The organism is Arthrobacter sp. GW460-12-1-14-TSB2, from assembly GCF_059423525.1.
Genome location: NZ_JBWKYC010000014.1, coordinates 1 through 114070 on the forward strand (window position 1 = coordinate 1; position 114070 = coordinate 114070).

The window sequence follows — 114070 nt, forward strand, 5'->3', positions numbered from 1 at the left end:
TTGCCGGTGGCGGGATCCTCGACGTCGAACGTCTTCCCGGACGCTGCCGGGCGCCATTCGCCGTTGATCAGCAGGCCGGTGGGAACAGAGGCCAGCAGCTCGCTCTCGCGCTCCGCAGTAACAGTGGGCTGTGCAGTTACAGTCACGATGACTCCCTCGTCAGCAATTGGGGTGTGGGATGGGTTCAGCTCTCGGCTGCTTTACAGCCACGGTACTGCCGCGCGCTCCGGAGCGTCTATGCATGGGCGCACTACGCACTCCGGATGTTGCTGTGCAGCTGCACAAGACCGGAGCCCGGCTCCTAGCGGGCGGCCAAGACCGCTGAGTAGAGCTCCCGCTTGCTGACTTTCGCGTCCTCGGCCACGGCCGCCACGGCTTCCTTCAACCTGATGCCCTGTGCAATAAGCCCGTTGACGGCGGCCACATGGTCCTCCGTCTTGCCCGGCTCACGCTCCGGGGCGCCGCCAACCACCACCGCTATTTCACCGCGCACCTCGTTGGTTTCTGCCCATTGCAGCAGGTGGCTCAGCGGGCCGCGGATGACTTCTTCGTAGGTCTTGGTGAGTTCACGGCACACTGCGGCCGGGCGGTCGCCGCCGAAGCGCTCGCGCAGCGCCCGAAGCATCGGTTCCAGCCGGTGCGGCGCCTCGAAGAAGACCATCGTCCGGCGTTCGGCGTCGAGCTCGGACAACCGGGAGGCACGTTCACCGGCCTTGCGGGGAAGGAACCCTTCAAAACAGAACCGGTCGGTCGGGAGCCCGGAGAGGGCGAGTGCGGTGAGGACCGCCGACGGCCCCGGCACTGCGGTGACCGTTAGGCCGGCCGCCACGGCGCCCTCAACCAGCCGGAACCCCGGATCCGAGACGGACGGCATACCGGCGTCAGTCACCATCACGAGGGTCTTTCCTGCCCGCACCTGATCCAGGAGCTCGGTGGTCTTCGCGGCTTCGTTGTGCTCGTGGTAGCTGATCACACGCCCGGCCACGGCGATCCCCAGGTTCTGCACCAGCCGGTGCAGGCGCCGGGTGTCCTCCGCGGCGACGATGTCAGCCGTGGTGAGTAATTCAACGAGCCGGGGGGACGCATCGCCGACATTTCCGATGGGCGTCGCAGCCAGCACAATCCTGCCCGGCTGCCCTTCCGTGGCGCGGGCCGCAGGTTCGGCCGCCGGAGCCCAGGCCTCATCGAAGGTGCCGGCGTCATCGGAGCTGCTCGCGGGGGAAGTACTGAGTTGTTGGTCCACACGACCAGCCTACTGCTGGCAGGCTCTTCCAGCGCCAAAAGGTAGCATGGGCACGTGACGCAGACCTCCGTACCTCCTGTCGAGGCCGACCCGGCCGACCCGGCCAAACCAGCACGGCCGGCCTCCGGGACATCGGGACGCAACCTTGAGGGCCAGCGGTGGATCCGCCGGCCGCGGGAAGCGTTCACCGAAAGCGCCCTGCAGGAGCGGCTGATCGGCGGGATCCGCAGCTGGCGCGACTATCCCCCGTCGCTGCGGCTCTGGTTCTGGCTCATTCCGGCCATCACCGCGGCGATCGGCGGCGTCCTCCGCTTCGTCCGCCTTGAGAGTCCGCGCAGCCTGGTATTTGACGAAACCTACTACGTCAAGGACGGCTATTCGTTCCTGGTCAGCGGATACGAACGCAGCTGGCCGGACAAGGCAAACGAATCCTTCGTGGCCGGGAACCCCGGCGTCATCCTGTCCGCGCCCGAGTATGTTGTGCATCCGCCGGTGGGCAAGTGGATGATCGCGGCAGGAATGTGGCTGTTCGGCCCGGACAACCCGCTGGGCTGGCGCTTCGGCGCCGCGCTGACCGGGACGCTGTCCATCCTCCTGATCACCCTGATCGCGCAGAAGCTCTTCCACTCGCTGACGCTGGGGGCCGTGGCAGGCCTGCTGCTGGCGCTGGACGGCCACCATCTGGTGATGTCCCGGACCTCCTTGCTGGACATCTTCCTGATGTTCTGGGTGCTTGCAGCTTTTGGTGCGCTCCTGATGGACCGCGACGACGGCCGACGGCGCCTGGCAGCCAGGCTGGGGCGCCAGGCCGGAGCTGCCACGGACGGCAGGCCCTCCGTGGTCCAGCTCGTGTCCGGGCCCTGGCTCGGCATCCGCTGGTGGCGCGTTGCCGCGGGCATCTGCCTGGGGCTTGCCGTGGGCACGAAGTGGTCGGCGCTGTTCTTCATGGCGGCCTTCGGGCTCCTCACAGTCTTCTGGGACCTGAGCGCGCGCCGGATCGCAGGCATCCGCGGGTGGATCAGCGGAGGCATCATCAAGGACGGAATTCCCGCCTTCCTGAGCATCGTGCCCGTCGCCGTGCTGGTCTATCTCACCACCTGGGCCGGCTGGTTCCAGTCGAAGGATGCGTACTTCCGCCATTGGGCCGACACCAACCCCTCAGCCCAGTGGGGCTGGCTTCCGGGGCCGCTGCGGTCCCTGGCCCATTACCACCTGGAAGCGTACAAGTTCCATCAGGGACTCAGCTCCGACCACCCCTATGAAGCGAGCGCCTGGAGCTGGCTGGTGATGGGGCGGCCAACGTCGTTCTTCTATGAGTCCCCCAAACAGGGCAGCCCCGGCTGCGACGTCGCCAACTGCACCTCGGCAATCCTCTCCGTGGGCAACCCCTTGATCTGGTGGAGCGCCACGGTTGCTCTGGTGATCCTGCTGTTCTGGTGGGCAGGCCGCCGCGACTGGCGGGCCGGCGCCATCCTGGCCGGGGTCGGCGCGGGCTACCTCCCCTGGTTCATGTATCCGGAACGCACCATGTTCACGTTCTATGCCGTGTCCTTTGAACCGTTCCTGGTCCTGGCCCTGACATATTGCCTGGGCCTGGTTCTTGGACGACGCTCGGACCCGTTGTGGCGCCGGCGTTCCGGCTTGTATCTCGTGGCAGTGTTCGTGGTCGGAGCGGTGCTGGTCTCGGCGTTCTTCTACCCCATCTGGACCGCGGAAATCATTCCGTACCAGGACTGGCGGTTCAGGATGTGGATGCCGTCCTGGATCTAGGGCAGTATGGCAAGGGTGCCGGGGACACCGCATCACGGATCCGGAAGGGAGACTGGCTGTGAGGGAAGCAAGCACTGAACTGCTCGTGGAGCTGGATCAGGACAGCAACGTGACTGACCTGCTGCTGGGGCAGCACGCCAAGGATCCGTCGCACGCCATATATTCGCGCAAGGGCCCCAACGGCTGGGTTGATGTCCCCGTCCAGCAGTTCCTGGACAAGGTGGTGGCACTTGCCAAGGGGTTGATCGCCGGAGGCCTGGCACCGGGCGACACGGTGGCTGTGATGTCCGGGACCCGGTATGAATGGACCCTGGTGGACTTCGCCATCTGGTTCGCCGGCGGCGTGACCGTTCCGGTCTATGAAACCTCCTCGGCTAGCCAGGTCGAGTGGGTCCTGCATGACTCCGGCGCCCGCAGGGTGTTCGTTGAGGACCCGGCCAAGTCCGGGCTCGTGGCCGGCGTCCTGGCCCACTCCGCACTGCTCGGCGACGCTGTGGTAACGGTCGTGCGCATGGACGACGACGGCGGCGCACCGAACCTGGCGAGCCTCGCCGCCGCCGGCGCCGGCGTCACTGATGCCGAGCTGGAGCGGCACCGCAGCACTGCAGGCCTGGCCGACGTCGCCTCGCTGGTGTACACCTCCGGCACCACGGGCAAGCCCAAGGGCTGCGAGATAACGCACGGCAACTTCGCCTTGGTGGCCACCAACATCGTGGGCTTCCTTCCCGAAATCCTGCGGCAGGAGGGTGCCCGGACAATCATGTTCCTCCCCCTCGCCCACGTCCTGGCCCGCGCTGTCCAGGTGGTGTGCCTCAGCGCGGGAGTGACCCTGGGCCACACGTCCAGCGCCGCCCAGCTGCTGGAGGACCTGGCCTCCTTCAAACCCACGTTCCTACTGGTGGTGCCCAGGATCTTTGAGAAGGTCTACGCAGGTGCCGGCCACAAGGCCGCCCTGGCCGGAAAGGAGCGGCTCTTCGCGGCCGCTTCCGCGGTGGCCATCGACTACTCCAAGGCGCTCGACGCTGAGGCCCGCGGAAAAGGCAGCGGACCCGGCCTCATGCTCCGTGCCAAGCACGCCGTCTTTGACCGGCTGCTCTACCCCAAGCTCCGGCAGGCCTTCGGCGGACAGGTCAAGTACACGGTCTCCGGCGCCAGCCCGCTGAGCTCCAACGACGCACACTTCTTCCGCGGTGCCGGCATTCCCGTGCTGGAAGGCTACGGCCTCACCGAAACCACCGCCCCCTGTACCGCCAACACCCCGTCGCGGACCAAGGTGGGCACGGTGGGAATTCCCGTGCCCGGCACCACCGTCCGGGTCGCCGACGACGGCGAGATCCTGGTCAAGGGCATTGGCGTCTTCAAGGGATACCACGCCAATGAGGCCGCCAACGCGGAAGCGTTCGTGGACGGATTCTTCCGCACCGGAGACCTCGGTGCGCTGGATGAAGACGGCTTCCTCACCATCACCGGCCGCAAGAAGGACCTCCTCGTCACTGCTGGCGGGAAGAACGTAGCACCCGGACCGCTCGAGGAAAAGATCCGGGAGCACCAGCTCGTGGCCCAGGCTGTGGTGGTGGGCGACGGCCGGCCGTACGTCTCCGCCCTGGTCAACCTCGATCCGGAGGGCCTGGAGAACTGGTGCTCGGCCCAGCGAATTCCGGTACTGGGTGTGGCCGAAGCAACGTCGGATGTCCGGGTCCGGGAAGCCGTGCAGGGCGCTATCGACCAGGCAAACCTGCTGGTCTCGAAGGCGGAATCGATCCGCAGCTTCGTCCTGCTGGATGCCGATTTCACAGTGGAGTCGGGTCACCTGACACCGTCACTGAAACTCAAGCGGGCCGCCGTCGTCCGCGACTTCGAAGCCCACATCAACGGCCTGTACCGCTAACCCGGGGCCGGTCGCCCCGGCCCGTGCCGCACACAATAATGAATGCCGTGCACACAAGGAAGGCGACCGGCCCGCGCCGGTCGCCTTCCTTGTGCCTCTGCGGAGTCTGTTACACCGTCGCGGAGTTTCCACGGGTGCGTCGCTGCGCGGCGTCGGGGAGGTCCGTTGTCCCGGCGTCCCCATCCTTGGCTGACGCAACCAAGGCGTCCGTGTCTTTGTCCTTCGTTTTCCTGGCGAGGCCGCGGCGCCTCCTCGTGGGCCAGGTGAGGATCAGGGTGGCGACGGAGGCGATCAGGACCAGTGCGCCGATGACGATCCCGGAATCAACCCAGAACTGTCCCGGGAAGAGCCGGATGAGGGTGTCGTCCAGGGCGAACGTCCACGTCCCGTTGGCGAAGAAAATCCGGTGGAACTCGGTGAAGAACTGCTGCCAACCCAGCGCCGCCAAGGTGCCCAGCCCCAAAATGATCACCAGCGTTGCGACGGAGCCGGCGAAGAGACCGCGGCGGACTCCCCCGGTGCTGCGCCGGCGCAGGTAGATGATGGCGATGATGCCCAGCAGGATCAGCAGCGCGCCGCCGGCGAACGTTGACAGGATGACGAGCTTGACGTCCGCCATGTGGCTGACTTCGCCTTCCTGGAACAGCGCATCGCCGCTGCGGTTCACCAGTTCGCCGAGATACCGCGGGCCGGACCAGTTGCTGAGGTAGTCCACGGCGTAGGACCCGTAGGTCATGCGGTCATCCGTGCTGAAGCCGTAGCCGTCACCGGGGAAGCCCGGACGGTTGTATTCAACCCAGAGGAACAACGGACTCGCGACAGCCCGGACGGCCAGGACCAGGAGGACCAGCGGGTAGAAGACCGCGAGCAGCACCTGCATCACGCGCGGCAGGACGGGCTTGGTGTTGTTCGCCAACTCCCGTTCGGCGTTCCGGCGTTCCACTTCGTCCTGCGGCGGGCGCACCTGGAGGGCCGAAGTGGGCAGGGGTTCGCGGAAATGCGTGCCCCTCCCCTGTGGCTCCGCGGCCGGTCCGACGGCGGCCTCCGCCGCCTTGCGGTCGGCGCGGCTGCCAGCCTGGGAACCAGGCGTGCCGGCATTGGAAGCAGGCATGCCACCTTGGGCGAGAGTGGCTTCGGTCTGGGAGGCAGGGGTGCCGCCTCGGGCTGCAGTGGCGCCGCCCTGGGAGGCAGGGGTGCCGGCGGACGCTGCCGGCTGTCCCTTGCCTGCAGCAGCGCCTGGAACAGGTGACGTGTTTCCGGCGGGGGCTGTTCCCTGTGCCTTTGCCGCCGTTCCTGCCCCAGTTCCGGCAGGCTTCATCCAGTCGAAGGCGGGCTCGGCAGTGTCGTCGGCCGGGTCCAGGTGCGGATCCTGCCGATTCGGCGGGGTGGGCGTCTTTTCAGTCACTGCAGTTTCACTTCCGTAGGCGTCCGCGTTGCCGGACACCGCCAGGCAACGCTACTTATCTCCAGATGAGCCTACCGTCAGGCACTCCGTGGCGGCAGGTGCCACCCCGTTCCGTCACGTATTCACGAAGCCAGCGCCGTGTAGCCTGCATCAGCGCTGTCCAGGTCGCCCGACGCGCCCGAACGATAGGCACGTCTGCCCCACACCAGGACATACGTCCAGTACGCAGCCAGGACCGCCGCGCCGATCGTGATTTTGGCCCACACCGGAAGGCTGCTGGGGGTGACGAAGCCTTCCACGAGGCCGGAGACAAACAGCACCACGACAAGTCCCAGCGCCACGGTGATCAGCGAGCGCCCTTCCGCGGCCACTGCCTGGCCCCTGGTCCGGGGTCCGGGGGAAACCATCGCCCAGAAGATCTTCAGGCCCGCGGCGCAGGCAATGAAGACTGCGGTGAGTTCCATCAGGCCGTGGGGAAGGATGTAGCTGAAGAAGACATCGGACTTCCCGACGGCGGCGAAGACACCGGCCGCGATCCCCAGCCCCTGGGCGTTGCTGAAGAGGATCATCGGAACCCAGAAACCGGTAATGCCCAGGGCCACCGCCTGGGCAGCGATCCAGGCGTTGTTGGTCCAGACTGCGCCGGCGAACGACGCGGCGGGATTCTCCGAGTAGTAGTCGACGAAATCCCGCTCGACGTACTGCTTGACGGTTGCGTCCGAACCGAGGGCCCGGAGCGCGTCGGGCGACGCGGCGATCCACAATGCGTACGCCCCCGCGACCAGGCAGAACGCCAGGCCGCACCAGACGGTAAGCCAGCGGATCCGGTACAACGCCGCCGGCAGTGCTATGACGAAGAACCGTGCGAGGTCGTCCATGAAGTTGGACCGGGCCCCGGTGAAGCGTGTGCGGGCCTGGGCCAGTGTGGCCGACAGGGAGGCCGAAAGCCCGCTTTCGGGGGCCACGGAGCGCAGCAGGGAAAGGTGGGCGGACGTGGTCTGGTAGAGGCGCAGCAGTTCATCGGCTTCGCTGCCGTCCAGGCGCCGTTTGTACGCCAGCACGTGAAGCCGCGCCCACTTATCCCCGTTGACCGCGGAGAACGCATCGATGTCCACGGCACTACCCTAGCGCCCCCGGTTTAGACTGTGAGCGTCCGTAGGCGGCGTGTAGGGGACGGGGACCCGGTTTGAGCTCGATCATCACAGGTGAAGCAGTTGTCTTGGAACTCCGCCCGGCGTCGTTCGCTGCGCGGGCGCTGGGGCTGATCCTGGACGTCGTTGCGAACGTCGTCCTCCTCATCGTGATGATGACGGTGATTTCGTCTGCCTACAGTGACCTGGACGGGGCGGCTGCGCGTGCCCTGGTGCTGGTCAGTGTGGTTTTCTGTTTCGTGATCCTCCCGGTGGCGGTGGAAACCCTCACCCGGGGCCTCTCGCTGGGGAAGCTGGCTGCCGGGCTCCGGATCGTCCGGGACGACGGCGGCGCCATCCGCTTCCGCCACGCGCTGATCCGCGGCCTGATCGGCTTCCTGGAGATCTACCTGACGTTCGGCGGACTGGCCATCGCCGTCGCGTTGTTCAATGACAAATCCAAGCGGCTCGGTGACGTGGTTGCAGGAACCTACTCCCTGCGGCGCCGGGTGCCCACCGAACCGCCGTTCGTCCCGTTCGTGCCTCCGCACCTGAGGTCCTGGGCGGCGCTGGCCGACATCGGCCGGATACCGGACCCGGTGGCCCGCCGCTCGGCGCAGTTCATCCGCCAGTCGGGACGGATGGCGCCGGCGTCGCGCGCTTCCATGGCGGTGTCCCTCGCCACTGAGGTGTCAGCGTGTGTTGCCCCGCCGCCGCCGGCAGGCACGGGTCCGGAAGAGTATCTGGCAGCCGTGCTGGTGGAACGCCGCGAGCGGGAACTGGCCCGGCTGACGCGGGCGAGGGCCCGGAGCACGGGTGTGGGAGAACGGCTGAACCGGCTCCCTTACAGCCGGGACAGCCGGTAGGCCGCCTGCACTACCGCTTGGCGTACTGCGCCCAGGGAATGTTCCAGTCGCCGTAACCCTCCAGCGGCTCCACCGGCGGAGCGCCCGTGTTGAGGGTCTGGACGACGTCGCCCGTCTTCATGTTGTTGAAGAACCACGCAGCATCCGCCGGCAGCAACCCCACGCAGCCATGCGAAACATTGGCCTTGCCGACGTAGCTCCAGGCGGACTCAAGGGCCTGGTGGACGTAGACGCCGGACGACGTCAGCCTGTTTGCGTATTCCACGGTCAGCGGCGGGTAGTAACCCTTGTCCCCCGGCTTGAGGCCAATGCTTCCGGCGTTGAATTTGGAGTGGCGTTCCTGCTCCATGATCACGGCGTAACCGGTGGGCGAGAGCCACTCGGCGTCGCCCAGGGTAACGGGAGCCGTCCGGACCAGCTGGCCGTCAAAGTAGACGTTCATGGTCTTGGTGGCGTCGTCCACGATGGCCACCCGCTGCGGGCCGACCTTGAAGCTGACCTTGGTGTCCACGTTGCCCACCATCTTGTTCCCGAAATCGACGCCGAACAGCTTGAGGTCCACCGTGACCTGGCTGCCCGAGGCCCAGAACGCCTCGGGACGGATGCGCACGCGCTGGTTCGAGTACCAGCGCCAGGCGACCGCCTGGCCCGAGGATGAGGTGACGGTGACGGCCTTCTCCATGGCCTCCTTGTTCAGGACCGGCTCGGAGAAGACAATTTCGATCGGCTGGCCCGAACCCACGGTGGAACCGTTTTGCGGGTACACAGCAGCGTCGGCCTCGTTGGCCGTTGCCACCGTGGTGAAGGACTGGGTCTTTTTCGTTTCGCGGCCCGCCTGGTCCACGATCGTAAAGGCGTAGTCGTAGGCGGCGTCGAACTCCAGCGGGTCCAGGGCGGTCCAGGTGGAACCGTCAGCGCTGAGGGTGCCCTTGACAGGCTCACCGCCGGCAGTGGTCAGGACAACGTCCTTCACGGTGCCGTTGACGGCTTTGACGGACGGCGCAACGGCGGGGTTGACTCCAGCGGCGCCGTCGGTGGGGGTCACACCCAGTTCGACTGCCTTCACCACAGGAGCAGCGAGCCCCGGTTCGTTGCGGACCGGGCTGGAAGACTCCGACTGGAATACGGGCTCGGCCCAGCTGGGAGCCGTGGCAACACCGATGCCGCCCGCAGCGACCGCAACGCAGATGGCGGCAATCCCCAGGATTTTCATGGTTTTGCGTTTGTGGACTTTTGTCATGACCTTCTCCATGTCCCCCGACAGGCCCGTGATCAGCCCAAATACCGTCTTGAATCTTCAGTTGATACGTTCGCCAGCACGTCAGTGAGGTGTTCAGCACTCACCCGTGACCAGACAATTTTACCGTATGGCGAACGGATCAATTGGCGTACTGCGCCCAGGGGATGTTCCAGTCACCGAATCCGTCGTCGAAGTTGGCGTTTTCACCGTCGGTATTCACTACCTGGACAACGTCGCCCGTGGTCATGTTCTCGAAGACCCATTGGGCGCCGTCCGGGCCCAGTCCGATGCACCCGTGCGAGAGGTTGCTGACACCGATGTAGGGCATTGCGGAGTCGGTGGCCTGGTGGATGAATTCCCCGCTGGGTGTCAGGCGGGTGGCGAAGTTGACGTCCAGCTCGCCGTAGTATGCCGGGTCGCCCGGCTTGAGTCCGATGCTGGCGGCAGACATGTGCTCCACCCGGTACTTCTCCATGAACACGAGGTAGCCCTTGGCCGAAGGGAACCGGGTATCCCCCATGGTGGCCGGCCATGAGCCGGCTGGCTTGTCATTCACACTCACCGAAAAGGTGTGCGCGGTAGCGTCGGCCACGGCGACCTTCTTGTCGCCGATGTGGACCGTGACCTTCTTATTAAAGTTTCCGATCTGACCGTTGCCGAAATCGACGCCGAAAAGCTGCATGTCCATGGTGACCGTGCTGTTGGCCGCCCAGAAATTCTCTGCCCGGTACCGGACCATACTGTCGCTGAACCAGTGAAACTCGCCCACCTGGCCGGACGTCGAGGAGACCTTGATGGCTTTTTCCACCGCGTCCTTGTTCAGCACAGGTTCGCTGAAGGTGATCTGCAGGGGCTGCGCGACGCCGACCTTCATGCCGTCCAGCGGGTAGACGGCGGCATCCGCCTCGTTGGCGGTTGACACCGTGGTGAACGTTCGAGTGCTGTTGGTCTTGCGGCCGGCAGCGTCGCTCACCACGAAGCTGTACGTGTAGCTGCTGTTGAACTGCAGGGGGCCGGAGGCTGACCAGCCCGTACCGTCCGGGTTCAGGCTGCCTTCGATTGCTGCGCCGTCGCCGCCCGTGAGGGCCACGCGTTCAACGGTTCCGTTGGTGACTTTCAGCGATACGGGGGCTGCCGGATTTACTTGCTGCGCGCCGTCTGCCGGCGACGCTGCCAGCTGTACAGGCGCCACCACGGGCGCCGCGAGTCCCGGCGTCGTCCGCTCGGCGGAGCCCGCTTCGGATTCGAAGGCGGCGCGGGCGGCTCCGGGTGCCACAGCGGCGAAAACGCCGCCGCCGGCGGCGAGCAGGCACAGCGCCCCGAGCAGGAAGACCTTCCGGCCGGTGGTCCAGCGTTCCCTTGCCGTCACAGCGCGGGGTCCTTTGCAGTCATCATGGGCACAGCATAGGGCACGCTCCTTGGAGCTGACGGGTAGCCGGCACCCGAGGGCCACGGCGAAGGGCCCCGGAATTCATTCCGGGGCCCTTCGCGATGCTGCTGATCTGCCGCCTGGGCTTGCTGCCGCCTTGGCGGCGGCACCCTTAGTAGCGGTAGTGATCCGGCTTGTACGGGCCGGCAACGTCCAGGTCCAGGTACGCGGCCTGTTCCTTGGACAGTTCCGTCAACTCGACGCCGAGGGCGTCCAGGTGAAGCCTGGCAACCTTCTCGTCAAGGATTTTCGGCAGCACGTAGACCTGCTTTTCGTACTCCCGCTCGCCTTCGGGCTGGTCCCGCTTGGTGAAGAGTTCGATCTGCGCGATCGTCTGGTTCGCGAACGAGTTGCTCATCACGAAGGACGGGTGGCCGGTGGCGTTGCCCAGGTTCAGGAGCCGGCCTTCTGACAGGACGATGATGGACTTCTCGGCGTCCGTGCCCTGGTCAAATACCCACTCGTGCACCTGCGGCTTGATTTCCACCTTCGTGATGCCCGGAATCCGGGCCAGTCCGGCCATATCGATCTCGTTGTCGAAGTGGCCGATATTGCCGACGATGGCCTTGTCACGCATGCCGGCCATGTGCTCGGCCATGATGACGTCCTTGTTGCCGGTGGTGGTGATAAAGATGTGGCCCTCGCTGAGGACCGATTCCAGCTTGGCCACCTGGTAGCCGTCCATGGCTGCCTGCAGTGCACAGATCGGATCGATTTCGGTGACGATCACCCGGGAGCCCTGCCCGCGGAAAGCCTCCGCCGCACCCTTGCCGACGTCGCCGTAACCGCAGACGACGGCGATTTTGCCGCCCATCAGGACGTCGGTGGCACGGTTGATGCCGTCCGGCAGCGAGTGGCGGATGCCGTACTTGTTGTCGAACTTGCTCTTGGTCACCGAGTCGTTGACGTTGATGGCCGGGAAGAGCAGCTTGCCCTGCTCCGCCAGCTGGTACAGACGGTGCACACCGGTGGTGGTCTCTTCCGTGACACCCAGCAGGCGGGAGCCGATGCGGATCCATTTCCCGGCGTCCGCTGCGAGCGAAGCACGCAGGACGTCGAGGAAGACGCGCCCTTCATCGGACTCGTCCTCTGCTGCCGCCGGAACGGACCCGAGGGCTTCGAACTCGACGCCCTTGTGGACCAGCATGGTGGCGTCGCCGCCGTCGTCAAGGATCATGTTCGGACCGAGGTCCGGGTTGCTGTCCGCGCCGGGCCAGGTGAGGATCTGCTCGGCGGTCCACCAGTATTCTTCGAGGGTCTCGCCCTTCCAGGCGAAGACGGGGACGCCCTGCGGGTCCTCGACCGTGCCCTTGCCCACCACAACGGCGGCGGCAGCTTCGTCCTGGGTGGAGAAGATGTTGCAGGAAGCCCAGCGGACCTCGGCGCCCAAAGCGGTGAGTGTTTCGATCAGCACAGCGGTCTGGACGGTCATGTGGAGCGAACCGGCAATCCGGGCGCCCTTGAGCGGCTGGCTGGCGCCGAACTCTTCGCGCAGGGACATGAGTCCGGGCATCTCGTGCTCCGCGAGGCGGATCTGGTGGCGGCCGGCCTCAGCCAGTGAGATGTCAGCAACCTTGTAATCGAAAGTCATGTGAGTCCTTGTGTTGTATCCGGAAGATTCTGGAACGGCGGAAGTCCGTGTCCGTTCGGCGAACTATGGGAAGTTCGGCGCCAAGCGGAAGGGCGATGGGCCGGCCGGGCAGTTATTCAGGCCGGCGGGGGAAGTTATTCGGCGCCGTCAGGGTCTGATGCCGCGGGGTTTGATACCACGGGGCCGTGGCCGCCGTCATGCTGGTCCGATGCCGCAGCGTTCGCGGCGGCGACGAGTTCCGGCGGCAGCAGCAGCGGAATGCCGTCCTCGATGGCGTAGCGCAGCGTTTCTCCGGACGCACCGGCGGCAGTCGAGACGAGTTCATCGCCTTCCTGCACCAGTGTTGAGCCGGTAACGGGACAACGCAGGACGGACAACAGGTCAGGACTGATCTTTGGCATGGTGACTGCTCCCTGATGGGCGCCGCAGCAGGCGCCGGTGGCCGATGGATTTGCAGCTTCCAGCGTACAAGCTTCGCGGGGCGGCCGGGCTCAGGACGGTTCGCGGAGGATGCGCAGGTGTCCCCGTCGGGCGCCTTCCGAAGCCGGCGGGGCCTCGAGCGCCGCATGCGCGGAACGCTGGCCCGGGGCGGGGTCCGCGGCGGACGGTCGCAGGGCCGCCTCGCGGACGGCGTTGGCGAGGGCCAAAAGGTCATCTGGCCCCGGCTGCGGCGGGGTCGCCGGCATGGCAAGGCGCAGTACTTCCCAGCCCCGCGGCACTGTCAGTGACCCCGCATGCTGTTCGCACAAATCGTAACAATGGGGCTCAGCGTACGTGGCCAGGGGCCCCAGGACGGCTGTGGAGTCCGCATAGACGTACGTCAAAGTGGCCACCGCAGAGTTACGGCAGGCTGACCTTGAACATTGACGAATAGCACCCACGACATCACAGACTACTCCCCGTTGGCCGTTGTGCCGCGCATTGCGACCGCAGTGTCCTGCGGTGTCGTCCTGTGGTACCGCAGGTTGCCGGGATGGTCCGTGTGGCGTTTCTAGTTATGTCGCGTATTTCAGGCGGCGGGTTTAGAGTCAATGTATGCAGCAATCGCACCACGTTCCGGGTTTTACGGTCCGGTTGGCTGACCCGGGATCCGGCCAGCCGGCGGACACCGCCGCGCCCGCGCCAACAGTCCGAGGGAAAAGCTTCCGGGAGCGCCGCAGGAACCGCCATGGGCGTGGCCTGCGCGGCGAACTGATGCTCCCCACGCTTCCGGGCTACCGCACCCGTTCGGACCGCTTCGACGAGATGGTCATGGACTCCGCCCAGCGTCTCCATGACATCTGGGGAAAGCCGCTGGACGGTGTCAGGTTTGCTGTTGATGAGATCCCGCAGGGCCTGGAACAGCTGGTCGCGGACCGCTCCCCCGCGCCCATGGGTCTTTATGAGCCCGCCACCGCCGACGAAGGTCCGGTGATCACGCTCTATCGCCGGGTCATCGAGAACGCCTGCTCCAGCCGCGAGGAACTACAGGACCTGGTGCACGACGTCGTGGTGGAACGCACCGCTGAAATGCTCGGGGTTGCGCCGGAAACCCTGGACCCCGTGTACCGGCGCCGGTACTGATCGCCGGCACTGGCTGGCTGCTAGTAGCCGAGCTTCACCGCGACTTGTTCCTGGCCCGCGGCGCCCGGCGCCACCGCCACTGCGCCGATGTCCGCGCGCCCGTCCTGCTCCAACAGCACGGTGCCGTACGCCGCATCGCCGGATGCTGATACGACGTACCCGAGCACCGCGGAATCGGCCACTTCAGCCGGCACCTTGATGACTGCGGTGGTGCCGCCCGCGATGTCCGCGGCGGCGGCCGTGCGGACCTTGCCGTCAGCTGTGATGGGCGTGTAGGTGATCTTGGCCCGGCCTTCGGGTGCACCGAAGACCAGGTAGCGTTCTCCACCACGCGGCGCGGCCACCACGTGCTGGCTTCCGAGCCTGGCGGATGACGGCGACCAGGCAAAGTCCGTGGCACCGTCCGACTTGAGGCCTCGGGTGACGCGCGCCGCAGCGGCGAACGACACGTCGGAACTGGCCGCAACGGTGTATTGGCCGGCCGGAACACCGGCCAGCGAAACCTCGGTCACGGACCCGCCCTTGGCCGTCACTACGCCGCCGCCCGGCAGTGCCTTTTGCCCATCACGGCTGTACAGCTTGATTTCCACCACGGCGTCCGCGGGGCCGGGGACAGCGATCTGCAGCGCCGCAGCGGCGTCCGCAAAGCCCTGTTTGGCAGTGAGTGCCTTGGCGGAGGCCGGGTCCTGGATGTCCAGTCCGGACATGACCTGCCGTGTCGCCGGTGCCGCGCCGGGCACAATGAAGTCCACGCCGCCGGGAGTCAGCCCCCTCAGGACACTTTGCTGGATAACGGCGGTGACCGGTCCGCCGGCGCTCCGGGCGTGGATGCTGAGCTTTGCCTGGCCAGGCGCCAGTCCGGCCAGCACGATTGAGCGGGTGGTTCCCGGCGCAACCAGGAGTCCGCGGCTGCCGGGCGCCTGGATCCGGCCCTCGGCGCCGTACAGGTCCAGGCTGACTGTTGCCGGAGTGCTGGAGGCGTTACTGAGGTTTAGTACAGCGGTCCGCCCCAGCGACGTGTTCGCCCCTACAAGCCACAGGTCGTTCGACGGTGCCTGGCAGCCGGCCGCGGCCAGGCCCTGCAGGTCACCGTCGGTGGCGGTATAGCTCATCACGCCGCCGGCCGTGGCCTGCTGGTTGCCTGCCGCGTCCGCACTCAGGACGCTGACGGAATCCACCGAGCGCTCGGACACGACCCCTGCCAGCAACGCAGGAGGGGCGGTGGCGGCGGTAGGGCTGCCGGGATCCTTGGCGATCTCTGCCAGCGGATTCCCGTTGAGTTCGGCGAGCCTGCTTCCGGGCAGCACTCCTGCGTTGGTACTCAGCACTGCGCCGTTGACCCGGGTCTTGGCGGTGGCCGATTCCGGGCTGAACTGTGGGTCGGTCCCCACGGGCGTGCCCTCCAACAAGCGGGCGGGGCCGGGGCAGATCCCCACGCTGCTTCCCGCGGGTACTGCCGCCAAGGGTGCTTCGAGCGTACGGCTGCCGGAGCTTTGCGGGCCCATCGACGCCGCCGCCACCAGGCTTCCGGCGGCGGCCACGATCACCACTGCCCAGGTCAGCCCGGCCACCGTTCCGCGCACAGCCCTGCCGCGGGCCTTGAATCCCTTCAGGCGGCCTGCCGCGGGGGCGGATCCTCCTGCATGGTCAGCCGTGTGGTCCGCGGTACCTGCCGGCGCGTCTGAACCCTCTGGTCGTCCCGCTGTTGGTCCGGCGGCGGAGGCGACGTCTTCCTTATGTGCCGGCGGCACGCCGTCGTTCCCGTCCTTATGCATGCTGATGTTCCTTACGCAGGGAGCCTTCATCGCGGGAGAGACCGGTGTTCGGCCGGCGGGCGGGCATGGGGATGGCGAGCAGCACAGTCAGTCCAATGACGGTGGCTTGGACAACGGCGGTCCACACCGCCCACGGGTTTTCGTAGCGGATGGTGAGCTGGCCCGCCTGGGCGGGGAGGGTGAACGCCTGGGACCAGCCGGACGTTGTGGAAGTCAGGCGCCTGCCGTCCAGCCATGCGGACCATCCCGGATCCGCACGTTCGGCGAGAACCACGAGCCGGCCTTCCGGCCCTTCCGGAACAGCGGCATCAACCGATTCCAGTTCCGAGGGCAGAAGCCCTATCGCGGCTCCGGCACCATCCACGATGCGCACCCGGTGGGCGACATCCGCGGCGTCGATGACGGGCTGGTTCAGCGGGCTGATCCGCCAGAGCCAGCCGACATTTGTTTGCCCCACCGCCACCAGTCCGGGCACGGCATCCATCCGGCTCGCGGTCAGCTGCGCGGCGGTGTCCGAGGACCGGAGGACAACGAAGCCTGCCCCCAGCCGTTCCAGCTCAGGGCGCGGGTCAACGCCCTGGCCGGCGACCACTGTGGCCACGACGCTGCGCAGGGCTGCGGTGACGGCGTCGTCATCCCTGACGGATTCCTTGCCAGGGTCGCCAATAATGTTGCGGGCGGCCGCAATGGTGGACAATCCGTCCAGGGTGGTGCCGGCCCCCCTCACGATCGAGGCGCTGAAGCTGCCGTCCTCGGCCGTGTCAATAACCAGCGTCCGTGTCTGCTCCGGTCCTTGGCCGCGATCGATGGCCGTTGCCGGCAGCGTGCGGGCGGAGGTGGAAGCAATCTGCCGCGGGGTTCCCCACGGGGCCGTTGACGAGGCCTCAGGGGCAGGTCCGGCTGGTGCAGCCAAGGAGGCGGACTGCAACAGGTTCTGGGCCGCCCAGGCGCTCAGTCCGGCCACGGGTCCGGCCACCAGCAACACCATGGCAAGGACGGACATGGACTTGAGCGCGATCCGGCGGGCAGCCGGCGCGGCGGCCGTCCTCTCTGCGAAGCAAAGCAGACCGTCCGCCCCGATCAGGGCGGCCCCCAGCAGCAGGAATCCGGACGCAGACACGGCAGGTCCCGTAAAGGGCGTGACCAGGGTGTCGGCGCTCGCGCCGGTGGCGACGTGGCCGGCAAGCCACCCGCCCGCGAGGATGATCAGCGCAGCCACCCACAGGGCACGGGCAACGCGGGTGCGTTTGCCGGGGACAAACAATGCCGCCGTCGCGAGGGCCAGTACCGGGAAACCGACCAGAAGGGCAAGGAGCAGCGCCCACGGGACGGCAGATCCGTCGAAAACCGGAAGGCCGGCCAACCCGCCGTCGGCATCAAAATGCAGCGGCTGTCCCAGCACCTGCTGCCATAACGGCGCGGCATCAAAACCGAGCGGCACGCCGGGGTCGGCCAGCAGGGCACGCGGGCGGTCGAGGACGGAGAACCCGAAGGGAACGAAAAGCGCTGCACTCGGCAGCAACGCCCACCAAACAGTGCGCCCGCGCCTGCCGAGCAGGATCCCTGCCAGGACAACCACGGTGACGGACGGAACCAGCAACGACGGCGCCGCCGCTGCCACCACGGCCAGCGCCAGGCCGGCCGCAGCTGCGGCGGTCCACGATGGCATCCCGTTGACGCCCGGCTTGGCGGGAGGCTTTTCCAGGAATCGGCGGTCCCCCGGCTCGGGGACCGCAAAGCGCCCCTGGCCCCGGGCAGTGCCGGTGGCACGTAGCAGGCCCACCACGAGGAGCGGAATCATGATGTGCGCTACCAGCGCACCCAGGCGTCCCTGGTTCAAAGCAACCTGCAGGGCGGGCGCCCCGCCCCACACGAGTGCAGCCACGAGGCGGAACCGCCTCCGCGTGGTCAGGCCGCCGGCTGCAAACCAGGCAGCGAGGCCGGAGAGGGGCATGGCCAGGAGCAGCAGCCAGGCCAGTGCGCTGTTGGCATCGCCGCCGCCGGCAATGCCAAGAACCCACAGGAGAAGGGCGAAGGGGTCGCCGTGGCCGGGAAGTCCGGCGCCCAGCCCGATCCACCAGCTGGTGGCGTGGTGCCAGATGTCCGAAACCTTCGACGAGACCGGAATAAGGCCACCACCGGAGACGGCTTCGGCACGGAACAACCCCGAAAGCCCAATCAGCGAGGCAGCAGCTGTCAGGATCACGGCCAGCAGGGCGCCGTTGCCCACCCAGCCGCGGTCCGACGTGGTCAGCGCGGCGAAATCATCCGTGGAGTCACCGCTGGGCTGTTCGGCCAGCGGATCGGTCCGCGCCGAGTCCGCGTCCTGGTCGTCGGAGCCCAAAGCTTCAATGAGAGAACGCCGGTGTGCCCAGACTTCGCGCCGCGGGGTCTGGAGTCCCTTGATGACCGAGCGGCGGATCCGTCGCGTCCGTGCTGCCTCGCGACGCCCGCGGATCACCGCCGCAGGGCGGCCGAGCGCGACAAAAGTCGCCATGAGCTGGGAAAATCCGTGGCCGGGATCCTTGACCGCAATGCTCAGGACGAGCTTGAAGAGACTCCCCAGCAGTGCCCCCACCGCGTGCAGCGGCACCTTCCACCACACGGTGTGCTTGAGGCGCAGGTGAACCTGTGCCTTGCGGGCCGCGCTGGCGCTCCCCAATGCGTGCGGCCGGTGCGACACGTGGAACATCCGTGCGGTGGGCACCACCACCACACGGTGTCCGGCCAGGCGGTTGCGCCAGCAGAAGTCCACATCGTCCCCGGTGCCGGGCAGGGCAGCGTCAAAACCACCCAGTTCCTCCCAGACGTCCCGTCGAACCAGCATGCCGGCGGAGTTGACCGCGAAAGTGTCGCTGCGGCCGTCGTACTGACCCTGGTCGAGTTCATCCGCTTCAATGAGGGTCAGCCGCTCAGCCCAGCGGCTGGTGGAAAGTCCGACGTCGATCAGCCGGCGCCTGGCGTGCCAGTCAAGCTGCTTGCAGCCGGCCACCGTCACCGACGGTGCCCGCTCCACGGCATGGAGCAGCTCGGCAAGCGCTTCCGGCGCGGGCGCTGCATCATCGTGCAGCAGCCAGATCCATTCGGCGTCGGCCGCCGTCCGGTCACGGTCCCCGGGATCGTCGTTCCGGGGGGCCAACGCGGCCAGGCCGGCCTTGACGGCATCCCCCATCCCGGCCCGCCCCTGCTGGAAAGTGGTGACGTTGGCCTCGCCGAACGCCTGGTCCAGCAGAGCCAGGGAATTATCCCGTGAGCCGGTATCGACGCCGATGAAGGCATCAACAGGTCGGGTCTGCTCCGACAAAGCCGCCAGGGTCCTGGGGAGATAGTCACCGCCGTTGTGGGCGACCACAACGGCGGTGACATGTACTACTTGAAGAATTAGACCGCTCGCTTCCTCAGCCGACGGCGCTCGCGCTCGGAGAGGCCTCCCCAAATGCCAAAGCGTTCGTCGTTCGACAGTGCGTATTCCAGGCACTGCGAGCGTACGTTGCAGGCGCCGCATACTTTCTTGGCGTCGCGGGTGGACCCTCCCTTTTCGGGAAAGAATGCCTCCGGATCAGTCTGGGCGCACAATGCGTCCGTCTGCCAGCCGAGCTCGCCTTCGTCGTCGAAGTTCTGCTCGAAGGGTAGCCCGATCCAGACAGGTTGTGCGGTGGTTTCCGAGTGGAGTGTCTGCAGTTCCATCGGCGGATCGTGCAGATCGTTGTCCTGGTCGGGGTTGCCCGCCAGGAGTGCTTCATGCGCTGCCAGGAAGGCCGTGGCCTGGTCCTGCAGCAGATCGTTGGTGCTTTGGTTGTACCGCTCTGCAGCATCCGGATCGGCCGGATCTACATACCAATCACTTGGCACACCGCGCGAACGGTACTTTGCCGACGCCTGACCCGCGACGACTGCATCTTCATGGATACGCTCAACTTGCCCCATTATGGCGTCCCTCCTGATGTTGCTGCCCCTGACTGAATACCTGGACACTCGGTTGTGTGGCCCGTATCTGCGCAATGGCGTTCGATAACTAATTACACGCGTGTAAGTCGTTGGGAGTCAAGCGGCTGCCGGGATAATAATCAACTTCGTTCCCAATCCGCTGCCACGCCACGCCCATGAATTTTCGGACGACTCGCCGCCATCACGGGAATTTCAACAGCATACTGACTAGTTTTCTGGGAATTTGCCGGGAATCCCGGGAAATCCTCCGTCCACCGTGATTTAGGCAATCAAAGTGATCAAAAATTACGTGTCGCAAATCACACAGCCTTCAGGGTGGCCGCGTTCCCGTGGCCCCGCGCACCACCTCCCGCCCCGCCGGGCACCGTGGCAAGATGTTGGCATGAGCATCCCCGCAATCGACTTAATGACTGCACTGCGGTCCGGCCACTCCACCTCTCCCCGACTGACCTGGTACGGACCGGACTCCGAGCGGGTGGAACTGTCCGGCCGGGTCCTGGACAACTGGGTAGCGAAAACCAGCAACCTGCTGCAGGACGAACTCGATGCCGAGCCCGGGATACGGCTCCGGCTGGATCTGCCGGCGCACTGGAAGTCGATGGTGCTGGCCCTTGCCGCCTGGCAGCTCGGGATGGAAGTTGTCCTCGACTCCGGTGACGCAGAGCTCCTCGCCACCCAGTCACCGGAAGCCGGTAGCGGCGGTGCCGCGTTCGACGCCGTCATTGCAGTGCCGCTTCCGGCACTGGCGATGCGCTGGCCGGGCGAGCTGCCGCCCGGCGTCGTCGACTTCGCCGCCGAAGTGCGTTCGCACGGCGACGTCTTTATGGCCCATCAGGATCCGGAAGGGTCACAGCGGGCCATAGTGTCAGCTGCCGGCACAGCGCATACGCACTCAGAACTGCTCGAAGGCTTCGCCGCCACGCACGATACCGGCGTGCGGCTGCTGGTCCGGGCAGGCGAGGGCCTCGAGGAGGCCCTTGTCCAGTCGCTGGGGGCCTGGCACAACGGCGGTTCAGTCGTCCTGGTCCACCCCGACGTTTCGGTGACCGAGAAGCTCCTCAACGACGAACGCGTGCAGGGAGACTAGGCCCTAGCTAGCTGCGGGGCGGGGCGGGGAGGTCCGGATCCTGCACCTTGGCCTGTACCTCGTCGGCGGGAACGCGGACGGCGTGCCTGTCCTGGTGGTGGTGCAGTTCGATGATCTCGTGGTCGTGCGAGAACGACGGTTCTTCGTCCAGTTCCTTGTTGAAAACCAGGAACCGGTAGGCGAAGAAACGCACCACGGTGGCCACGAGGATGCCGGCCACGCCGGCCAGGAAAAGCATGTTCTTGTCCGTGATGCCGAGCGAATACTTGGCCAGGGCGGTGAAGCCGGTGGAGATGCCGATACCGATGCCGTTGATCAGGATGAACATAAAGAACTCGCGGATCACATTGTCCTGGCGGCGGTGGCGGAACGTCCAGAACCGGTTAGCTATCCAGGAAAAGACCGTGGCAACCGATGCGCCCACGAACCGTGCCTTGGCCTCGCTGTCAGTCATCGGGCCGTGCATCAGGTAGTAGGTCAGGCCGTTGTCGATCACGAATGCGACACCGCCGACGGCGCCGAACTTGGCCACCTCACGCCAAAAAAGCGAGGCGAGTCCGCGCAAACGTTCTGCAAGTGTGTAAATCATGACCCTCCATGGCCGTCTGAGATTTCGGGCCATAGGGCCGAGTACCCATTTTAGCCCGTTAGCTGGAAACAGTCTGAACGGGCTACGCAACGCAGGCTCCCGCTGGCTCGAAATAACGCAAATTCCGGGCCGAAACGGTGGTGAAGCCCGGAACTCCCCTGCTCTTCTGTAGGCTGGTTCTTGTGACTTTTCCAGTAATAGGCGTAGTTGGCGGCGGCCAGCTTGCCCGCATGATGGCCCCCGCCGCAACGGCCCTGGGCTTTGAACTACGCGTCCTGGCCGAGGGCGAAGATGTGTCCGCGGTCTCCGCCGTGCCGACGTCGCCGGTAGGTGATTACAAGGACCTCGACGCCCTGCTGGAGTTTTCCCAGGGCCTCGACGTCATGACGTTTGATCACGAACACGTCCCGAACGACCACCTTCGTGCGCTGCAGGAGGCGGGCGTCAACGTGCAGCCCGGCCCCGACGCGCTGGTGCACGCACAGGACAAACTGGTGATGCGCGCCGCCATCGACCGGCTGGAGCTGCCGAACCCCGCGTGGGCCTCCGTTGCCGACGTCGATGCCCTGATTGCCTTTGGCGAGCAGACCGGCTGGCCGGTGGTGCTGAAGACGCCCCGCGGCGGCTATGACGGCAAAGGCGTCCGCATGGTCGGCTCGGCTGAGGAAGCCCCCGAAACCGCCGACTGGTTCGCGGCCATGACTCCCCTGCTGGCCGAGGCCAAGGTGGAATTCAGCCGCGAACTGTCCGCACTCGTCGCGAGGACGCCGAACGGTGAATCCCGTGCCTGGCCGGTGGTCCACACGATCCAAGTGGACGGCGTATGCGACGAAGTGATCGCCCCCGCCCAGGACATCCCGCTCGAGGTGGCCGCGGCCGCCGAAGACGCGGCAATCCGCATCGCCAACGAACTGGGAGTCACCGGCGTCATGGCCGTGGAACTCTTCGAAACTCCCGGCGTCGGGTCCGGCTTCCTGATCAATGAACTCGCCATGCGTCCGCACAACACCGGCCACTGGACCCAGGACGGATCCGTCACGAGCCAGTTCGAACAGCACCTGCGCGCGGTACTGAACCTCCCGCTCGGCGCCACCGACGCCCTGGGGCCGATTGTTGTGATGAAGAACTTCCTCGGCGGAGACAACCAGGAACTGTTCTCGGCATATCCGCTGGCCATGGCGAGCGAGCCGGCCGCGAAAATCCACTGCTACGGCAAAGCCGTCCGGCCCGGAAGGAAGATCGGCCACGTCAACCTGGTGGGCGCAGCCGCTTCCGACGTCGATTCCGTCCGGCAGCGCGCCACTACCGTCGCCAACATCATCAGGGACGGCCGTGCTCCGGCCCGAACAGCACCAGGGAACTCCGAGGAGACCGTATGAGCACGCCTGCAGCAGCAATCCACCTGGCTGAAACCGACGCCGCGGCGCCGATCGTCGGCCTCGTGATGGGCTCCGACTCGGACTGGCCGGTCATGGAAGCCGCAGCCGAGGCCCTGGCCGAGTTCGGCATCCCATTCGAAGCCGATGTGGTCTCGGCCCACAGGATGCCCACTGAAATGATCCGCTACGGCCAGACAGCCCACGAGCGGGGACTGCGCGTCATCATCGCCGGAGCCGGCGGCGCGGCCCACCTGCCCGGCATGCTGGCATCCGTCACCCCGCTGCCGGTCATCGGCGTCCCCGTCCCGCTGAAGACGCTGGACGGCATGGACTCGCTGCTGTCCATCGTCCAGATGCCCGCCGGAGTTCCGGTGGCCACGGTGTCGATCGCCGGGGCACGGAACGCCGGCCTGCTGGCCGTCCGCATCCTGGCCTCCGGCACAGACGACCTCGCCCTCCGCCTGCGCGATGACCTGATCGAGTTCGCGCAGGAACTCAACGACGTCGCCACCCGCAAGGGCGCGACGCTGCGGCACAAAGTGAGCGAAGTGTTCTCCGACGGCAACGTCGTTCTCCGGGGCAGCCGTTAGGAATCAGATGACCACCAGCCACTCCCGTCCCAAGGCACCGCAACCGGCTCTAACGGACCCCGTCCGCAATCCGTTGAATGCCCCGGCGCCTGTGAGGACCAAACGCGCGTTTGTCCTCCTGCTGCTGACCCTGTTCGTCCCCGGCAGCGCCCAGATCGTGGCCGGCGACCGCAAATTGGGAAGGATCGCCCTCCGCGTGACGCTGGGCGCATGGGGACTGGCGATCGTGGCACTGGTCCTGCTGCTGGTGAACCGCACGCTCCTGATTGGTATCCTCACCAACACGGTGGCTTCACTCCTGATCATCGTCATCCTCATCGCCCTCGCCATAGGCTGGGCCGCGCTGTTCGTCAACACCCTCAGGCTCATCCGGCCGGTCCTGCTGGCGCCCGGAATGCGGCCCATCGTGGGCGTCGCCCTGGTGTTGGCAATGGTGCTCAGCAGCGGCACGCTGGGCTACGCGGCCTACGTATTGAATGTGAGCCGCAACGCCATCGGCAGCATCTTCTCCGCCGGACCGGCCATTGATCCCGTGGACGGCCGCTACAACTTCCTGATGATGGGCGGCGACGCCGGAGACGACCGCACGGGCCGCCGTCCGGACAGCCTCTCCGTCCTCAGCGTCGACGCCAAGACGGGCCAGACCGCCATCATCTCGGTGCCGCGCAACCTGCAGAACGCACAGTTCAGCGAAGGCTCGCCGATGCGGCAGATCTACCCGGACGGCTACGACTGCGGCAACGAGTGCCTCATCAATGCCATCAACACCGAAGTGACCAACGAGCACGCCGACCTCTATCCCGGCGTCGCCGATCCCGGCGCCCAGGCAACCCTCGAGGCTGTCTCGGGCACACTCGGCATCACCGTCCAGGCCTACGTCCTGGTGGACATGGACGGCTTTGCCAAACTGATCGACGCCATGGGCGGCATCAGAATCAAGGCCGGCGGCTGGGTGCCGCTCAGCGGCGACATGGTGGATGAGGCCAACGGCATCCACGGGATGCCCACCGGCTGGATTGCGGCCGGCGATCAGCACCTGGACGGTTACCACGCACTCTGGTACGGACGCTCCCGCGAATTCGTTGACGATTACGCCCGCATCCAGCGTCAGCAGTGTGTCCAGCAGGCCATGCTGAAGCAGCTGGACCCGGCAACGCTGCTCGCCAAGTTCGAGGACATCGCCAATGCGGGCACGAAGGTGGTGGACTCCAACATTTCCGCCAGCCAGCTCGGCAGCTTTGTGGACCTGGCGATGAAGGCCAAGGGCAAGGAAGTCAGCCGTCTGACCATCGGACCACCTGACTTCGACGCATCGTTCTCGACCGTGCCGGACTTCGACCAGATCCACGAGAAGGTGGACCAGCTGTTGGCCGCACAGTCCGAAAAGTCGGCGGGTGCTGCCGGGGATTCCGCCGAAGGGGACAGCATCGTGCAGGCCGGAACGGCCCCAGGCCGTCTGATGGCGGCCGCACCGGCGGCGCCCCTGACGACGCCGGCGCCATCGCCGTCGTCGTCGGACTTCACACCGGTGACCACCACCCCCGACGGCGAGCCGATCACCGAAGAGATGCTCAACCAGTTCAAGCGTGAGGGCAACGAGCAGGCGATCCGGGACCTTGTGGCCACGAACGGCCAGTGCCGCCCGCTCTGAGCGCCCACGCCCCTTCCGCCGCAACTGCTGCACTGAGACAAAGGACATCAGGCTTTGTACGAAATTAAGAATGTTCTCCGGCCTTATGCCTGGGGCTCCACCACGGCAATTGCCGGCCTGCTGGGCAGGCAGGCCTCCGGCGGTCCGGAAGCGGAACTGTGGGTTGGCGCCCACCCGGATTCGCCGTCCGTGGCACTTGCGGCCGACGGCGGTCCGCTGGCTTTGGATGCGCTGATCAGCTCCGATCCGGGCCACCACCTGGGAAGCGCCAGCGTGGCGGAGTTCGGCCCGCGCCTGCCGTTCCTCCTCAAGGTCCTGGCCGCCGAGAGTCCACTGTCGCTGCAGGTCCACCCGACGCTGGAACAGGCACGGGCGGGCTTTGCCCGCGAGGAGGCTGCCGGCGTCGACCGTTCCGCGGCGGAGCGGAACTACAAAGATGACAACCATAAGCCGGAGATGATCTTTGCCCTGACGCCGTTCGAGGCGCTCTGCGGCTTCCGTCCGGCCGCGTCCACGCGCGCCCTCTTCGAGCACCTGGCCGCGTCCATGCGTGTGATGTCGCTGGAGGTTCCGCACGTGTTCCTCGACGTTGCCCAGGACCTCGCCGCGCCCGTGGAACACGATGCCCTGAAAGCCGCGTTCACCCGGCTCATCGGCGGCGGCCACGCCGTCTCGCACGCCGTGCGCGAACTTGTGGCAGCACTCAAGGCCGGGCTGCCGATGTCCCCGTACCAGACCGAGCTGTCCACGGTGGTCAGCCTGCACGGCCACTACCCCGGCGATCCCGGAGTGCTCATCTCGCTGCTGCTGAACAGGATCTCGCTTGCCCCCGGCGAGGCTGTATACCTGCCGGCCGGCAATGTCCACGCGTACCTGCACGGCCTCGGCATCGAGGTCATGGCGTCGTCTGACAACGTGCTCCGTGGCGGGCTGACGCCGAAGTTCGTGGACGTTCCCGAACTGCTGGCTACTGTGGAGTTCGAGTCCGTGGGCGTGCCAATGCTGGCCGCTGAGATGTCCGAGCTGGGCCAGGAACTCTACCGGCCCCCGTTCCGTGAATTCCAGCTGCAAAGGATCGAATTGGAGCCCGACGGCGGCCCCGTCCCGCTGGCACAGTCCGGCGCGGCTGTGATCATTGTGGTCTCCGGCTCCGTGCTGCTCGACTCCCCCAAGGGCGATCTCCATCTGGACCGCGGTGCGAGTGCGTTCCTTCCGGCCGCGGAGGCGCCGGTCAACGTGCACCCTGCAGCGGGCTCCGCGGGGACCGCCGTGGCCTTCGCCGTGACCACTGCCGCAGGGGCTTGATCCGGTGGAATACTTCCTGCAGACCCCGCAGTGGGCCGATGTCCAGCGTTCCCTCGGGCGCACGGTGCACGAACGGTCGGGTCCCGGCTGGAGCTTCCTCGCCGTGGAGGAGAAAAACCCGGCGGGCAAGGTGCTTTACGCCCCATACGGCCCAATTGCTGATTCACTCGAAGCATTCGACGCCGCGTTGGCCGCCTTGGTGGCACTGGCACGCAAGTGCGGTGCGGCCTTCGTCCGGATCGAGCCGGTCCGCGCCGGATTTGAAAACGCGGCATCCGAAACCGTACTGCGCAGCCGCGGCCTGCGACCTGCTCCCGTCAACCAGCAGCCCGAGCTGAGCTGGATCGTGGACCTGGACCGGGACTTCAAGGAGGTCCTGGCCGGTATGAAGCCCGTCAACCGGAACCTCTACCGGAACATCCACAAAAAGGACGTGACCTTCCGGACGTCGCAGGATCCCGAAGAAATCCGCGTGCTGTTGAATTTCCTGCACATGACGGCAAAGCGGAGCGGATTCAAGCCGCAAAGCGATGAGTACCTCAGCCAGGTGGCCCGGTCCCTCATGCCTGCGGGCGCGGCCACGCTGTTCATCGCCGAACGCCACGGCGGCCCCATCGCCGCAGCTCTGGCCTACGATTCCGCCGACACCCGCACCTATGCGCACGCAGCCCTGGACGACTCACACCGGAAGCTCAGCGCGGGCATTCCGCTGTTGGTGACGCTCATGGCGGATGCCAAGGAGAAGGGCCTGAAGTACGTCGACCTGTGGGGCGTGGCACCGGAGGATCAGCCGAACCACAAGTGGGCCGGGTTCACGGCGTTCAAGAAGTCCTTCGGCGGGCGCGAAATCGCCTACCCGGGCACCTGGGACCTGCCCGTGAAGAAGCTCCGCTACGGCGCCTACCAGCTCGCCCGGAAGGCCCGCGAAAAGCTCCGCGCACTCCGCAGCTGACGCTGAACGCTCACGTGCTCTACCCAAACGCGAACTGAGCGTGAACTTAGCGCGAACGGACACTTGCGGCCCTCCGCACGAGCGCGAACGGACACTTGCGGCCCTCCGCACGGGCAGCTTTGGGGCCTCAAATGTCCGTTCGCGCATAGCCGGGGAATCCGACCTGTGGATAACGGCTTGGCCCGGCCCCCGGCGTTGCAGACTGAAGCATGCTCAGAACGTCCCTGCCCAAGGAACTCCTCACGGGATCCTTTACCTCAACGACGGCCAGCGCACTAGGGGTGACCCGAAAGCGGCAGAGGCAACCCGACGTCGCCATACCTTCACGTGGCATCCGCGTCCCGTTTGAGGGAGTTCGCGGTCCGGCTGCAAGCGTCCGGGCATACACGGAGCTGGACAGCACTTCAGTCCTGACCCATCATTCCGGTGGCCGCATCTGGGAGTGCGCGTTGCCCGCCTGGATGCAGGAGGACTGGCGGATCCATGTGGCCAGGGAACGGAACGGCAGCAAACCGCGGCGGCACAACGTCGTCGGGCACCGCCTGACCTTCAAGGTTGGGGAAGTTGTGATGCACGACGGCGTCCGGGTCACCTCACCCGCGAGGACGTGGCTCGACCTCGCCTCGCTGATGAGCGTCGATGACCTCATCGCGGCCGGCGATTCGCTGGTCTGTGCCCATGGCACTGACTTCCCCAGGCCGAAGGAGGGCCTCTGCACCCTGGCCGAACTGCGCCGAATGGTCGGGGCCCATCCCGGAATGCGCGGAATGAAGACCGCAAGGCTTGCACTCTCTGAAATCCGTGTAGGCGCTGACTCTCCTCAGGAGACCCGGATGCGGCTGATCCTCTCCCGCTCCGGCCATGGCGAACCTGCACTCAACTACGTCATCAGGAACAGTTGGGGACAGCCGGCCGTGTGGCCGGATGCGGCCTATACGGAGCAACGGATCGCATTGCAGTACGACGGCGGCCACCACGCCGATCCGCTCCAAGTCGGCAGCGATCTTCGCCGCCATTCCCTGACAGAGCGGGCGGGCTGGCATGAAGTCAGGGTCTACAAGGAGGATCTCGAGGGAGACAAGCCGTTCGTGCTCGAGAAGGTGAGAGCGGCCATGACGCGCGGTATTGATCGGCAAACAAAAGCGCGAACGTACACTTGAGGCCCCGGGGTTGGGGGCCTCAAGTGTACGTTCGCGCTGAATGAAGCGGGTGAAGCAGGGGCTAGCTCTTGCGGGCGTAACCTTCCCACTTGCTGGCCTGGTGCTCGCCGTCCACGAAGCGGATGGTGCCGGACTTGGACCGCATGACGATCGACTGGGTCAGGACCTTGTCCTTGGAGTAGCGCACGCCGCGGAGGAGGTCGCCGTCGGTGATGCCCGTGGCTGCGAAGTAGCAGTTGTCGCTGGATACGAGGTCATTGGTGGACAGAACACGATCGAGGTCGTGCCCGGCGTCGATGGCCTTCTGCTTCTCGTCATCGCTCGTGGGCCAGAGGCGGCCCTGGATGACGCCGCCGAGGGATTTGATGGCGCACGCGGCGACGATGCCTTCCGGCGTCCCGCCGATGCCCATGAGCGCGTCCACGCCGGTACCGGAGCGGGCTGCGGCGATGGCGCCGGCAACGTCGCCGTCCATGATGAACTTGGTCCGTGCACCGGCTTCGCGGATTTCCTCCACGAGCGGGCGGTGGCGGTCCCGGTCCAGGATCATGACGTTCAGCTGGTTGACCTTCACGCCCTTCGCCTTGGCGATTAAGTGCAGGTTCTGCTTGACCGGGAGGCGCAGGTCAACCATGTCGGCAGCTTCCGGGCCCGTGACGAGCTTCTCCATGTAGAACACGGCGGAAGGGTCGAACATGGAGCCGCGCTCTGCGACGGCGAGGACGGCGAGGGCGTTGTTGATGCCCAGGGCGGTCAGGCGGGTTCCGTCAATGGGGTCGACGGCGACATCACACTCGGGGCCAGTGCCGTCACCGACGTGCTCGCCATTGAAAAGCATGGGAGCTTCGTCCTTCTCGCCTTCACCGATAACCACAACGCCGTTGAAGTGGACGGTCTGCAGGAAGGAGCGCATGGCGTCGACTGCTGCGCCGTCAGCCTTGTTCTTGTCGCCGAAGCCAACCCAGTGGCCGCCGGCAATTGCCGCAGCTTCGGTGACGCGCACAAGTTCAAGGGCAAGGTTGCGGTCCGGTTCGTCAATGCCTACGGCAAGCGACGGCGAAATCGTGGAATACTGCTGGGTCATAGGCGCTGGTGACACGTGAACCTCTTCTTCGAGTGGCGATCATTGAACCCGTGCGGCCGGTACAGTCCGTCACGGTGATTCCTCTGTTACTGATCATAGTCGCGGCAGCATCCGAAGGTCATGGGATGACCGGCCCGTGATACCCGGCGTTTCCTCACCTCCGAATTGCAGGAATGTGAGAACGGCATTCACATGGGCGACTATAGAAGCGTGAGCGAAACGCAGGACAAGTCCACCCCCGACACCCAAACGGCCAGCACGGGCTCCCCCGCGGCCACCAACGGCACCCCCGATGCACCCGTCGTGAAGCCTGTTATCCGCGCGGCGGCGGCGAAAAGGGCCAATGCCTCAGTCATCGGCATGATCATCGCCCTGTTGGTGAGCGTCGCCGCGTTCCTCCCCATCGTGCTCATGAACCCGTCGCCCAAGACCGACGGTTACCGCCCGAATGTCAATGTCAGCGCCGTGGCACAGAACGCCGCCGGTGTGGCGGGATTCACACCCGTGGCACCCGAGACCGGCGACACATTCAGTCCGAATTACGCCCGCTGGGAGTCCGGCGCCGGCAGCGGCGTGCCGACGTGGGAGGTCGGATACCTCACTCCGAAGGAATCCTTTATCGGCCTCGTCCAGACTGCCCAGGCGAACCCGACCTGGTTGCTCCAGCAGACTAACAATGCCCCGGTCACGGGCAGTCGCAACGCCGGCGGCCTGGACTGGGAACTCCGCGACACCGGCAAAGGCGAGCGAAGCATGGTCCTCGTCCACAAGGGAACCACCGTCATCCTGACCGGCACAGCGCAACTCGACGAGTTCGCCGTCCTGGCGGACGCCGTCGTGAAGTCCATGGAAAGTAACGCTGCCGCCACGGTTTCACCCTCGGCCACACCTTCACCGTAAAGTGGCCCCGTGGCTACTTACTTGACTCCCGCGCTGGCTTGGCGACGACTGCGCGAAGGAAATGAACGCTTTGTCGCCGGAGAATCCTCCCACCCCAACCAGGACGCATCACGCCGTTCCTCGCTGGTGGAGAACCAGCATCCGTTCGCGGTGATCTTCGGCTGCTCGGATTCCCGCCTCGCCGCTGAAATCATCTTCGACCTCGGCCTGGGCGACGCGTTCGTTGTCCGCACGGCCGGGCAGGTCATCGACGACGCCGTGCTGGGCTCACTGGAGTACAGCATCGGTGTGCTGGGTGTGCCGCTGATCGTGGTCCTTGGCCATGACAGCTGCGGCGCAGTCAGTGCCACCAAGGACGCCGTCGAGACAGGCAAGATGCCCGTGGGATTCATCCGCGACCTCGTGGAGCGGATCACGCCGTCTGTGCTGACCTCGTTACGCAACAACGAAACCGAAGTCAACGACATGGTGGTGGAGCACGTCAAGCAGACCTCACAGCGGCTCGTGGACAGCTCCCGTGTGATTTCCAGCGCAATTGAAACCGGACGCGCAGCGGTGATCGGCCTCTCCTACAGCCTCAAAGAGGGCCGGGCGGACCTCGTTTCGGGCATCGGCGAACTCTAAGTCCCCGTTGTGCGGGCGTCCGCCCGCCGCCCGACTCAAGCGCTTCACGGTTTCAGCCAAGGCCGCCAATCGCCCTAAGCTAGCCCCATGACTTCCACTGAAGAATTCCGCATTGAACATGACACGATGGGCGAAGTCCGCGTCCCCGTGAACGCCCTGTACCGTGCCCAGACGCAGCGTGCAGTTGAAAACTTCCCCATTTCCGGCAAAACCCTGGAACGCGCGCACATCGAGGCCCTCGCACGGGTCAAGAAGGCTGCAGCCCAGGCCAACGCAGAACTTGGAGTGCTCGACGGCGAGCTGGCCAAGGCGATCGCGGACGCCGCCGATGAGGTTGCTGCCGGGAAGTACGACGGCGACTTCCCCATCGACGTCTTCCAGACCGGCTCCGGCACGTCCTCCAACATGAACACCAACGAGGTCATCGCCGAGCTTGCCACCCGCGCACTCAAGGCCGCCGGAAGCGACAAAGTTGTCCACCCGAACGACCACGTCAACGCTTCGCAGTCCTCCAACGACGTTTTCCCCACCTCCGTCCACGTCGCCGCGACCTCCGCGCTGATCAACGACCTCATCCCGGCCCTCGGCTACCTGGCCGACTCGCTGGACCGCAAGTCCGTCGAGTTCAAGGACGTCGTGAAGTCCGGCCGCACGCACCTCATGGATGCCACGCCGGTGACGCTGGGCCAGGAGTTCGGCGGCTACGCAGCACAGGTCCGCTACGGCATCGAGCGCATCAACGCCTCGCTCCCCCGCGTGGCCGAAGTTCCCCTCGGCGGAACCGCCGTAGGCACCGGAATCAACACGCCGGCCGGCTTCCCGGAGCGCGTCATCGAACTGCTGGCCACCGACACGGGCCTGCCCCTGACCGAGGCCCGCGACCACTTCGAAGCCCAAGCCAACCGCGACGGCCTCATCGAAGCCTCCAGCCAGCTGCGCAACATCGCGATCTCCTTCATGAAGATCAACAACGACCTCCGCTGGATGGGCTCGGGCCCCAACACCGGGCTCGGCGAAATCGCCATCCCGGACCTGCAGCCGGGCTCCTCGATCATGCCGGGCAAGGTCAACCCCGTCATCTGCGAGGCGTCCATCATGGTCTGCGCCCAGGTCATCGGCAACGACACTGCCATCGCCTGGTCCGGCACCAACGGCGCCTTCGAGCTGAACGTGGGCATCCCCGTCATGGCCGCCAACCTGCTCGAATCCGTCCGACTGCTGGCCAACACCAGCCGCGTCATGGCCGACAAGATGATCGACGGCATTACCGCCAACGTGGAGCGCGCCCGTTTCCTCGCCGAGGCCTCGCCGTCCATCGTCACCCCGCTGAACAAGTTCATCGGCTATGAGAACGCCGCCAAAATCGCCAAGAAGGCTGTCGCCGAGGGCCTCACCATCCGCGAGACCGTCGTCGCCATGGGCTTCCTGGAGCGCGGCGAGCTGACCGAAGAGCAGCTGGACACCGCCCTGGACGTTATGTCCATGACCCGCCCGCCGCACAAGGCATAGTTTCCAAGACGTACGACGGCGGGCTCCGCGAACGCAAGCGGGCCGCAACGCGTGCGGCGATCACCGCCGTCGCGCGCAAGCTGACCGCCGAACGCGGGCTCAACGGCTACACCGTTGAAGAAGTCTGCGAGCAGACGGATATCTCACGCCGCACGTTCTTCAACTACTTCCCCACGAAGGAAGACGCCATCCTTGGTCACGTGGACGACGAAATTCCCGGCGACGTCATCGCCGGCTTCATCCGCGGCGGCGAGTCCTCCGTGCCCGGCGAAATCTCCGCCACGCTGTTCCAGGACCTCATCGAACTCTCGTTGAAGCTATCCGAAAACATGGCCGCCTCCGAAGAGGAAACCCGGCAGCTGATCGGGGTCATCAAAAAGGAACCCCAGCTCATGCTGAGGATCATCGGCGCCACTGAGGAACGCGAGGCGGAGTTCGCCCGCGTCCTGGCCATCCGCGAAGGTGTGGAGCCTGACCACCCGGTGGTCCAGATGGCCGTTGTCCTGCTGGGCAATATCGCCCGCAAGAGCAGCATGGCCTATTTCTCCGATGGCAACACCCGCCCTTACCAGGAACTGTTGCTGGAGAACGTCGCAGCCGCCCGCCAGCTCTTTTCCCTCCACTTTGAAGAACCCGTACCTGCAGAAGGACGCCCATGAGCACCGCCGTCAGTCCCAAGGCAGCCGAGCCGCTGCTGCTCACCCAGAAACGCATCTGGATCATTTTTTCCGCCCTCATCGCCGGCATGCTGCTTTCCAGCCTTGACCAGACCATCGTCTCCACCGCCATGCCCACCATCGTGGGGAAGCTCGGCGGAGTGGAACACCAGGCCTGGATCACCACCGCCTACCTGCTGGCCACCACCATCGTCATGCCCATTTACGGCAAGTTCGGTGACGTGCTGGGCCGCCGCAACCTGTTCCTCGTGGCCATTGCCCTGTTCACCCTCGCTTCCGTCGGCTGCGCCTTCGCCACCGACTTCTGGGGCTTCGTGGTCTTCCGTGCCATCCAGGGCCTGGGCGGCGGCGGACTCATGATCCTCTCGCAGGCCATCATCGCGGACATCGTCCCTGCCAAGGACCGCGGCAAGTACATGGGCCCGCTGGGCGCCATCTTCGGCCTCTCCGCCGTCGCCGGCCCGCTGCTGGGCGGCTACTTTGTGGACCACCTCACCTGGGAATGGGCCTTCTACATCAACATCCCCATCGGCATTGCGGCCTTCGCCATTGCGTGGTTCACCCTGACGCTGCCGAACAAGAAGGCCGAAAAGCGGATCGACATCCCAGGCGTGCTGTTGCTCTCTGCCGCAACCACCTGCCTGATCTTCTTCACGGACTTCGGCGGCAAGAAAGACGAGGGCTGGGATTCGCCGCTGACCTGGGCATTCGGCGCCGGGCTGGTGGTGGCCGCTGCCGCCTTTGTGATGGTGGAACGCCGCGCCGAGGATCCCATCATCCCGCTGGGCCTGTTCAAGAACCGCATCTTTGTGAACTCGACTGCCATCGGCTTCACCCTGGGCCTGGGCATGTTCGCCGCCATCGCGTTTGTCCCGACGTTCCTGCAGATGTCCTCCGGGACCTCCGCCGCGGAATCCGGCCTGCTGATGCTGCCCATGATGGCGGGCCTGATGGGCATGGCCATCTACTCGGGCATCCGGATCTCCAAGACCGGCAAGTACAAGATGTTCCCGATCATGGGCGCCGCCCTCACCATGGCAGCCATGCTGTGGCTGACCACGCTCACGGCGGACACGCCCATTTGGGTCATCTGCGTCCAGCTCTTCGTTTTCGGCGCCGGCCTGGGCTCCATCATGCAGGTGATTGTCCTGGTGGTGCAGAACTCCGTGCCCGCGGAGCAGATCGGCACGGCCACCAGCACGAACAACTACTTCCGCGAAGTGGGTGCATCGCTGGGCGTGGCCGTGTTCGGATCCATCTTCACCTCCCGGCTTGCCGAGGCCCTGACCAAGGCGTTCACCGGGGCCGGCGCCTCCGCCGACCAGGCGGCGCAGTCCACCCAGACCCTCGATCCGCAGGCCCTGAGCCAGCTCCCGGAACAGCTCCGGGACGCCATCGTGAACGCCTACGCAGATTCGCTGGCGCCGGTGTTCTGGTACCTGCTGCCGTTCCTCGGGATTGCGCTGATCCTCGCGCTGACCCTGAAGCAGATCCCGCTCTCCGACACCGCCGGAATGGTGGCCCGGGGCGAGGCTGTGGGTGGCGAGGAGGCAGAACGCCTCGAGGCTGAACGCCAGTCCGCCTCAGTCTAGGAAGCCGCGCTGGAGGGACTCCCTCATCAGGGAGTCCCTCCGGGTTCGTAGTGGACGGCGTCCTCGGGCAGCAGCGCCCGCCGGATGCACTCGAGGTCGCCGGGCCTGATGTCCGGAAGTCCCTCCAGCGGAAACCAGCCGACGGCGAGGGACTCGTCGTCGTTCACGCGTGCTTCACCGGACACATGGCGGCAGCGGAACACAATATCCAGGAAGTCGCACACGTCGCCGTTGGGGAAGGTGACCGGACCGACGACGCCGACCGACACCATGCGCTCCGTTTCGGCCACGACGGCTGTCTCCTCGAAGATCTCCCGCACGAGTCCGGGAGCAGGGTGTTCCCCCGGCTCTAGCATGCCCGAGATCAGCGCCCACCGTCCGTTGTCAGAGCGCTGGCCCAGCAGGACGTGGCCGTCGTCGTTGAAGACCACCCCGCGAACCGCGGGAATCCATAACGGATCATGGCCGATTTTTTCGCGAAGCTTGAGGACGAATTCAGGTGCTGGCATCCCTTCAGCCTAGCGGCAGCAACGCTTGCGCAGCCCTCAGGCCGCAGGCAGGAGCAGCATGGCTGCGGCCGTGCCTGCCAGCATAAACGGGCCGAAGGGGATGTCCGATTTGAGGGTGCCGCGGCGGGCAGCCAGCAGGCCCAGGCTCCAGAGACCGCCCAGGAGGAAGGCGGCGAAGGTTCCGGCGAACACGTGTCCCCAGCCGAGGTAGCCGAGGTACAGGCCCAGCACACCCGCAAGTTTCACGTCGCCGAATCCCATCCCGGGCGGATAAACCATGCGCAGGATGAAGTAGAACAGCCACAGCACGGCTCCCCCGGCAAGGATGCGTCCGCCCGGGAGCCCGAAAAGCCGGGCGGCGCCGTCGGGCACTGCCGAGGCGTCTGCACCGGCGGCGAGGACGGCGACAACCGCCGCCAGCAGGAGCACGCCGCCCACGGCGTAGGACGGGAACACAATCCTGTTCGGCAGCAGGTGGTGCCTGACGTCGATGACCGTAAGCCGCACCGCCATCACTCCGTAGTAGGCACAGGCGGCCAGCACCAGCCAGAACCCCAGCGGGGTGGATTGCCAAAGTTCGCCCAGTCGTTGGATCACTCTCGGATGCTACTGGATTTTCCCGACCCGCCGTGGAGCCCGCGCGTAAACTGTGGATATGTCGACATGGGACGCGAGGCGCCAGGGGGAAGCCGGTCAACAGACCAGACCGCCGGACATGGCCGCAAAGTTCCGGAACCTGTGCCGTTCCTCTCCCTGGAAGTGGCAGAGCCTCCGTTTTGAGTATGTGGACCGCCCCGTTCCGGACCCCTCAAACCCCGGCACCGCAGATCCGGGCGCCGAAAACCCGGACCCGGACAACACCGTTCGTGCGTGGCTGCGCCGGCCCGGCGCCCTCCGCCTGGAGTCCTCGGCCGGCGTGGTACTGCACAGCACCACCGGCATCAACGACTCCAAAGACGGCTTCTACGTCAGCTCCACCAGGAAGTCGTGGCTCCTGCCGCCGCAGCTGGTCACCCCCGTGTATGACGACGGCGGGCTGGTCCGGCGCCGCCCGGAGGCCGCCTACGGCGAACCGTGCTTCGGAAACGGCCGCTTTGCCGCAGCGCTGGATCCGGTGGAGCTGGCAGGCAACGCCCCCGTTCCCATCGAATTCCCGAACACCAACGCCGTGGAGCTCGGCCCCATCACCGAGGTGGACCATCAGGGCCGCCCCGCTCTGGAAGCCGTCGTGACTCCCAATGCCGCCTACCGGCCCTCGGACCCCTTGGCGCCGCTGTGCGGACCGGGACGGAACCTGATCCGCATCGATGTCGGCACCGGTGTCTGCGTGCTAAGCCGCTCGCTGGAGAACGAATGGGCAGGTCTTGGCCATTGGCTCAGGATCCTCGGCGTGGATGAGTACATGCTTGATGACCTGTTCCTCGCAGAATCCATGAACCTCACCGACGTGCGCCGCCACATCAGCTGGGACATCTCGCGGGGCGTGTGACTGGCTGCGCACGGGCCCCACGGCTAAGCTTCCCTGATGACTGAGCCCGCCACCTTCTGGCCCCCGTTCGCCCTCACCCTGACCACGCCCCGCCTTGCCCTCCGGCCCATTCGTGATGAGGACATCCCGGCCGCGGTGCAGGCGGCGCTGAGCGGCATCCACGATCCCGGCCACAGTCCGTTCAGCAGGCCCTGGGCAGAATCCCCTGCCCAGGAGCTGGGCCCCAACATGGCGCAGTGGTACTGGCGATGCCGGGCCGGCGTCTCCCCTGAAGCCTGGACGCTCCTGCTCGGCATCTGGCACGACGGCGGGTTCATCGGCTGCCAGGACATCGAGGCCAAGGATTTCGCGACGCTCAAGACGGTCACCACCGGTTCCTGGCTCACGAAAGCGGCGCAGGGCAAGGGCTTCGGCAAGGAGATGCGGGCCGCCGTCGTGAGCTATGCCTTCGATCACCTGAAAGCGGATGTCGCGGAGTCCGAGGCAGCCGCCTGGAACGAAAAATCCCTGGGCGTCTCCCGCTCCCTCGGCTACGAACTGAACGGCGTCACCAGGGCCTCCTGGGGAGGCAAGCTGGAGGAGGTCCAGAAGGTCCGAGTCACCCCGGCAACCTTCAAACGCCCCGACTGGACGCTGAAGGTGCAAGGCCACGAAGCCACGGCCAAGTTCTTGGGACTCTAACGGCTGAGTGCCTGAGCGACACGCCCACCTGCCCGGTCGCGGTCCTTCGCGTAGGAGCGCATCGCGGCGCATCGGACCCCGGAGGTCGCCCAGCGACCGAAGCGGGTCCCTATGCGCTGTGTCTAAGCGACGGCGAAGGGCCGTGGCCGGGCAACCCGGCAACGGCCCTTCACTCAGCATTGCGCCTAGATTTCCGCCCCTTCCAGCAGTTCGGTGACGAGTGCCGCGATCGGCGAGCGCTCCGAGCGGGTGAGGGTGATGTGCCCGAAGAGCGGGTGTCCCTTGAGGGTTTCGACGACGGCGGCAACGCCGTCGTGCCGGCCCACCCGGAGGTTGTCGCGCTGGGCGACATCGTGGGTCAGGACGATCTTCGAGTTCTGGCCGATCCGGCTCATTACCGTCAGGAGGACGTTCTTTTCCAGGGACTGCGCCTCATCGACGATCACGAACGCATCGTGGAGCGAGCGGCCGCGGATATGGGTCAGCGGCATGACTTCGAGCATGCCGCGGTCCATGACTTCCTCGACGACCTCCTGGCTGACCAGGGCTCCGAGGGTGTCAAAGACGGCCTGCGCCCAGGGGTTCATTTTCTCCGCTTCGGATCCCGGCAGGTAGCCGAGCTCCTGCCCGCCCACCGCGTAGAGCGGCCGGAAGACGATCACCTTGCGGTGTTCGCGGCGTTCCAGCACGGCTTCGAGGCCCGCGCAGAGTGCCAGCGCCGACTTGCCTGTGCCGGCCCGGCCGCCGATCGACACGATGCCCACGGAAGGATCCATCAGCATGTCAATCGCCAGCCGCTGCTCCGCGGAACGTCCGTGGAGTCCGAAGACGTCCCGGTCCCCCTTGACCAGGCGGACCTGCTTGTCCGCCCCCACCCGTCCCAGGGCGGAGCCCCGGTTTGAGAGCAGCACCAGTCCGGTGTTGACGGGCAACTCTGCTGCGGCCGGGATAAAGACGGGCTCGTGGCCGTACAGGGTGGAGACGTCCTCCTCGCTTGCCTCCACTTCGGCCATGCCGGTCCAGCCGGAGTCCTTCACGAGTTCGTTGCGGTACTCGTCGGCGAGGAGCCCCATGGCGGATGCCTTGACGCGCATCGGCAGGTCCTTGGACACCACCGTGACGTTACGGCCCTCGTTGGCGAGGTTCTTCGCGACGGCGAGGATGCGGCTGTCGTTGTCCCCTCCACGGAACCCGGCGGGGAGCACCTCGGTGGAGATATGGTTCATTTCCACCATCAGCGTGCCGCCGTCGTCGCCCAGCGGGATGGGCCGGTCAAGTCCGCCGTGCTGGACCCGGAGGTCGTCCAGGAGGCGGAGGGCCTTGCGGGCGAAGTAGCCCAGTTCGGGGTCGTGCCTCTTGCCCTCAAGCTCCGTGATGACCACGATCGGCACAATGACTTCGTGCTCCGCGAACCGCAGCAGGGCGCGGGGGTCCGAGAGCAACACCGAGGTGTCGATGACAAAGCTCCACAAGGTGTCATCCGCCGCAGCACTGCCGCCGGATACAGCAAGACCGGCCGCAGCGTCATAGTTCGCTGCACCGGTCTGTGAGGTGGCTCGCGCGGTGCGAGAGGTAGCTTTCTCTCCCTGGTCGGAAATGACGTCGGGCAGGTGTTCAGAAATAGCCACATCGACTCCAGCCCCGGGGCGCACGCCCGGATTATTTATAGGTGAGGCGGAGCGGCCACGAGGCCGGTTCCGGCCTCCCATACATCCGGTGCGAAAGTTCGCTCCATGTACTGGCCTCCCCGATTAGCGGGCAGTGTGCCTGCTAATGGATTCAACGTAATTCCCCGCCGCTTTGTTTCCCAAACTATTTCGCGGCGATTCTTGTTGCGATCACGTGAATTCCGCGTGAACCGGCCCTGAGCGGGCGCCGTTCCAGGTGTCCGGGCTTCCAGCCGGGCTGCAGGCGCGGGGCTTCAGGAGCCGAAGCGCCGCTGCCGGCCGGCGTAATCGCGCAATGCCCGCAGGAAGTCCACCTTGCGGAAGGCGGGCCAGAGCGCCTCGCAGAAGTAGAACTCGCTGTAGGCGCTCTGCCACATCAGGAAACCGGACAGCCGCTGCTCACCCGATGTGCGGATCACCAGGTCCGGGTCCGGCTGTCCGCGGGTGTACAGGAACCGCGAGATGTCGTCGACCGTGAGGTCGTCCGCCAGCTTGCCGATGTCCTTGCCCCCGGCCACGGCGTCATGCAGGAGCTCACGGACGGCGTCCACGATTTCGCGGCGTCCGCCGTAGCCCACTGCCACGTTGACATGGAGTTTTTCATGGGCCGGCGTCCGCGCCGTCAGGTTGTTGAGCCGTTCGGCCAGGTAATCGGGAAGCAACTCCGGCGCACCCATGGCGTGGACGGAGATGTCCTCGTCCTCGTCCAGCCGGTCCAGGGTGTTCGCAATGATGCCCATCAGCAGGTCCAGTTCTTCACCGGAGCGGCTCATGTTGTCGGTGGAGAGCATGTACAGCGTGACCACTTTGACGCCGAGTTCCTGGCACCAGCCGAGGAACTCATGGATTTTGTCCGCGCCCGCCTGGTGCCCCTGGCTGGTGGGCGCGTTGAACTGTTTGGCCCAGCGGCGGTTGCCGTCCACCATCACGCCGATGTGTTTGGGGATGCGGTCCTTGTCCAGCGAGCGCAGGAGCCTGCGTTCGTAGAAGCCATAGAGGATCCCGGGCAACTCCATCCGGAGACTCACCTGACTTCCTTGATGTACGACGGCAGTGCATTCCTAGGCTACCCGCCCGCAACGGCGGCGGGGTGCACGAGGACTTCCGACTCCGGCCCATCCACTGGTTACTCATCAGTAACTTACTGGAACGTAGTTTATTCTTGAGCAATGGAAAGCAAAACTCCCCAACCGGATGCGGGAGCAGGCCGCGGCCGGAAATCGGGCCCGATGGACGAGGCCGCAGTCCGCATCGCGGAGCTCCTGACGATCAAGCCCAAGTGGCGCGGCTGGATCCATACCGTCACCGCCCCGCTGGCCTTTGCCGCGGGGCTGGTCCTGATCCTGCTGGCCCCCACCACCGACCTCAAGATCGCTTCGGCCGTCTACGCCGTGACAGGAGTACTGCTCTTCGGCATCAGTGCCGTGTACCACCGCGGGAACTGGACACCGGGAGTCAAGATCGTCCTGAAGCGCCTCGACCACACCAACATCATGCTGGTGATCGCCGGCAGCTACACGCCGCTGGCGTGGGCGCTGCTGGAACGGCCCAAGGCAGTGGTGCTGCTATGGGTCATCTGGTCCGGCGCGATCCTGGGTGTTCTCTTCCGGCTGCTCTGGACCGATGCACCGCGCTGGCTCTACGTGCCCATCTACATAGCCCTGGGCTGCGGCTCCCTGTTCTACCTGCCGGACTTTTTCGCGGCCAGTGTCGCCTCGGCAGTCCTCATCTGCGTCGGCGGCGCCCTCTACATCGCCGGCGCCGTCTTTTACGCCCTCAAGAAGCCGAACTTCAGCTACCAGCACTTTGGCTTCCACGAGCTCTTCCACGCTTTCACCGTGTTCGCTTTTGCCGCGCACTTCATCGCCATCGCCATCGCGGTGCTCGGCAGGCCTGCCTAGGGCCTGCCGACAGCGATGAGGTCCGGCAGCTCCCTCATGTGCCGGAAAACCGTGGTGCCCGGACCCGCCAGCCTGGCCGCCGGCGTCACTCCCCCACCAAAGGCGAAGACATGCATGCCGGCCGCCCGGGCCGCCTGGACTCCGTAGAGGCTGTCCTCCACCACGGCGCATCCGGCCGGTTCCACACCGAGCGTCCGCGCAGCATGAAGGAACAGATCCGGGGCCGGCTTTCCGCGGTCAACCTCCGAGGCGCTGAAGATGCGTCCTTCAAACGTTGGCAGCAGCCCTGTCTGCCCGAGCGGGTCCGCGTCCAGCCTGACGCCCAGGCGCCGCTCCGTCTCCGCCACGAAGTGCGCCTCGGACTTGCCAACGAAGCGCTCCACCATCTCGTCGAGGTCAAGCTCCCAGCCGAGATCTGCGAGGACCCGCTGGGCAACCCGGATGGCGATGGACTCGGAGTCCACCAGGACACCGTCACAGTCGAAAATGACAAGGTCAAAGGCCCGCCGGACCCCGGCAGCCACGGACTGCGGGTGCGGCAAAGAAGTCATCCGGCCATCGTAGCCAGTCGCTCCAGAAGTTCGGCCACGGAACCCACCGGACGCTCGCACACCATCCCGCGGCAGAGGAACACTTGCGCTGAGCCGTCAGGCGCCGCCGTCCTGCCGTCCAGCAGCGGCACGGCAGGCGCGGCACCAGCGCCCGCGGCACCAGCGCCCGCGGCACCAACGGCAGCCGGGATCCCGGCGTCGGACGCCACGGCCACAACCAGCCCCGGGCTGGCGGACAGCAGCAGTGCGTGGTGTAGTTCCGCACGCGCCGGACCGTCAGGCCCGACGACGGCGGCCTCCACCGGGCCGGCCAGCGCAGCCTGTGCCGTGGCCAGCAGCCAGCCTGCCGCCCGGGGCGCCCGGGTTGCCAGCGGGGGCAGCAGCGAAAGGATATTGCCGGCCATGATCCGGTGGTCGCTGGAACCGGACAGCGCTGCATAGCTCAGCAGCGCGCCTGCGAACGCTGCCGCACCGCTCGGCGTGGCGTTGTCAAAGGGCTCCAGGCCTTCCCGCTGCCCCTGCGCGTTGAACACCTGGGACGATTCACGGGCGGTGTCCACCAGCGTTCCGTCCGCGGCGAACCGCAGGCAGGCAGCCAACAGGATGTCCTCGGCCAGCAGGTACCACCGGGTATTGCCCGTGACGCCGTGGAGGGTCAGGAACCCGTCTACGCAGAAGGCATAGTCTTCGAGCAGGCCGCCGATCCCGCGGGCCACGCCGGCATGCGACACCCGCATCAGGGTGCCGTCGGTCCAGTGGATCCGTTCAAGGTAGGCGGCTGTCCGCGCTGCAGCAGCCGTCAGGTCGGGCCGGCCGAGGACGGCCCCCGCTTCAGCAAGCGCAGCGACGGCCAGGCCGTTCCAGCCGGCCACCACTTTGTCGTCCCTGGCGGGCTGGGGGCGGCCCGAACGCGCCGCCAGCAGCCGCGGCCGCGCACGGTCCCACAGGAGGTGCTCGGCGCCGTCGAGCCTGCGGCCCGGATGCAGCGGCGAAGCTGCCTTCGTCACGGTGCCCCCGGAAGCAACATTCAGCAGCCGCGCCACAGCGGGACCGTCCTCAGGCCCCAGGATGTCCAGCAGTTCCGCGGGGGTCCAGAGGTAGCTGGCGCCTTCGAGGTGTTGGCCGTCCACCACAGTGTCCGCATCCAGCGACGAGGCAAACGCCTCAGCCCGACCTGAACCCCCTCCTGTACCGTCTCCAGGACCGGCGAGGCCCAGCGACGCGATCATCCAGTCCGCGGTGCGCGTTGCGGCGTCCGCGGCCTCCTCCGCGGTGTACACCGCGTTGCCTCCGAGCCGGACCCAGTGAACGAAGGCACGCAGCAACTGGGCGTTGTCGTAGAGCATCTTTTCGAAGTGCGGCACGGACCAGTCGCGCGTCACGGAGTACCGTGCAAAACCGCCGTCCAGCTGGTCGAACAGCGCGGACCGGGACATCGCTGCCAGCGTCCGGCCTGCCATGTCCCTCGCGGCATCGGCGGTGTCGGAGGCCACCGCGGCGTGCCGGACCAGGAATTCCAGCACGGGCGACGGCGGGAATTTCGGCGCGGTGCCGAATCCGCCGTCGTGCGGGTCTTCAGAGCGGGCCAGGACGCGGACCGCTTCGGAGAGCAGCCCGGCGTCCACGGGGTCCGGCGATCCGGCCAGTTGGACGGCGGCCGCAAGCTGCGTTTCCGCCATTCCGCGGGCCAGGGTCTCTGCGTTGTGTTCTACGGCCTCGCGCCGCTCCAGCCAGGCTTCGCGGACCGCCTCGAGGACCTGGCGGAAAGAAGGCCGGCCGGGCATGGGCCGGGGCGGGAAATATGTTCCGGCATGGAAGGCGCGTCCGTCCGGAGTCAGGAAGACGGACATCGGCCAGCCGCCTTCACCGCTGATTGCCTGGGTTGCGGCCATGTAGACGGCGTCTACATCCGGGCGTTCTTCCCTGTCCACCTTGATGGCCACGAAGTTGGCGTTGAGGAAGTCCGCAGTTTCCTGGTCTTCGAAGGACTCGTGGGCCATCACGTGGCACCAGTGGCAGGCGGCGTAGCCGATGGACAGGAACACGGGAACGTCGCGCTGGGCGGCAAAGCCGAACGCTTCATCACCGAAGGGCCGCCAGTGGACAGGATTGCTGGCATGCTGCCTCAGGTAGGCGGAAGGTTCGCCGGCCAGGGCATTGGCAGCTCCGGGCCGGGCGTTGGCAGCTCCGGGCCGGGCGTTACCGTTGTCCGCAGCGTTCCCAGCACCGGGCCGGGCGTTACCGTTGTCCGCGGCCTTCATCACCGTTGCGTTCCGTCCGGAGATCGGCGCCGCCCTGCGGGCCCCCGAGTGTGCCGGCATCATCGCTCGTGCCGGCTTCGTCGCTTCGCGGCGCGTCCGCTCCGGGAACCTCGGGCATGTCCTGCTCTCCGGCAGCCAGTGCAGCCAGGCGCTCCTCTTCCACCTGGGCCCGGTAGCGGACCCGCCGGATGCGCCGCACCATGTCCACGATCAGCAGCGTGGTGGCCAGGACGAAGAACGCGGTCATGATGAAGCCCCACATGCCCGGCGTCACCTGGTCTTCGGAGAGGCCCGGGCGCAGGGACGGCGTGGGGCTGGGCGCCGGAGTTGTCGCGAGGGCGAGGAGCAAGTGATGCACGGTTAGACCTTCTGTGGAGCGTCTTGAGGGCCCTGACTTCTACAGGGCATAGAACATGGCTTGGTTCTATCTTAGTCCGGCGAAGAGATCCTTTTCCGGCAGCTCCACCGGCACCCGCGACTGGATCAGGCTGTAATCCTCCCAGGGCCACGCGCGGCGCTGCATGTCCGGGGATACGGCGAAAAAGAATCCCAGCGGATCAATCTGGGTGCGGTGGGCACGGAGCGCATCGTCCCGGGCTTCGAAATAGTCCCCGCAGTCGACCTGGGTGGTGGTGGGGTGCGTCGGGGCCGGTGGCGTGTGGCCCTCGGCATCAGCCTCGAGCCAGGCCGCCAGCCGCTCGGCATAGGGCGACTGCAGGCCCGCCTCTTCGAGCGCAAAGTGGAGCGCCCGGAACCGGTCAGGGCTGAACGCGCGGTCGTAGTACAGCTTGCTGACTGACCACGGTTCGCCGATACCTTGGTACCGTTCCGGATCGCCGGCGGCTTCGAACGCCTCAACGGCCACGCGGTGGGCCATGATGTGGTCCGGATGCGGATAGCCGCCGTTTTCGTCGTAGCTCAGGATCACCTGCGGCTTGAAGTCGCGCACCAGCCTGACCAGCGGAGCCGCGGCTACTTCCAGCGGCTGGAGGGCGAAGCAGCCCGGCGGCAGCGGCGGAAGCGGGTCACCTTCCGGCAGCCCTGAGTCCACAAAACCAAGCCAGCGCTGGCGGACTCCCAGCACACGGGCGGCATTGTCCATTTCCAGGCGGCGGGCGCCGGCCATGTCGCGTTTGGGGTGCGGCTCGTGCTCCATTGCCGGGTTCTGGATGTCGCCCCGGGATCCGTCGGTGCAGGTGGCCACCATGACCTCAACGCCTGCCGCTGCATACATGGCCATGGTGGCCGCACCCTTGCTCGATTCGTCGTCAGGGTGAGCGTGGACGGCCAGCAGGCGGAGCGGCTTGGACTGGCTTGCGGACGCTGTCATCTGAAACGGCTCACTTTCTTCGAATTTGGGCTTGCGGGTTTATGGCTGCAGGGACGCGGAATTATCCCGTTCGGATCCACACTAAACTGGAACGGTGACTTCCGAGGATCGGCCGGCCATTTCGACGCCGGCAACTACCACCCTAGCCAATCGTTACGGGGGCCAAAAGCGTGCCCTGTCGCGCAAGGCCAAGCGCAACATCGGAATCGCTGCACTTGCTGCCGGCATGGGCTTCATGGCGTGGATCTCCACTTCCCTGAACGCGGAGACCGTGTCATTCAAGGACATCGGCTACAGCACGACGGACGCCACGCAGGCGGAGATCGATTTCCAGGTCACCAAGGATCCCGGAACCAGTGCCAAATGCGCGGTTAAGGCGCTGGACGCAAAATTTGCCGTGGTCGGCTGGAAAGTGGTCGATATCGGACCGAACCCGGCCGAAGCCACCCCCGACGGCGGACGAACGACGGTCCACCGTGCCGTAGTGCGCACAGAGTCATTGTCCGTTTCCGGCGTGGTGGACAGCTGCTGGATTCCTGGCTCGGAGAAGTAGCCGCCCGCGGCCCCAGGAGCACTCCCGGCCTGACCGTGTGACCCACGCCGCAGGCGTTCTTTGGTTTGTCCACCGCATTGACTACAATGGATCAAATACCTTTACCCCGCTGAGCTGGTTACTGAGTCCCACAAGTGGCCACCGTGGCGGGGTCTTTACTTGTTTGACCGCAAACTTGTTTGACCACGAAAAAGGAGAAGTCCGTGTCTACCACCAACAGCGCAACTGCAGCTTGGCTTACCCAGGAAGCTTTTGACCGCCTGAAGGCAGAGCTGGACCACCTCTCCGGCGCCGGCCGGGCGGAAATCGTCCAGAAGATCGAAGCTGCACGCCAGGAAGGCGACCTCAAGGAAAACGGCGGATACCACGCCGCCAAAGAGGAGCAGGGCAAGATCGAGGCCCGCATCCGCCAGCTCACCGTTTTGCTCCGCGACGCCCACGTGGGCGAGTCCCCGGCGGACGACGGAATCGTCGAGCCGGGCATGATTGTCGTCGCCCGGATCGCCGGCGACGAGGAGACGTTCCTGCTAGGCTCCCGCGAGATCGCGGGCGATTCGGACCTCGACGTCTTCAGCGAAAAGTCACCGCTGGGGTCCGCCATTGTGGGCCACAAGGAGGGCGACAAGCTCAGCTACACCGCCCCGAACGGCAAGGACATCACGGTGGAGATCCTCTCCGCCAAGCCGTACGCAGGCTAGGAGCGCAGCTTCCCAACCACGGCAAAGCCCTTACGCACGACGCCGGCCCTCCCCTCCGCGGGGATGGCCGGCGTCGTGCGTTAACGCTGAGTTCTATGTGTTTTGGTTCTCCGCCACCTGGCGTCCCCGCGTCAGCCGCCGGGGCTTCAGCAGCACAGCGGCGGCAACACCGCCCAGCGCACCGCCCAGGTGGGCCTGCCAGGAGACGAATCCTGCCACGCCCGGAAGGACCCCGAAGAGGATGCCGCCGTAGCTGAGGAACAGGAGCACCGACAGGGCGATCTGCCACCAGTTGCCGTTGAAGAACCCGCGGACCAGGAGGAAGGCGAAGAGGCCAAAGACCAGGCCTGAAGCACCCACCGTGATTCCCCAGCCGCCAATCAGCCACACCACCATGCCCGAACCGAACCAGCTGAAGGCCACCGCGGTGACGAAGACCCTGAGCCCGGACATAAAGACGAGGAAGCCGAAGATGATGAGCGGCAGCGCATTGGAAACCACGTGACCGAGGTTGGCGTGGAACAGCGGAAAGGTGAGGATGTCGAGCAGTCCGTCGGCGCTGCGCGGGCGGAGGCCGAACGTCCTGTTCAGTGCATGGAACGTGGCAGCGTTGACGAACTCGATCGCAAACAGGAGAACGACGAACAGCCCCGTGACCAGCAGCCCGCCCTGCGCACGTGCGGCAGGGCTATGCCTTGTGGTCTGCGGCCGTCCCCCCTGTGCATCCAGCATCATGGCCCCTAGTGGACCACGATCGGCTGGAAGCCCTCGGCACGGAGTGCGCCCAGGACCTGCTCGCAGTGCTCGTGCCCCTTGGTTTCCAGGTTCACGGTGATGGAGACGTCTCCCATGGAGATGGAACCGCCAACCCGGGTGTGGTCCAGGCCTGTGACGTTGGCGTCGTTCTCGGCGATGATCCGGGCGATGGTGGCCAGCGAACCGGGGCGGTCGTCCAGCATCATCCGGACGGTCATGTAGCGGCCGGCGGCGGAAAGACCGCGCTGGATCACCTTGAGCATCAGCATGGGGTCGATGTTGCCGCCGGAAAGGATCACGGCGGTGGTGCCGGGGTTTTCGATCTTGCCGTCCATCAGGGCGGCCACGCCCACGGCGCCGGCGGGCTCCACCACCATCTTGGCGCGTTCCAGCAGGAAGATCAGCGCCCGGGCGAGGGAGTCCTCGCTGACCGTTACGACGTCGTCCACGAGCTCACGGATGATGCTGAACGGCAGCTGCCCCGGACGGCCCACGGCAATGCCGTCCGCCATGGTTGAGACCTTTTTCAACGGAACCAGGGCATCTGCGGCGAGCGAGGGCGGGTAGGCCGCGGCGTTTTCGGCCTGGACGCCGATGATCCGGATGTCCCGGCCCAGCTCCCTGGCCCTCGCCTTCACGGCCACGGCGACGCCGGCGAGCAGTCCTCCGCCGCCGACACCCATCAGGATGGTGTCCACATTGGGGATCTGTTCCAGGATTTCCAGCCCCACCGTGCCTTGTCCGGCCACAACGTCCACGTTGTCGAAGGGGTGGACAAACACGGCGCCGGTCTCATCGGCGTAGCGCTGGGCTTCGGCGAGTGCTTCGTCCACGTTGTGCCCGTGCAGGACCACTTCGGCGCCGTGGCTGCGGGTGGCGGCCAGCTTGGGCAGCGCCACGCCCAGCGGCATGTAGATGCGCGCCTTGATACCCAGGCTCTTCGCTGCGACCGCCACGCCCTGGGCGTGGTTTCCGGCGGACGCCGCCACCACGCCGCGCTTCTTCTCTTCGGCGGACAGCTTGGCCATGCGGACGTAGGCGCCGCGGACCTTGAAGGAGCCGGCCCGCTGGAGGTTTTCGCACTTGAAGAAGACTTCGCCGCCCACCATGCTGCCCAGTGCCCGCGAAGTTTCCACCGGGGTCCGCGTAATAATCCCCTCAAGCAGCTTCTGCGCCTCCAGGACATTGTCCAACGTGACGGGCAGGCTATTGAGGGTTTTCACGAACTAGTCTCCTTTGGGGAATTCGGCTGGGGAGTCCGGGCCGGCATGTCCGGCGGGAGTTCCCGTTGACTGTGCGGCGCCCTTGCCGCGGCCCGGATTCGCACCGGGAAGGTAGACATCCTTGAAGGTGTTGTCTTGGCTGGATCCGGAGTCCCCGGGTACACCCGGGCCATCCGCCACCAGCACTCCTTCATGTTCCCACGTTCTGGCAGCAATATATCGAATCGCCGAGTTTGCTACGGCGAGGATGGGCACCGAGAAGAGGGCGCCGGGGATGCCGGCAAGGTAGGAACCGGCCGCCACAGACAGGATCACGGCCACCGGGTGAAGGGCCACAGCCTTGCCCATCACCAGCGGCTGCAGGATGTGGCTTTCCAGCTGCTGGACCAGCAGCACGATTCCCAGCATGATCAGCGCGTTGACCCAGCCGTTGGCCACGAGGGCAAGGAGCACGGCCACTGCGCCGGTGACCAGGGCGCCAACAATGGGAATGAACGAACCCATGAAGACCAGCACACCCAGCGGAAGCGCCAGCGGAACTCCGATGATGGCGGCGCCCACGCCAATACCCACGGCGTCCACAAATGCCACGAACATCTGGATGCGCGCGTAGCTGACCATGGAGGTCCAGCCCTTTCGGCCTGCACCGAACGTGGCGGCGCGGGCTTTCCTTGGAAGAAGCCGGACCAGGAAGGCCCAGATCCGGTCACCTTCGAGGAGGAAGAAGATCAGCACAAACAACGCAAGGATGAGTCCCGCGGCAAAGTGGCCGGCGGTGCTTCCGAAGGAAAGCGCGCCGCTCAGGATGCTGCTGCTGTTGTTCTGCAGTGCATCCGTGGCCTCCTTCAGATACTGGTCGATCTGGGCCGCTGTCAGGTGCAGCGGCCCGTCCGCCAGCCAGCCCTGGATCTGCTGGATTCCGGTCAACGCTTCGCTCCACAGTTCGCTGAATCCTGTAACCAGCTGCCGCCCCACCAGCGCCAGGGAGCCGCCGATCACGCCGAGGAAGCCCAGCACGGTGATGGCGACGGCGCCGCCTCTCGGGACGCGCCGGGCCTTGAGCCAGCGTGTGACGGGACTCAGCAGGCCGGCCAGCAAGGCGGCCACCATCACGGGGATGATGAGGAAACTGATTTTGCTCAGCAGCCAGATCAGCGCGGCGCTGACCAGGAGGATCAGCCCCAGCCGCCAGGCCCAGGAGGCGGCGATCCGCACGCCATAGGGAATGTCCTGGTCCAGCTCGCGGTCAGTCAACACCCGCAACGGGGCCGCGGGTGCGGCGGCCCCGGTCCGGGCATCAGGGCTATTGGTTGGTGCGGCGTCCTCAGCTGGCGTCATAGCCTAATACTTCCCCAGCCGCGCTCCGATGGGAAACCGCTGCGGACTACAGCGACGCGCTGATGCCCCACGTCATGGTGAACGACTCCCCCGCCGGCAGCCAGCGCAGGCCGTCGCCGCTGTTGAACGCATTGGCCGGGCCTGTCATGGGTTCGATGGCAACAGCTTTTGCCCTGCCGGGGAACTGGTCCGTGACGAAGACGTGGACGTAGGCGCAGCTGCCGTCCTGCCAGAGGCTCACCCTGCGGCCGTCGGACGCCTGCAGCGTTTGGCGGGCCACGCCGCCGTCGAACTCCAGGTCCGTGTAGGCGACATCGATATCCAGTTCGGACACGGTCCGGCCGCCCCGCAGATCCGTGTCACCGCTGACCGGCTCCGAGCTGCGGGGTATGAGCCGGTCATCTGCCACGAGCCGGCGCCCGGCCCCCACCGTCAGGACCAGGTCCCCGGCAGGGACATCCCCCAGCCTGAGGTAGGGGTGGGAGCCCAGGACGAAGGGTGCGGATACCTGGGAATCGTTGAGCAGGGTCTGGCGGACAACAAGCCCAAGGTCCTCGGCCAGTGCGTATTGGACGCGGTGCCGCACCAGGAACGGGTAGCCGTGCTGCGGGAAGATCGGCGCCTCCAGGGTCACCGAAAACTCGGACTCATCCACTAGTTCGTAGGAGGCGTTCCGCAGCAGGCCGTGGCTGGCGTTGTTGCGCGAAACCTCGGTGATGTCCAGCTGCTGCTTCTTGCCGTCCAGGTACCAGACGCCGTCTTCAACCCGGTTGGCCCAGGGAGCCAGCGTGATTCCGGTGGCTCCCGGAGGGATGTCCCCGTCCCCGTACGTTTCCGTCAGCTGGACGCCGCCCCGGGAGTAGAGCCGCAGGCCAGCGGCCAGCTCGGTGACAACGGCCAGGGCATCGCCGCGGCGGAGCTCGTACTGCCTGCCGGAGGCGTAGCGACGCGGCGCGCCCTCGCTAGTGCCGGAGTCAGCCGGGCCGGAATTAGCCGGGCCGGAGGCTGCGATGTTGCCTGCTGCGGAGGTGCTGCCCTGGCCGGAAGGAGGTGCGCTCGGAGTCATGGGCACAACCGTACCTGCTCGGCCGCGCCGCCTCACCCGCCCACGGGCCATCTCAACGCATCTTGTTATCTTTTGTTCGAAACTATTTCTTTTTGATCGTTTTGTGGGAGAATTGAAGTGCCTGCTGCCGCGCCATACCCACGGCGTGGCTCCGATGGCCGCCACTCGAAAAGGACTAGACGCATGACACACATCTCCAGCACCAACCTTGCCGATGGCCGGGAGCTGCTCTATTTCGATGACGCTACGGCAGATGCTGCCTCGGCGGACAATGCCGCGTCAGATAGTGCTCCGGGAGGACAAAACACGCGCCGGCCGGAGCAGAACCCCGACCTCCGCGAGCTGCCGGCCCGGAGCGAGCCGGGCGAAGTCAGGTTCGACGCCCTCACCGGCGAATGGGTGGCCGTGGCCGCGCACCGCCAGGGCCGCACCCACCTCCCCCCGGCGGACCAGTGCCCCATCTGCCCCACAACACCCGCCAACCCCTCCGAGATCCCCGCGCCGGACTACGACGTCGTGGTGTTCGAGAACCGTTTCCCGTCGCTCGGGCCGGCGCTTGGACCGGTTCCCGGCAACGCAGGCTGGGGAACCACCGGCACGGCATTCGGCCGCTGTGAAGTGGTGTCGTTCACCCCCGAGCACACCGGTTCGTTCAGCGGGCTCAGCGAAGTCCGGGCACGCACTGTCGTCGAGGCCTGGGCGCACCGCACCGCCGCGTTGAACGAATTGCCCGGCATCCGGCAGGTCTTCCCGTTCGAGAACCGCGGCGCGGACATCGGCGTGACGCTCCACCACCCGCACGGCCAGATCTACGCGTACCCGTACGTCACCCCCCGCGCAGCTGTGATGGGTGCCGCCGCCCGCAAATATTTCGACGACGCCGACGGCCGGCAGACGCTGACCGGCTCACTGCTGCGGTCCGAACGTGAAGACGGCAGCCGCATGGTCCTGGAAGGCGAGAACTTCAGCGCCTACGTTCCGTTTGCCGCACGGTGGCCGTTGGAGGTGCACCTGGTCCCCCACCGCCAGGTGCCGGACCTCGCGGCGCTCAGCGGTGAAGAGAAGGACGAACTGGCACATGTATACCTGGACCTGCTCAAGCGGTTCGATGCGCTCTATCCGACGCCCACCCCGTACATTTCGGCCTGGCACCAGGCACCGCTCGATGACGTGCTGCGGCCGGCCAGCTACCTCCACCTCCAGCTGACCTCGCCGCGGCGGGCTGCGGATAAGCTCAAGTACCTGGCCGGTTCCGAAGCGGCCATGGGTGCTTTCATTAACGACACCACCCCGGAACTCGTGGCGGAGCGGCTGCGCACCGTCACGGTTCCCGCATCAGCCCTCAAGCCACTCCCGGAAGGCGCACACGCATGACCGTCCCACTCAGCCACGGCGACCTGAGCAGCAATGACCTCGAGGCACGGTTCCGGGATGCCTTCGGCGCAGGTCCCGACGGCATCTGGCAGGCGCCCGGCCGCGTAAACCTGATCGGCGAGCACACCGACTACAACGACGGCTTCGTGCTCCCCTTCGCCATCGACAGGACGGCGCGGGTGGCTGTCCGGGTCAGGACCGATTCGACGCTCAGGCTTCTGTCCACCTACGGCGACCAGGGCATGACGACGGCGGACACCTCATCCTTGGCGGGCTCACAGGCCAAGGGCTGGACCAAGTACCCCCTCGGCGTTATCTGGGCACTCCAGGAGCGCGGCATCAACGTCCCGGGCCTTGACCTGCTGCTGGACTCCAACGTTCCCCTCGGCGCTGGGCTCTCCTCGTCCCACGCCATCGAGTGCGCCGTCATCTCAGCCCTCAACGAGCTGACCGGGGCAGGGCTGAAAGCAGAGGAAATGGTTCTGGCCACCCAGCGTGCCGAGAACGACTTCGTGGGAGCCCCCACGGGCATCATGGACCAGTCCGCCTCACTGCGCGGCGCCAAGGGCCATGCCGTTTTCCTCGATTGCCGGGACCAGAGTGTCCGACTGGTTCCGTTCGAGACCGAACCGGCCGGCCTTGTCCTGCTGGTGATCGACACCAAGGTTTCCCATTCACACGCCGACGGCGGCTATGCGTCGCGCCGGGATTCGTGCGAGCTCGGGGCCGAAGTACTGGGGGTCAAGGCCCTCCGCGATGTTGGTATCGAGGACCTGGACGAAGCCAGCGGCCTCCTGGATGAGGTCACGTTCCGCAGGGTCCGCCACGTGGTCACTGAGAACGACCGGGTCCTGCAGACTGTGGAACTACTCGGTTCGGCCGGACCGGGCGCCATCGGGCCCCTTCTCGATGCCAGCCACCGTTCCATGCGGGACGACTTCGAGATTTCCTGCCCGGAGCTGGACCTGGCGGTCGACACCTCCCGCGCCAGCGGTGCCATCGGAGCGCGCATGACGGGCGGCGGTTTTGGCGGCGCGGCGATTGCCCTGACGCCGGTGGCCGCCGAACAGCAGGTGCGCACGGCCGTCGAGCAGGCTTTCTCCCGCGCCGGGTACCGCAAGCCGGAGATCTTCACCGTTACCCCGGCGGCAGGGGCGATGCGGCTGGTTTAGCCCGGGCGTAGGCTGGGCGCATGTCAGAAGCAGTCATTGTTTCCACTGCCCGAAGCCCCATCGGACGCGCCTTCAAGGGGTCATTGAAGGATGAGCGGCCGGATGACCTTGCCGCTGCGATGGTCACGGCAGCCCTGGACAAGATCCCGTCCTTCGACCCAAGTGGAGAGACTGGCGCCGGCCTGGACGACCTCTATCTTGGCTGCGCCGAACCCAGCGGCGAAGCGGGCTCCAACATGGCCAGGGTGGTTACCATCCTGGCCGGACTGGACAACGTCCCCGGTGCCACGATCAACAGGTTCTGCGCTTCCAGCCTGCAGACCATCCGGATGGCGTTCCACGCCATCAAGGCTGGCGAGGGAAGCGCATTCGTCGCTGCCGGCGTCGAGTCCGTCTCCCGGTATCCGAACTGGACCGGTGCCGGGGAAACCGACGCCGGCACCCACAACCCGCTGTTCGAATCGGCACGCCGTCGCACCGAGGTCCGGGCCGCGTCCAACACGCCGTGGACAGACCCGCGGCTCGGCGGGCGCATGCCCGACATCTACATTGCGATGGGACAGACCGCGGAAAATGTGGCCACCACGTACGGCATCAGCCGGGCCGAGCAGGATGAATGGGCGGTCCTGAGCCAGAACCGCGCTGAAGCGGCCATGGCCTCGGGCTTCTATCCGCGCGAGATCACGCCGTACACGCGCCGTGACGGCACCGTGGTGGAGCGGGACGACTCGCCGCGTGCCGGTGTCACCCTCGAAGGAGTGGCGGCGCTCCAGCCCGTCTTCCGCAGCGAGGGGACGGTAACCGCCGGCAACGCCTGCCCCCTGAACGACGGCGCCGCCGCGGTGGTGGTGATGAGCCATGAGCGTGCCAGGGAGCTCGGGCTGGAGCCGCTGGCACGGATTGTGTCCACGGGCGTCAGCGCGCTCTCCCCCGAACTCATGGGCATGGGGCCGGTGGAGGCAACCCGCCGCGCTCTGGCGCGGGCAGGCCTGGGCATCGGCGACATCGACCTCGTGGAACTCAACGAGGCGTTCGCCGTGCAGGTGGTGGCCAGTGCCCGCGAACTCGGCATCGACCACGAGCGGCTCAACGTCCACGGCGGGGCGATCGCCCTGGGGCATCCCTTCGGCATGACCGGCGCCCGCATGACCACAACGCTGCTCAACGGGCTCCGGGAGCGCGACGCATCGCTCGGGCTCGCGACCCTGTGCGTCGGCGGCGGCCAGGGCATGGCAGTGGTGTACGAGCGGCTCAGCTAAGCAGGACCCCGCCATAACGGAATGAGCCCCGCCGGGTAGCGGGGCTCATTCGGGTTCAAGCACAACTTAATGCACGACTAATGCACGACGGCGTACGCCGTCCAGGGTCCTAGTCGTCGCCGCGGAGAATCGCCAGCAGGCGGATGATCTCCACGTACAGCCACACCAGGGTCACGGTCAGGCCGAACGCGGCGGTCCAGGAGAACCGCTCCGGTGCGCCATTGCGGACGCCTTCCTCGATGCTGGTGAAGTCCATGATCAGCGAGAATGCGGCGAGGCCGATGGCCAGAACGCCGATCGCCACGCCGATGATTCCGCTGCGCAGGCCGAACGGTTCCGTCGTCAGGCCTGTCAGCATCATGACGAGGTTCACCACGGAGAACAGGGCGTACCCGGCAATGGCGATCATGAAGAACTTCATGGCCTTGGGCGTTGCCCGGACCTTGCCACTCTTGAACAGGAGCAGCGTAACCGCAAATACGGACAGCGTCCCGACGACGGCCTGCAGGCCGACTCCGGGATACATGGTGTCGAGGACGCGGGTCAGGCCACCGAGGAACAGGCCCTCCAACGCGGCGTAGGCCAGGATCAGTGCCGGTGACGGCTGTTTCTTGAACGTATTGACGAGGGCGAGCACAAAGCCGCCCAGTGCACCAACGATCATCAGCAGCGAGGCCAGCGACATGCTCACGAAGAGCGTGACCGCCGCGCCGGCAACCAGCACGCCGAGGCAGACGGCGGTCTTGATGATGACGTCGTCGAACGTCATCCGTCCGGTTTCGGCCGGACCGGCTGCCGGCTGGTTGTACATCTGCTGCAGCTGGTCATGGGTCATGTTCTGCTGCTGGGCCATCCAGCCGCCCTGCGCATCCATGACCTGGCCGGGGGCGCGTCCCGGAGCCTGGCCGTAAGGGTTCTGCCCGTACGGGGCCTGGCCGTAGGGGTTCTGGCCGTACTGAGCCTGCGGAACAGGCGGTGCCTGGGTGGCTCCACGGAAATTCTTTCCGTTGAAGATCGGGTTTCCGCCAAGTGCCATTGCGGGTGTCCTCCAAATAAAGGGGGTGGGTGGTGATCCTTATAGTTCAAGGTATCAATTCCCACGCCCGGAGGGCAGGGATAGTTCCCCCGTACCGCCAGCCGAAACGCAACCGTGACATGGGCTACTCCTGGCTGTGACGGGGCCCACGGGCCATGAGTCGAGGCGACTGTTTAGGAATACTCAGAATCAACAAAAGTTTTCTTTAGCAGAACTGCATTGATTCGAAGGTTTGGCTTCACGGTTGTTATCCGATCGCTATCTTAGGCGCCCTTGGACGAGGCTTCATTGGTCCCCGCTGGCTGTAACATAAGCCCAAGCAGGGTGACTGACATCACAAGGTATTCGGTTTAACGACCGCATATTTGGCGCCACGACTACGTCCCCCGCACCGTTCGCAGTGGTTGTAAAGGCGCAACCCAGTCCACCCCCATGTGGAGGTTTTCATTTTGAGAAGCACAACGAGAGGCCTGTCGCACAGACGGCGCGGCGGATTGCTGAAGACGATGGGGGCTGTATTTGCCGCTGTCGTTGCAATTCTCCTCGTCGTTGCCCCGGCATCGCAGGCCACCACCCCCTCACCGACACCATCCCCGTCGAACCAGCAGTTCCAGAACAGCATCAGCGGCTTCCTTCGGGACGATGCACGTGCACCTATCGCTGACGTTACGATCACCGCCAAGAGCGGCGATTTCACCGGGACCGCAAAATCAGGCGCCAACGGCTCATGGACCATCGGAGTTCCGGTCCAGGGCACTTACGAAGTGGAACTCGACGAATCCACTCTCCCCGAAGGCATCAAGCTCGCCGACGGCCAGGAAAATCCACGAAAGGTCACGTTCAGCCAGACCTCCAACCTGTCAGTGATCTTCGCCTTTGGAAAAGGCATCGTGGTCCAGCAACAGGACTTCGGCCAGAACCTGCTCAACCGGCTCGTAGCCGGGCTTAGCTTCGGCCTTCTTCTGGCCCTGGCCTCGGTCGGACTCTCGTTGATCTTCGGAACAACCGGCCTCACCAACTTTGCCCACGGCGAAATGGTGACGTTCGGTGCGGTGCTGGTCTTCGCCTTCAATGCCATGAGCCTTCCGTTCTGGCTGGCGGTGGTCCTTGCCCTACTGGGCGGCGGCCTGTTCGGCTACGTCCAGGATGCAGGGCTGTGGAAGCCGCTGCGCCGCCGCGGGACCGGCCTGGTCCCCATGATGATCGTCAGCATCGGCCTTGCGCTGGCAGTCCGCTACGTCATTCAGTTCTACTTCGGCGGATCCACCCAGCAGCTGCCGTACGCCCAGAGCTCCGAGATCCAGATCGGCCCGGTGTCCATCTCGCCAAACAACCTGTGGTCGCTCGTCATCAGTGCCGTCGTGATCGCACTGATCGGGTTCATCCTGCTCAAGACCCGCCTGGGCAAGGCCACCCGTGCAGTGGCCGACAACCCCGCCCTTGCGGCAGCCTCCGGCATCGACGTGGACAACGTCATCCGGATTGTCTGGGTGGCCGGCGGCATGCTCGCCTCCCTCGGCGGCATCCTCTGGGCCTACTACCGGCCCGGCGTCACGTTCGACATGGGCTCACAGATCCTGCTGCTTATCTTCGCGGGTGTGACCCTGGGCGGCCTCGGCACCGTTTTCGGTGCACTGATCGGATCCATCATCGTCGGCATCTTCGTGGAGCTGACCACCGTGTTCGGCCTAGCCGCCGACCTCAAATATGTGGGAGCACTGTTCATCATGATTGTTGTCCTCTTGTTCCGGCCGCAGGGCATCCTGGGCCGACGCGAGCGCGTGGGTTAGGAGACAGCCATGGACTTGGGTTTCATTTTTTCCAGCGCTGCCGGTGAACTGTTCAGCCCGACGACGGCGGCGTACGCGCTTGCCGCCCTCGGCCTCGCCGTTCACTTCGGCTACTCGGGCCTGCTGAACTTCGGGCAGGCCGGCTTCATGGCGGTGGGCGCCTACGGCTTCGCCATCTCCACGCTGACTTTCGGTGTGCCGTTCTTCGTCGGCCTGCTGATCGCCGTCATCTGCTCGGCGATCTTCGCGCTGCTCCTGGGTATCCCGACCCTGCGCCTGCGTGCCGACTACCTTGCCATCGTGACCATCGCGGCGGCGGAAATCGTCCGGTACATCGTCACCACCAACCAGCTGACGTCCGTCACCGGGTCGGCCAACGGCCTGGCCGCCTTCGAAGGCGGGTTCTATGCCATGAACCCGTTCCCGGAAGGTTCCTACTTCGGCATGAACAACAGGGACTTCTTCATCCGCGTTGTGGGCTGGGGACTTGTGATCATCTGCTGCACCCTGGTGTGGCTCCTGATGCGGAGCCCGTGGGGACGCGTCCTCAAGGGTATCCGCGAAGACGAGAACGCCGTCCGCTCGCTGGGCAAGAACGTCTACGCCTACAAGATGCAGGCGCTGGTCATCGGCGGCGTCCTCGGCGCCCTCGCCGGCATGATCTTCACCCTTCCCCGCGGTGCAGTCCAGCCGGCCAACTACGGCACTGAACTGACGTTCTTCCTGTACACGTGCCTGCTGCTGGGCGGCCTCGGAACGGTGCTCGGCCCCGTCGTGGGCGCCATGATCTTCTGGGTGGTGCTTTCGCTCACCCAGGGCATCCTCTACGGCTTGATTGAATCCGGCGCTGTGACGTGGCTGAACACGGTCCAGGCCGGGCAGCTGCGTTACATCCTGGTGGGTGTCGCCCTGATGCTGCTGATGATCTTCCGGCCCCAGGGCGTCTTCGGCAACAAAAAGGAGTTGGCGTTCGCATGAGTGAGCAACATAATGTGCCAACAGTAAAAGGCACGGGTAGCACCGAAAACATCGATTACATGACGGACACCCGGCCGATCGCCGCCGGCGAGACGGCTCCGGGCTGCAAGAAGCGGGATCCGATCGTCGTCGCCGAAAACGTCACCCGCAGCTTCGGCGGCATCAACGCCGTCGACGTCGAATACCTAGAGATCCCCCGGCACAAAATCACTGCGCTGATCGGACCCAACGGCGCCGGCAAGACCACCTTGTTCAACCTGCTGACCGGCTTTGACACGCCGAACTCCGGCAAGTGGCAGTTTGAAGGCAACAGCCTCGCGGGCGTCTCCCCCTACAAAGTGGCCCGGATGGGCATGGTCCGCACCTTCCAGCTGACCAAGGTGATGGGCAAACTGACCGTCATGGAGAACATGCGGCTGGGCGGTTCGGAACAGCCCGGTGAGCGGCTCTCCAAGGCGCTGTTCAAGGGCATGTGGGGCGGCCGGGAAAAGGAAATCACAGCACAGGCGAACGTCCTGCTGGAGAAGTTCAAACTGGACGCGAAGAAGGACGACTACGCGGCATCGTTGTCCGGCGGCCAGCGCAAGCTGCTCGAGATGGCGCGGTCACTGATGGTCAGGCCCAAGCTTGTGATGCTGGACGAGCCCATGGCCGGCGTCAACCCGGCGCTGACCCAGTCCCTCCTTGACCACATCAAGAACCTCAAGGCGGAAGGCATGACCGTGCTTTTCGTCGAGCACGACATGAACATGGTGCGCCACATCGCCGACTGGGTTGTGGTGATGGCCGAGGGCAAGATCGTCGCCGAAGGTCCGCCGGTTGAGGTCATGAAAAACCCGGCCGTGATCGATGCCTACCTGGGCGCCCACCACGACGTGGATCTGGGCGACGCTGAAGGCATCAAGGAACTGGCTGCCGAGCTCGTGGCCGACGAGGAGTCAATCGTGGGCACCGAGAACGCCGGCATCATCGCCGTCGACGTCATCGCCCCTGAAACGGACGCTGACACGGTGACGCCCGAAACCAGGAAGAAGGACACCGAATGAGCGCCACCAGTGCTGCCGCGGCCGCCACACCAGCTGCAGCGGACGAATCCGTCGTCAAGGTCACCGACCTGGTGGCGGGCTACCTCCCCGGCGTGAACATCCTCAACGGCTGCAGCATCGAGGCCCGCAAGGGTGAACTGATCGGCATCATCGGGCCCAACGGCGCCGGCAAGTCCACGCTCCTGAAGGCCATGTTCGGCCTGGTGAAAGTTCACTCAGGGTCCGTGGTGGTCCGGGGCCAGGACATCACCGGGCTCAAGGCCAACAAGCTCGTGTCCAAGGGTGTGGGCTTCGTCCCGCAGAACAACAACGTGTTCGCCACGTTGACCATCGAAGAGAACATGCAGATGGGCATGTTCCAGCGGCCCAAGGATTTCGCGGAACGGTTCGACTTCGTCACCAGCCTCTTCCCGGAGCTCGGCAAGCGACGCGCCCAGCGGGCCGGCTCGCTGTCCGGCGGTGAACGCCAGATGGTGGCGATGGGACGAGCGCTGATGATGGAACCCGCTGTGCTGCTGCTCGATGAGCCGTCGGCAGGCCTCTCCCCCGTCAAACAGGACGAAACCTTCCTGCGGGTCCACGAGATCAACCGGGCCGGCGTTTCAGTCATCATGGTGGAGCAGAACGCCCGCCGTTGCCTGCAGATCTGCGACCGTGCCTATGTGCTGGACCAGGGCAAGGACGCTTACACGGGCACCGGCCGGGAACTCATGAAGGACCCCAAGGTGATCCAGCTGTACCTCGGCACCCTGGCGGACGAGGTCTAAGCCGCCACCAGGAGCCGCAGGAGGGCCGTCACCGTCCGGTGGCGGCCCTCCTGCGTGCCCGGGCCGTGTGCTGCCTTCGCGGGGCGCTTGAAGGATGCTGAAGGAGGCCCCCGAAGCCGCTCCCCGGGCAACAGAAAGCCCCCGTCCGGCTGGACGGGGGCTTTCGTGCTATCTAGGTTGAGTCGGCTTTACAGCTTGCCGAATTCTTCCTTGGACGGCTTGTAGGTGTTGTCATCCTGGTACTCGTAGATGCCGATGTAGGCTTCCGTGGGGTCGCCTGCGTCGGAGAAGGTCACCGGACCGGACTGGCCGTCGTAGTCGATGTCCTTGCCGTTGCGGAGCAGTGTCACGCAGGATGCGAAGTCGGTGCACTTCTCCCCGGCTTCAGAGACTGCCTTGAGCTGCTTGGCGACGTCGGTGCCCTTGGTGCTCTTCGCGGCCTCGGCTGCCAGTGCAATCAGGTTGACGGCATCGTAGGACTCGCCAGCGTAGCTGTAGTCCTTCAGGGCCGGGTCAATGGCCAGCAGCTTCTTCTTGAAGTCGTCCTTGGCGAACGTGCCCGGGATGGTGCCCTGGGCGCCCTTCAGCGTGCCCGCTTGGAAGTCCTTGCTGTAGTCCGACGTGTTGCCGTCCACCAGGAACATCTGGGTTGCCTTGATGCCCTTGCCGGTCATCAGGGGGACGATGCTCTTGGCCTGGTCGAAGGTGATCAGGGCAATGGCGTCAGGCTTGGCTGCGATGACCTTGTCCACTTGGCTGCTGAACTGCGAGTCGCCCTCGTTGAAGAGCTCCTCGGCAACGACCTTGCCGCCGGCGGCTTCGAACGCAGACTTGACGTTCTTTGCCAGGCCCGTGCCGTAGGCGTCGTTCAGGACGATCATGCCGACGGTCTGGGCACCACAGGTAGCCATGTAGTTGCCGAGCACCTTGCCCTGCAGCACATCCGAAGGAGCCGTGCGCCAGTAGAGGCCCTTGTCATCCCACGTGGTGAAGTCAGGAGAAGTGTTCGCAGGCGAGAACTGGATGACGCCGGCGCCCGTGATCTGGTTGATGACGGTTTTGGAAACGCCCGAGGAAGCAGCGCCGATGATGGCGCTGACACCGCTGCCAAGCAGCGCCGTGGTGGACTGGGTGGCGATGTCCGTCTTGGTGTCACCGGAGTCGCGGTGGATCACCTCGACGGGCTTGCCCAGTACGCCCCCTGCGTCATTGACTTCCTTGATGCCAAGGTTGACACCGGCAATTTCGGGCGGGCCGAGGAACGCCAGCGACCCCGTTGTCGGCAGGAGCGATCCAATCTTGAGGGGTGTGTCGGTTGTGGTGGTCGAGGCCGGAACCGAGCCGCCTGCGCCTGCTCCGGTGGTGGCACTGCCGCTGGCGCTCGGCGCCGGGCAGGCAATTCCGGATGCTGCGGGAGTGGTGGAGCCTGTCGAACTCGGGGTGGACGAGCCGCCACAAGCCGTAGCCAGAAGGGCGACGCCGATGCTAAGCGCTGTCAGCTTAGCGACACGCGGCGCCGCCTGGGGGAGTGAAATCATTGAGAGTCTCCTCGATCGAAAGGTGCGAACGGCCTTTGATGCGAATTACCAGGTGTACCTGATTTAGATTCAAGCTAGTGCAAATTCCCCGCGAACATAAGTGACTATGGTCACATCCTTATAACAGTCGTTGCATATGGGACACCACGGGGCGTGGAGGAGAAAAGTTGTACCCCAGGTGGGACTCGAACCCACAACACGCGGATTTTAAGTCCGCTGCCTCTGCCAATTGGGCTACTGGGGCGCCCGGTCAATGGTATCCCGTCAGAGCCGCTCAAAGGGCGCGGCGTACCGGAACGTCCCGTGGATGCCTCCGGGCCAGACAGCGAGCGGGAGCACCTGGAACGAGTCCCTCCACTCGGCCGTCGGAGGGTCGATGCCCAGCGAGACCGACGGCACAAAGCCGAAACGGGAGTAGTACTCCGGGCCGCCCAGCAAGGCGATGCCCCTCTCCCCCGCGGCATTCGCGCGGGCCACGGTTTCCTGGATGAGGGCCGAACCGATGCCGTGCCGCTGCAACCGCGGCACCACGCCGATGGGGCCGAGGCCCAGCAGCTCAAGGTCCCCCACCCAGCCCCGGGTGCTGATCACGTGGCCCACGACTTCGCCGTTCTGTTCCGCAACGATGCTGAACTCAGGCAGGTACTCGTCACAGTCGAACAACTGCTTCATCAACCCCACTTCCACCGGTTCGCCGTCCACGGGCAGCCCCGTTGCGGGCGACACCGAGAAAGCCGCCGCCGTGAGTTCCAGGATCGCCGGCCTGTCCGCCGGCTGCTCGGTACGCAGGACGAGTGCGGGAGCGGGCGCGGGCTGGTCGGAGCTCTGGGCGGCAAGTTCGTGCAGTATTTCCAGGGCGCGGTCGGCGTCGGCCACTGGAACCAGGAGATGGTCATGATGGAACCCGGCGAGGACGTTGCAGCTGATGCGGGCGTCGGTAAGCGCCGCGCTGACGGCCGCTGTCAGTCCGACGGCTTCAAGCGACGAATGCACCTGAAGCGTGATCCAGGCGGCTACAAAGTCGTAGCGCAGCTCCAGCCTGTCCGCTTCGGCCCGGGGCAGCACTACCGTGAGCCCTTCCGCTTCCCGGACGGCAGCTTCGATTCCCGGCGCGAGGGGCCGGCCGTACGGCCACAGGACATATACATATTCCCCCTCGCGCAGCACGGGATGGATGGATGCCAGCAGGGTCCGGATGTCCTTTTCACCAGTCATTGAGCCATTAAACAACAGCGGCGGGCGTTCCCCGGGGGAACGGCCGCCGCTGACGGAGGTGCGCAGCTACTTGGTGTCAGCCGACACGGTCTGCTTCTGACCGCTGTTGCTGCCGGATTCGGCCGGCTTGTCAGCCGCCGGTGCGGCCGGAGCAGCAGCCGGCTTGGGCGCCGGAGCGGCCGCGGAGACGAAGGCTCCGCGCGGGTTCTCCAGGTCGATCAGCTGCGTGGTGTCGCGGCCAACAAAGAAGCTCAGGATCCAGTTGAAAATCACGCGGAACTTGCGCTCGAACGTGGGCATGGCCATGCCGTGGTAACCACGGTGCGCCAGCCAGGCCAGCGGACCCTTCAGCCCGATGCGGCCCAGGAGGTTGATGTTGGCAACGCCCTTCCATTCGCCGAAGCCGGCAACGGCGCCCAGGTTCTTGTGCTTGTAGTCCTTGAGCTCCTTGTCCCAGCGGGAGGCCCACAGGTTCTTCGCGAGGCGCTTGGCCTGGCGAAGGGCGTGCTGCGCGTTCGGCACGCAGGTACCGTCGGGCAGGCCGCTGCCCGTGAGGTCCGGAACGGCGGCGATATCGCCGGCAGCCCAGGCGTTCTCAATAATGCCTTCGTCGCCTGCGACGCGCAGGTCCGGAAGAACGCGGACGCGTCCGCGCGGCTCCAGCGGGAAGTCGGTGGAGCGGACCATCGGGTTCGCCTGCACACCGGCAGTCCAGACAAGGGTGTCCGCCTCGAATTCCTGGGCGGGGGTCTTGTCCGGAAGGTTGATGAGCTTCAGGGAACCCTCGGCATTGTCCAGCGAGGTGTTCAGCAGGACCTCGATGCCGCGGCTGCGCAGGTGCTCCACGACCCAGTCGGCCTGCTTGGCCGTGACCTCGGGCATGATGCGGCCCATGGCTTCGACCAGGACGAAGCGGACTTCCTCCTGCTTGACTCGGGGGTTGTTCTTGACCGCCGCACGGGCGAGGTCTTCCATCTCGGTGATGCATTCGATGCCGGCGAAGCCGCCGCCAACCACCACGAAGGTGAGGGCACGGGCGCGCTGTGCGGGATCGGTGATGGTGGAACCGGCTTCAATCCGCTCGAGGACCTTGTTGCGCAGCGCAACGGCTTCCTCGATGGTCTTCAGGCCGATGCCCTTGTCCGCCAGGCCCTTGATGGGGAACGTGCGGGTGATGGCGCCTGCGGCCATGACGACGTCGAAGTAGGGCACCTCAAAGTTCGGTCCGCCGTCGGACGGGGCAACCACGGCGGTCCGGTTGGCATGGTCGATCGAGGTGACGCGGCCCTGGATAAGTTCCGTCTGCTTCAGGTGCTGACGGTGCGAGACGACAGCGTGGCGCGCCTCGATGTTTCCGCCGGCAACTTCCGGCAGGAAGGGCTGGTAAGTCATGTAGGGCAGCGGATCAACGACGGTGACGATGCCACCGGCATTCGCGATCTTGTTCTGCAGTTTGAGGGCTACGTACAGGCCGACGTACCCGCCGCCGACGACGAGTACCCTGGGACGGTCCTGGAGCTGTGGGGTTGTTGCCATGACTCAAGAATACAGTAGTTTGTGAAAATCTTCACTAACTAAATCGTCGCCGTTACGTTCCGTTCGAGTCCACCTTGTCCAGCACTCCGGTCTCCGGCTCGTCGGGCACATTTCCGGGGTTCCTAGTGGCCCGTCGCAGCTGGAATGCGGCGCCCCCGATGATGCCCGCGAACAGCAGTCCGAAGCCGATGACCACCACGGCCGGCACGGCGCTGTCCATCTGGGACGGCGCCTCAGCCACCGGTACCGTGGCCGCGGGCAGCGTGGGAGGCGCGCTGGTGGGGCTGTCGGTGGGCTCTGCGGCGGGGGCGGTTGCGGCCGCCTCACCCCGGCGGTGGATCCTGATCCAGTCGGCCACGGTACCCAGCGGATTCACCTTCGTTTCGGGCACATCCTCCTTTAGCGCGGCTTCCGCGTTGAGCACGCCGAACCCGTAGATGGGGTCTTTGCCCGGCGCCCCGGCGTCCTTGGCCGTGGTGACAATCCTGTTGATGACCTGACTGGCCGTCATCTCCGGCCACTTGGAACGGATCAGAGCCGCCACGCCGGACACAATCGGTGTGGCGCCGGATGTGCCGGCCCATTCCGCATAGCCGTCCCCCGGCATCCCGCCGATCAGGTTTTCGGCCGGTGCGGCCACGCCAATGCTGATGCCTTGGGAGGACGAATCGATGCTGGCGGCACCCTCGCGGTTCAGGCCCGCCACGGTCAGGACGCCCGGGATGGTTGCCGGCGCTCCGACCTGGACGTTGCCGCCCACCCGGTTGCCCGCTGCGGCCACGATGACCACGTCCTTTTGCTCGGCATAGAGGAATGCTGCGTCCCAGCTCTGCGGCCATTCGGGCGAGGTGCTGCCCAGCGAAATGTTGATCACGCGCGCGCCGTTGTCCACGGCCCAGCGGACGGCCGCCGGAATCTGTTCCTGGTCGGTCTTCCCGCCGGGGTTCTGGGAACCAAGCCACGTGGACACGGACAGGATCTGCGCTTCCGGAGCCACGCCTACGATTCCGTCGGGGCCGGGTGCAGCAGTGGCGCCGGGTGCGGGACTAGCCGTGGACTTCGGCGGCTGGTGCCCGCGGCCGGCCAGCATGGTTGCCACCAGCGTGCCGTGCTCGGGCTTCGAGCCGATGCTCTTCTGCCCGTCCGCGCTGCCTGCCCCGGAGGCGTCGCTCCCGCCCACCACGGCGCCCTTCAGATCGGGGTGCTTGGCATCCACGCCGCTGTCGATGACGGCAACTTTGACGTTGGCGCCCTTGGAAACCTCCCACGCCTTGGTGATGCCGGACTCGGCCAGCCAGTACTGCTTGTCCCGCCATGAATCCGCACGGGCTTCCGGTGCAGCGATCAGGGACGTCGCCAGGCTGCCTGTGGCCAGGGCAATTGCAGTCACGGCAGAGGCCATCCGGCCCCAGCGGGTTGTTGCTCTGGTCATTCGGGTCCAATCGGCTGTACGTGCGAAGTCATGAGCTGATGCCACGTCTAGCTGATGCTCAGGGCAATTCCGTCGAGAATATCGTGTTCGCTGGCGACAGCCGAAGTGATCCTTCCCTCCGTTACCTCAGCGAGGCGCTCCAGGACGCGCCGCCAGACCAATCCGCCGGCACCGATGACGTCCACCCGGCCCGGATGCATGTAGGGAAGCCCGGCCCGTTCGGCCTTGGTCATCCCGAGCAGATCCGTGCACGCCTCGCCAAAAGCCTCAAGCGGCAGTTCCGCGCCGTGGATTGCCGCAGGCGAGTATTCCGGCAACCGGAGCGCGTGGGCCGTAATGGTGGTGACGGACCCCGCCACGCCGACGACGACGGTGGTGCGGTCCAGCGGAACGGCCAGTCCCGCCTCGCTGATGGCGGCGTCGACGTCGGCTTCCGCCGCAGTGACCTGCTCCGGCGACGGCGGGTCGTTGCGGAGGTGGCGTTCCGTCATCCGGACGCAGCCGACGTCAACGGACTTGGCGGCGATGACGCCGTTGGCGTCACCGAGCACGAATTCGGTGCTTCCACCGCCGAGATCCACCACAAGGACAGGGTCGGCGCCGCGGGACGGAAGTACACTGCTCGCACCGGCGAAGGACAGGGCAGCCTCTTCGTCGCCGGTAATCACTTCAGGTTCCACGCCGAGAATCTCGCGGATGCCGTCCACGAATACCTTCCGGTTGCTGGCGTCGCGCGTGGCGGAGGTGGCAACGAAGCGGACCTTCCCGGCCCCGTGTTCGCGGATCAGCGCGGCGTAGTCGGCAGTGGCAGCGAAGGTCCGGTCCAGGGCTTCCTGGGCCAGCTCTCCGGTTGCGTCCACGCCCTGGCCCAGCCGGACCACACGCATTTCGCGCACAACGTCGGTCAGCTTCGGGCTGCTCCCGTTCCCGGCCACGTCGGCGATCAGGAGCCGGATGGAATTGGTTCCGCAGTCGATGGCGGCAACGCGGGTCACTTGGCGGCCTCCGTGGAGTTGTCGGTTTGCTCTTCAGCGGAGTTCTCTTCAGCGTGCCGGTGCGTGTTGCGCACGGGTGCCGGACGGCCCACGATCTGGGGCAGGCCCTGCGGCCCGTGCCGGCTGAGGTCCTGTGAGGGCGCTTCTCCGCCGGTGTCCCACGCGCCGTCGCAGTAGCAACGGTCCGCGGTCCACCATTCGCTGATGGCCTCGAGTGCTTCATCGCCCAGCGGATTGACTCCGGGACCGGCAGCAAGAGAATGGCCCACCAGGACATGAAGGCACTTGACCCGGGTGGGCATGCCGCCGGCGGAGATGCCGTCAATCTCGGGCACGGCGCCGATGCCGGACCGCTCGCCGATTTCCGCACGGGAAACCAGATACGCATCGTGGGCGGCACGGTAGCTGGCGGCGAGTCCGGAGTCCCCGGCCAGGCGTTCGTTCATCCGGTTCATCAGGCCGGCGGCCTCAAGGCGCGACACCGCGGATGTGATGACCGGGTGGGTCAGGTAGAACGTGGTGGGGAACGGGGTTCCGTTGCTGAGCCGCGGCGACGTCGCCGCGACCAAGGGGTTGCCGCAGACACAGCGCGCGGGAATTTCGACGACGTCGCGCACGGGACGCCCCAACTGGCGGCTCAGGACGTCCAGGTCGCGGGCGGACGGGTGGCTGTACCCGGGCACCGTCGAGGCCTCGTTTCTTGCCGGGTGCCCGTCCGGAGCGTTGTCGCCTACTGCATGCTGGTCCACTGGCGCGGCCGCCTTCCTGCCCTTGGAGGCTGACCCGAGGGAAAGCCGGCGGAGGGCACCGCCTCTAGTCTGTTGCCGAGCGCCTGATGGACTCCCAAAGCGAGTCCACCCATGGCAGGTTTGCCGGGTCCTGTGCTGATCCTGTGCCGCCCTGGCCACTGGCGGTCCCGGCCGGCAGATCGCTGCCAAACACCCAGTAGCCGGTCTCTCCCGGCATAACCATGTTAATGCGGTCTCGGGCCTGCTGTTTCACGTAGTTCGGGTCCTGCCACCGGGAGACCTGGAGCTTCAGTCCCTCCTGCTCCGCTTTCCGTGCCGCGATATCCGCTTCCAGTGCTGCGATCTCCGCCCTTTTGTCGATGAATATCTTGACGGTGGGGGCCAGCATGATGGTGATGGCAATCATGACGACGGCCAGCGCCAGCATCCGGCCGGAAAAGGCCTTGGCAGGCACCGGATCCTGGTTATCCGCCCCGTCCCTGGCGTCGCTACCCGAGGATTGGCCGGGCTGCCTGCTGCCGTCCGGACGGCGGGCCGCCTGTTTGCCGGCGGCAACCCCGGCCTTGACCGAAGCCCCCAGCCGTCCGGCAGTGGTGGACTTTCCTTGTGCAGCGGGCGATTTGGTCACGGGCGTTTGCGCAGCGGGCGCTCGCCCGGCCGGTGTGTTCGCGGCGGGCGATTTCGCCTCCCCGGCAGCGGGCACGTGCCGCGTCGCGCCGAAATCGGCGCGGATGACGTCAGCGCCGTCGTCGGCGTCCTTTGACTGACGCGCCGCGGGCGTAGCCCTGGGAACCTTGGGACGGCGGGTGGCCATGACACTCCTTCAAAAGCGGACCACAAACAAAAACCGGTGGCCATGGTCTTTCAACCATAGCCACCGGTCAGCTGTTTTTTTGGATGCTAGCCCTTGAAACGCGGGAAAGCGCTGCGTCCGGCGTAGCGTGCGGCGTCGTCGAGTTCCTCTTCGATGCGCAGCAGCTGGTTGTACTTGGCGACTCGCTCGGAGCGGGCCGGGGCGCCGGTCTTGATCTGTCCCGCGTTGGTGGCAACGGAGATGTCAGCGATGGTGGTGTCCTCGGTTTCGCCGGAGCGGTGCGAGGTGATGGTGGTGTAACCGGCACGCTGGGCCAGCGACACGGCGTCCAGCGTCTCGGTCAGGGAACCGATCTGGTTGACCTTGACGAGCAGCGAGTTCGCGGTCTTGGTGTCGATGCCGCGCTGCAGGATGGACGGGTTGGTGACGAAGAGGTCATCGCCCACGAGCTGGACCTTGTCACCGATGCTGTCGGTGAGGGTCTTCCAGCCTTCCCAGTCGTTCTCGTCCAGCGGGTCCTCGATGGAAACCAGCGGGTAGTCGGCCACGAGCTCGGCGTAGTACGCGCTCATCTCGGTGGCGGAAAGGGCCTTGCCTTCGAACTGGTAGGCGCCGTCCTTGAAGAACTCGGAGGAGGCGACGTCCAGGGCCAGGGCGATGTCCTTGCCCGGGGTGTAGCCGGCGTTCTTGATGGCTTCCTGGATCAGGTCCAGTGCGGCACGGTTGGACGGAAGGTTCGGCGCGAAGCCGCCCTCGTCGCCCAGGCCGGTGGAGAGGCCCTTGGCCTGCAGGACGGACTTGAGGTTGTGGTAGACCTCGACACCCCAGCGCAGGCCCTCGGAGAAGGTCTCGGCGCCGATCGGGACGATCATGAATTCCTGGATGTCCACGTCGGAGTCGGCGTGCGAGCCGCCGTTGAGGATGTTCATCAGCGGAACGGGCAGGACGTGCGCGTTGGGGCCGCCCAGGTACTTGTACAGCGGCAGGTCAGCGGACGCTGCAGCGGCGTTGGCCACGGCCAGGGAAACACCCAGGATGGCGTTGGCGCCGAGCTTGCCCTTGTTGGGGGTGCCGTCCAGGTCAATCATGGCCTGGTCGATGCTGCGCTGGTCCGTGGCGTCGAATCCGGTCAGTGCCGGTGCGATCTGGTCGATGACGGCGTCGACGGCCTTCTGGACGCCCTTGCCAAGGTAGCGGCCCTTGTCTCCATCGCGGAGTTCCACGGCCTCGTGTTCGCCGGTGGAGGCGCCGGAGGGCACTGCTGCGCGGCCGATCTGGCCATCGGAAAGCAGGACTTCAACTTCTACGGTCGGGTTGCCACGGGAATCGAGGATCTCGCGGGCGTGAATGGCATCGATAAGCGCCATGAATATGCTCCTTATGGTGAAGCGATTTACTGGGAAACTAGCGGAAAAACTCGACGTCCTCGTCAGGGACTAGCGTAGTCGAGAGTGGTGCAGGTTACGGAAACCTATCCAGCACCCGGACGTCATGATCCCGTCCGTGGCCCAGCTGGGTTAATGGGGCGGTGGCTGTCCTGATACTGCCGGACTGCCGCGCGGAGGGCGCGTTCGGCGTCAAAACCCCGGGTCCGGGCAGCGGCCACGACGGCCAGCAGCAGCTCGCCGAGTTGCTGTTCGGAGTCCAGGGTTTCGACCAGCTCAACCACCGGGTGGACATCCTCAACCACCGGACTGGCCTGCTCCACCATAAGTGGTTGAGCCCGTCGAAACCCCGCCCTTGCCGCCCGGTCCAGTGACTTCTGGGCCCGGGCCAGGGCCGGGAGACCTTGCGGAATTCCCTCGAAAGGATCACCGCGTTCCGGTTTCTCGGCCCGCTTGATGGAGTCCCATTTCCGGACGATCTCCTCCACGCTGGCCGGGAAAGTGTCCTGGAGCGAGCCGTCCGGCCGGAACACGTGCGGATTCCGGCGGATCATCTTGGCGGTGAGGCCACGGACAACGTCGTCGAAAGCGAAACTGCCGCGCTCCTCGGCGAGGCGGGCGTGCAGCACCACCTGGAGCAGGACGTCGCCCAGCTCGCCTCGGAGCTCGGCCTCGTCGGCGCCGGTTTCGATTGTTTCGGCTACTTCAAAGGCCTCCTCAAGGAGGTACTCCACCAGTGACTCGTGGGTCAGCGCCCCCATCCAGGGACAGTGCTCCCGGAGGGCGGCAATCACGGCCACCAGGGAGGAAACCGGGACGGAATCTTCCTTAGGCAAGATTGGCGTAGGCGTCGTTGATGTACTCAACGAGTGCTTCCTTTTCCTCCAGCGGCAGGAAGGCGGCCTCGGCGGCATTGAGCGTCAGCTCGAGGATGTCGTCCAGGTCGTAGTCGAACGTCTCCACGAGCAGTTCGAATTCGTCGGTGAGCGTCACCCCGCTCATCAGGCGGTTGTCGGTGTTAATGGTGACGTTGAAGCCAAGCTGGTACAGCATGTCCAGCGGGTGGCTTTCGATGCCTTCGCCGAAGCCTGAGATAGCGCCGGTCTGGAGGTTGGAGGACGGGCAGATTTCCAGGGCGATGCCGCGGTCGCGGATCCAGCTGGAGAGCTCGCCGAGGGTGACCATGCCGATGTTGGCATCGGCTTCGTCGGTCTCTGCGTCAGCGTCTTCGTCGTCGAACTCAACGGTGATGTCCTCGGCGATGCGCACGCCGTGGCCGAGGCGCAGCGCCCGGCCGTCAACGAGGGCAGACTGGATGCTTTCCAGGCCTGCTGCTTCGCCTGCGTGGACCGTGGCGGGGAAATTGTGCTGGGCGAGGTATGTGAACGCATCACGGAAGCGGGACGGCAGGAACCCGTCCTCTGCTCCGGCGATGTCGAAGCCCACGGCCCCGTTGTTGCGGTGGCGGACGGCCAGTTCGGCAATTTCCTGGCCGCGGTCAGCGTGGCGCATGGCCGTGATGAGCTGGCCCACCTGGATCTCCCGGCCGGTTTCGGCGACGGCGTCCACGCCGGCGTCGAGCCCTTCCTGGATGGCCTCGACCACTTCGTCCAGCGTCAGGCCCTTCTGCAGGTGCTGCTCCGGTGCCCAGCGGACTTCGCCGTACACGACGCCGTCGTCGGCAAGGTCTTCCACGAATTCCTTGGCCACGCGGAAGAGGCCCTCTTTGGTCTGCATCACGGCGATCGTGTGGTCAAACGTTTCGAGGTAGCGGACCAGGGAGCCGGAGTCTGCGGATTCGCGGAACCACTCCCCCAGCGCCACGGGATCGGTGGAAGGCAGGGTGTGTCCCACGGCTTCCGCCAGTTCGATGATGGTGGCCGGGCGCAGGCCGCCGTCCAGGTGGTCGTGCAGGGATACCTTGGGGAGGCTCTTGAGGTCGAAGTCGATGGCAGGGGCAGCGTCAAGAATAGGCTCAGTCACGTACCAACCTTAGGGTCGGACGGCGTCCGGCGCCACCCGGAAAGCGGCGGCTTTAGCGGCGGCCCCGGTTCAGCGGCGCGTTTCCACTTCGACGACGGCGGGAACGGCCAACGGCGCGATCTCCACCACCGCCTCCCGCTCAGCACGTGCACCCTGTTCTGCCGCTGATTCCTCACTGGATTCCTGGCCGGATGCAACATGATCGTGGCGGCCCAGCCGCTTGTGCCACCAGCGCAGCAGGTGGTCGATGATGATGCCGAGGATGATGGCGAACACCACGGCAATGCCGGCCCCGAGCAGCGGGTTGTCATGCAGCAACGGGAAGGAGCTGGCGAGCAGGCCGATCCCGATTGAGTAACCCACCCATGTGACACAGGCACAGGCATCCAGGACGAAGAACCTGCGGTGCGGGAAAGCGGTGGTGCCGGCAACGTAGTTGACCGCCACGCGGCCCCACGGGATGTACCGGGCCGTGAAGATCAGGACGGCGCCGCGCTTCTCCAACTCGTAGTGGGCCCAGGCAAAGACCTTTTGAACCTTGGGCTTCCGCATCCAGCGCCAGCGTTCAAGCCCGATCTTCCGGCCGAGCATGTAGGCCATGTTGTCTCCGGCGATGGCACCGACCAGGGCGGTGGCGCCGAGGATCCAGAGATTGGGTTCACCGCTTTGGCGTGAAAACGCCGCAAGGGCCACGATGAGTGTTTCGCTGGGGACAACCATCGCAAAACCGTCCACAAAAAAGAACACCAGCAGGATGGGATAAATCCACCATTGGCCTGCGGCATGGAGCACTGCCTCATTGATAAATTCCACGCGGGGCCCTGCTCCTATGAAGTGACGGAAATCGCTATTAGTGTCCCATGGCAGCGGCATAATCCGCTACGCTAGAGCCGCGAAAGCTCACCCGCCGTCATGTGTCTCCCGGCGGTGTGCAGGGCGGCCCCCACAGCAGGTCAGGGGCCTGCCGCTGATTCTTCCGCGGGTTCCTCAGGCAGCCGGCCGCGGAGGCGGCTGATCAGGATGTCCACGATGATGCCGAGCAGGATCGCGCAGACGATGGCGATGGTGGCGCCCAGCAGGTGGTTGTCTTCGAACCACTGCCCGAAGAACAGGCCGATGGATACTGAATACGAGGACCACAGGGCTGCGGACAATACTGTCAAGCCCACGAAACGCAGGTGCGCGAAGCGGGTGGCACCGGCCGTCAGGTTGACGGCAACCCGTCCGATCGGGACGAAGCGGGCCACGAGTACCAGGGACGCCGGCCGTTTCCTCAGTTCATTCCCGGCCCAGTGGAAGGCGGTCTGCATTCGCGGCCCGCGCATCCACCCCCACCTGCGGGTACCCACCTTGCGACCGATCAGGTAGGCGATGTTGTCGCCGCTGAACGCACCCAGCGCGGCCACGAGCATCAGCAGCCACGGATTGGGGACGTCCGCGGTCGCTGCCACGGCCGCCAGGCCAACGACTACCGACTCGCTGGGGATCGGCGGGAAGAACCCGTCGATCACGCAGCAAGCCAGCACCAGGAAGAGCACCCAGTGCTGCCCCGCCGCCGCGAGAATGAAGTCGTTGATAGCCTGCACAGTTTCCTAACGGCCGGGGCCGCCCGTTTTCTCCCCGGCCGGTCTGCGGGCGGGCGGTGGCGCCCCCGAAGGGAGCCGGCCGGGAAGAGTCACGGGATCAGGCGATGCGGTCGATGATGAGCTTCTGCGCCGGCCGGGAGCCCTCCGGCGCAACCACAACGGCCCCTTCAAGGGCCTCTTTGGAGCGGCCGAATTTCTCCGGTGTGTCTGTCAGCAGCGTCATCAGGGGTTCTCCGGCACGGACCACGGCACCGGGCTTGGCGTGCAGCCTGACGCCCGCGCCGGCCTGGACCTGGTCCTCCTTGCGCGCGCGGCCTGCACCCAGCCGCCAGGCGGCAACGCCCACCGCCAGGGCATCGAGCTCTACGAGGACACCGTCGGCCGGAGCGTAGATGACTTCGGATTCCCTGGCAACGGGGAGCTTGGCCCGGGGATCCCCGCCCTGCGCCTCGATCATGCGGTTCCACACGTCCATGGCCCGGCCGTCCTTGAGCGCCGCGCGGGGGTCTGCATCGTGGACTCCGGCGCAGGCCAGCATTTCCTCGGCCAGCCGGACCGTCAGTTCGACGACGTCTTCCGGGCCGCCGCCGGCCAGCACCTCGACGGATTCCTCCACCTCGATGGCGTTGCCGGCGGTGAGGCCCAGGGGCGTGTCCATGTTCGTCAGCAGGGCCACCGTGTTGACGCCGGCGTCCTTGCCCAGGGCCACCATGGTCTCGGCCAGTTCCCGGGCGCGGGCCTCGTCCTTCATGAAGGCACCGCTTCCCACCTTGACGTCCAGGACCAGCGAGCCGGTGCCTTCGGCGATTTTCTTGCTCATGATGGAGGACGCAATTAGCGGGATCGCCTCCACCGTTCCCGTGACGTCACGCAGGGCATAGAGCTTCTTGTCCGCGGGCGCCAGACCCGCGCCGGCGGCGCAGATCACGGCCCCTACGTCCTGCAGCTGGGCCATCATTTCGTCGTTGCTGAGTGCTGCCCGCCAACCCGGGATCGATTCCAGCTTGTCCAGGGTGCCGCCCGTGTGGCCGAGTCCCCGCCCGGAGAGCTGCGGAACGGCCACGCCGAAGACAGCCACCAGCGGTGCCAGCGGGAGCGTGATCTTGTCCCCCACTCCCCCGGTGGAGTGCTTGTCCGACGTCGGCTTCACGCCGCCGTCGGGGCGCCGCAGGGCGGAGAAGTCCATCCGTTCGCCGGAGGCGATCATCGCAGCGGTCCACCGCGAAATTTCCGCGCGGTCCATGCCGTTGAGCAGGATGGCCATGTTCAAGGCAGCCATCTGCTCGTCGGCAATGGCGCCCCGGGTGTAGGCGTCGATAGTCCAGTCGATCTGGGCCGGGCTCAGGACGCCCTTGTCCCGCTTGATGCGGATGATGTCGACAGCGTCGAACGCTTCAGTGTTGCTTGGGGTGTGTGTCACCGGGGTTCCTCCAGGTGTTGGGGACCAAAGGCATCGGGTAGCACCTGGTCCATTGTCTTGATTCCCTGCGTGGTCATGAGTTCCATGTCGGGCGCCCGGAATTCGTACAGCAGCTGGCGGCAGCGCCCGCACGGCATCAGGACGTTGCCGCCGGCGTCCACGCAGTAGAAGGCGCGCAGCTTGCCACCGCCGGTCATGTGCAGGTTGCCCACGAGGGCGCATTCGGCGCACAGGGTCAGTCCGTAGCTGGCGTTTTCCACGTTGCAGCCGCTGACGATCCGGCCGTCCGCCGTGAGGGCAGCCGCCCCCACCGCGAACTTCGAATACGGCGCATACGCGTTCTTCATGGCGGAAACGGCGGCTGCTTCGAGCGCCGTCCAGTCCACCGCGTTGCGTTCCACCGCCATCAACCCTTGACGTACGGTATGCCGCTGGCGGCCGGAGGCCTGGAGCGGCCCACGAGTCCGGCCACGGCAAGCACCGTCACCAGGTACGGCAGCATGGCCATGAACTGGCTCGGAACGGGCGTGCCGATGATGGTCACGATGCTCTGCAGGTTGTCCGCGAAGCCGAACAGCAGCGCGGCGAAGAAGGCACCGATCGGGTTCCACCGGCCGAAGATCAACGCGGCAAGCGCGATAAAGCCGCGTCCGCCCGAAATCTCCTTGGTGAAACTGTCGATGGCCACCAGGGTGAAGAAGGAACCGCCAATGCCTGCAACTGCACCGCCGAGGGTGACGTTCCAGAAGCGGGTGGCGTTGACCTTGATGCCCATGGTGTCCGCCGCCTGCGGGTGTTCCCCGACAGCCCGGACCCGCAGGCCCCACTTCGTCTTGAAGAGGCCGATCCACACCACGATGACCGCAATGTACATCAGGTACCCCACGACGGACTGCTTAAAGAGGATGGGGCCGATCACCGGGATGCTGGACAGTACGGGGATGTCGATGATGGGCAGCCGGCCCGGCGAGTTGAACTGGGCCTTGTCGGCCTGCATCACCGTGCTGAAGAGGAAGCCTGTCAGGCCGGAGACCAGGACGTTGAGCACCACGCCCACGATGATCTGGTTGACCAGGTATTTGATGCTGAAGACTGCCAGCACCATGGAGACAACGGCGCCGGCCACTGCCGCTGCCAGCAGCCCGACGAGGGGGCTCTTGGTCAGCGTGGCCACCATTGCGGCGGTGAATGCACCGCCGAGCAGCTGGCCCTCAATGGCGATATTGACGACGCCGACGCGTTCGCAAAGAACACCGGAAAGGGAGCCGAACACGAGAGGGACCGCGAGGGTCACGGAACCGGCGATGAGCCCGGCAAGCGAGATGCTCGGCGTGCGGGCGCCGCCCACCACCCAGATCAGGAACGCTGCCACGAAGAGCACGATAAAGACGATGGGCAGCCAGCCGGGAGAGGCCTCGTTCCGCGTCTTGAGGTACACGGCATAACCGGCCAGGCCCAGCATCAGGACCGACAGGACGATTCCGCCTAGGAAGGCTGGCACTTCGATGGCCGGAAGCTGGAAGAAGTCGCCGCTTGAGGAGATCCCGAACCTGGCCGTCTGGTTGGGTCCCATGACACCGAAGAAGATGAAGGCGACGACGCCGAGCACGGCAAGCAGGACCGGCACCTTCCAGGTCACGGGCTTTGCCGAAATGGCGGGGGCTTTCTCGCTGGCCGACTCCGGTGTTCCCGGCTGCGGTTTTCCCTGCTGCGGCTTTCCCGGAACGGGCGATGTTGCTGTTGTGCTCATGCTGCACCTCCGGTGGTGGCTGCCTTCTTGGACTTACCGGCCGTTGCGGCCTTCTTCTTGCGGGGATTGAGCCCGAAGAGGGCACGCACCAGCGGCGGAGCCGCGATGAACAGAACGATCAGGGACTGGACCACGAGCACAATGTCGATCGGGGTTCCTGTCTGGATCTGCATCTGCACCGCCCCGGCGCGGAAGGCGCCGAACAGAAGCCCGGCAGCGAAGGTGCCCCACGGCGTCGAACGTCCCAGGAGTGCAACGGTGATGGCATCGAAACCGTAGGTTGCCGCAACGCCGTCGGTGAGGACCTTTTCGGTTCCCGCGACCTGCGCCACGCCTGACATGCCGGCAAGGGCACCGGCGATCCCCATGACCAGGACCGTGGCCCGGGGCACGTTGATGCCCGCAGTCAGAGCCGCTTTGGGGTTGGCCCCGACTGCGCGGAATTCAAAGCCGACGGTGGAGCGGTTGAGCAGCCACCAGACAAAAACGGTGGCGGCGATGGCCAGGAGAAAGCCCAGGTGGAGCCGGTACTGCGTACCGAGGATCTGCGGATAAACGGCGCTGGGATCCAGGATCGGCGAGATGGGGTTGGACTCCCCCGGCCGCTGGAAGGCCGGCGTGTTCAGGAGGTAGCGCAGGAAGTACAGGGCGATGTAGTTGAACATGATGGTCAGGATGACCTCGTGGGCGCCGGTGCGGGCCTTCAGCAGGCCCACGAGTCCGCCCCAGAGGGCACCGCCCACGATGCCGGCAATGAGGACCAGCAGCAGGTGCAGGCCCAGCGGCAGGTGCAGCGCGAAGCCGACCCAGGCGGCGAGGATGCCGGCCATGATGATCTGTCCCTGCGCACCGATGTTGAACAGGCCCGCGCGGAATGCCAGTGCGACGCCGAGGCCGGCCGTGATCAGCGGAGTGGCGATGGTGAGGGTTTCCATCAGCGGAGCAAACTGCACAGCGACGCTGGAGCCGCGGGGGTTGAACACCGAGCCTTGGAACAGCGCGACATACGAACGGGTCGCGGCAGTCCAGACGGCCGAGAGGAAGTCCGAGGGGCGGGCAAAGAGGTAGCTCGCGGTGGCGCCCACCTGCTTGTCCGTGCTGGCGATGAGGAGTCCGCCGAGGATCAGGGCAAGCAGGACGGCGAGCACCGACACGATGCCGCTGCCGGTAAAGATCCGCCGGACCAACGTGTCCGCACCGCCAGGAACAACGCCGCTCTGGGCCGAGACGGGAACTGCCGAGGGCTGCATCGCGCCGCCGGCTGTGTCCAGTGCGGTCGCGGCTGCTGCGTCTTCGGCCGGCGTCTTGGGTCCGGGTGCAGCGGTTTCCGGTGCAGTGTCTTCCGTTGCCCGGCTTTCCGGTGCCCGGCGTTCCGGTGCCCGGGTGGCCGGGCTTTCCGTTGTATTTTCGTCAGCCACGTGCTTGGGCTGGTCCTGTTCACTCATGGTCGCCTCCTTCGGCACCGGAGGTGGAAGTCTGTACGGGCGCGTGGGCGGAGTCCGCGTGGGCGGTGTCCGCGTGGGCGCTTTCCGGGGAAAGCCCCGCCATCATCAGGCCCAGGACGTCGCGGCCGGTGCCTGCGGGCACGATGCCCACCAGCTTGCCTTTGTAGAGCACGGCGATTCGGTCCGCGAGTTCGATCACTTCATCGAGTTCGGTGGACACAATCATGACCGGAGTGCCCCGGTCGCGTTCGGCCACGATGCGTTTATGCAGGAACTCGATGGATCCCACATCCACGCCGCGGGTGGGCTGGGAGGCGATGAACAGCCGCAGCGGCCGGGACAACTCCCGGGCCATGACCACTTTCTGCTGGTTCCCGCCGGAAAGCGTTCCCGCGGCCAGTGACCCGGAAGGTGTCCTGACGTCGAACTCGTCGATCCGGGACTTGGCGTTTTCCAGGATCCTGGCCGGGCTCATGCTGATGCCCTTGGCGTAGGGAGCCTGGTCGTAAAGGTCCAGGACCAGGTTCTCCGCGATGGAGAAGGTGCCGATCAGCCCGTCAACGGTCCGGTCTTCCGGAACGAAGCCGACGCCGGCCCGGAGTACTTCCTTGACGCTGTGGCCCAGGAGCTCCTCGCCGTCCAGCAGGATTGATCCGTGGCAGCGTTCCTGCAGGCCAAGGATGGCTTCGGTGAGTTCTGTCTGGCCGTTGCCCTGCACACCTGCCACGGCGAGGATTTCGCCGCGGGCGATGTCGAAACTGATGCCGTCCACCACATGCTGGCCGGTGGGGGCGATCACGGTGAGGTCCTTGACCTGGAACGTGGTTTCCTGCGGCTTCGCCGGGGCCTTGTCCAGGGTCAGGTTCACTGCGCGGCCCACCATCATGGAGGCAAGCTCGGTGGTGGACGCGCCGGGATCTGCAGTGCCCACCACTTTGCCGCGGCGGATGACCGTGATGGTGTCGGAAACAGCCTTCACTTCGCGGAGTTTGTGCGAGATGAAGACGATCGAGGTGCCGTTGCTTTTCAGCTGGCGCATGATGTCCAGGAGTTCGTCGGTGTCCTGCGGTGTCAGCACGGCGGTGGGTTCATCGAGGATGAGCACCTTTGCATCACGGACCAGTGCCTTGATGATTTCCACTCGCTGCTGGACGCCCACGGGGAGGTCCTCGATCAGGGCGTCGGGGTCGACGTCGAAACCGTATTTGTCGGAGATTTCCTTGATCTTCCGGCGGGTGTCGTCCAGGTTGAGGAAGCCGCCGGCTTTGGTGGTTTCGGCGCCGAGCGCCACGTTCTCCGCAACAGTAAACACGGGAACCAGCATGAAGTGCTGGTGCACCATGCCGATGCCGGCAGCCATGGCATCGCCCGGGCCGCGGAAAGTGACGGCCTTGCCATCCACCAGGATTTCGCCCTCACTGGGCTCGTAAAGTCCGTAGAGGACATTCATCAGCGTGGACTTGCCAGCGCCGTTTTCACCAAGCAGGCAATGAATTTGCCCGGGTTCAACAACCACATCGATGTGATCGTTGGCAATAAGGGAGCCGAAGCGTTTGGTGATCCCTCTGAGTTCAAGTTTCAAAACTCTGACCAATCTCGAAGCGTCCGGAAAATGTGCCCGGACGGGATATGTGGCTGCAGCACCAGCCTAGTGCCTGCAGCCCTTGGCGGAGCGGGCGGCGCTCCTCGGAAAAGCTGACGCCCAACGAAAAGCGCCACCGCCCGGAAGTCAATGACCAACCGGGTGGTGGCGCTTTGCGTAGGAAGTTAGGCCTTCGGGCTCGCTGCCGACTCGACCTTCAGCTTGCCGTCAACGATGTCCTTCTTGATCTGGTCCAGTTCAGACTTCAGCTCCGCGGGAACCTGGGACTCCAGGGCGTGGAACGGAGCCAGCTGGACGCCGTCGTTGGCGAGCGTGCCGACGTACGGCGTGTTGGTGAACTTGCCGTCCTTGTCTTCCTTTACAACAGTCTCAACAGCCTCACCCATCTGCTTCATGACTGAGGAGAGCATGAGCTCCTTGTAATCCGGAGCGGTCAGGAAGCCGTCCGAGTCAACCCAGATGAGCTTGACGTCCTTGCCTGCGGCCTTTGCTTCCTTCAGCGCGGCGCCTGCGCCCTTGCCCACGGGGCCGGCAACGGGCATCACGATGTCGGCGCCCTGGTCCAGGAAGTTCTGGGTCAGCTGCTTGCCCTTGTCCTGCTTTTCGAAGTCACCGGTGAAGCTGCCGTCCTGCTTGGCCTTGTCCCAGCCAAGGACCTTGACGTCCTTGCCCTTTTTCTCGTTGTAGTACTTGACGCCATCGGCGTAGCCGTCCATGAAGATGGTGACGGTGGGGATCTTAATGCCGCCGAAGGTGGCCACCGTTCCGGTCTTGGTGGAGCCCGCAGCCAGGTACCCGGCGAGGAAGGCGGCCTGGGCGGTGTCGTAGATGATCGGCTTGACGTTGCTGATGGGGGTCTCGTAGCCGAAGTCGATGATGGCGAAGTGGCTGTCCGGGTTGGCCGTGGCCTGCGCCTTGGTGGCGTCGCCGAGGAGGAAGCCGACGGTCACGGTCAGGTCGCAGCCTGCGGTGACCATGGCGCGGAGGTTCGGCTCGAAGTCGTTGTTGGTCTTTGATTCGACCTGGTTGACCTTGATCCCGAGGTCCTTCTCAGCCTTCTTGAGGCCTTCATAGGAGGACTGGTTGAACGACTGGTCGTCGAATCCGCCGGAGTCGGACACGATGCAGCCCGTGTAGTCACTTGCGGTGGCGCTTGCGGTGCTGCCGGCTTCCGGGGCAGCCCCGCAGCCGGTCAGCAGGAGAGCTGCCGCCCCGGCGGTGGCGACGCCGGTCATTGAACCGCGCTTGAGGGTTGCACGCAGTGAGTTCTTCAATTTTCCTCCAGGAACAAAGAGATAGGCGCTACGACGGGTGTTCAATGAGTGTCCGTTTCGAATGCTCCACACTGAAATTCTGTTTTCACTGATGGGTTCGCAGCACTGCGCCGAGGCGCACTGATGACAGTTACTTTAGTGGCCTGGAACACGTCCGGGTACCACAGGGGCACCCGGACGCGGAGATCGTTGAGAACTTGTTACCTACCGGTAGCCGCTACCGCAAGTCATGTCCATTTCCTAGAGCCGGACCAGCATCTTCCCGGTGTTGGCGCCGTCGAGGAGGTCCATGAAGGCCTGCGGGGCGTTTTCGAGGCCATCCACTACCGTTTCGTCGTAGCGGACGGTACCGTCAGCCACCCAGGCGGACACGGTCCCCACGAACTCGGCCATGTGCTGCCAATAGCCGCCGACAAGGAATCCTTTGAGCGTGAGCTGCTTGCCGATGGCCAGCATGAGGTTCCGGGGAGCGGGTGTCGGTTCCGTCGAGTTGTACTGCGCAATGGCGCCGCACATGGCCACGCGGCCGCCGACCGTGAGCGCGGACAGCGCCGCTTCCAGGTGTTCGCCGCCGACGTTGTCGAAGTACACGTCAATCCCGCGCTCCCCGGCTGCTGCCGCGAGCTGCGCGGCAACCGGGCCGTCGTTGTAGTTGAACGCGGCGTCGAAGCCGAGCTCCAGCAGGCGCGCCACCTTTTCCGGCGACCCTGCGCTGCCAATAACCCGGGAAGCACCCATCGCCTTGGCGATCTGCCCCACGAGCGATCCGACGGCACCTGCTGCCCCCGAAACGAAGACCACCTCTCCGGGCTTGAACTCCGCGACTTTCAGGAGGCCTGCATATGCCGTCAGGCCCGTCATGCCCAGGGCGCCGAGGAACGCTGATGCCGGGGCCAGGTCGGTGCGCGCCAGGGACGTGGCGGCGGCGTCCAGTACGGCGTATTCGCGCCAGCCGAGGGAATGCACGACGACGTCCCCCACCTTGCGTTCATCCGATCGGGTCGCGATCACCTCACCGACGGCGCCGCCGTCGAGCGCTGCATCAAGCGCAAACGGTGCCGAATACGACTTGACGTCGTTCATGCGGCCGCGCATGTAGGGGTCGACGGAGATGAACTGGTTGCGGACCAGCACCTGGCCGTCCTGCAGTTCCGGAAGGTCGGACTCGGCCAGGCGGAAGTTTTCCGGGACGGGGCGGCCGTGCGGACGGGACGCCAGCTGGATTTCGCGGGTGGTGCGGGGAAGGGTTGCGGTGTTGGCGCTCATGCGGCCACCTCCAGGATCTTGATGTCGACGTTGATGTTGCCGCGGGTGGCATTCGAGTAAGGGCAGATCTGGTGTGCCTTGGCCACGAGGGCCTCCGCCGTCGCCAGGTCCAGCGCAGGCAGGGCGATTTCGAGCTCAGCGGCCAGGCCATAGCCCACGCCGTCCTCGAGCGCGCCGAAGTGGATCTTGGCTGCCACCGCGGAATCCGTGAGGTCGGCCTTTTCCTTCCGGCCCACCAGTCGCAGGGCGGAGTGGAAGCACGCGGCATAGCCAGCGGCAAAGAGCTGTTCGGGGTTGGTGCCCTGGCCGTTGCCGCCCAGTTCCACCGGGCTGGCCAGGGTGACGTCAAGCCTGCCGTCCTTGGTGCGGGCGTTCCCGTCCCGCCCTTCGCCCGAGGCGAGTGCTTCAGCTGTGTAAAGAGTCTTCACGTGGTTCCGTTTCTGTTGGGATGAAAATTTCCGGCTGGCCAGTGTCCACCAGGCGCTCGGCCGGGGTTCAAGCTGGGTTCAAGCTGGGGTCAAGCGGAGGAATGGAGCGCGGCCGTAAGCCGGCCCAGGGTCTCCCGGAGCTGGTCGAGCTCTGCCGCGGACAGGCCGGCGGCGTCTGCGAGCTGCTGGGGAATGGCGTTGGCCCGGGCGCTGAGCGCAGCGCCGGAGTCCGTCAGGAAGACCTCCACCCGCCGCTCGTCCTCGGTGGAACGCCTGCGCTCCACCAGTCCCAGCGACTCAAGCCTCTTCAGCAGCGGGGACAGGGTGCCTGAGTCCAGGCCCAACTCCTCCCCCAGTTCCCTGACACTGCGGGGCTGGTCCTCCCAGAGCACCAGCATGACCAAATACTGCGGATAGGTCAGGCCCAGCTGGTCCAGCATGGGCCGGTACACGGCAGTGGCCGCCTTTGACGCGGAGTACAGGGCGAAGCACACCTGCCGGTTCAGGCGGGGCGCGTTGAGTCTGGGAGCGTCGGTCATGAATAAAACGATATCGCACAATTAGATTGTGCACAACTCATCTGCGGCGAAGAGAGCGCGAACTGGCACTTCCGGCCCCGCAGAAGCACGAACGGACAGTTGAGGCCCCGGGTCCGGGGCCTCAACTGTCCGTTCGCGCTGCGGGGCGGGGGGCTTAAGTGTCCGTTCGCGCTTCGGGGGTGCGGATTTAGAGGTCGCGGATGGTGCGGAGCGCTGCGGCGGTCAGGACCTGGATGCCGTAGCCCAGTGCACGCTCGTCGAGGATGTAGTCACCCCGGTGAAGGTCGTATTCCTCACCGCCGGGCGTTTTGGTGCCAAGCCGCATCATCGCGCCGGGAAGCTCGGCCAGGAACCAGGCGAAATCCTCTCCGCCCATGGACTGGGGCGTGAGCACGACGGCGCTTTCGGCGATTTCGGCGCGGGCTGCCGCTTCGATGAGCGCGGTTTCATGCTCGGAGTTGACTACCGGCGGAACACCGCGGGTATGCTCCAGCCGGACGTCCACGTTGTAGGGCGCCGCCACCTGGTGGACCACTTCATCTAGGAGTTCCCCGGCGCTGTGCCAGGCGTCGCGGTCCAGGCACCGCATGGTCCCTGCCATGTAGCCGGTGCCGGGAATGGCATTGGGTGCCGAGCCGGCCGAGATGTGCCCCCAAACGACGGAGACGCCGCTACGGACATCCACCCGGCGTGACAGAACGGCCGGAACGTTGACGGCGATCTGCGCCAGCGCGAACACGAGGTCCTCGGTCAGATGCGGCCGGGAGGTGTGGCCGCCGCGTCCGGAAAGCTCGATCCTGATGGTGTCCGAGGCTGACGTGATGGCACCGATCCGGGTGCCGATCTTGCCCACGTCGATTCGCGGGTCGCAGTGCAGGGCCAGGATGCGCGGCACGCCCTCGAGCACGCCCTGTTCGATGCAGGAATGCGCTCCGCCGGGCATGGTTTCCTCGGCGGGCTGGAAAATGATCCGGACCGTGCCGCCCAGCGGGGATTCCTGGTGCATGCGGTGCAGCACCAGCGCGATACCGAGCATGGTGGTGGTGTGGACGTCGTGGCCGCAGGCGTGGGTGACGCCGTGGTTCTTGGACGCAAACGGCAGCCCTGTTTCCTCAATGATGGGGAGGGCATCGATATCGCCGCGGAGTGCCGTGGCAATAGGGCCCTCACCGACGTCGACCGTGAGGCCTGTGCCTTCGAGCCGGCGAGGTTTGAGCCCTGCCGCTTCGAGCCGGTCCGCCAACTTGTTCGTGGTCCGGAACTCCTTGAAGGACAGCTCCGGATGCGCATGGAGGTCACGGCGGAAATCGATCAGTTCCGGCAGCAGCGGCTCCAGCCACGGCCCCACGAGGGCGGTGGGCTCGGTTTCAGTAGTGTAATTGCGCACGAAACAACTCTAGCGAGGCTGCTCCGAATACCAGCATCAGTGTCGGAGGTTACGGATCCGGGAGCCGGCTCCCGGCGCCGGAAACGGCTCAGCCCAGGCTTTCCCGCGGTGGGGAAGGCCTGGGCCGGGTCCGAGTTAGAGGACGTCGGTGTCGCCGCTGGCCTTGAGCGCGTCCACGGCGGCTTTAACCCGCTGGGAGTTCGCCATAGTGGTGACCAGCAGGGCATCCGGCGTGTCAACAATGACGACGTCCTTGATGCCGATCAGTGCAATAACGCGTTTGGTGTCCGTAACAACCACGCCGCTGGCGTTTTCGGTAAAGACGCGGGCACCTTCGCCGAGGACAGTGACATCGTCCACTTCCCTGGCACTGTTAAGCCGGCCCACGGACGCAAAGTCCCCGACGTCGTCCCAACGGAAAATGCCAGGCACGACGGCGACGTCCCCGGCCGCCGCGGCAGGCTCCGCCACCGCGTAGTCGATGGCGATCTTCGGAAGCGTGGGCCAGATGCGGGCCGTGACCTCGTCGCGTTCGTCAGTGTCCCAGGCCTGTGCGATCTCCGTGAGCCCCTTGAAGAGTTCCGGCTGGTTTTCTTCGAGGTGTTTCAGCATGAGTGACACGGGCGCGACGAACATGCCCGCGTTCCAGACGTACTCTCCGCTGTCGACATACTGCTGGGCGACTTCCTCGCTGGGCTTTTCGACAAACTCCACCACGGCCTGCGCGCTCGGGGCGTTCTCGATGGACAGCTTCTGGCCCGCACGGATATAGCCGAACCCGGTGGACGGGTGCGTGGGCTTGATGCCGATGGTGACGATCTTGCCGGACGCCGCAGTGTAGATGGCCTCACGCACGGCGTCCTGGAAGAGATCGTCCGGGCTGATCACCTGGTCCGCGGCGAAGGACCCCATGATGGTCTCCGGGTCCCGCTGGTACAGGATGGCCGCCGCGAGGCCGATGGCCGCGCCGGAGTCCTTGGGCTCGCTTTCCAGCACGAGGTTGGATTCCTGGACCTCGGGAAGCTGGCCGCACACCGCGCTCCGGTGGGCCACGCCGGTAACAACCAGCACGCCTTTGCCGGCAAGCGGCTCCAGGCGGTCGTAGGTGGCCCGCAACAGCGTGCTGCCTGAACCGGTGAGGTCGTGAAGAAATTTCGGGGCTGCTGCACGTGACAGGGGCCAGAGGCGGGTCCCCACTCCGCCTGCAGGAATTACCGCAATAAAACGGTCCAGCGGTGAATTCCGGCTTGTCACTATGTCTGTAGTCATCAAGGCCTACTTTAGCCGACCACCACGCGGATACCGGCAGATGCCGCCCCTCCGCGCCCCGCCGACGGCCATAATGTGGCGTTCGTCTCAAAAATGCGCAAAAACCGCGCGGGGAGGCGTCACCTAGGAGTTCCTGAATTGAATAAGCTGTGAGCGAAGCCTAGATTTAGGCTTGAGCTTACGAGTGCTCTCGCAGCAGGCGTTCCCCCCGCGTGGATCCCATGCCAGCGCCGCTGTGTTGCAGGGAGGTTTATTCAGTGCCGACAAAACCAGCTGGCACCTTGTACCGCGGCCGTGAAGGCATGTGGTCCTGGGTTGGACACCGCATTACCGGTGTAGTGATTTTTTTCTTCTTGTTGGTCCATGTGCTGGACACCTCATTGGTGCGCGTGTCCCCAGAGGCATACACCGCCGTGATCGGCGCCTACAAGAACCCCCTGATGGCCCTGGGTGAAACGGGCCTCGTCGCAGCGATTGTTTTCCACGCCTTCAACGGCCTTCGGATCATCGCCGTCGACTTCTGGAAGAAGGGCGCGAAGTACCAGCGCCAGATGCTGTGGACGGTCCTGATCCTCTGGGTCATCGTCATGGTGGGCTTCTCCATCCGCCACCTTTCCCTCGCCTTCGGAGGTCACTAAGCCATGACTGCAACCATTCAGAGTCCCCGCAGCGGAAAAGACGGCGGGAAGCCGGGCGCAGGATTGATTGCCCCCAAGTACCGCCGCAGCGGTGCCTCCAGGGGCAACTTCGAAATGGCGGCCTGGCTGTTCATGCGGCTTTCAGGCGTTGTCCTGGTGGTCCTGATCTTCGGGCACCTTTTCGTTAACCTCCTGGTGGGCGAAGGCATCCACGCCATCGACTTCGGTTTCGTGGCCGGCAAGTGGGCCGATCCCTTCTGGCAGTTCTGGGACCTGGCCATGCTCTGGCTGGCCATGCTGCACGGCACCAACGGCGTCCGCACCATCATCAACGACTACGCCGAGAAGGACTCCACCCGCTTCTGGCTGAAGATCGTCCTCTACGCCGCAACAACCGTCATCATCATCCTGGGCACCCTGGTGATCTTCACCTTCAACCCGTGCCCGGTGGATGTCAACGGCGTACCGCTGCCCGGCGGCTTCTGCCCCGCAGCCTAGCGGCACCTTCCCTTCCGGGGGATCAGCTGTGCCCGCGCTGAGCGGGTCAACGGTTTTACGGTGCGGGCTCCGCCCGCCCGTGGTTTTATAGCGAATTTTGAGAGAAAGAGCATCTGGTATGCAGGTCCATAAGTACGACGTCGTCATCGTCGGTGCCGGTGGCGCTGGCATGCGCGCCGCGATCGAATCCGGTCAGCGCGCGCGCACAGCAGTACTGACCAAGCTCTACCCCACCCGCTCGCACACCGGTGCGGCGCAGGGTGGCATGTGTGCGGCACTGGCCAATGTCGAGGAAGACAACTGGGAGTGGCACACGTTCGACACGATTAAGGGCGGCGACTACCTGGTGGACCAGGACGCGGCCGAGGTCATGGCGAAGGAAGCCATCGACGCCGTGCTGGACCTGGAGAAGATGGGTCTGCCGTTCAACCGCACGCCGGAAGGACGGATTGACCAGCGCCGCTTCGGCGGCCACACCCGTGACCACGGCAAGGCTCCGGTCCGCCGGGCCTGCTATGCGGCTGACCGCACGGGCCACATGATTCTGCAGACCCTGTACCAAAACTGCGTCAAGCACAACGTGGAGTTCTACAACGAGTACTACGTCCTGGACCTCCTGACGGTCGAAGAGGACGCGGTCCGCGAAGACGGCACGCCCTACAAGCAGAAGCGTGTTGCGGGCGTCGTGTCCTACGACCTTGCTTCCGGTGAACTGCACGTGTTCCAGGCCAAGTCCGTGGTGTTCGCCTCCGGCGGCGCAGGAAAGGTCTTCAAGACCACCTCCAACGCGCACACCCTGACCGGCGACGGCATGGGTATCGCGTTCCGTCGCGGCATCCCGCTGGAGGACATGGAGTTCTTCCAGTTCCACCCGACCGGCCTTGCCGGGTTGGGCATCCTGCTCTCTGAAGCAGCCCGCGGCGAAGGCGCCATCCTGCGCAACTCCGAGGGTGAACGCTTCATGGAGCGCTATGCCCCCACCATCAAGGACCTCGCACCCCGTGACATCGTGGCCCGCTCCATGGCCAACGAAGTCCGCGAAGGCCGCGGCTGTGGACCCAACAAGGACTACGTACTCCTTGACCTGACCCACCTCGAGCCGGCGCACATCGACGCCAAGCTGCCGGACATCACCGAGTTTGCCCGCACCTACCTGGGTGTGGAGCCGTACACGGAGCCGGTTCCGGTGTTCCCGACGGCCCACTACGCCATGGGCGGCATCCCCACGAACATCACCACCGAGGTCCTGCAGGACAACGACACCGTGGTGCCGGGCCTCTACGCGGCCGGTGAAGTGGCCTGTGTTTCGGTCCACGGCTCCAACCGCCTGGGCACCAACTCGCTGCTGGACATCAACGTGTTCGGCAAGCGCGCCGGCATCGCCGCTGCGGAGTACGCCAAGACAGCTGACTTCGTGGAGCTCCCGGCGGACCCGGAGGCGTACACCATCGAACTGCTGGACATCGCCCGCAACGGCACCGGCGACGAAAAGGTGGCCGTGATCCGCAAGGAACTCCAGGACACCATGGACGCCAACATGCAGGTGTTCCGCACGGCAGACACGCTGAACCAGGTTCTCAAGGACATCGAGTCCTTCGAGGCGCGGTACAAGAACATCAGCGTCCAGGACAAGGGCAAGCGCTTCAACCTGGACCTCCTCGAGGCCGTTGAGCTGGGCTTCCTGCTGGAACTGGCCAAGGTCATGACGGTTGCTGCCCTGCACCGTGAAGAGTCCCGCGGCGGACACTTCCGCGAGGATTTCCCGGAACGTGACGACGAAAAATTCATGAAGCACTCCATGGCGTACAAGGACGACCACGCCCCGGCGGACGGCTCTGCAGAGGCAATCGCCGGCATCCGCCTGGCCACCAAACCGGTTGTCTTTACCCGCTACGAGCCGATGGTGAGGAAGTACTAAGATGTCCGCCGAACTTGCTGAGCCAGCCTCAAAGATCGAACTGCCCGCACACATCGGAGGCGGCGGAGAGATTCCGACGTTCGACGTCACCCTGCGCGTGCGCCGCTACAACCCGGAAGTTTCCGAGGACGCCACCTGGGACGACTTCAAGGTGACCATGTACGGCACCGACCGCGTGCTGGATGCCCTGCACAAGGTCAAGTGGGAAATTGACGGCAGCGTCTCCTTCCGCCGGTCCTGCGCCCACGGCGTCTGCGGCTCCGATGCCATGCGCATCAACGGCCGCAACCGCCTCGCGTGCAAGACCCTGCTGAAGGACCTGGACACGACCAAGCCCATCACCGTCGAGCCCATCAAGGGCCTGCCGGTGGAGAAGGACCTGATCGTGGACATGGAGCCGTTCTTCCAGTCCTTCCGTGAAGTCATGCCGTTCCTTATCAACAAGGGCCACGAGCCCACCAAGGAACGCCTGCAGTCCGCCGAGGACCGCGAACGCTTCGACGACACCACCAAGTGCATCCTGTGCGCCGCGTGCACGTCCTCCTGCCCGGTGTTCTGGACCGACGGCCAGTACTTCGGCCCGGCAGCGATCGTCAACGCCCACCGCTTCATCTTCGATTCCCGTGATGACGCCGGCGACATGCGCCTGGAAATCCTCAACGACAAGGAAGGCGTGTGGCGCTGCCGCACCACCTTCAACTGCACCGAGGCATGCCCCCGCGGCATCCAGGTCACGCAGGCCATTGCCGAGGTCAAGCAGGCAATTCTGTCCCGCAAGATCTAGCAGCACCGGAACCAAAAGAAGTACGACGACGGCGCCTCTCACCTTTCAGGTGGGGGCGCCGTCGTAGTTTCACGGCAGTTTACCGGCACCAACTGAAAGGGTCCCCCCATGTCCCGCTCCGAAAAAGTCAGCTTCGAAGGATCCACCGGCGAATTGCTCTCCGGCATCATCGATGTCCCGGAAGGACCGGTGAAGGGCTGGGGTGTGTTCTCGCACGGGTTCACCCTGGGCAAGGACAGCCCGTCGGCGTCCCGGATGTGCAAGGCGCTGGCGGACAACGGCGTGGGGATGCTGCGCTTCGACAACCTGGGCCTGGGCGATTCCGCAGGGTTCTGGTCCGAGGGCTCGTTCAGCCACAAGGTGGCGGACACCGTCAAGGCGGCAGAGTTCATGCGGACCGAAGGGAAGCCGGTCTCGCTGCTGGTGGGGCATTCCTTCGGCGGTGCCGCCGTTTTGGCAGCAGCTAAGGAGATTCCGGAGCTCGACGCTGTGGCCACCGTGGGGGCGCCGTTCTCGCCGAAGCATGTGGCCCACGTCTTTGACGCTGCCCTGGACCGGATCCTGAGTGAAGGCAGCGCGGAAGTGGACCTCGGCGGCAAACGCGTGGAGATCCGCCGGCACTTCGTCGAGGACCTGGAGAACGCGGACCTGACGGACTGCATCAAGCAGTTGCACAAACCCCTGATGGTGCTGCACTCCCCCACGGACAACACCGTGGGGATCGAGAACGCCAGCACCATCTTCCAGACGGCCCGGCACCCGCGCAGCTTCGTCTCCCTGGAAGGCAGCGATCACCTGCTGACCGGCAAGGGCCAGGCCGCCCGTGCCGCGAAGATTATTTCCGCGTGGGCCGATCAGTACCTCGACGCCGGCCGATAGCCAGGCCCTTGCGTTCCCGCTCCACCGGAGTCTTTCCCGGCTGGACCTGGCGCGAACCCCACCCGGTCGTTGCCTTGGCTGACGGGGCGTTCTTCAGGTCCTCTTCGCGGATGGCGGACCATGCCGCGGAGACCAGGTAGACCTGGCTGACCAGGTTGAACCAGATAAGCAGCCCGATGATGATCGCGAACGGCGCGAGAATCGGGTTGCGGCCGGCGTTGGCAAGCAGCTCCGTGCTGAAGATCTGCAGCACAGTGGTACCCACGGCCGACAGGACGGTTCCCTCCAGTAACGCCTGCCGGGTAAGCTTCAGTCCCGCCGCCAGCCTGAACATGATCAGCGCGGTGACCCAGCCCAACGCCAGCGGCACGCCCACCTTGATGGCCGTGGTCAGCGGCCAGGCCATCACCGGATCCAACTGCAGCTGCTCAGTGACCCATCCCGCTGCGGTACCGAAGATCAAGGAAGCGCCGGCGCTGAGCACCAGCGCGACGCCAAGCAGCAGCAACGTGCCGGTGTCCCGCAGCTTCTGGACTACCGGATTCATCTTCAGCGGTCCGAGCTGCATCACGCCCCGCAGGCCTTCCCGGACACCTGCTATCCAGCCAAGGGAGGTCACGATGGTGACGACGGCCGCGATCACCGCGGTCCATCCAAGGCCGGCAGGATTCAGCAGGTCCTGCGGGTCCACCAGGCCGTCGCCGCCGTCAACCTTCACGAGGCCCGGCGCGCTGGTCGCCACGCTGCTGACGATCCGGTCAAGCAGCGCCGGTTGGCCGCTCAGCAGCAGCCCCGCCACGGAGAAGCCCGTGGCCAGCAGGCCGGTGATGGAGAAGAACATGTTGAAGCCGATGCCGGCGGCCATGAGCGGCCCGTGCTGCAGGTTGTAGTGCTGGAATGCGCGCATGGGACGAAAGGCGTTCAGCCGGGCCAGCAGCCACTGGAACATTGCCATCAGCCCCGCCACGGGACCGCCGCCGGACCGGCGTGCCTTGCTCCAGTCGACCTTCTTCCGGATCACTTCCAGCTTCAGCCGGGCGCGCTCCGTGGGCAGCGGAGGATTATTCGCGGCCTGCGCCCCCTGTGCGGCCTGCGTCGTCGGAGCCGGACGCGCCTCGGGGGTGGTCAGTTTCGATACCAAAGTCGAGTTCTTCCCGTAGCTGCCAAATGCCATTGATGTCATGCTCGTACAGCCCCATGCTAACCACAGGGAAGGTGGCCCGGTAATCCTTCAGCACCGTTTCGGCCTCATCCAGGCTCTCCGGCGCAACGTCGTGGGCAATGGTCACATGCGGGTGGTAGGCAAAAGGCAGTTCCCGTTCCAGCGGCCCGGTCTGCAGCTGTTCGTGCAGCTTCACGCAGTCACCAAAACCGTCTTCAACCTTCAGGAAGACCACCGGGGATACGGGCCGGAAGGAGCCGGTCCCCGCGATGGTGACGGTAAACGGCTCCTGCCTGCGCGCGATTTCGCGGACATGGCATCGGGTAGCTTCCCAGTCTTTGGTGGGGGTGGTGGTGACCAGCGTGATGTGCGCGGGGATGACACCGGCCATGGGGTCCCCGAAGGAGGCCCGCCAGCGCCGCAGTTCCTCGGCAATGTCAGGCGGAAACCCCAGGATGACGCCGACGCTCATCCCGTCGGTCCTGGCCTGGCGCTTACCCGGCTCAGTGCCCCGGACCATGGCAGCGTTATCATCGGCGTCAACGAATTTTCCCTCGCCGCGGTATGCAGGGGAGTTTTCGTTTGCAGTGACTTTGCTGACGGACGACATGGGGCTAGCGGACTCCTGCAAGGCTCAGGGACGGCAGGAAGCCCATCCGCTCGTAGACCTGGCCGAGGGTCACGGAGGCGATTTCGCGGGCACGTTCAGCGCCCTGGGCCAGTAGCCTGTCCAGCTCGGCCGGGTCCGCCATGAGTTCATTGGTGCGGTCCCGGAGGGGCGTGATGAAGTCCACCATGACGTCGGCCAGGTCCTTCTTGAGGTGGCCGTACATCTTGCCCTGGTATTCCGCCTCAAGATCGGCCACGGACTTCCCCGTCAGCGTCGAATAGATGGTGAGCAGGTTGGAGACGCCGGGCTTGGCTTCGGCGTCGAAGCGGATTTCCGTTCCGGTGTCTGTCACGGCGGACTTGATGCGTTTCGCAGCGATCTTGGGGTCCTCCAGGAGCTGGATGGAACCGTGGGGCGAGCCGCCTGTTTTCGACATTTTGGCAGTCGGGCTCTGGAGGTCGTAGATCTTGGCGGTGGCCTTGAGGATGGTGGCCTCAGGCACCGTGAACGTCTGGCCAAAGCGGGTGTTGAAGCGCTGGGCCAGGTTTCGGGTCAGCTCCAGGTGTTGCCGCTGGTCCTCGCCGACCGGGACGAGGTCGGTCTGGTACAGGAGGATGTCCGCGGCCATGAGGGTGGGGTAGGCGAACAGGCCGAGTGTTGCGGACTCCGTTCCCGACTTCTGCGTCTTGTCCTTGAACTGCGTCATCCGGGAGGCTTCGCCAAAGCCGGTGATGCAGTTCAGCGCCCAGGCCAACTGGGCATGCTCGGGGACATGCGACTGGACGAAGAAGATGCTCTTGTCCGGGTCGATGCCGGCCGCAATGTATTGGGCAGCCACCACGCGGGTGCGCTTGGCCAGCTCTGCCGGTTCGAAATCCACGGTGATGGCGTGGAGGTCGGGAATGAAGAATACGGCGTCGTATTCCGCCTGCATGTCAACCCAGTTGCGGACGGCGCCAATGTAGTTGCCCAGATGCAGGGAGTCCGCTGTGGGCTTGGCACCTGAAAGGATGCGCTTCTTGGTCACCGGGGTAGTCGAGCTAGTCATTGTGAGAAAAACCTTCGGGCTTAGAGCTGGTAGTCCACTACCAGCGGGGCGTGGTCGGAGAAGCGGGTGTCCCATGACGGCGCCCGGTCCACCACTGCCGAAATTGCAGCGGCAGCGAGGGCGGGGGTGGCCATGTGGTAGTCGATGCGCCAGCCTGTGTCGGTGTCAAAGGCCTTGCCGCGCTGGGACCACCAGGTGTAGGGGCCTTCTACGTTTCCCGCCAGGCCCCTGTGGACATCCCTCCATCCGATTTCATCGCCAAAGAAGCGGTCAAAGTAGGCGCGTTCCTCCGGGAGGAAACCGGCGCGCTTCACATTGCCCTTCCAGTTCTTGATATCCAGCTCTGTGTGGCCAACATTCAGGTCACCCACCACGAGGGCATGGTCGCTGTGCTTTGCCAGCTCCGGAAGGCGGGTGGTCATGACGTCCAGGAACCGGAATTTGTCGTCCTGCTTCGGGGTCCCGGCCTCACCGGAGTGAACGTAGGCGCTCACTACGGTCAACTGGGCGGCAGCACCGGCGGCATCCCTGACGCGGAAATCCGCCTCCACCCAGCGTCCGGCGGTGGCAAAGTAATCGTCGCCGATGTGGGAGCGGGTAGCGAGCGGTTCCTCGCGGGAGGCAATGGCCACGCCCGCGCGGCCCTTGGCCTCGGCTTCCTCGTGCAGGATGAACCAGCCGTCGCCCAGGAGTTCGCGGACGATCTTGTCCGGTGCCCTGACCTCCTGCAAGCAGAGGATGTCCACCTCGCGCGGCTCAAGCCACTCCGCCATACCGTTCCGGTAGGCAGCGCGGAGGCCGTTGACGTTTACTGATGCGATACGAAGGTGGTCCTTCTTCAATGCCGAGATCACCCGCTCCACTCTAGTCGATGATGGTTCCGCTGACGGGTTCGTCAGCGCCACCGGAGGACTTGATCATGTCCCTGGCGTTGGTGGCGGTGATTTCGATGGTCTCCAGTGCGCGGCGGATGGTGTCATGGTCCGATGCTGCGCCCTTGGCCCGTTCCTGCTCGACGACGCGCACCTGGACCTGGACGATCTTGAAGGAATGGTCCAGTTTCATGTCCCGGACTTCGTCGGCTTCGCTACGCGACCGGACCAGTCGTGTGCCGCCGTGATCGGCGCTGCCGGACGACGGCGCCCGGCCGGTGGCTGCATTGAAGGCGTTCTGCGCTTCGTTGAGTTTGACGGTCGCCTTCTTGGCCGCCTTCTGGATGCTGAAGACGACGAACGCTGCCAGCGCGAGCCAGAAGCCGGCGATGATCGCCACCACCCAGCCCACGACGTCGTTCTGGTTGGCAGCAAAGATGACGGCCACAACGAAGGCGACGACAAACACCATCATTCCCGGACCGCTGATACGCAGCATGGAGAACCCGCCCTTGGCCGGGTTGGACGCAGAGTGAGGGTTACCCAAAGTTCGCATGGGTCCATTGTCTCAAACGCCGGAGCAGGAAAATGGACGCTTCCACCCCGGGCGAACGTTATTTCAGGAACAGCTTGCGCAGGCGGCCGGCCGTGAGCATGACCCCCAGCACGATCATCACCAGGTAATACCCGATGTGGATGGCCGTGGCAGGGGTGAAGATTCCCACACTGATCTGCCGGAGCAGTTCCACACCGTGCCACAGCGGCATCGCCTGGATCAGCCACTGGATGGACTGCGGGTAGACGCTGAGCGGGTAGAACGTGGCACTGAAGAGGAACATCGGCAGCATCACGAAGTTGATCCAGTCCATCTGCTGGAACGTCTTCATGAAGCTCGTGATCCCCATGCCGAAGCTCGCGAAACCGAAGGCGATCAGCACCGAGGCCGGAATCATGAGGATGGCCCATGGCGTGGTGATCAGTCCCATAACGCCCATGACTGCGGTGAATCCGGTGGCGTAGAGCAGGCCCCGCAGCAATGCCAGGAAGATCTCCCCCATGGCCACGTCCAGCGGACCCAGTGAGGTGTAGAGCATTCCCTGGTACAGCTTGGCGAAGTTCATCTTGAAGAAGACATTCCATGTGGAGTCGTACACGGCGCCGTTCATCGCGGACACGGCCAGGAGCGCCGGCGCAATGTAGGCGGCGTAGCTGATCTCCTGGCCGCCGGGTCCCTGGACGGCGCCCACGATGGCCCCCAGGCCCACGCCCATCGAGATCAGGTACAGCACCGGCTCGAAGAAGCCCGAGAGCATCACCATCCAGTTGCTGCTCTTCGTGGCCATCAGCCCGCGGGCAATGACAGCCCTGACGTTCCGGGAGTACATCGGCCCGAAATGGCGGTTCCGCGCGGCCTCGGTCACGCTGTGGCCGCCCGGGTTGTGACTTTCAGACAGAATGCTCATTGCCCCAGCCTCCTGACGAACTGGCGTTTTGTCAGCAGCCACCCCGCCACGGCGAGGCCTACCAGGAACACGATGTGCAGGATGGTCAGCAACGGCGACTCGTCATAGCCGTAGCTGAAGACACGGCCCAGCTCAGTGCCGTGCCAGATCGGAGAAATCCAGCCGATCCAGCGCACCACGAGCGGCAGGGAATCGAGCGGGAAGAACGTTCCGGAGAACAGGAACAACGGGGTCACAATGAACCGCATCACCATGGCAAACTGGCCCTTGTCCTCCTTGATGGAGGCGGCATACGCCATCAGGGGAAGGCCGAAGGAGAGGCCCGCGAGGGTGGCCACCAGTACGGATACCCAGCCCCAGCCGCTGGGTGACGCACCGAAGAGGGCCACCACCGCGAAGTAGATGGCCGACTGCAGCAGGAACCTGAGGGTCACGGCCATGATGTGGCCCGCGGCGATTTGCTCAGGCGTGAGCGGGGACGCGTGCGGGCCGTAGTACACCCGCCGCCACTTGAACCCGTCCATCACCGGGAACGTGAATTCATTGGCCGCTGTCATAACCGCCGCAGAGATCAGCAGTGCCGGGGCGATGAAGGCGAGGTAGCTGACCCCGCCGAACACTCCTTCGCTGCTCGTGTCCACCAGCGTGGCCAGGCCCACCCCCATGGCAAACAGGTAGGCCACTGGCTGGCCCACGCCGTACATCACGATGGTCCAGCCGTAGCTCTTCATGACGCGGAGGACCTGCTCCGCGTAGTAGAAGGCTCCCCAGCGGCGGGCGCGGGCCGCTGACACGGCTGGCGAGTGGGCGCGCAGCACGGAAGGTCCGCGGCCGCCTGCGTCCGCCACGGACGGCGAAGGCTGCTCAGTCAACGAGGCTCCTGCCGGTGAGGCGGAGGAAAACATCCTCCAGGGACGACCGGCGCACCAGTGAGGTGACCGGCCGGAGTCCGCGGGCCGACACCTGCTCCAGGGCCGCCTCGCCGTCGTGCGCGTAAATCAGCACCCGGTCCGGAAGCGTCTCCAGCCGTTCGCCAATGCCTTCGAGCTCAGCGCCGATGGTGGCGTTGCGTTCCGATCCGAAGCGAAGCTCCAGGACTTCCCGGGTGGAGTACTCGCGGATGAGGCTGGCCGGCGAGCCCTCGGCCATGATGCGTCCTTTGTCCACCACGATGAGGCGGTCGCACAGCTGTTCCGCCTCGTCCATGTAGTGCGTGGTGAGGATGAGCGTGACGCCCTGCTCCTTAAGCCGGAACAGCCTGTCCCAGAGGATGTGCCGGGCCTGCGGGTCCAGGCCCGTGGTGGGCTCGTCCAGCAGCAGGATCCGGGGTTCGTTGATCAGCGAGCGCGCGATGGTCAGCCGCCGTTTCATACCGCCGGAGAGCGCGTCCACCTTGGATTTCGCCTTGTCCGTCAGCTGGGCGAACTCCAGCAGCTCATCGGCCTTGGGCCGGAGGTAGCTCATGGGCAGTCCGAAGTAGCGGCCGTAGACCAGGAGGTTGTCGCGGACCCTGAGTTCCTCGTCGAGGTTGTCCTGTTGCGGCACAACACCGAGGTGGGCGCGGACTTCCGGCCCGTGGCTTTCCGGATCCAGCCCCATGATGGACAGGCTTCCGGACGTGCGCTGGGAGACGCCGCCGATCATCTTCATGGTGGTGGACTTGCCGGCACCGTTGGGACCAAGCAGGCCGAAGGCCTCACCGGCGGGAACGCTGAAGGAAATGCCGTCGACGGCGGTGACGTCGCCGTACGTCTTGGTGAGGTTTTCGGCGGTGATGACGTACTGCATCTGGTCGCCCTGGGGCTGGCTGCGGGATTGTTGGCTTGAGAGTTCTTCGTTGGACACAAGTTCAGGCACTCACCCCACGTTAGTACGCACGTTCGAACAAATAAAGAGTTCGATCTCAAAAAATCCATTCGATTTTGTCGCGTCGGCCGCGGACCCGGCGACCCGCAATCGGGGCCGCCGGAACCCGCCTACTTTTCCTCGCCGCGCAGGACCTGCAGGCGCTGTCGGTACTCCGTCTCATCGATTTCGCCGCGCGCGTAGCGTTCCCGGAGCACCCCTTCGCCGCCCTGCCGGGCAGCCCAGCGGTGGTTAGTCCGCCAAGTGCGCCGGGCAACGAAGATTAGCAGGCCTATCACCAGGATCCAGAACAGCGGGAACAGCAGGAACCAAGGTGAGAAGCCGCCGTCGTACCACGGCGCGTGGGCGGGGACGGTCCCAAAAGCAGTGCTAATTGCAGTCAGCATGTCAGCTCCAGACTCTCTCTGCGAGCCGGATTTCGGCTCCGCTTCAAGTCTGGTTTCGGCGCGCTGCGCCGTCGTCCGACGGCGGGAGGCACTTGCGGCGTACGCCCTACTACCCAGGGAGGCAGCCGGGTTACCTTAGATGCTCCAGCCGGGGCGGACCAGCCCCGACTCATAAGCCAGCACCACCAGCTGAGCGCGGTCGCGTACCTGCAGCTTGGTCATGATCCGGGAGACATGGGTCTTGGCGGTCAGCGGCGTGATGAAGAGCCGCCCGGCGATCTCCGCGTTGTTCAGTCCCTCCCCCACCAGCCGGAGCACTTCCCGTTCGCGTTCGGTAATCCGGTCCAGTGCGGCGTCGGACGGCTTGCCCGCCGCATAGGACTGCACGGCCAGCTGGGCCATGATCCGGCGGGTCACCGACGGCGACAGGAGGGCGTCGCCGTCGTGCACCACGCGGACCGCTCGAAGCAGTTCCTCCGGTTCTGTGTCCTTGACCAGGAAGCCGGCGGCACCGGCGCGCACAGCCTCGGCGATGTACTCGTCAAGTTCGAAGGTGGTGAGAATGATGACCCGCGTTCCGGGAAGCGCCGGGTCGGCCAGGATCGTGCGGGTGGCCTCGAGCCCGTCGCCCTGCGGCATGCGGATGTCCATCAGCACGACGTCGGGCCTCTCGCGGGCGGCCAGCCTCACGGCGTCGTCGCCGGTTCCGCATTCGGCCACGACCTCCATGTCCGGTTCAGCATCCAGGAGTGCACGGAATCCGGCCCGGATGAGCGTCTGGTCATCGGCGATCAGGATGCGGATCATGCCCGGTCCCCGTTCCGGTCGCCATCGGTGGGGTGACTGGCCAGCGGCAGCACTGCCTGGACCCGCCAGCCCGGGTTGAGCGGCAGGAACCGCACGCTGCCGCCCAGCGCAGCCGCGCGTTCCCGCATCCCCCGCAGCCCGTTGCCTTCCGGTGCCCCGGCAGCTCCGCGGCCGTCGTCGTCGACCGTAACGGTGAGGTGTCCGGCGTCGGGTCCGACCGCCGGAATTTCAACCACGACGGCGGTGCGGCGGGCTCCGGCGTGCCTCACCACATTGGTGAGGGCCTCCTGAACGATGCGGTACGCGGCCTCTTCGGCTGCGGCGGGCGGCCCGCCGGTGCCGGGATCCGTCCGGATGTCCAGCTTCACGTCCAGTCCCGTGCGCCGCGCGTTCTCGGCGAGCTCGGGCAGTTTCCGCAGCCCGGGGCCCGAGGCAGGTCGGAGCGGCGCGTCATCCCGGAGCACGCCCAGCAGCTGGCGGACTTCATCCAATGACTCCTTGCTGGCCGATTTGATGGCTTCCAGGGCGGGACGGAACTGTTCCGGGTCCCGGTCCCCCAGATGCAGCGCCACTGATGCGCGGACGTTGATAAGGGACAGGGAATGCGCCACAACGTCATGGATATCCCGGGCCAGGGCGAGCCGGTATTCATCCCGGGCGGCCTGCTCCCGGGACTCGCGCTGCCGCCGCCTTTCGGCCACGCGCTCGTGGCGGAGCCTGGCACCCTCCCCCAGCAGCACCAGGATCACCAGCCAGGACGTTCCGGCGACGGCCCGGATCAGGGCGCCTTCGTCCCCGCTGGCCATAAAGAAGGCAGCCAGCGCCGCCGCGCAGGTCCCGGCCACGGTCCAGGTCTGCCAGCGTCGTCCGGCGGCCGCCGAGAAGACGATGGCCAGCGCCAGGGACAGCAGGACAGGACCCCACGGGTAGCCTGCGGCAAGGTAGAGGATCGTCGCCGCAGCAGCCGCAGGCAACATCACGCCGGGCCAGCGCCGGCGCAGGGACAGCGCCGCCGGGCCGGCGAGCAGCAGCACGAAAGCCAGCACGTCAAGGGGCCGGTGGTCGGGCTGCCGCGCAGCGGCGAAGACTGTGCCCACGACCTGGACAACGGCCACGGCGATCACCACGAAGGCGGTGGGCGGACCTTGGAATCGGCGCGGCATACTCCGAGCCTAGCGGCGGCGGCGTACCCGCGTCGTCCGCTTAACGGCGCAGGGCGCCTACTCCCGCGGGAGTAGGCGCCCTGTCTGCATTCCGTGTAGCTTAGGCGACGCCGGCGTGGCGTTCCGCCGCCGCTTTGCGTTCCGCGGCTTCGACCACGTTGGTCATCAGCAGGGCCACGGTCATGGGACCCACGCCGCCGGGGTTCGGCGAGATCCAGCCGGCCACCTCGGCAGCTGCGGGATCGATGTCGCCGTGGACCTTGCTTTTGCCCGTCTCGGGATCGGTTTCACGGGTGACACCAACGTCGAGCAGCGCCGCGCCCGGCTTCACGTCCGAAGCCTTGACGATGTGCTTGGCACCCGCCGCGCCCACAATGACGTCCGCCAGCCGCAGCAGCTCCGAGAGGTTCTCGGTGCCGGTGTGCGTCAACGTGACGGTGGCGTTCACTGCCCGCCGGGTCAGCAGCAGGCCGATCGTGCGGCCGATCGTGACACCACGGCCCACCACCACAACGTGCTTGCCGGCCAGGTTGTAGCCGTTGCGTTCCAGGAGCTCAATGACGCCGCGGGGCGTGCATGGCAGCGGCGAGGTGATCTCACCGTTGACGTTGAGCACCAGCCTGCCGAGGTTGGTCGGGTGCAGGCCGTCTGCATCTTTGGCGGGGTCGATCCGCTCGAGGATTGCGTCGGTATCCAGGTGCTTGGGCAGTGGCAGCTGCACGATGTACCCATGGCAGGCGGGGTCCGCATTGAGTTCATCAATGAGGTCCTCAACCTGGGCCTGGGTCGCATCGGCCGGAAGCTCACGCTGGATCGAGTTCATCCCGATCTCGACAGATTGCTTGTGCTTCATAGACACGTACAGCTGCGAGGCAGGGTCCGCGCCAACGAGCACTGTGGCAATGCCCGGGGTGACGCCGCGGGCCTTCAGTGCCGCGACACGCTCGGTCAGCTCGGATTTGATCGCAGCTGCAGCTGCCTTGCCGTCAAGGATTTTCGCGGTCTGCGCCATGGACGGGTTCACCACTGTTCGTGCTGCGGGTAGAGCGGGAAGTCGGCGGCGAGCTTGTCCACGCGGGCCTGCAGGGCCTCGATGTCGGTGGCGGAGCCGGCCTTCAGGGCGGTGGCGATGATCTCGGCCACCTCGGTGAATTCCTCGGCGCCGAAGCCGCGGGTGGCCAGTGCCGGGGTACCGATGCGCAGCCCGGAGGTGACCATCGGCGGGCGCGGGTCGAACGGAACAGCGTTGCGGTTCACGGTGATTCCCACGGAGTGCAGGAGGTCCTCGGCCTGCTGGCCGTCCAGCTGCGAGTTGCGCAGGTCCACCAGGACCAGGTGCACATCGGTGCCGCCGGTGAGCACGGAGACGCCGGCTTCTGCGACGTCAGCCTGGTTCAGGCGGTCGGCGATGATCTTGGCGCCCTCGAGGACGCGCTCCTGGCGCTCCTTGAACTCAGCGGTGCCGGCGATCTTGAAGGCAACGGCCTTTGCGGCGATGACGTGCATGAGCGGTCCGCCCTGCTGGCCGGGGAAGACGTTGGAGTTGAGCTTCTTGGCCCATTCCTGCTTGGCCAGGATCACACCGGAGCGGGGGCCTGCGAGGGTCTTGTGCACCGTGGAGGTGACGACGTCGGAGTGCGGCACCGGGCTCGGGTGCAGGCCCGCGGCCACCAGGCCGGCGAAGTGGGCCATGTCGGTCCAGAGCAGCGCGCCGACTTCATCGGCGATCGAGCGGAAGGCTGCGAAGTCCAGGTGGCGCGGGTAGGCGGACCAGCCGGCGATGATCACCTGCGGCTTCTCGGCGATGGCCTGCTCGCGGAGCTTGTCCATGTCGATGCGGAAGTTGTCCTGCTCCACCTGGTAGGCAGCCACGCTGTAGAGCTTGCCGGAGAAGTTGAGCTTCATGCCGTGCGTCAGGTGGCCGCCGTGAGCCAGGGACAGGCCCAGGATCTTGTCGCCGGGGGTGATCATGGCGGACAGTGCGGCGGCGTTGGCCTGGGCGCCGGAGTGCGGCTGGACGTTGGCGTACTCTGCGCCGAACAGGTCCTTGACGCGGTCAATCGCCAACTGCTCAGCGATGTCCACGTATTCGCAGCCGCCGTAATAGCGGCGGCCCGGGTAACCCTCGGCGTACTTGTTGGTCAGGACGGAGCCCTGGGCTTCCATGACGGCGCGCGGGGCGAAGTTTTCCGAGGCGATCATTTCCAGGGTGCCGCGCTGGCGGCCGAGCTCCTGGTCCAGTACTGCGGCGATCTCGGGGTCGAGCTCCGCCAACGGCAGGTTGCTGACGGTGGAGGAAGTGCTAACGGAAGTCGGAGAAGTAGTCACGAATAACTCCTGGCTAGGGATGGGCGCTGCTAAGGTCAGGCTACCGGCTGTGACGTTGCCCGGCCCCTTGATTACGGGGAAACCCCGGTGAGGGCAACCCGCTTGAGGGCAGGACATCGCAGAGGAACGGCAGCGGTTAAACTGCCGGCCGGCAAAACATGACCCTCGGCCCAGGCGTACGATCCGTGGTCTTCGTCAATGCCGCTCCCTGATGGTTAGCCATCCAACGCCAGTTGCGACCGGATAAGCCTATCAAAACCTTTCCGAATCCCGTCGGAATCCCGCGTGAATCCCGTCCGAGTCCTGTCCGAATCGCGTTGAGAGCGCTGCCCCCGGCGCGGGTAGGCTGTTATTCGTGACTGAAGACCAGCTGAACTCCGCTTATGTTCTGACCCTCTCCTGCCCGGACCGGCCCGGCATCGTGCATGCCGTGGCGGGAGCATTGCTCGTGGCCGGCTGCAATATTACGGACTCGCAGCAGTATGGAAGCCACGCAACCGGCACGTTCTTCATGCGCGTCGAAGCCACCACGGACGCGTCGCAGGCAGAAGTCCACGCCGCGCTGCAGCCCGTGACGGAGGCCTTCGGCATGCAGTGGAGCCTCAACCCCGCCGGCCGGAAGGTCCGCACGCTGCTGATGGCGAGCAAGTCGGCGCACTGCCTCAACGACCTCCTGTTCCTGCAGCGCTCCGGCACGCTGCCCATCGAGATCCCCGCGATCGTGTCCAACCACCAGGACCTGGCCGGGCTGGCGGAGTTCTACGGCATTCCCTTCCACTACATCCCGGTCACTGCGGACACCAAGGTCCAGGCAGAGGACCAGCTGCGCAAGATCATTGCGGAGCAGGACATCGAGCTGACCGTCCTGGCCCGCTACATGCAGATCCTGTCCAACGAGCTCTGCACGGAGCTCACCGGCAAGGCCATCAACATCCACCACTCCTTCCTGCCGTCCTTTAAGGGTGCCAGGCCGTATCACCAGGCCCATGCCCGCGGCGTCAAGCTGATCGGTGCCACGGCGCACTACGTCACGGCCGCCCTGGACGAAGGGCCCATCATCGAACAGGAAGTCATCCGCGTGGACCACCGCCGCACCGCGGAACAGTTCGTGCAGATGGGCCGCGATGTGGAAGGCCGCACCCTGGCCCAGGCCGTCCAGTGGCACGCCGAGCACCGCGTGCTGCTGGACGGCAACCGCACCGTCGTCTTCAACTAGGGTCCGGGCAGGAGGTGGCGCCGGCCGTGGAGGACTCCGGAGCCCTGGGGCTCAGCGGCGAGGACCGGCTGGCCGCGTTCTACAACCAGCGTGCCCTCCTTCATCCGGAGCATCCCCTGACTCCGCAGCGGGTGCAGCAGCGGGAACGGTTCATCGCCCGGTTGAAGGCCGAAGGCAGGCACGCCGTACTGGAAATCGGCTCCGGCGGGGGCCTCGACGGCCTCAAGTTCGTCCAGGCCGGCGTCCATTACACGGGTGTGGACCTGTCCGAGGAACAAGTGCGGCTGGCTACGTCCAAGGGGCTGAATGTCTCGGTCGCGAGTGTGCGGAGCCTGCCCTTCGCCGACGGCGTTTTCCCGGCACTGTGGACCATGAGCACGCTGCTGCATATCCCCAACAAGGACATCGACGACGTCGTCGGTGAACTCGTGCGGGTGGCCGCGCCTGGGGCGCCGATCGCCGTCGGGCTCTGGTCCGGTGACGATGAAGAAGTCCTCAACCCCGAAGACGAGATCCAGCCGCCGCGCTTTTTCAGCCGCCGCAGCGACGCGGCGCTCCAACGGATCTTCGGCCGGCACGGCGACGTTGAGGAATTCGTGACGTGGCCGGAAGGCACGGGCGCGGAGTCCGGGCCGGGTGCCGGCCACTGGACGCAGCATTACCAGTTCCTGGTCCTCCGCACTCCCCCGCCCTGACCCAACTGACTGGCACTTAACGTCGCGGAACCCGCGATTGACGACGTTAAGTGCGAGTCAGTTGGGGAAGCGGGGAGGGTCTACGCTCCCCGGCGGGCGCTGCCCATATATCCGCCCAGCAAAGCGCTCGCCACTAAGACGAGAGCCCCGACGCGCGCCAGGCCGACGCCGAGCTTGCGGCGGCCCCGGAGCCGCGCGGCCCAGGACCCGGCGAAAATCAGCACGGCCGCACCATTCAAACCGGCATGGACGATGCCAACCCGCTTCGTTCCGCGGCCGGCCAACGCCCACTCGGCCCATCCGGTCAGTGCGGTGGGCGCCGCGGCCAGAACGCCAAGGCCCACCAGCCGGGTGGCCGCCCGCTGCGTCCCGGGGTCGGAGTACAGGTCCAGGTACATGGCCATGAACCATGCGCCGAATGGTGCGTCGGTCAGGATGCCGTGCAGCGGTATTCCGGTTGCATCGCCGTGCAGGAAGCTGCGAAGACGCCGGTTGCGGACCAGCCGGCCAGCCGGCGGCTCGACCGCACGGACAGCCGGGTCAAGGGCCTCCAGCTGCTCAATCCGCCGCATCAGCCGGCGGAACCGGCCGGGCACTCCGCCACCGTCCGGCCGCAGGTGAAGTCCTTGCAGCTGCAGCCCTGACGGGCCAAAATCCCGTAGTTCCATGGCCCCAATGGTAATGAGACCCGTCGGCGGCGTCACTAGGTCACAAAGCCCGCCTGTGGAGCCTGCTTCCGAAGGCCGGCGCGAGCAGTGTCCTAGGCTGGGCACATGGCTCCTCTTTATCCTTTCGCCGGCACCAGCCCGGACGTCCACCCATCAGTCTTCGTCGCCCCTAGCGCCTCCGTGATCGGCAAAGCCACCCTCGCCGCGGACGCCAGCGCGTTCTACGGTGTCTCCGTGCGGGCCGACACCGCCGCCATCACCGTTGGTGAGGGCAGCAACCTGCAGGACAATGTTGTGCTGCACGCCGACCCGGGATTCCCGTGCAGCGTCGGGGCCCGCGTCAGCGTCGGCCACAGTGCCGTGGTGCACGGCTGCACGGTCGAGGACGACTGCCTCATCGGCATGAGCGCCACCATCCTGAACGGTGCGGTGATCGGCGCCGGCTCCCTGGTGGCCGCCGGCGCCGTGGTCCTTGAAGGAACCGTCATCCCGCCCCGGTCATTGGTGGCCGGCGTCCCGGCGAAGGTCCGCCGTGAACTCACCGACGAGGAGTTCGACGGCGTGAAGCGCAACGCCGCCCACTACCGCGAGCTCGCGCAGGCGCACCGGGAGCTTCACGCCGGCTAACAGGGTCAGCAGCCCGGGCTAGTCCAGGCTGATCGGTCCCAGTGCGTCCAGCAGCTCGCCCGGTCCCGGGTTCCCGGCGGCTGACCGGCCGCCCAGGTGGTTCACCACGCCCCACACCGCGTTGAGGCCGGTGGTGACGGCGCCCTCGGCCCAGCCGGCGGTGAAGGATACGTCATCGCCGGCCAGGAAGATCCCGCGCTGGGCTTCCGGCAGCTTGTCCTGCTTGAAGTGCGTGAACAGCCGCTGCTGGTAACGGTAGTGCCCGGGCAGGTTCGCCTTGAAGGCGCCCATGAAGTTGGGGTCCGCTTCCCAGGATACGGTGATGGGCTGGCCGATGATGTGGCTGGCGATGTCCACGCCCGGGTAGATCTGCTCCAGGGAGTGCAGCATGAGCTCCACCCGCTGGTCGGCGTCGAGCGCCAGCCACTTCAGCGCGTCGTCGTTCCAGGTGTAGGAAAGCAGGATGACGGCGGGCTTGTCCGGACCGTCGTCGAGCAGGTAGGTGGCGCGGTTCAGCCGGTCGGTCAGGGTCATGGACAGGACATCCCGGCCCGTAGCGGGATCGGTGTCCTTCCAGAACGGGCGGTCCACCATCACGAAGGTCTTGGAGGACTGCATGTAGTGCGAGCGCTCGATCGCCGTCCACAGCTCCGCCGGAAACAGTGCTTCCTCGGTGTGGATCCGGGTGGACAGCAGCCAGGACTGGCATGTGGTGACGACGGCGGGATAGCTCGCCTCCCGGCCCCAGCGTTCGCGCAGGCGCAGGTCGCCGTTGGCGTCCCGGCTGATGCGGTCCACGGCGCCCCTCGGGGAGCCTGAATGCAGCGACGCCAGTGACGTTCCTTCCGGCCAGTGGGCCATGCCCGACGGCGCGTGCTGCCACAGCGCCTCGGGGAGCCGCTGCGCTCCCCCGGCAATGAGGCGGTGCTGGTCATCGGCGTCGGTGTAGACGACGCGGAGGATTTCGAGGATCGAGTTGGGGAAGTCGGTATCCCAGCCGCCGGTGCCGAACCCCACCTGCCCGAATGCCTCGCGGTGCGCGAAGCCGGCCTTCTTGAAGGACTCGCTGGCCGCGATGAAGCCGTAGAACGTCTGTTCGTCCATCAGCGGCAGGAGTTCGTTCCAGATCTCCTTGATCCGGGCCGTGTCCCGCGCCCGGATGGCGTCCTGCATCTCACTGAAGCGGGCGCCGTCGTTCACTGCCGCTTTCCACGCGTCCGCCACTTCACGGAAGAACGGCGGCAGGTCCGCCGGCGTGCTCGCGTAGTGCTTCTGCCCGGCCAGTTCAATCACGGTGCTGGAGGTGACCGGGGCCAGCGGGTTGGGGAACTCCTGGGTCTGCAGGCCCAGCAGGTCCACGTAGTGGTAGAACGCCTTGCCGGACACCGGGAACCGCATGCCGCCGAGGTCCGCCACCACGCCGGGAGCCGACGGGAAGCTGGCAGTCCGCAGCCGGCCGCCAATCTGGTCGGCCTCGTACATGACCGGGCGTAGGCCCAGCTTCATCAGTTCGTAGGCCGTGACCAGGCCGGACAGGCCCGCGCCGACCACGGCCACCTGGGTGCCGTACAGCTCTGGCGGGACCGAGCCGAGGCCGTCCGGGTGCGCGAGGTAGTGGTCGTAGCTGAACGGGAAGTCCGGGTTCAGCATGGTGATGGGGGCGTCGGCAGCCCGGCCCGCGGCGGAGGCGGCTTCGGGGCCCGGGGCCGTAGCAGGGTTGTTGGCCGGCAGTTCGGTGGCGATGGTCATGAAAGGTCTGCCTTCGTCGGTTCGGGGGTGGACAGTGGTGAAGATTCGCGCCCGCTCAGTTCACGGTATTCCTCGTGGCCCAGCGCCGCCACCCTGGAGTGCTTCCGGCCGTAGCCGAAGTAGGCTGCGAGGCCCACCAGCATCCAGATGCCGAACACGGCCCAGGTATCGGCGCCGAGGTTGGCCATAAGGTACGCACACATAAGCGCGCCGAGGATGGGGGTCAGCGGGAACAGCGGCACGCGGAAGGTGCGCTTGAGTTCGGGCCGGTTGCGGCGCAGGTAGATGACGGCCACGTTGACCAGGGCAAAGGCGAACAGGGTGCCGATGCTGGTGGCGTCCGCCAGGTCACCGAGCGGAACCAGCCCGGCCGTGAGGGCCACGAGGACGCCCACGATCACGGTCCCGGCAACCGGGGTGCCGGTGCGGGAGGAGACGCGGCCGAAGATCCTGGGGATGAGGCCGTCGCGGGACATGGAGAGCAGGATGCGGGTCTGGCCGTAGAGGACGGTCAGGACGATGCTGGCGATGGCCAGCACGGCGCCGACGGCGAAGACCAGGGCGATCCACGGCTGGCCTGTGGTTTCCTCAAGGATTTTCACCAGGGCGGCCTCGGTGCCGTCGAACCAGCCCCAGGGACGGGCGCCGATGGCGGCGACAGCCACAAGGACATAGATGGTGGTGACGATCACCATGGAAAGCATGATGGCGCGCGGCAGGTCCCGTTTGGGATTGCGCGCTTCCTCGCCGGCCGTGGAGGCGGCGTCGAAGCCGATGTAGGAAAAGAAGACCGTCGAGGCGGCGGCCGAGACGCCTGCCGCGCCCATCGGCAGCAGCGGCTCGAAGTTGCCGGCGTTGAAGGCCGTGAATGCGACGGCGCAGAAGAAGAGGAGGATGGCTACCTTGATCACCACGATCGCGGTGTTGATCCAGGCGCTCTCCCTGGCCCCGCGAACCAGCAGGATCGTCGCGAGGACCACGATGACCATGGCCGGGATGTTCATGATGCCGCCGTCACCGGGCGGCTGCGAGACGGCATCCGGCAGGACCTGCCCGAACACCGCGAGGGTCTCGTTCACGTACTGGCCTGCACCGACGGCCACGGCGGCCACTGACACCGCGTACTCCAGCACGAGGCACCAGCCGCAGATCCACGCCATGCCTTCGCCCATCGTGGCGTAGGTGTAGGAGTAACTGGAGCCTGCCACCGGGACCAGACCGGCCATTTCGGCGTAGGACACGGCCGAGAGCAGGGCGGCAAGCCCGGCGATGGCGAACGAAATCCAGATGGCGGGGCCGGCCAGCGGCACGGATTCGCCGAGGATGACCAGGATGCCGGTTCCCAGCGTGGCCCCGACGCTGATCATGGTCAGCTGCAGAACTCCAAAGCTGCGGACCAGCTTGGTGCCGCCATGGCCGTTGTCGGCCTCGCTGACCATTTGGTCGATCGGCTTGCGGCGCAGCAGTTGTGCAGCCAGGCCCGGACGGCGGGCAGCTGCCGGCGGCCGGCCGGTGAGTGTAGGCACAGTCATCATTGACGTCCGTTCGTGAGTAGTTAGCGGCTTTCCCCTGGTACAGCTTAGGTTTGTGAGCCACCTCTCATCGTTGTGCAAAATGACCTATAGTCTTCTGGCATGAGACTTAATGCACACACAGAGGGCACGCGGAACGCGGCGCTCACCGGACAGGTCAGCGTTGACCTTTCGGCCATCGCAGACAACATCCGCACTCTCCGCCAGCGCTCCGCGGCACCCCACTTCATGGCGGTGGTGAAGGGCAACGCCTACGGCCACGGACTCGTTGACGTCGCCCGGACGGCGCTGTCGGCCGGGGCGGACTGGCTGGGAACGGCGCAGCTTCATGAGGCGATTGCCCTGCGCCGCGCGGGCATCACCGCTCCGGTACTGTCCTGGCTGTACCTCGCATCCGCCTCCAGCGAGACGATCCGGGAAGCGCTGGCGTACGACGTCGACGTGTCGCTGGGCAGCGTCGCCCAGCTCGACGTCGTGGCCGGCATCGCCCGCCAGCTGGGCCGTCCCGCCGTCGTCCATCTTGAACTGGACACGGGGCTGAGTCGCGGCGGGGCGCGGGCGGAGGACTGGGCGGAACTCGTCACCGCTGCCCGGGCCGCAGAGCGTGACGGCACGCTCTGCGTGCGCGGCGTCTGGACGCATCTGGCCTGGGCCGACGTTCCGGCACACCCGGCCAACCTGGCGGCGGTGGAGGCTTTCGAAGAAGCCGTCCGTGCGGCCAGGGCGGCGGGCCTGGAACCGGCTCTCCGGCACGTCTCGAGTTCGGCCAACATCCTTGACCGGCCGGAATTCGCCTTCGACATGGTGCGGGCCGGCCTGGCGTTCTACGGGCTGGCTCCGGCCGACCACCTGGCTCCGGCCGACTTCGGCCTGCGCCCCGCACTGACGGTCACGGCCCCGGTGGTGCTGGTGAAGAAAGTGCCGGCCGGGACCGGCGTGAGCTACGAGCACCAGGCCATCACGCACGAGCCGCGGTATCTGGGGCTGATCCCGCTGGGCTATGCGGACGGGATCCCCAAGGGCATCACGGGCCGCAGCCTGATCCTCGTCGGGGGCCGCCGGGTTCCGGTGATCGGCAAGGTCTGCATGGACCAGTTCATGGTGGACCTGGGCCCGGATTCCCCGGGCGTGGCCGTTGGTGACACAGCTGTGCTATTTGGCGATCCGCGCACCGGGGCCGCGAGCGCCGATGACTGGGGCGCGGCGATCGGCAGCCACGGTGACGAGATCATCAACCGGATTGCCCCGCGCCTGCCGCGCGCCTACGAGTGCCCGGACTACCAGGAAGCCGGTGCTCCCGTTGGCGCCTGAGGCAGCCGTCGAGCGGCTCGGCTTCGTCACGCTGGAGCAGTTCCTGCAGAAGCTGCCGCCGGAGCTGAGAATACTCCACGACGGCGGCAACGGTGCCGGGATGCTCCGCTGGGTGGAGCCGAGCGAACTGGAGGATCCGACGCCCTACCTTCTCGACGGCGAGTTTATCCTCACCGCCGGGTTGCCGTTCCTCGGCGAGGGCGGCCGCGAGGGAAAGGTGGACGCCTATGTGCAGCGGCTGGTCGGCGCCGGGGTGGGGGCCCTGGGGTTCGGACTGGAACCGTACTTCGACGCCGTGCCCGGGACCGTGCTGGCGGCATGCCATCGCCACAACCTGACCCTGGTGGAGTTTCCCAGGACTGTTCCGTTTGCGGCGATCGGACTGGCGTTCTCGCAGCTGCTGGAGTCGGACAACGCCAGGGTGTTCCGGCAACTGGCGGACACCAACCGGCAGCTGATGCGGGCGGTCCTGTCGGCCAGGCCGGAGCACGAGCTCCTGGCGGCGTTGGTGCAGCGGGTTCCGGTCTGGGCGCTGCTCGTCGGGGCCGACGGCAGGATCCGCGCCCGGGCCGCGGCCGACGGCGGAAGCGGCAACAGCAGCGGAACTGGCGCTGCCGGCCCGGCCGGCAACCAGGCCCCGCCGGCCGCCGTCGAACTCTCGGCTTTGCAGCCGCTGCTGAAACGGCTCCTGGGTGGCAGCGGCCCCCGGGTTGAGATGGAGTCCCTCGAGGAACCGCGGCCGTCCACGGTGTTCGGCCACCCGCTCCGCAGCACCCGGGATGCCAACCTCGGCGCGCTGATCCTGGGCTCCGGCGGACCGCTCACGCCGGCCCAGAACAGCGTGGTGTCCTCGGTGGTGGGGCTCCTGGAACTGCTGGTGCGGCAGCGGACCAGCGGCTCGCTGGCACCCAGCCAGCTCGCGACCGCGCTGTTGCTCCATCCGGACAGCGTGGCCTCCGGCGGCACGAAGCACATCAACGGACTCAAAGACCTACTGGCGCAGAGCATTTCCTCCACGCGCTCGGCACAGCTGCGGGTTGTCCAGGGTGTGAAGGCGGAACCCGGCGGTCCTGCTGGCGACAGCCCCGTCCGGGAACTCCTGCAGTGGCGCCGCATGTTCGACACCAAGCTGGTGGAGATCACTGACTACGGTTTTGCCGCCATTACCCGCCTCAAGGTCGACGAGGCCCTGCTGGCAGAGGCGGAGGAACTCGGCTGGCGCCTGGTGATCGGGGATGCCACCGAGTTCCAGGCCTTGGCATCCGCGTACCGGCGGGTGACGTCGCTGCGCGCCCGGGTTCAGGCAACCGGCAGGAGCGCCCGGGTGGACGAGGTGACCTGGTCCGTGGCCGGACTGCTTGGCCGCGAGGCCGGGACCATGCTGGCGGCACGCCTGCTGGAGCCGGTTCTTGGCCAGGAGGATCCCGAGCGGCGCGCCGCCCAGCTGGCGGTGCTGCGGACGTGGCTCGGAGAGAACGGGAGCTGGGACGCCACGGCGAAAGCCCTGGGCTTGCACCGGAACAGCGTCCGCCGGCAGATCAACGCCGTGGCCGAGCTTCTGGAGACCGACCTCAACCAGGCCCAGGTCCGCGCGGAGCTCTGGTTCGCACTTCAGTACGTGGACGAATCTCCGCCGGCAACGGAAGCCGCGCCCTCCCAGTCCGAGTAAAGCTCCGGCCGGCGCTCCCTGAGGTACGGCACGGCTTCCCGCGCGTTGCGGGCGCTGACGGCGGACACCTCGGCGTACAGCAGTTCCGGCGCCGGTCCTGCAGCGGCCAGCAGGGAGCCGTCGGGACCGGCGATGACGCTGCCGCCCAGGAACTCACAGCCGTCTTCCTCCCCTGAGTGGTTGGCATAGGCCACGGTCAGCTGGCTCTCCAGAGCCCTTGCGCGCAGCAGGACCTGCGGGACGGAGTCGAATCCCCGGGACAGGGCCGTGGGAACCAGGAGCAGTTCTGCGCCGCGGACCGCGGCGGCACGAACGGCTTCGGGAAACTCGACGTCGTAGCAGATCACCATGGACGTTTTGATGCCCTGGAAGTCCACGACGGCGGGAGGTTCGGCGGCCGGGCTGAACGCCGTGCGCTCCTCCTCCCCAAACAAGTGGACCTTGGCGTAGTTCAGCACCTCGGCCCCTTCTCGGTCCACCAGCGTGGAGGTGATCTGCCACCGGCCGTCCGAGGTGACGGCGGGCAGGCTGTACACCAGGGCGATGCGGTTCTTCCGCGCGATGCCGGCGAGCGTCCGGCGGATGGCCGGAAGGCTTGCGGGATCCAGTCCGGACCGGACCCGGAGGGGCGCATACCCCACGGGAAACAGCTCCGGGGTGAGCAGCACCCCCGCCCCGGCGGACGCGGCCGAGCGGGCGGCGTCGTCAATTGCCCCGCAGTTGGTTTCCACATCAAGTACAGCGGCGTTCGCCTGCAGGAGTGCCAGCAGCACCGTTACCACCTCTATAGTCTCCGGGATGCCCGCGGGAAACGCGGGCCGCCTCTTCTTGCAGCCTCTTCCTACCAGCCTAGCGAGGGTGCAGACTGTGCCGTAGGTGCATTTCCGCCCGGAAACCGGGGCCCGCAGTGCGGAACGTCCGTGCGTGCGGCAAGGGTCCTGCAATGATGCCTTGCGTTAACTTCTTGACTACAACGGTGCAGATGGTGCACGCTTCATTGCATGCCCTCATCACCGCGCTCAACGAGGAGCCGAACCAAGAACCCTGGTTCACAGTCCGCCCTGAGGCACCTGAACCAGCAACGGATCATCGAGTGCCTCCTGAACGGTCCATCAACCCAGGCTGAACTCGCCCGGCAGACCGGCTTGTCCACCGCCACGGTCTCCAACATCGTCAAGATCATGCAGGACGCCGGACTGGCGTCCACGGAGCCGATCACCAGTTCCGGCCGGCGTGCACTGAACGTCCGGCTCAACAGCAACGGTGCGGTCGCCGTGGGAATCGACTTCGGACGGCGGCACCTCAGGGTGGTCCTCGCAACCCTGAGTTACCACATCATCGCCGAGGAATCCGTGCTGCTGCCATTAGGCCATCACGCCGACGAAGGCATCCGGGCCGCCGTCGAACTCCTTGCCAAACTGCTGGCGGAAAGCGGCGTGGAACGCAGCGCCATAGTGGGCGCCGGCGTCGGAATCCCGGGCCCCATCGACCGTCGGACGGGCACCGTGGCGCAGGGGGCCATCCTTCCCGAGTGGGTGGGCATCAACATCCTGCACTACCTTGAAGAGACCCTGAATTTCCCCGTGTTCATTGACAACGACGCCAACCTAGGCGCCCTGGCAGAGGTCACGTGGGGACCCCACAGCGGCATCAGCAACCTGATGTTCATGAAGATCGGCTCGGGCATTGGCGCCGGGCTGATCCTCAACGGCGCCCCGTACTACGGCAACGTGGGCATCACCGGCGAGATCGGCCACGCCACTATCCACGAGCACGGCCTCATCTGCCGCTGCGGGAACCGGGGGTGCTTGGAAACCATTGCTTCCACAACCACCATGATCGAGCTCCTCAGCCGCGGCGAGGAGAAACCGCTCAGCGCGGAGGACATCGTCCGCAAGGCCCTGGAGCGGGACTCCGCGACACTGCGTGTCATCGACGACGCCGGCCTGGCCGTAGGCCGGGCCCTGGGCAACGTGGCCAACCTCATCAACCCCGAAGTCATTGTGATGGGCGGTCCCCTGGCGGGGCTGGGAGACCTGCTCCTGGACCCCATCCGGCGGGGCCTGGTGCGCCACGCAGTGCCCGTCATCGGCGAGACCACAACCCTGACAATGTCCTCACTCGGCGACCGGGCGGAGGCCCTCGGGGCGGCCGCCCTCGTTTTCCAGCATGCGG

At 65.9% G+C, this 114070-nt stretch carries 105 protein-coding genes and 1 tRNA gene (1 of these 106 cut by a window edge); 39 read left to right on the plus strand and 67 right to left on the minus strand.

The genetic code is table 11. The features are described from left to right. Positions 1-301 precede the first annotated feature (301 nt). On the minus strand, positions 302-1243 hold the full coding sequence (gene rsmI / locus AC07YR_RS16000; RefSeq protein WP_494734546.1) for a 16S rRNA (cytidine(1402)-2'-O)-methyltransferase: 942 nt from the start codon (positions 1241-1243) through the stop codon (positions 302-304). A gap of 54 nt (positions 1244-1297) precedes the next feature. On the opposite strand from rsmI, the gene AC07YR_RS16005 reads away from it, so the two are divergent. Both AC07YR_RS16005 and AC07YR_RS16010 read left to right on the plus strand, forming a co-directional pair. After that, the gene (locus tag AC07YR_RS16005; protein WP_494734547.1) at positions 1298-3013 is read left to right on the plus strand and encodes a dolichyl-phosphate-mannose--protein mannosyltransferase; all 1716 of its coding nucleotides are present in this window, start codon (positions 1298-1300) and stop codon (positions 3011-3013) included. Between the two features lie 58 nt (positions 3014-3071). Next, entirely contained in the window at positions 3072-4901 is a 1830-nt protein-coding gene (locus AC07YR_RS16010; protein ID WP_494734548.1) for an AMP-dependent synthetase/ligase, read from the plus strand. Between the two features lie 109 nt (positions 4902-5010). On the opposite strand, the gene AC07YR_RS16015 is transcribed toward AC07YR_RS16010, so the two are convergent. Continuing rightward, on the minus strand, positions 5011-6306 hold the full coding sequence (locus AC07YR_RS16015; protein ID WP_494734549.1) for a TIGR01906 family membrane protein: 1296 nt from the start codon (positions 6304-6306) through the stop codon (positions 5011-5013). A gap of 122 nt (positions 6307-6428) precedes the next feature. Continuing rightward, a complete protein-coding gene (locus AC07YR_RS16020) occupies positions 6429-7421 on the minus strand; it encodes a stage II sporulation protein M (protein ID WP_436057057.1) in 993 nt (330 codons plus the stop codon). Positions 7422-7492: 71 nt separating this feature from the next. Between AC07YR_RS16020 and AC07YR_RS16025 the strand changes: the two genes are divergently transcribed. Beyond that, entirely contained in the window at positions 7493-8302 is an 810-nt protein-coding gene (locus AC07YR_RS16025; protein ID WP_436057056.1) for an RDD family protein, read from the plus strand. 10 nt (positions 8303-8312) lie between these two features. On the opposite strand, the gene AC07YR_RS16030 is transcribed toward AC07YR_RS16025, so the two are convergent. From AC07YR_RS16030 to AC07YR_RS16050, 5 genes are all read right to left on the minus strand, one after another. Beyond that, entirely contained in the window at positions 8313-9542 is a 1230-nt protein-coding gene (locus tag AC07YR_RS16030; protein WP_436057055.1) for a L,D-transpeptidase, read from the minus strand. Positions 9543-9681: 139 nt separating this feature from the next. Then, entirely contained in the window at positions 9682-10911 is a 1230-nt protein-coding gene (locus AC07YR_RS16035) for a L,D-transpeptidase (RefSeq protein ID WP_494734550.1), read from the minus strand. A gap of 172 nt (positions 10912-11083) precedes the next feature. Continuing rightward, positions 11084-12562 (minus strand): adenosylhomocysteinase, encoded by a 1479-nt coding sequence (ahcY, locus tag AC07YR_RS16040; RefSeq protein ID WP_494734551.1) that lies wholly within the window; start codon positions 12560-12562, stop codon positions 11084-11086. Between the two features lie 134 nt (positions 12563-12696). Continuing rightward, on the minus strand, positions 12697-12963 hold the full coding sequence (locus AC07YR_RS16045) for a Trm112 family protein (protein ID WP_055803998.1): 267 nt from the start codon (positions 12961-12963) through the stop codon (positions 12697-12699). Between the two features lie 90 nt (positions 12964-13053). Then, positions 13054-13443, minus strand: coding sequence for a DUF3499 domain-containing protein (locus AC07YR_RS16050; protein ID WP_436057052.1), 390 nt, complete (start codon positions 13441-13443; stop codon positions 13054-13056). Positions 13444-13597: 154 nt separating this feature from the next. Between AC07YR_RS16050 and AC07YR_RS16055 the strand changes: the two genes are divergently transcribed. Continuing rightward, the gene (locus AC07YR_RS16055; RefSeq protein ID WP_436057051.1) at positions 13598-14125 is read left to right on the plus strand and encodes a metallopeptidase family protein; all 528 of its coding nucleotides are present in this window, start codon (positions 13598-13600) and stop codon (positions 14123-14125) included. A 20-nt stretch (positions 14126-14145) separates the two neighbouring features. Here the strand turns inward: AC07YR_RS16055 and AC07YR_RS16060 are convergent, their stop codons facing one another. From AC07YR_RS16060 to AC07YR_RS16070, 3 genes are read right to left on the minus strand one after another with little or no spacing between them, the layout of a single operon-like run. Then, positions 14146-15900: a DUF5719 family protein gene (locus AC07YR_RS16060; protein ID WP_494734552.1), complete on the minus strand. Its 1755-nt coding sequence runs from the start codon at positions 15898-15900 to the stop codon at positions 14146-14148. Further along, entirely contained in the window at positions 15893-19252 is a 3360-nt protein-coding gene (locus tag AC07YR_RS16065) for a glycosyltransferase family 2 protein (protein ID WP_494734553.1), read from the minus strand. Before AC07YR_RS16065 ends, AC07YR_RS16060 begins: the two co-directional genes overlap by 8 nt. A 29-nt stretch (positions 19253-19281) precedes the next feature. Continuing rightward, positions 19282-19827, minus strand: coding sequence for a WhiB family transcriptional regulator (locus AC07YR_RS16070; RefSeq protein WP_082506901.1), 546 nt, complete (start codon positions 19825-19827; stop codon positions 19282-19284). A 403-nt stretch (positions 19828-20230) separates the two neighbouring features. Here AC07YR_RS16070 and AC07YR_RS16075 point away from each other — a divergent pair, with 403 nt between their 5' ends. Next, positions 20231-20935 carry a TIGR03089 family protein gene (locus tag AC07YR_RS16075; RefSeq protein WP_494734554.1) on the plus strand — a complete coding sequence of 235 codons (705 nt, stop codon included), beginning with the start codon at positions 20231-20233 and terminating at the stop codon, positions 20933-20935. Positions 20936-20942: 7 nt separating this feature from the next. Here AC07YR_RS16075 and AC07YR_RS16080 read toward each other — a convergent pair whose 3' ends face one another. After that, on the minus strand, positions 20943-21524 hold the full coding sequence (locus AC07YR_RS16080; RefSeq protein WP_436057047.1) for a GtrA family protein: 582 nt from the start codon (positions 21522-21524) through the stop codon (positions 20943-20945). A 230-nt stretch (positions 21525-21754) separates the two neighbouring features. Between AC07YR_RS16080 and AC07YR_RS16085 the strand changes: the two genes are divergently transcribed. The 6 genes from AC07YR_RS16085 (at position 21755) to AC07YR_RS16110 (ending at position 28561) form a co-directional block, all read left to right on the plus strand. Continuing rightward, a complete protein-coding gene (locus AC07YR_RS16085; protein WP_494734606.1) occupies positions 21755-22903 on the plus strand; it encodes a 5-(carboxyamino)imidazole ribonucleotide synthase in 1149 nt (382 codons plus the stop codon). Continuing rightward, positions 22900-23493, plus strand: coding sequence for a 5-(carboxyamino)imidazole ribonucleotide mutase (purE, locus tag AC07YR_RS16090; protein ID WP_436057046.1), 594 nt, complete (start codon positions 22900-22902; stop codon positions 23491-23493). The genes AC07YR_RS16085 and purE overlap by 4 nt, the downstream gene beginning before the upstream one ends. A gap of 7 nt (positions 23494-23500) precedes the next feature. After that, a complete protein-coding gene (locus AC07YR_RS16095) occupies positions 23501-25144 on the plus strand; it encodes an LCP family protein (RefSeq protein WP_494734555.1) in 1644 nt (547 codons plus the stop codon). 54 nt (positions 25145-25198) lie between these two features. Further along, positions 25199-26449 carry a mannose-6-phosphate isomerase, class I gene (manA, locus tag AC07YR_RS16100; RefSeq protein ID WP_494734556.1) on the plus strand — a complete coding sequence of 417 codons (1251 nt, stop codon included), beginning with the start codon at positions 25199-25201 and terminating at the stop codon, positions 26447-26449. Positions 26450-26453: 4 nt separating this feature from the next. Continuing rightward, on the plus strand, positions 26454-27401 hold the full coding sequence (locus AC07YR_RS16105; RefSeq protein WP_494734557.1) for a lipid II:glycine glycyltransferase FemX: 948 nt from the start codon (positions 26454-26456) through the stop codon (positions 27399-27401). 449 nt (positions 27402-27850) lie between these two features. Next, complete coding sequence (locus AC07YR_RS16110; protein ID WP_494734558.1) at positions 27851-28561, plus strand: putative endonuclease domain-containing protein; 711 nt, start codon at positions 27851-27853, stop codon at positions 28559-28561. Positions 28562-28622: 61 nt separating this feature from the next. Here AC07YR_RS16110 and glpX read toward each other — a convergent pair whose 3' ends face one another. Then, on the minus strand, positions 28623-29645 hold the full coding sequence (glpX, locus tag AC07YR_RS16115; protein WP_028270439.1) for a class II fructose-bisphosphatase: 1023 nt from the start codon (positions 29643-29645) through the stop codon (positions 28623-28625). Between the two features lie 210 nt (positions 29646-29855). Here glpX and AC07YR_RS16120 point away from each other — a divergent pair, with 210 nt between their 5' ends. The 5 genes from AC07YR_RS16120 (at position 29856) to AC07YR_RS16140 (ending at position 34947) form a co-directional block, all read left to right on the plus strand. Continuing rightward, positions 29856-30545, plus strand: coding sequence for a DUF4245 domain-containing protein (locus AC07YR_RS16120; RefSeq protein WP_494734559.1), 690 nt, complete (start codon positions 29856-29858; stop codon positions 30543-30545). Positions 30546-30554: 9 nt separating this feature from the next. Beyond that, complete coding sequence (locus AC07YR_RS16125; protein WP_436057040.1) at positions 30555-31169, plus strand: carbonic anhydrase; 615 nt, start codon at positions 30555-30557, stop codon at positions 31167-31169. Positions 31170-31256: 87 nt separating this feature from the next. Beyond that, entirely contained in the window at positions 31257-32678 is a 1422-nt protein-coding gene (locus AC07YR_RS16130; RefSeq protein WP_055804037.1) for a class II fumarate hydratase, read from the plus strand. Between the two features lie 59 nt (positions 32679-32737). Then, a complete protein-coding gene (locus AC07YR_RS16135) occupies positions 32738-33337 on the plus strand; it encodes a TetR/AcrR family transcriptional regulator (protein WP_494734607.1) in 600 nt (199 codons plus the stop codon). Next, positions 33334-34947, plus strand: a complete 1614-nt coding sequence (locus AC07YR_RS16140) for an MDR family MFS transporter (protein WP_436057038.1) — start codon at positions 33334-33336, stop codon at positions 34945-34947. The genes AC07YR_RS16135 and AC07YR_RS16140 overlap by 4 nt, the downstream gene beginning before the upstream one ends. A gap of 26 nt (positions 34948-34973) precedes the next feature. Here AC07YR_RS16140 and AC07YR_RS16145 read toward each other — a convergent pair whose 3' ends face one another. Together AC07YR_RS16145 and AC07YR_RS16150 are read right to left on the minus strand one after the other, a co-directional pair. Further along, the gene (locus AC07YR_RS16145; RefSeq protein WP_436057037.1) at positions 34974-35456 is read right to left on the minus strand and encodes an NUDIX hydrolase; all 483 of its coding nucleotides are present in this window, start codon (positions 35454-35456) and stop codon (positions 34974-34976) included. A 36-nt stretch (positions 35457-35492) separates the two neighbouring features. Then, on the minus strand, positions 35493-36053 hold the full coding sequence (locus AC07YR_RS16150) for a prepilin peptidase (RefSeq protein ID WP_436057036.1): 561 nt from the start codon (positions 36051-36053) through the stop codon (positions 35493-35495). A gap of 58 nt (positions 36054-36111) precedes the next feature. Between AC07YR_RS16150 and AC07YR_RS16155 the strand changes: the two genes are divergently transcribed. Together AC07YR_RS16155 and AC07YR_RS16160 are read left to right on the plus strand one after the other, a co-directional pair. After that, complete coding sequence (locus tag AC07YR_RS16155; protein ID WP_494734560.1) at positions 36112-36945, plus strand: hypothetical protein; 834 nt, start codon at positions 36112-36114, stop codon at positions 36943-36945. A 36-nt stretch (positions 36946-36981) separates the two neighbouring features. After that, positions 36982-37626 carry a GNAT family N-acetyltransferase gene (locus AC07YR_RS16160; protein WP_494734561.1) on the plus strand — a complete coding sequence of 215 codons (645 nt, stop codon included), beginning with the start codon at positions 36982-36984 and terminating at the stop codon, positions 37624-37626. A gap of 185 nt (positions 37627-37811) precedes the next feature. On the opposite strand, the gene phoH2 is transcribed toward AC07YR_RS16160, so the two are convergent. After that, positions 37812-39254: an RNA 5'-3' helicase PhoH2 gene (gene phoH2 / locus AC07YR_RS16165; protein ID WP_494734562.1), complete on the minus strand. Its 1443-nt coding sequence runs from the start codon at positions 39252-39254 to the stop codon at positions 37812-37814. 293 nt (positions 39255-39547) lie between these two features. After that, the gene (locus tag AC07YR_RS16170) at positions 39548-40309 is read right to left on the minus strand and encodes an isoprenyl transferase (RefSeq protein WP_436059277.1); all 762 of its coding nucleotides are present in this window, start codon (positions 40307-40309) and stop codon (positions 39548-39550) included. 213 nt (positions 40310-40522) lie between these two features. On the opposite strand from AC07YR_RS16170, the gene trhA reads away from it, so the two are divergent. Next, complete coding sequence (gene trhA, locus AC07YR_RS16175; RefSeq protein WP_494734563.1) at positions 40523-41194, plus strand: PAQR family membrane homeostasis protein TrhA; 672 nt, start codon at positions 40523-40525, stop codon at positions 41192-41194. Here trhA and AC07YR_RS16180 read toward each other — a convergent pair. From AC07YR_RS16180 to mca, 4 genes are all read right to left on the minus strand, one after another. Then, the gene (locus AC07YR_RS16180; RefSeq protein WP_494734564.1) at positions 41191-41745 is read right to left on the minus strand and encodes an HAD-IA family hydrolase; all 555 of its coding nucleotides are present in this window, start codon (positions 41743-41745) and stop codon (positions 41191-41193) included. The two genes, trhA and AC07YR_RS16180, sit on opposite strands and share 4 nt — an antisense overlap. Beyond that, positions 41742-44006: a thioredoxin domain-containing protein gene (locus tag AC07YR_RS16185; RefSeq protein ID WP_494734608.1), complete on the minus strand. Its 2265-nt coding sequence runs from the start codon at positions 44004-44006 to the stop codon at positions 41742-41744. The genes AC07YR_RS16180 and AC07YR_RS16185 overlap by 4 nt, the downstream gene beginning before the upstream one ends. Then, a complete protein-coding gene (locus AC07YR_RS16190; protein WP_436057030.1) occupies positions 43984-44364 on the minus strand; it encodes a hypothetical protein in 381 nt (126 codons plus the stop codon). The genes AC07YR_RS16185 and AC07YR_RS16190 overlap by 23 nt, the downstream gene beginning before the upstream one ends. A 66-nt stretch (positions 44365-44430) precedes the next feature. Continuing rightward, entirely contained in the window at positions 44431-45336 is a 906-nt protein-coding gene (gene mca, locus AC07YR_RS16195) for a mycothiol conjugate amidase Mca (RefSeq protein ID WP_494734565.1), read from the minus strand. 94 nt (positions 45337-45430) lie between these two features. On the opposite strand from mca, the gene AC07YR_RS16200 reads away from it, so the two are divergent. Both AC07YR_RS16200 and greA read left to right on the plus strand, forming a co-directional pair. Then, positions 45431-45889 carry a DUF4307 domain-containing protein gene (locus AC07YR_RS16200; RefSeq protein WP_055804077.1) on the plus strand — a complete coding sequence of 153 codons (459 nt, stop codon included), beginning with the start codon at positions 45431-45433 and terminating at the stop codon, positions 45887-45889. Positions 45890-46092: 203 nt separating this feature from the next. Then, a complete protein-coding gene (gene greA, locus AC07YR_RS16205) occupies positions 46093-46587 on the plus strand; it encodes a transcription elongation factor GreA (protein ID WP_011691028.1) in 495 nt (164 codons plus the stop codon). A gap of 93 nt (positions 46588-46680) precedes the next feature. Here greA and AC07YR_RS16210 read toward each other — a convergent pair whose 3' ends face one another. From AC07YR_RS16210 to AC07YR_RS16225, 4 genes are read right to left on the minus strand one after another with little or no spacing between them, the layout of a single operon-like run. Then, a complete protein-coding gene (locus tag AC07YR_RS16210) occupies positions 46681-47322 on the minus strand; it encodes a rhomboid family intramembrane serine protease (protein WP_055804080.1) in 642 nt (213 codons plus the stop codon). Between the two features lie 5 nt (positions 47323-47327). Then, positions 47328-48566: a threonine ammonia-lyase gene (gene ilvA, locus AC07YR_RS16215; protein WP_055804082.1), complete on the minus strand. Its 1239-nt coding sequence runs from the start codon at positions 48564-48566 to the stop codon at positions 47328-47330. Positions 48567-48569: 3 nt separating this feature from the next. Then, positions 48570-49904, minus strand: a complete 1335-nt coding sequence (locus tag AC07YR_RS16220; protein ID WP_156372443.1) for an AI-2E family transporter — start codon at positions 49902-49904, stop codon at positions 48570-48572. A 46-nt stretch (positions 49905-49950) separates the two neighbouring features. Beyond that, complete coding sequence (locus tag AC07YR_RS16225; protein ID WP_494734566.1) at positions 49951-50970, minus strand: aldose 1-epimerase family protein; 1020 nt, start codon at positions 50968-50970, stop codon at positions 49951-49953. Between the two features lie 183 nt (positions 50971-51153). Here AC07YR_RS16225 and galT point away from each other — a divergent pair, with 183 nt between their 5' ends. The 3 genes from galT to AC07YR_RS16240 are packed head-to-tail and all read left to right on the plus strand — an operon-like array spanning position 51154 to position 54775. Further along, a complete protein-coding gene (gene galT / locus AC07YR_RS16230; protein ID WP_494734567.1) occupies positions 51154-52344 on the plus strand; it encodes a galactose-1-phosphate uridylyltransferase in 1191 nt (396 codons plus the stop codon). Further along, positions 52341-53516: a galactokinase gene (gene galK, locus AC07YR_RS16235; RefSeq protein ID WP_494734568.1), complete on the plus strand. Its 1176-nt coding sequence runs from the start codon at positions 52341-52343 to the stop codon at positions 53514-53516. The genes galT and galK overlap by 4 nt, the downstream gene beginning before the upstream one ends. Positions 53517-53536: 20 nt before the next feature. After that, the gene (locus AC07YR_RS16240; protein ID WP_436057025.1) at positions 53537-54775 is read left to right on the plus strand and encodes an acetyl-CoA C-acetyltransferase; all 1239 of its coding nucleotides are present in this window, start codon (positions 53537-53539) and stop codon (positions 54773-54775) included. Between the two features lie 109 nt (positions 54776-54884). Here AC07YR_RS16240 and AC07YR_RS16245 read toward each other — a convergent pair whose 3' ends face one another. Beyond that, on the minus strand, positions 54885-55811 hold the full coding sequence (locus AC07YR_RS16245) for a Bax inhibitor-1/YccA family protein (RefSeq protein ID WP_494734569.1): 927 nt from the start codon (positions 55809-55811) through the stop codon (positions 54885-54887). A 506-nt stretch (positions 55812-56317) separates the two neighbouring features. Between AC07YR_RS16245 and AC07YR_RS16250 the strand changes: the two genes are divergently transcribed. The 4 genes from AC07YR_RS16250 to AC07YR_RS16265 are packed head-to-tail and all read left to right on the plus strand — an operon-like array spanning position 56318 to position 60392. Further along, entirely contained in the window at positions 56318-57601 is a 1284-nt protein-coding gene (locus AC07YR_RS16250; protein ID WP_028270464.1) for a branched-chain amino acid ABC transporter permease, read from the plus strand. A 9-nt stretch (positions 57602-57610) separates the two neighbouring features. Beyond that, on the plus strand, positions 57611-58579 hold the full coding sequence (locus tag AC07YR_RS16255; RefSeq protein ID WP_028270465.1) for a branched-chain amino acid ABC transporter permease: 969 nt from the start codon (positions 57611-57613) through the stop codon (positions 58577-58579). Further along, positions 58576-59625, plus strand: coding sequence for an ABC transporter ATP-binding protein (locus tag AC07YR_RS16260; protein WP_494734570.1), 1050 nt, complete (start codon positions 58576-58578; stop codon positions 59623-59625). Before AC07YR_RS16255 ends, AC07YR_RS16260 begins: the two co-directional genes overlap by 4 nt. Further along, a complete protein-coding gene (locus AC07YR_RS16265; protein WP_055804107.1) occupies positions 59622-60392 on the plus strand; it encodes an ABC transporter ATP-binding protein in 771 nt (256 codons plus the stop codon). The genes AC07YR_RS16260 and AC07YR_RS16265 overlap by 4 nt, the downstream gene beginning before the upstream one ends. A 188-nt stretch (positions 60393-60580) precedes the next feature. Here the strand turns inward: AC07YR_RS16265 and AC07YR_RS16270 are convergent, their stop codons facing one another. The 24 genes from AC07YR_RS16270 to AC07YR_RS16385 form a co-directional block, all read right to left on the minus strand. Then, entirely contained in the window at positions 60581-61930 is a 1350-nt protein-coding gene (locus AC07YR_RS16270) for an ABC transporter substrate-binding protein (protein ID WP_055804108.1), read from the minus strand. Positions 61931-62100: 170 nt separating this feature from the next. Beyond that, a tRNA-Leu gene (locus AC07YR_RS16275) sits at positions 62101-62174 on the minus strand. 20 nt (positions 62175-62194) lie between these two features. Further along, entirely contained in the window at positions 62195-63145 is a 951-nt protein-coding gene (locus tag AC07YR_RS16280; RefSeq protein ID WP_436057022.1) for an N-acetyltransferase, read from the minus strand. 66 nt (positions 63146-63211) lie between these two features. Continuing rightward, complete coding sequence (locus AC07YR_RS16285; RefSeq protein WP_494734571.1) at positions 63212-64681, minus strand: NAD(P)/FAD-dependent oxidoreductase; 1470 nt, start codon at positions 64679-64681, stop codon at positions 63212-63214. A 52-nt stretch (positions 64682-64733) separates the two neighbouring features. Further along, positions 64734-66113 carry a S8 family serine peptidase gene (locus tag AC07YR_RS16290; RefSeq protein WP_436057020.1) on the minus strand — a complete coding sequence of 460 codons (1380 nt, stop codon included), beginning with the start codon at positions 66111-66113 and terminating at the stop codon, positions 64734-64736. A 47-nt stretch (positions 66114-66160) separates the two neighbouring features. After that, on the minus strand, positions 66161-67108 hold the full coding sequence (locus AC07YR_RS16295; protein WP_494734572.1) for a Ppx/GppA phosphatase family protein: 948 nt from the start codon (positions 67106-67108) through the stop codon (positions 66161-66163). Then, the gene (locus AC07YR_RS16300) at positions 67105-67791 is read right to left on the minus strand and encodes a DUF501 domain-containing protein (protein ID WP_494734609.1); all 687 of its coding nucleotides are present in this window, start codon (positions 67789-67791) and stop codon (positions 67105-67107) included. Before AC07YR_RS16300 ends, AC07YR_RS16295 begins: the two co-directional genes overlap by 4 nt. Before the next feature lie 130 nt (positions 67792-67921). Beyond that, entirely contained in the window at positions 67922-68671 is a 750-nt protein-coding gene (locus AC07YR_RS16305; protein ID WP_436057018.1) for an FtsB family cell division protein, read from the minus strand. An 86-nt stretch (positions 68672-68757) separates the two neighbouring features. Then, positions 68758-70038 (minus strand): phosphopyruvate hydratase, encoded by a 1281-nt coding sequence (gene eno, locus AC07YR_RS16310; RefSeq protein ID WP_055804127.1) that lies wholly within the window; start codon positions 70036-70038, stop codon positions 68758-68760. A 122-nt stretch (positions 70039-70160) separates the two neighbouring features. Beyond that, on the minus strand, positions 70161-70817 hold the full coding sequence (locus AC07YR_RS16315) for a MazG nucleotide pyrophosphohydrolase domain-containing protein (RefSeq protein WP_494734610.1): 657 nt from the start codon (positions 70815-70817) through the stop codon (positions 70161-70163). A 67-nt stretch (positions 70818-70884) separates the two neighbouring features. Next, positions 70885-72039: an adenosine deaminase gene (locus AC07YR_RS16320; protein WP_436057017.1), complete on the minus strand. Its 1155-nt coding sequence runs from the start codon at positions 72037-72039 to the stop codon at positions 70885-70887. A gap of 69 nt (positions 72040-72108) precedes the next feature. Then, positions 72109-72852 (minus strand): DedA family protein, encoded by a 744-nt coding sequence (locus tag AC07YR_RS16325; protein WP_436057016.1) that lies wholly within the window; start codon positions 72850-72852, stop codon positions 72109-72111. A gap of 140 nt (positions 72853-72992) precedes the next feature. Further along, the gene (locus AC07YR_RS16330; protein WP_494734573.1) at positions 72993-73625 is read right to left on the minus strand and encodes a DedA family protein; all 633 of its coding nucleotides are present in this window, start codon (positions 73623-73625) and stop codon (positions 72993-72995) included. 97 nt (positions 73626-73722) lie between these two features. Beyond that, positions 73723-75045, minus strand: a complete 1323-nt coding sequence (locus AC07YR_RS16335) for a thymidine phosphorylase (protein WP_494734574.1) — start codon at positions 75043-75045, stop codon at positions 73723-73725. Beyond that, the gene (locus AC07YR_RS16340) at positions 75042-75446 is read right to left on the minus strand and encodes a cytidine deaminase (RefSeq protein WP_494734575.1); all 405 of its coding nucleotides are present in this window, start codon (positions 75444-75446) and stop codon (positions 75042-75044) included. The genes AC07YR_RS16335 and AC07YR_RS16340 overlap by 4 nt, the downstream gene beginning before the upstream one ends. A gap of 5 nt (positions 75447-75451) precedes the next feature. Next, complete coding sequence (locus tag AC07YR_RS16345; RefSeq protein ID WP_436057013.1) at positions 75452-76795, minus strand: ABC transporter permease; 1344 nt, start codon at positions 76793-76795, stop codon at positions 75452-75454. Continuing rightward, entirely contained in the window at positions 76792-78240 is a 1449-nt protein-coding gene (locus AC07YR_RS16350; RefSeq protein ID WP_494734576.1) for an ABC transporter permease, read from the minus strand. Before AC07YR_RS16350 ends, AC07YR_RS16345 begins: the two co-directional genes overlap by 4 nt. Further along, positions 78233-79822, minus strand: coding sequence for an ABC transporter ATP-binding protein (locus AC07YR_RS16355; RefSeq protein ID WP_494734577.1), 1590 nt, complete (start codon positions 79820-79822; stop codon positions 78233-78235). Before AC07YR_RS16355 ends, AC07YR_RS16350 begins: the two co-directional genes overlap by 8 nt. Positions 79823-80007: 185 nt before the next feature. Next, the gene (locus tag AC07YR_RS16360) at positions 80008-81117 is read right to left on the minus strand and encodes a BMP family lipoprotein (RefSeq protein WP_494734578.1); all 1110 of its coding nucleotides are present in this window, start codon (positions 81115-81117) and stop codon (positions 80008-80010) included. Between the two features lie 240 nt (positions 81118-81357). After that, a complete protein-coding gene (locus AC07YR_RS16365) occupies positions 81358-82383 on the minus strand; it encodes an NADP-dependent oxidoreductase (RefSeq protein WP_494734579.1) in 1026 nt (341 codons plus the stop codon). Further along, the gene (locus AC07YR_RS16370; RefSeq protein ID WP_043479330.1) at positions 82380-82811 is read right to left on the minus strand and encodes an organic hydroperoxide resistance protein; all 432 of its coding nucleotides are present in this window, start codon (positions 82809-82811) and stop codon (positions 82380-82382) included. The genes AC07YR_RS16365 and AC07YR_RS16370 overlap by 4 nt, the downstream gene beginning before the upstream one ends. An 89-nt stretch (positions 82812-82900) precedes the next feature. Continuing rightward, positions 82901-83350, minus strand: a complete 450-nt coding sequence (locus AC07YR_RS16375) for a MarR family winged helix-turn-helix transcriptional regulator (RefSeq protein WP_436057008.1) — start codon at positions 83348-83350, stop codon at positions 82901-82903. Between the two features lie 187 nt (positions 83351-83537). Beyond that, positions 83538-84737: an amidohydrolase gene (locus AC07YR_RS16380; protein WP_055804160.1), complete on the minus strand. Its 1200-nt coding sequence runs from the start codon at positions 84735-84737 to the stop codon at positions 83538-83540. 135 nt (positions 84738-84872) lie between these two features. Further along, a complete protein-coding gene (locus AC07YR_RS16385) occupies positions 84873-86006 on the minus strand; it encodes a mannose-1-phosphate guanylyltransferase (protein WP_436057007.1) in 1134 nt (377 codons plus the stop codon). 257 nt (positions 86007-86263) lie between these two features. Here AC07YR_RS16385 and sdhC point away from each other — a divergent pair, with 257 nt between their 5' ends. From sdhC to AC07YR_RS16410, 5 genes are all read left to right on the plus strand, one after another. Continuing rightward, positions 86264-86644: a succinate dehydrogenase, cytochrome b556 subunit gene (gene sdhC / locus AC07YR_RS16390; protein WP_081818859.1), complete on the plus strand. Its 381-nt coding sequence runs from the start codon at positions 86264-86266 to the stop codon at positions 86642-86644. Positions 86645-86647: 3 nt separating this feature from the next. After that, positions 86648-87142: a succinate dehydrogenase hydrophobic membrane anchor subunit gene (locus AC07YR_RS16395; RefSeq protein ID WP_436057006.1), complete on the plus strand. Its 495-nt coding sequence runs from the start codon at positions 86648-86650 to the stop codon at positions 87140-87142. A 118-nt stretch (positions 87143-87260) separates the two neighbouring features. Further along, positions 87261-89060: a succinate dehydrogenase flavoprotein subunit gene (gene sdhA / locus AC07YR_RS16400; protein WP_436057005.1), complete on the plus strand. Its 1800-nt coding sequence runs from the start codon at positions 87261-87263 to the stop codon at positions 89058-89060. Between the two features lies 1 nt (position 89061). Then, the gene (locus tag AC07YR_RS16405; protein ID WP_028270493.1) at positions 89062-89844 is read left to right on the plus strand and encodes a succinate dehydrogenase iron-sulfur subunit; all 783 of its coding nucleotides are present in this window, start codon (positions 89062-89064) and stop codon (positions 89842-89844) included. A gap of 108 nt (positions 89845-89952) precedes the next feature. Next, positions 89953-90723: an alpha/beta hydrolase family protein gene (locus AC07YR_RS16410; protein WP_436057004.1), complete on the plus strand. Its 771-nt coding sequence runs from the start codon at positions 89953-89955 to the stop codon at positions 90721-90723. On the opposite strand, the gene AC07YR_RS16415 is transcribed toward AC07YR_RS16410, so the two are convergent. The 13 genes from AC07YR_RS16415 to glyA all read right to left on the minus strand — a co-directional run bounded on the left by AC07YR_RS16415 (position 90680) and on the right by glyA (position 102428). Beyond that, positions 90680-91864: a YihY/virulence factor BrkB family protein gene (locus AC07YR_RS16415; RefSeq protein WP_494734580.1), complete on the minus strand. Its 1185-nt coding sequence runs from the start codon at positions 91862-91864 to the stop codon at positions 90680-90682. The two genes, AC07YR_RS16410 and AC07YR_RS16415, sit on opposite strands and share 44 nt — an antisense overlap. Next, complete coding sequence (locus AC07YR_RS16420) at positions 91785-92405, minus strand: 2'-5' RNA ligase family protein (RefSeq protein WP_494734611.1); 621 nt, start codon at positions 92403-92405, stop codon at positions 91785-91787. Before AC07YR_RS16420 ends, AC07YR_RS16415 begins: the two co-directional genes overlap by 80 nt. Positions 92406-92499: 94 nt before the next feature. Next, positions 92500-93543, minus strand: coding sequence for a tryptophan--tRNA ligase (gene trpS, locus AC07YR_RS16425; protein ID WP_055804176.1), 1044 nt, complete (start codon positions 93541-93543; stop codon positions 92500-92502). A gap of 20 nt (positions 93544-93563) precedes the next feature. Continuing rightward, positions 93564-94397 (minus strand): exodeoxyribonuclease III, encoded by an 834-nt coding sequence (locus AC07YR_RS16430; RefSeq protein WP_494734581.1) that lies wholly within the window; start codon positions 94395-94397, stop codon positions 93564-93566. A 10-nt stretch (positions 94398-94407) separates the two neighbouring features. After that, on the minus strand, positions 94408-94971 hold the full coding sequence (locus tag AC07YR_RS16435) for a hypothetical protein (RefSeq protein WP_055804179.1): 564 nt from the start codon (positions 94969-94971) through the stop codon (positions 94408-94410). 58 nt (positions 94972-95029) lie between these two features. Then, positions 95030-95878, minus strand: a complete 849-nt coding sequence (locus AC07YR_RS16440; protein WP_436057002.1) for an ABC transporter permease — start codon at positions 95876-95878, stop codon at positions 95030-95032. After that, positions 95875-96750 carry an ABC transporter permease gene (locus AC07YR_RS16445; protein ID WP_494734582.1) on the minus strand — a complete coding sequence of 292 codons (876 nt, stop codon included), beginning with the start codon at positions 96748-96750 and terminating at the stop codon, positions 95875-95877. Before AC07YR_RS16445 ends, AC07YR_RS16440 begins: the two co-directional genes overlap by 4 nt. Beyond that, positions 96743-97666 (minus strand): ABC transporter ATP-binding protein, encoded by a 924-nt coding sequence (locus AC07YR_RS16450; RefSeq protein WP_028270502.1) that lies wholly within the window; start codon positions 97664-97666, stop codon positions 96743-96745. Before AC07YR_RS16450 ends, AC07YR_RS16445 begins: the two co-directional genes overlap by 8 nt. A 188-nt stretch (positions 97667-97854) precedes the next feature. Beyond that, the gene (locus AC07YR_RS16455; protein WP_051628801.1) at positions 97855-98130 is read right to left on the minus strand and encodes an SHOCT domain-containing protein; all 276 of its coding nucleotides are present in this window, start codon (positions 98128-98130) and stop codon (positions 97855-97857) included. Positions 98131-98265: 135 nt separating this feature from the next. Next, entirely contained in the window at positions 98266-98937 is a 672-nt protein-coding gene (locus AC07YR_RS16460; protein WP_494734583.1) for a response regulator transcription factor, read from the minus strand. Continuing rightward, a complete protein-coding gene (locus tag AC07YR_RS16465; RefSeq protein ID WP_494734584.1) occupies positions 98934-100100 on the minus strand; it encodes a sensor histidine kinase in 1167 nt (388 codons plus the stop codon). The genes AC07YR_RS16460 and AC07YR_RS16465 overlap by 4 nt, the downstream gene beginning before the upstream one ends. Positions 100101-100200: 100 nt before the next feature. Then, positions 100201-101112 (minus strand): bifunctional methylenetetrahydrofolate dehydrogenase/methenyltetrahydrofolate cyclohydrolase, encoded by a 912-nt coding sequence (locus AC07YR_RS16470; protein ID WP_436056998.1) that lies wholly within the window; start codon positions 101110-101112, stop codon positions 100201-100203. 8 nt (positions 101113-101120) lie between these two features. After that, positions 101121-102428, minus strand: a complete 1308-nt coding sequence (gene glyA, locus AC07YR_RS16475) for a serine hydroxymethyltransferase (RefSeq protein WP_494734585.1) — start codon at positions 102426-102428, stop codon at positions 101121-101123. Between the two features lie 355 nt (positions 102429-102783). Between glyA and purU the strand changes: the two genes are divergently transcribed. Both purU and AC07YR_RS16485 read left to right on the plus strand, forming a co-directional pair. Further along, positions 102784-103644 carry a formyltetrahydrofolate deformylase gene (gene purU / locus AC07YR_RS16480; RefSeq protein ID WP_494734586.1) on the plus strand — a complete coding sequence of 287 codons (861 nt, stop codon included), beginning with the start codon at positions 102784-102786 and terminating at the stop codon, positions 103642-103644. 26 nt (positions 103645-103670) lie between these two features. Beyond that, positions 103671-104339 carry a class I SAM-dependent methyltransferase gene (locus AC07YR_RS16485; protein ID WP_494734587.1) on the plus strand — a complete coding sequence of 223 codons (669 nt, stop codon included), beginning with the start codon at positions 103671-103673 and terminating at the stop codon, positions 104337-104339. Between the two features lie 80 nt (positions 104340-104419). Here AC07YR_RS16485 and AC07YR_RS16490 read toward each other — a convergent pair whose 3' ends face one another. Then, the gene (locus AC07YR_RS16490) at positions 104420-105007 is read right to left on the minus strand and encodes a DUF2231 domain-containing protein (RefSeq protein ID WP_436056995.1); all 588 of its coding nucleotides are present in this window, start codon (positions 105005-105007) and stop codon (positions 104420-104422) included. Between the two features lie 105 nt (positions 105008-105112). Here AC07YR_RS16490 and AC07YR_RS16495 point away from each other — a divergent pair, with 105 nt between their 5' ends. Then, positions 105113-105634: a gamma carbonic anhydrase family protein gene (locus tag AC07YR_RS16495; RefSeq protein ID WP_055804202.1), complete on the plus strand. Its 522-nt coding sequence runs from the start codon at positions 105113-105115 to the stop codon at positions 105632-105634. 18 nt (positions 105635-105652) lie between these two features. Here AC07YR_RS16495 and AC07YR_RS16500 read toward each other — a convergent pair whose 3' ends face one another. Together AC07YR_RS16500 and AC07YR_RS16505 are read right to left on the minus strand one after the other, a co-directional pair. After that, positions 105653-107383 carry a flavin monoamine oxidase family protein gene (locus AC07YR_RS16500; protein WP_494734588.1) on the minus strand — a complete coding sequence of 577 codons (1731 nt, stop codon included), beginning with the start codon at positions 107381-107383 and terminating at the stop codon, positions 105653-105655. Continuing rightward, positions 107380-108915 (minus strand): amino acid permease, encoded by a 1536-nt coding sequence (locus tag AC07YR_RS16505; protein ID WP_494734589.1) that lies wholly within the window; start codon positions 108913-108915, stop codon positions 107380-107382. Before AC07YR_RS16505 ends, AC07YR_RS16500 begins: the two co-directional genes overlap by 4 nt. Before the next feature lie 102 nt (positions 108916-109017). Between AC07YR_RS16505 and alr the strand changes: the two genes are divergently transcribed. After that, positions 109018-110226, plus strand: coding sequence for an alanine racemase (alr, locus tag AC07YR_RS16510; RefSeq protein WP_494734590.1), 1209 nt, complete (start codon positions 109018-109020; stop codon positions 110224-110226). Further along, positions 110216-111895 (plus strand): PucR family transcriptional regulator, encoded by a 1680-nt coding sequence (locus AC07YR_RS16515; RefSeq protein WP_494734612.1) that lies wholly within the window; start codon positions 110216-110218, stop codon positions 111893-111895. The genes alr and AC07YR_RS16515 overlap by 11 nt, the downstream gene beginning before the upstream one ends. Here the strand turns inward: AC07YR_RS16515 and AC07YR_RS16520 are convergent. Beyond that, a complete protein-coding gene (locus tag AC07YR_RS16520) occupies positions 111838-112668 on the minus strand; it encodes a nitrilase-related carbon-nitrogen hydrolase (RefSeq protein ID WP_494734591.1) in 831 nt (276 codons plus the stop codon). The two genes, AC07YR_RS16515 and AC07YR_RS16520, sit on opposite strands and share 58 nt — an antisense overlap. 228 nt (positions 112669-112896) lie before the next feature. On the opposite strand from AC07YR_RS16520, the gene AC07YR_RS16525 reads away from it, so the two are divergent. Next, positions 112897-114070, plus strand: partial view of an ROK family transcriptional regulator gene (locus AC07YR_RS16525; protein WP_028270515.1) — the 5' portion only. The gene runs 17 nt beyond the window's last position; the window shows 1174 of its 1191 coding nt (coding positions 1-1174); its start codon is at positions 112897-112899; its stop codon lies beyond the right edge, outside the window.

What these genes read in the sequence shown, in the direction of transcription:
- AC07YR_RS16030 (WP_436057055.1), bottom strand. Translation starts at nt 9,542, where the DNA reads ATGACAAAAGTCCACAAACGCAAAACCATGAAAATCCTGGGGATTGCC.
- ahcY (WP_494734551.1), bottom strand. Translation starts at nt 12,562, where the DNA reads ATGACTTTCGATTACAAGGTTGCTGACATCTCACTGGCTGAGGCCGGC.
- AC07YR_RS16045 (WP_055803998.1), bottom strand. Translation starts at nt 12,963, where the DNA reads ATGCCAAAGATCAGTCCTGACCTGTTGTCCGTCCTGCGTTGTCCCGTT.
- AC07YR_RS16055 (WP_436057051.1), top strand. Translation starts at nt 13,598, where the DNA reads ATGCAGCAATCGCACCACGTTCCGGGTTTTACGGTCCGGTTGGCTGAC.
- AC07YR_RS16060 (WP_494734552.1), bottom strand. Translation starts at nt 15,900, where the DNA reads ATGCATAAGGACGGGAACGACGGCGTGCCGCCGGCACATAAGGAAGAC.
- AC07YR_RS16070 (WP_082506901.1), bottom strand. Translation starts at nt 19,827, where the DNA reads ATGGGGCAAGTTGAGCGTATCCATGAAGATGCAGTCGTCGCGGGTCAG.
- AC07YR_RS16075 (WP_494734554.1), top strand. Translation starts at nt 20,231, where the DNA reads ATGAGCATCCCCGCAATCGACTTAATGACTGCACTGCGGTCCGGCCAC.
- AC07YR_RS16080 (WP_436057047.1), bottom strand. Translation starts at nt 21,524, where the DNA reads ATGATTTACACACTTGCAGAACGTTTGCGCGGACTCGCCTCGCTTTTT.
- AC07YR_RS16085 (WP_494734606.1), top strand. Translation starts at nt 21,755, where the DNA reads ATGATGGCCCCCGCCGCAACGGCCCTGGGCTTTGAACTACGCGTCCTG.
- purE (WP_436057046.1), top strand. Translation starts at nt 22,900, where the DNA reads ATGAGCACGCCTGCAGCAGCAATCCACCTGGCTGAAACCGACGCCGCG.
- AC07YR_RS16095 (WP_494734555.1), top strand. Translation starts at nt 23,501, where the DNA reads ATGACCACCAGCCACTCCCGTCCCAAGGCACCGCAACCGGCTCTAACG.
- glpX (WP_028270439.1), bottom strand. Translation starts at nt 29,645, where the DNA reads ATGACCCAGCAGTATTCCACGATTTCGCCGTCGCTTGCCGTAGGCATT.
- AC07YR_RS16130 (WP_055804037.1), top strand. Translation starts at nt 31,257, where the DNA reads ATGACTTCCACTGAAGAATTCCGCATTGAACATGACACGATGGGCGAA.
- AC07YR_RS16140 (WP_436057038.1), top strand. Translation starts at nt 33,334, where the DNA reads ATGAGCACCGCCGTCAGTCCCAAGGCAGCCGAGCCGCTGCTGCTCACC.
- AC07YR_RS16145 (WP_436057037.1), bottom strand. Translation starts at nt 35,456, where the DNA reads ATGCCAGCACCTGAATTCGTCCTCAAGCTTCGCGAAAAAATCGGCCAT.
- AC07YR_RS16155 (WP_494734560.1), top strand. Translation starts at nt 36,112, where the DNA reads ATGTCGACATGGGACGCGAGGCGCCAGGGGGAAGCCGGTCAACAGACC.
- AC07YR_RS16160 (WP_494734561.1), top strand. Translation starts at nt 36,982, where the DNA reads ATGACTGAGCCCGCCACCTTCTGGCCCCCGTTCGCCCTCACCCTGACC.
- AC07YR_RS16170 (WP_436059277.1), bottom strand. Translation starts at nt 40,309, where the DNA reads ATGGAGTTGCCCGGGATCCTCTATGGCTTCTACGAACGCAGGCTCCTG.
- trhA (WP_494734563.1), top strand. Translation starts at nt 40,523, where the DNA reads ATGGACGAGGCCGCAGTCCGCATCGCGGAGCTCCTGACGATCAAGCCC.
- AC07YR_RS16180 (WP_494734564.1), bottom strand. Translation starts at nt 41,745, where the DNA reads ATGACTTCTTTGCCGCACCCGCAGTCCGTGGCTGCCGGGGTCCGGCGG.
- AC07YR_RS16185 (WP_494734608.1), bottom strand. Translation starts at nt 44,006, where the DNA reads ATGAAGGCCGCGGACAACGGTAACGCCCGGCCCGGTGCTGGGAACGCT.
- mca (WP_494734565.1), bottom strand. Translation starts at nt 45,336, where the DNA reads ATGACAGCGTCCGCAAGCCAGTCCAAGCCGCTCCGCCTGCTGGCCGTC.
- AC07YR_RS16210 (WP_055804080.1), bottom strand. Translation starts at nt 47,322, where the DNA reads ATGATGCTGGATGCACAGGGGGGACGGCCGCAGACCACAAGGCATAGC.
- AC07YR_RS16220 (WP_156372443.1), bottom strand. Translation starts at nt 49,904, where the DNA reads ATGACGCCAGCTGAGGACGCCGCACCAACCAATAGCCCTGATGCCCGG.
- AC07YR_RS16225 (WP_494734566.1), bottom strand. Translation starts at nt 50,970, where the DNA reads ATGACTCCGAGCGCACCTCCTTCCGGCCAGGGCAGCACCTCCGCAGCA.
- galT (WP_494734567.1), top strand. Translation starts at nt 51,154, where the DNA reads ATGACACACATCTCCAGCACCAACCTTGCCGATGGCCGGGAGCTGCTC.
- galK (WP_494734568.1), top strand. Translation starts at nt 52,341, where the DNA reads ATGACCGTCCCACTCAGCCACGGCGACCTGAGCAGCAATGACCTCGAG.
- AC07YR_RS16240 (WP_436057025.1), top strand. Translation starts at nt 53,537, where the DNA reads ATGTCAGAAGCAGTCATTGTTTCCACTGCCCGAAGCCCCATCGGACGC.
- AC07YR_RS16245 (WP_494734569.1), bottom strand. Translation starts at nt 55,811, where the DNA reads ATGGCACTTGGCGGAAACCCGATCTTCAACGGAAAGAATTTCCGTGGA.
- AC07YR_RS16250 (WP_028270464.1), top strand. Translation starts at nt 56,318, where the DNA reads ATGGGGGCTGTATTTGCCGCTGTCGTTGCAATTCTCCTCGTCGTTGCC.
- AC07YR_RS16255 (WP_028270465.1), top strand. Translation starts at nt 57,611, where the DNA reads ATGGACTTGGGTTTCATTTTTTCCAGCGCTGCCGGTGAACTGTTCAGC.
- AC07YR_RS16260 (WP_494734570.1), top strand. Translation starts at nt 58,576, where the DNA reads ATGAGTGAGCAACATAATGTGCCAACAGTAAAAGGCACGGGTAGCACC.
- AC07YR_RS16265 (WP_055804107.1), top strand. Translation starts at nt 59,622, where the DNA reads ATGAGCGCCACCAGTGCTGCCGCGGCCGCCACACCAGCTGCAGCGGAC.
- AC07YR_RS16270 (WP_055804108.1), bottom strand. Translation starts at nt 61,930, where the DNA reads ATGATTTCACTCCCCCAGGCGGCGCCGCGTGTCGCTAAGCTGACAGCG.
- AC07YR_RS16280 (WP_436057022.1), bottom strand. Translation starts at nt 63,145, where the DNA reads ATGACTGGTGAAAAGGACATCCGGACCCTGCTGGCATCCATCCATCCC.
- AC07YR_RS16285 (WP_494734571.1), bottom strand. Translation starts at nt 64,681, where the DNA reads ATGGCAACAACCCCACAGCTCCAGGACCGTCCCAGGGTACTCGTCGTC.
- AC07YR_RS16290 (WP_436057020.1), bottom strand. Translation starts at nt 66,113, where the DNA reads ATGACCAGAGCAACAACCCGCTGGGGCCGGATGGCCTCTGCCGTGACT.
- AC07YR_RS16305 (WP_436057018.1), bottom strand. Translation starts at nt 68,671, where the DNA reads ATGGCCACCCGCCGTCCCAAGGTTCCCAGGGCTACGCCCGCGGCGCGT.
- eno (WP_055804127.1), bottom strand. Translation starts at nt 70,038, where the DNA reads ATGGCGCTTATCGATGCCATTCACGCCCGCGAGATCCTCGATTCCCGT.
- AC07YR_RS16315 (WP_494734610.1), bottom strand. Translation starts at nt 70,817, where the DNA reads ATGGGGGCGCTGACCCACGAGTCACTGGTGGAGTACCTCCTTGAGGAG.
- AC07YR_RS16345 (WP_436057013.1), bottom strand. Translation starts at nt 76,795, where the DNA reads ATGAGCACAACAGCAACATCGCCCGTTCCGGGAAAGCCGCAGCAGGGA.
- AC07YR_RS16350 (WP_494734576.1), bottom strand. Translation starts at nt 78,240, where the DNA reads ATGAGTGAACAGGACCAGCCCAAGCACGTGGCTGACGAAAATACAACG.
- AC07YR_RS16365 (WP_494734579.1), bottom strand. Translation starts at nt 82,383, where the DNA reads ATGAGCGCCAACACCGCAACCCTTCCCCGCACCACCCGCGAAATCCAG.
- AC07YR_RS16375 (WP_436057008.1), bottom strand. Translation starts at nt 83,350, where the DNA reads ATGACCGACGCTCCCAGACTCAACGCGCCCCGCCTGAACCGGCAGGTG.
- AC07YR_RS16385 (WP_436057007.1), bottom strand. Translation starts at nt 86,006, where the DNA reads ATGACTACAGACATAGTGACAAGCCGGAATTCACCGCTGGACCGTTTT.
- AC07YR_RS16395 (WP_436057006.1), top strand. Translation starts at nt 86,648, where the DNA reads ATGACTGCAACCATTCAGAGTCCCCGCAGCGGAAAAGACGGCGGGAAG.
- sdhA (WP_436057005.1), top strand. Translation starts at nt 87,261, where the DNA reads ATGCAGGTCCATAAGTACGACGTCGTCATCGTCGGTGCCGGTGGCGCT.
- AC07YR_RS16405 (WP_028270493.1), top strand. Translation starts at nt 89,062, where the DNA reads ATGTCCGCCGAACTTGCTGAGCCAGCCTCAAAGATCGAACTGCCCGCA.
- AC07YR_RS16410 (WP_436057004.1), top strand. Translation starts at nt 89,953, where the DNA reads ATGTCCCGCTCCGAAAAAGTCAGCTTCGAAGGATCCACCGGCGAATTG.
- AC07YR_RS16420 (WP_494734611.1), bottom strand. Translation starts at nt 92,405, where the DNA reads ATGGTCCGGGGCACTGAGCCGGGTAAGCGCCAGGCCAGGACCGACGGG.
- trpS (WP_055804176.1), bottom strand. Translation starts at nt 93,543, where the DNA reads ATGACTAGCTCGACTACCCCGGTGACCAAGAAGCGCATCCTTTCAGGT.
- AC07YR_RS16435 (WP_055804179.1), bottom strand. Translation starts at nt 94,971, where the DNA reads ATGCGAACTTTGGGTAACCCTCACTCTGCGTCCAACCCGGCCAAGGGC.
- AC07YR_RS16440 (WP_436057002.1), bottom strand. Translation starts at nt 95,878, where the DNA reads ATGAGCATTCTGTCTGAAAGTCACAACCCGGGCGGCCACAGCGTGACC.
- AC07YR_RS16450 (WP_028270502.1), bottom strand. Translation starts at nt 97,666, where the DNA reads ATGCAGTACGTCATCACCGCCGAAAACCTCACCAAGACGTACGGCGAC.
- AC07YR_RS16455 (WP_051628801.1), bottom strand. Translation starts at nt 98,130, where the DNA reads ATGCTGACTGCAATTAGCACTGCTTTTGGGACCGTCCCCGCCCACGCG.
- AC07YR_RS16460 (WP_494734583.1), bottom strand. Translation starts at nt 98,937, where the DNA reads ATGATCCGCATCCTGATCGCCGATGACCAGACGCTCATCCGGGCCGGA.
- AC07YR_RS16465 (WP_494734584.1), bottom strand. Translation starts at nt 100,100, where the DNA reads ATGCCGCGCCGATTCCAAGGTCCGCCCACCGCCTTCGTGGTGATCGCC.
- AC07YR_RS16470 (WP_436056998.1), bottom strand. Translation starts at nt 101,112, where the DNA reads ATGGCGCAGACCGCGAAAATCCTTGACGGCAAGGCAGCTGCAGCTGCG.
- AC07YR_RS16490 (WP_436056995.1), bottom strand. Translation starts at nt 105,007, where the DNA reads ATGGAACTACGGGATTTTGGCCCGTCAGGGCTGCAGCTGCAAGGACTT.
- AC07YR_RS16495 (WP_055804202.1), top strand. Translation starts at nt 105,113, where the DNA reads ATGGCTCCTCTTTATCCTTTCGCCGGCACCAGCCCGGACGTCCACCCA.
- AC07YR_RS16500 (WP_494734588.1), bottom strand. Translation starts at nt 107,383, where the DNA reads ATGACCATCGCCACCGAACTGCCGGCCAACAACCCTGCTACGGCCCCG.
- AC07YR_RS16505 (WP_494734589.1), bottom strand. Translation starts at nt 108,915, where the DNA reads ATGACTGTGCCTACACTCACCGGCCGGCCGCCGGCAGCTGCCCGCCGT.
- alr (WP_494734590.1), top strand. Translation starts at nt 109,018, where the DNA reads ATGAGACTTAATGCACACACAGAGGGCACGCGGAACGCGGCGCTCACC.